This window comes from Pantoea sp. YR525, assembly GCF_900116775.1.
Classification (GTDB): domain Bacteria; phylum Pseudomonadota; class Gammaproteobacteria; order Enterobacterales; family Enterobacteriaceae; genus Pantoea; species Pantoea symbiotica.
Map to the genome: position 1 here is coordinate 286,299 of NZ_FPBU01000006.1, position 106,027 is coordinate 392,325.

Consider the following 106,027-nt stretch of genomic DNA (forward strand, 5'->3'; position numbering starts at 1 on the left):
GACCATCCGGCACCGCCTCAATGGCTTTGCGCATGGCGATTTCAGTCAGCGAGTGAATCTTCTCCGCCAGCGGCGTTACCGATTCCAGCTGTAAGTCATCCATTAAACCGAGCAAACCGTTAGCGCCAATTTGGTTAGCCGCCAGCATGGCGTGCAGATCGCCCTCGACCTGATCCGGCGAGCGCACATTGGCGAGGAACAGATCCAGCAACTGCTGGTTCACGTCACCGGCAATCATCAGTTTGCTCGGCGGGATGAGAAATCCCTCTTCAAACATGTCGCGCGATGAGCCCATATTTAGCGAGCCGCCAATATCGGACATGTGCGCCGCCGCGCCGGTAAACGCCACCAGCTTGCCGGCGCGGAACACTGGCGTTACCACCGTCACGTCATTGAGGTGGCCGGTGCCGAGCCAGGGATCGTTAGTGATCAGCGCATCGCCGGGTTTCAGCGTCTCCGCCGGGAATTTCGCCAGCAGATGACGCACCGTGGCGGGCAACGTGCCGATAAACACCGGTACGCTGGTTTTTGGTTGCGCCAGCGAGCTGCCGCTGGCGTCCATCAGCAGGCACGAGTAATCGCCTACTTCGCGGATAATGCTGGAGAACGCCATGTTAACCAGCGTGGCCGCCGCCTCTTCCGAAATGCTGACCAGCCGATCCCAGGTAATGCGCAGGCTAATCGGATCGTCGAGAAAACGCAGATGATCGTGGGTTGTCGCACTCATCAGTTCAGCTCCATCAAAATATTGCCTTGCGCGTCCAGCTGCGCGGATGCGCCGGGACCGACATAAATCGCGCACTCTTTTTCCTGCAACAGCGCCGGGCCGTGAATCGCTTCGCCGGTGATCAGTAAGCTGCGTGGGATGACGCGGCAGGCGCTGAAGCCCTGCTCGCGACCCAGATAGACCTGCAAGCTCTTCTCGCGCGCGTCGGGTTCAGGATGGCTGAGTTGATCGGTGGTATTCAGTACGGGTGGCGTGGTCTGCACGCGACCGCGCCAGTTAACCACTTCCACGCCTTGTCCCGGCAAGGTGCGACCAAAGCGCGCCAGATGGGCGGCTTCAAAACTGTCGATTAGAGCCTGAATATCGCCCTGCGCAAGGAAGCTTTCCGGCAGCGTGACGGTGAGCTCCGATCCCTGGCCGACATAGCGCACGCCCGCAAGTTTCTGCTGAATCGCGGTATTCGGATCGGCGTTGGCCGCCGCCAGCGTGGTGATCGCCTCGTCAAAGCCTTCGGCGAACAGCGCAGCAATGCGTTTCACATCAATGCCGGGCTGCAGCCGGCAGCGATCGCTGCGCACAAAGTCAGCGCTGGGCGGCGCGGTCAATAAGCCGAAGGCCGAGTAAACGCCCGCTCCGTTCGGGAAGTAAACGCGTTTGACGCTGAGCTGTTTCGCCAGCGACCAGGCGTGGCTCGGGCCCGCGCCGCCAAACGCCAGCATGGTCATTTGTGAGGGGCTGACGTTTTTCTCCACCGAATGGGTGCGCAGCGCTTCGGACATTTTGCTGTTAGCAACTTCGTGAATGCCCCATGCGGCGTCTTCAATACTCAGCCCCAGCGGCTCGGCGATGCGGCGAATTGCCTGGCGCGCGGCTTCCACGTCGAGCGGCATGCGACCACCGAGAAAGGCATCGGGATCGAGCAATCCCAGCACCAGATTGGCATCAGTAACCGTCGGCTGCTCGCCGCCGCGCGCGTAACAGGCCGGACCTGGCCAGGCGCTGGCACTTTCCGGGCCAATTTCCAGCAGGCCAAGGGAATCGACGCGCGCGATACTGCCGCCGCCCGCGCCAATCTCAATCATGTCCACCACCGGCAACTTCACCGGCAAACCGCTGCCTTTCAGCAGGCGATCCGCGCGCCCCACTTCGTAATCGATGGTGATGGAGGGTTCGCCATCGCGCACTACACATGCCTTGGCGGTGGTGCCGCCCATATCAAACGCCAGTACCTGACGTTCGGCGTTTTTACGCGCGAAGGCGGCGGTGGCAACGATGCCGCCTGCCGGGCCGGATTCAATAATGCGCGTGGGATAATCCGCCGCCACCTGCGGTGCCATCAGGCCGCCGTTCGATCCCATCACCAGCCAGTCGCAGGTGAAGCCGCCCTCGCGCAGTTTGGTCTCCAGCCGCGCCATGTAGCGGCGCGCTTTCGGCTGCACAAAGGCGTTCATGGCGGTTAGCACGCCGCGATCGTATTCGCGGATTTCCCGCGACACTTTGTGCGACACCGAGATCGACACGCCAGGCAGTTCACGGCTGAAAATCGCTTCGATGCGATTCTCATGTTCCGGCCACGCATAGGCATGCATGCACAGTACGGCAACGGCTTCATAGCCTTGGTCGCGCAGCTCAGCGGCCAGCCGCACCACTTCGGCTTCGTCAAGCGGCGTAATCACTTCGCCGCGTGCTGTCACGCGTTCGCTGATTTCGTACGACTGCGAACGCGGCAGCAGCGGCTGCGCCGGTGCACCATTCAGATCGTAGATGTCATAACGGTATTCACGCCCCAGCACCAAAACGTCACGGAAGCCGCGCGTCACCACGAAGGCGGTTTTCGCGCCACGCCGCTCAAGCAGCGCGTTGATGGCCAGCGTCGTGCCGTGCGTGATGGTGTGAATGTCGCTGGCTTTGAGCCCGGCCAGCTCCACCAGTTGGGTTAAACCGGTGTACGCCCCTTCCGAAGGATCCTCCGGCGTGGTCAGGGTTTTATGCCGGATCGCCTCGCCGGTGATGTCATTCAACAGCACCAGATCGGTAAACGTGCCGCCAATATCAAACCCTATCCGCCAGGGTGACGCGTTTTTCATAATGACCTCGAAATCCAGAATGTGGGCAGATTGCTACGGCTTTCACTCGGCAGCGAGTGGCTTACCGGCGGTTTCTTTCAGATACAGCGTGCTAATGAGCGTCAGCGCGGCGGTGAAAATCACCATATAGCTGGGAATGCTGGCGATGCCGGTCATCCCAATCAGCCATGTCATCAGTAATGGCGCAGAGCCGCCAAAGATCACCGTTGAGAGGTTGAAGCCGATGCTGTAGGCGCTGTAACGCACGTTGGTAGGGAACATTTCGGCCAGCGTCGCCTGAATCACTCCAGCATGTCCGGCGAAGGCAAAGGCCAGCAGAACGGCCGCCATGCACGCCAGCGGGAACATGCCGAGCGTCAGCAACCAGAAACAGGGCCACGCCAGCAGCGCCATCGCAATCGCCGACGCCACCAGCAGCGGCTTGCGTCCCAGACGATCCGACAGCCACGCCATCATCGGAATGGTGGCGATAATGGTGATCAAGCCGCAGGCGGTGACCATCAAGCTTTGAATCTGCTGGAAGTGCATCACTTTATTCAGGTAGGTCGGCATGTAGACAAACAGGATGTAATAGCCCGGACCGTTGACCGCTGGCAGCGTGATCGCCAGTCCAATCGCTTTCAGATGGCGCTTTGAGGAAAGCACTTCACGCAGTGGATTGCGCACCACGCGCTTGTTGGCTTTTACCATCTGAAAATGGGGCGTGTCCTCAATGCGGGTGCGGATGTAGACGCCAATCAAGGCCATCGGAATAGCCAGCAGGAACGGCACGCGCCACACCCAAGCGGTCATCGCCTCAGTGCCGAACACGTTGATCAATCCGCTGATCAGCAGGCTGCCGAACAGTAACGCGATAAACGATCCCATCACCAGCGGCGACATCACCACCGCGCGGCGATGATCTTCGGCATATTCCGCCACGAACGAACCCGCGCCAGAGACTTCGCCACCGGCAGAGAATCCCTGCACGATACGCAGCAAAATCAGCAGCGCCGGTGCCGCCCAGCCAATGCTGGCGTAGCTCGGCAGCAGGCCAATCGCCGCCGTCGCCAGCGAGATCATCAGCAGAAGAATCGCCAGCAGCTTCTGACGGCCCATTTTGTCGCCAAGATAGCCGCAAATTACGCCGCCGAACGGGCGCACAAAGAAGCTTACGGTGAAGCCGAGGTAGGTCAACATCAGGCCGGAATCGGTGGTGCTCATGTCACTGGCGGAAAACACTAGCACCAGTGAACTGACCAATAAGCCGTAAATGCCGTAGTCATACCACTCGACAAAGGATCCGACGCCGCCCGCCAGCGAGGCACGGCGAACGACGTTATTTTTGGTTGTTCCGTCCTTCGGCAAAGCGTAATCCATTGTTACCGCATGTGATTTCGTCATTGGTTTGCCCTGAAAGTGTGGTGAAAACATCCCCGGAATGCGCAAGCCTGCGGCTTATTTATACTGACGCGTTACTTCTGCCGTCATTTCTGCTTCACGGCGCGCCACTTCCTGTACCGCCGCCAATACCGCTTCGGCGCGCCAGAAAGGAATGATGATCACGCCGTCATCGTCGCCGACCACGATGTCACCCGCGCAGCACACCACGCCGCCAATGGCGACCGGTTCACCGATCACGCCCGGACCGTTTTTGAAAGGCCCCGCTGGCGTGGTGCCACGACAGAACGTGGGTAAACCGGTGGATTCAATCACGCTGCGATCGCGAACCGCGCCGTCGATAACCTGCGCCACCGCACCGGCATGCTGAAAGCGCTGCGTCAGCTGCTCGCCCACCAGCGCCCGATCGATGTGGCCCTGGCCGTTAATCATCATTACGTCGCCCGGTTGGATGTAATCCAGCGCGCGGATCACCGCCGCGTTGTCGCCTGCCGTAACCTGAACCGGCAAGGCAAAGCCAACAAATGCGGTGTTAGAGGAGACCGGAACAATGCCGCCATCACACATATTCAGTCTTTCCATCGCATCGCCAATGTTGGCAACAGGAAATTCGGCAAATGCCGCCAGCCATTTATTTTCCGGGCGCTGCCATGATGTCGAAATACGGACTTCAGCCGTTTCAAGAGCCATTATCGGTCACCTTTTAAAATGAAAAAGCATTATCAAGTGAGAAACTTTTATCATTTTAAAAATTAGGTGTGCAACGTCTTTTTTACATGAATATGACAGGCGCGAGGTTTTAAATTAACGGAATTGTGCAGGATTCAATCGGAGGGGGTGTTATTAATATATTGATTATAAACAATATTCATTCAGTCGCTTTTAATCCGCTTAGCAGTCTACTACCGAAATAAATCGGATTATCCGCTGCTATAGTGTTTTCTTATGTTGATTTTATGAGGAGAAGCACAAATTAAGTGCATTATTTATTGAATCAGGCGATGCGCGTCACAATTTGGTGCGGTAATTAATGCGGAGCCATAAGTAAATAAATAAAGGCTTCAGTTTTCAGCGGTTAAATAATTGGGGGCGATGTTACATTGCACTGTTGCGGTGCGCATAAATGCGCACCTGGTCGCCATGAATGGCGACCCTACGACAGCGGGTTTGTAGGGGCGCCATTTATGGCGACCGCATCACATCAACTTACCCTGAAAAATCGGTACCGATTCGAACAGGTAGCCATCAAAGTCAGGTGCATCGGCATCGGATAACTCCAGTAGCGTATTCTTAACGTTTTCCAGGTGCTGCCACATCGCCTGCCAGGAACCCATCACATCACGACGTCGCAGCGCGGCCAGAATGGTTTGATGATCGCCCAGCCACTTCAAGCGATAGGCGCGGGTTTCATACTGCGGTCGCAGCTGCTGCCAGAGCGGGCTGGCTTCGTGATGGCGCCAGACGCTGGTAACCGTATCGAGCAGCATCTGATTTTGCGTCGCGCCCGCCAGCAAAAGATGAAATAACTTGTCGTTATCCTGGCTGCTGTCGTTGAGCGCGATGGCGCGCTGCTCCTGCTCCAGCGTGCGGCGCAGGTTTTCGATATCGGCTTTGGTGGCCATTTTAGCGGCGAAGGCGGCGATATTGCTCTCCAGCAACTGACGCGCCTGCAACATCTCGAACGGGCCGACATCGCTGCGGAAAAATGCCTCTTCCGCATCCTCGCTTTCCGAAGGAATGCGCATCACGTAAACGCCTGAGCTTTGACGAATATCCACCGTGCCTTCCAGCTCCAGCATCAGCAACGCTTCACGCACGATGGTGCGGCTCACGCCCCAGGTTTCCGCCAACTGGCGCTCTGGCGGCAGTCGTGATCCAACCGGGTAATGGCCATCGAGGATTTGCTGACGCAGATGCTGACCAATTTCCTGATACTGCTTTTTCTCTTGTGGCGCTTCGGCTTTTTCCACGCTCTCACCCTTTTGCATCATGGTGCATTCGGCCCGGCCGCGTCCTGTGCGAGCCGGAACCTGACTGCTATCTGGGCGCTAGTGTACCAAAGCCAGCGCCTGATCGAGTACCTTTGCACCATTCAACGTGCCGTAAGCCACGGTATCGATCACCGCAATCGGCAGCTGATAGCTGTCGGTCAGCTTTTTATTCTCCTCCAGCTTAAAGCGCACCTGCGGTCCCAGCAGCACCACCACCACGTCCTGACCGTAGTTTTGTAACTCTTCACGCAGGTTCTGTTCCGGGATGGCGTAGATCTGGTACTCAAGACCGCGTGCTACCGCCTCTTTTTCAATGCGGGTAACTAACATCGAAGTCGACATGCCTGCTGCACAGGCCAGAATAATGCGTTTCATCGGTCGTCCTTATTTGGCTTCATCGTCAATGTTGAGGGTCAATTGCTGGGTGTCACGCAACTGACGGAACCAGTGCGCGGATTTCTTCATGCGTCGCTGCCGCTGGTTATCGAGGTCGATCTCAATCAGTCCGTAGCGATTTTTGAAGGCGTTCATCGGCGAAACGTTGTCGGTGAATGCCCACAACATGTAGCCCTGACAGTTGCTGCCCGCTTCATGCGCACGCACGGCCTGGTAAAGATGTTCAGCAATAAAGTTGATGCGGTAGTCGTCCTGAATTTCCCCCTGCGCATCCTTAAATTGCGCTTCGTTTTCGATGCCCATGCCGCTCTCGGCCACAAACCACGGCAGATTGCCGTACTCCTCTTTCATGCGCTGCGCCATGTCGAAGACAATGCGCGGTTGGATCTCCCAGCCGCGCGAGCTGTTCATGCGGCGGCCCGGCAGCTCAAAATGTTCGTAGTAAAAGGCCGGATGGAACGGCGTCTCAGGATGCCACGCGCGTGACGGCGCTTTGACGCGATGCGGATAGTAAAGATTCAGACCCACCTCATCGACGGTGTTGGCGGCAATGATCGCCAGCTCTTCCTCGGTGACGTCCCACTGCACTTCATGTTTATCCAGCAGCTGCAGTAATTCAGCCGGATAGACGCCTTTGATCGCCGGGTCGAGAAACACCCGGTTGTAGAACAGATCGTAAATTTTCGCGGCTTTAACATCATGCGCCGCCGACGAGCGCGGATAGGTCACTTCCGGATTGAGAATAGTGCCCACCGTGCCGGTATAACCTTGCTGGCGGAACAGCTTTACCACCTTCGCCGTGGCGAGATTTTTATGGTGATTCCACTGCATCCACTTATGGGTGTTCTGCTCATACGGCCAGCGCAGCGCATCAAGATAGACGCGCGTCTGCACCACAATCGGCTCGTTAAATACAAACCAGCGCGTCACTTTACCGGCGTAGCGGGCAAACACTTTTTCGACATAGCGGATAAACAACTCCACCACATGTTTTGACTGCCAGCCGCCGTACTGCTCCAGCAACTGCAGCGGCAGTTCGTAATGTTCGAGGCACAACATCAGTTCAATGCCCTGACGCTGCATCTCATCAATTAGCTGGTCGTAATAGGCCGCGTACTCCTCATCAACCACCGCGTTTTCATAGTCGATGAGAAAGCGCGACCAGTTGATGGAGGTGCGATAGTGCGTCAGCCCAGCCGCTTTCATCAGCGCCACGTCTTCGCGAAAACGGTTGATAAAATCGGTCGCCACCGCTGGTCCATAACCGTTGTGCCAGACATGACAATCCTGCTGGTACCAGGCATCCAGATACGAATCCTGCCCGGCTTTTTTGCCGCTCCAGCCCTCGGTTTGCCAGGCCGATGCCGCCGCGCCGAGGATAAAGCCCTCAGGCAGCGCAATGGTGTGCTTACTCATCGAATCTCCTTAATTTTGTGCCAGCTCGGCCTGCAGATTTTTCGCTTCCGCCGCTTCGGCGCGACGTGCAGCCACTTTGACAAACGGCAGATAAATCAATACTGAAACCACGATGCAGATGATTTGCGTTACTACCGCGCCCATCGAACCGGCGGTTGAGAGCCACGCATTGATGATTGGCGGCGTAGTCCAGGGAACCATTACCACCGCTTTACCGGCGAAGCCCATCACCGTGGCGAAATAGCCAATCGAACCGGTGACCAGCGGCGTGATGATGAAAGGAATGGCGAGAATGGGATTGAGCATGATCGGCATACCAAAAATCACCGGCTCATTGATGTTGAATAAGCCAGGTCCAAACGACAGCTTGGCGATTTCCCGCATCTCTTTGCGTTTGGTGGCAATCATCACCGCGGTTAACAGCCCAATCGTCAGGCCGGAACCGCCGATGCTCATATACACATCCCAGAAAGGCATGGTGATGATGTTTGGCGCTTCTTTGCCTTGCTCGAAGGCGTTCATGTTGACCAGAATCGCCCCCAGCAGCAGCGGCTCGCGAATCGGTTTCACCATTTGGTTGCCGTGAATACCAATCACCCAAAACAGCTGGGCAACAAACATCAGTAGCAGAATGCCCCACAAGCTCTGCACCACCGATTCCAGCGGCTGCTGCACCACTTTGTACACGGCGTCGTACAGGTACATGCCGGTGATCTTATGGAAGATAAAGCCAAAGGTAGCGACCAGCGTGACGGTAATGATGGATGGAATCAGTGCGGAAAATGATGCGGCTACGTTCGGCGGCACGGTATCCGGCATTTTGATTTTTAGCCGTTCAACCTGCTCCAACCGGCAGTAAATCTCCACCGACAGAATGGCGATAAACATGCCGAGGAACAGACTTTTGGTATCGGAGAACTGTTTCGCCAGCACATCGGTGACCACATGCATCTGGCCATCTACCAGCATTTGCAGCGTGGTGGGCGTCACCGAGATAAAGCAGATGATCGCCAGCAGGCCAGGAAACAGCGTTTTTATGCCGTTGATGCGACCCAGCTCGATACCAATCAAGAACACCGCGCCGATATTCAGAAAGCTCAGCGTGGCGTAGTTAATGCTGCTGGTGATCGGTTTTAAATCGGCGAGAAACGACAGCGCAGAGAAACTGGCGAGGCCATTTTTCGGGTCCAGCACCATGTTGGAAATCAGCACCGAAAACGCCCCGACGATGATCACCGGCATCAGCGTGATGAACGAGGCTTTGATCGCCATGATGTAGCGGTAGCTATTGAATCGCGTGGCAAAGCTACCCAGCGAATCGATAAGACGTTCCTGTAGAGACATTGGTCAACCCTCAGCGGTATTAGGTGTTATGCATCAGCTTGATGGTTCGTGGCATACCAAAATGGCGATATTCGCGCTTAATTTCTGTGATCATGCTCGCGGAACTCCTTTTTGGTATTCCGGTAGCATCGTTATCACCAATTTGGCATACCAATAAGTGAGGCGGATATGGATTTTGAACAAACAATGATGGAGTTGCTGATTAATGCTGGTGAGGCGCGATCGCAAGCCATGATAGCAATCCAGCAGGCGCGCAAAGCTGACTGGCAAGGTGCCGATGAGGCTTTGGCGGCGTCAGATGAGGCCGCAAAAGCGGCGCATAAAATCCAAACCGCATTGATTGGCGCCGATGAAGGCTGCGGCAAAGTGCCGGTCACGCTGATTTTGGTGCATGCGCAGGATCATCTGATGACGGCGATGCTGTGCCGCGATCTGGCGGGTGAATTGGTGCTGTTACGGAAGGAGTTGCACGGTCAATAAGGCGCAACAGCAAAATAATTTATACGGCTATCAACCGTACGCGTTGACTCATCGAAGCGATAAGGTTTACATTATTCGCATACGGTTATTAGCCGTACCAAGCTAACTGAAATGAAAGACTTCACTCACGATGCAACGCTGCATAAGTTTAAGGACTGACGTCAACAGGAGGCGTTTTTACTCTGCGAGGCTCTCACTATGCCAAAAGTACCCGCACTATCCACCGATACGCGCGCCGTTAAAGATGCGCGCGTAGAGTTAAAAACCAGTTCAAATCTTAAAGAAGTTTTAAAGGAAGCAGCAACCGCTGCAGGATTAGATTTGAGTGCCTTTATCTTAAATGCGGCGCTTGAGCGTGCAGAAACCGTTTTGGATAATCAGCGACGTCGCCAGCTTTCTGAAGAGAGTTGGCAGCAAGTGAATCAGCTCATGTCTGAACCTGCAGCTCCGACGCTGGCGTTACAAGCGTTGATGCGAAGGAAAAGAGCAGATGGAAAATTCAAGGAATAACAGCGCTGACGTTATGGTGTGCGCCTATCAGGCAGACATCACCTATCCCGGTAATAAACACTTCGATTGCGGCAACGCAATTATTAACGCCTTTGTACGCAACTCGCTTAAAAAAAGCGTAAAAGAGGGAAACTGTGCAGCGAAGGCGTTGATTGACGCTAACACCGGCGAACTGTTGGGAATTTGTACCTTCAGCGCCTATTCCCTGTTGAAACAAAAGCTCACAGGCGTGGTGCCCGGTTCCATGCCAGCCGAAGTCGGCGTGGTGCGCCTGGTTATGTTGGGAATCGCTGTCAGGGAACAAAAGAAAGGTTATGGTCAGGATCTGCTTGGCGCATTTTTCGATCAAGTCAAAATAATCCATGCCGCATTACCGGTAAAAGGCGTTTATCTTGACGCTGAACCGCAAGCCGTGAATTTTTACACCCGCCTGGGATTTGTGGCACTGCATGAGCCGCCCAATGTATTTGGCGCAATCCCGATGTTTCTGGCAATTCAGCACATTCTCGCGGCGTAATCCATCATGATTTACAGAGGAACCTATGGCGCTGTCACATGAATTGATTCTGATCTACACCACCTATTTCGTCGCCACCGCCAGTCCCGGTCCGAGCAACATGGCAATTATGGGCACGGCGATGAAACAGGGACGCGGCGCGGCACTGGCATTAGCCAGCGGCGTGATTGGCGGTTCGATGATGTGGGCGCTGCTTGCAGCCTGCGGCGTGCTCACCGTGCTGGCCACTTTCGCACAACTGCTGATTGTGCTGAAGATTGGTGGCGGATTGTATCTGTTGTGGCTGGCATTTAAGGCGGGGAAATCGGCATTGCGTAAGCCAGATGCCAGCGAATTCGCGCCGGGCAGCGAGAAAGCGCACTTCGGCAAAATGTTTCGTCAGGGCATTTTGATGCACGTCGGCAATCCTAAAGCGATTTTGACGTGGGTGGCGATTATGTCGGTGGCGTTAAAACCGGGTGCGGCGGCATCCACCTTGCCGATGATAATTGCAGGCTGCGCGGCGATTTGCGTGCTGGTGTTTGGCGGTTATGCGGTGTTGTTCTCCACTGCGGTGATGGCGGCATTTTACCGCCGCATCCGTCGTGGGCTGGATGCGCTGCTGGCTTGCTGCTTTACGGTTGCCGGGTTGAAGCTGGTGTTTAGCCGGAGTTGATGTGGGAAGGTCGCCATGAATGGCGTAATGCATGTCAGATAAGCAGCGCACTGACATCGCAGGGATTCCGCCCGCTAAGCATCTGGTAGTTTCAGAATGTGTGAAGCAGGTGGCCGGGCTAAGGTCCGAAGGCGCGGACCTTAGCAATCCGCAACAGCGCCGCCTGTGATGACCGTGTCCGCACGTATTCATGCGCACCAGGTCGCCATAAATGGCAACCCTACGGAATTTGTAGCGATGGCGAGTCAGGAAAATGCATTGCTGCTGCAGCGCGAGTGTTGAGGCGACATCCTAAACCGCTGAGGGAATGAGGGATTCCAGGGCGAGCCGCATGGATGCGGCGAGAGGTGGCGCTGAGCAGGAGCGAATCGCCGCCGGTCCGTCAGGAATCGTGAATGAGTGAAGGCACCGCGAAGCGGCGGGTTGGGCTGGCGCAAGGCCCGGGAGTGCAGAGGGCGCGGCCAGGCGCCCTTTGCTCGGTCGCAGCACGGAGATGCTGCAACTGCCTCAGCACATGGCGAACGAAAGTCGCTCTGTGCTTAACTGATCGGCATTACGCCATTTATGGCGACCCTGCAAAACCTTGCTGGTGCGCATATTTACGCACCCATACATCACGAATTATTCGGCGGCGTGGCGTCGGTTTCGCTAAACGCGGGCTTCTGGCGCGTCACAGAATAAACCACGTTTTTCGGGCTGTTCGGATCGGTGGTGACATCCACAGAGGCGATGGTCACTTTGCCAAAACCAAACAGCGTCTGCACGTAACCACCAATCTGGTGTTTACCAGGCGAAACGCGAATTTCTCTCTTCTCACCCTTCTTCAGCAGGCCCGCATCCTGACCATCTACCGTCACATAAATAGAAGAACCGTCATCGGTACGCGTGACCACATGCGAAATGTTAATTACCGTTGGGCCGGTTTCGAACGGTGAAGGCGAATCGTTACTGTCGATTGGCGCGCCGGTTGCAGGCTGAGCGGTGGACGCGTCCGCAGTCGCAGTGCTGTCATGTGATGTACCTGTTACGGCGGCAAGGCGGGCGCAGCCGCTAAGCATGATTGTTGCCATCAAAGTGGCTAAAGTGAAGCGCGATAACATCGTGACGAAAAACCCCTGCTAAATGAGAAGCGTTCATTTTAACGCGCCTTGCAGAGTGATGACAGTCACACAAATACAGTATTTTCCGAAAACCGGCTAAGAAGTGTCTTAGTGGCAAGCGAGCCGCACGGAATGCGAAACGAAACGGCGGCCAGAGAGGCCGCCAGTGGGAATTACCAGCTGTAGCTGACGGAAGCCACAATGGTGCGACCGCTGCCGTAGAAGCAGGCGCTTTCGTTACTGCATGACGCCACGTAGTGCTTATCCGCGATATTGTTGACGTTCAGTTGCAGCGTGGTGCCGCGCAGCGAATTCGCCGCTTCGCCCAGCTCATACTTCGCCATCGCATCATACAAGGTGTAGTGCGGGACTTTGTCGACGCCAATTTCATCCGCTGGCGCGGTGCCGGTGTAACGCACGCCGCTGCCCAGCGTAAAGCCGCTCAGCACGCCATCAAGGAAGGTGTAGCTACCCCACGCCGATGCCGCATGACGCGGAATGCTCGACGGAGAATGACCGATACGCTGAGTGATGCTGCTCTCTTTGGTCACCGCATCGGTATAGGTATAAGCCGCTAACAGTTTGATCTCTGGCGTAATCTGCGCGTGCGCTTCGGTTTCGATACCTTTCGAACGCACTTTACCAATCTGCTCGTTGTAGCCGGTCACGCTGTTATACGCGGTGATATTTTTCTGCGTGATATCAAACGCTGACACGGTAAACACCGCATCCCAACCGACCGGCTGATACTTCACGCCCACTTCGGTCTGTTCGCCGGTGGTCGGTTTGAACGGATCGGTGCCTGGCGCGCCGCTGTTGAGGTTGGGTTCGAATGAAGTGCTGTAGCTGACGTACGGTGAAATGCCGTTATCGAACGCATATAGCAGACCTGCACGGCCGGTGAACTTGTCGTCGTTCTGCTGGGTTTGGCTGTTGTCGGTGCGATCCTGAGTGCGTACTTCGCTCCAGTCGTGACGTCCAGACAGCAGCAGGTTCCACTGATTCCACTCCAGCTGATCCTGCAGATAAACGCCCACCTGATCGAGCTTCTTGCGCGTGCTGGTAGTCAACGTCAAATCGCTTTCATTGATGCTGATACGCGTCGGATTGGCCCAGTCGAGGATGTACTGATCGCCGCTGTCGCGCCACAGTTTGTTATCCACGTCGCTCCACTTGTAATCCAACCCGCCGAGCACGGTGTGCGCGATGTTGCCGGTTTCAAAGGTGGCTTTCAGCTGGTTATCAAGACCCAACTCTTTCGACTTGATCTTGTCATGCTGCGGACGACGGTTGATTGAGTGATCGTTATCCGCATCAAAGGTATACACCAGATATTTGTACGATTCGTCCATGTTGCTGTAGCGCATATTCTGCGTGAAGCTCAGGTTGTCGTTGAGATTGTGCTCGAAGATATAGCCGATCGAGGTCTGTTCGCGCTTGGCTTCGTTGAAGCTCGGATCGCTGACGTTGAAATCGTAAGGAATGTAACCCGCGCTGCTCTCTTTCAACGTGCCGCTGGCCGGCAGGAAGTTACGGTAACCCGCTTTCGGCTCGTTCTGGTACATGGTCAGCAGCGTAAAGCTGGTATCCGCGTTTGGCAGCCAGGTAATCGCTGGCGCAATCGCCATGCGCTGCTGTTTATTGTCCTTGACGAACTCATGTTTGGTGCTGGCGATACCGTTTAGGCGGTAGAACAGCGTGTTGTCATCGTTCAGCTTACCGCCGAAATCAAACGCCGCTTCACCCAAATGCTGGTTGCCGGTGCTGAGCTGCACTTTGTGAATGCTCTGCGCGGTAGGACGCTTGCTGGTCATCGCCACGATGCCGCCTGGATTCACCTGACCGTACAACACCGACGCGGGGCCGTGGATCATCTCTACGCGCTCCAGCAACCAGGGATCAACCTGCCCCGCAGCGCCCGCCTGGCCGGATAAACCGTAGCTCAGGCCATCGAGGAATTTCGGCGCATAGCGGAAACCGCGCGCGATGATCTCATCATTACGGTTGGAGTTACCGCGATAGTTGGTCAGCACGCCGCTGCTATAGCTCAGCGCATCCGCAACGGAGGATGCAGCCTGATCGTCCATCTGCTCGCGGGTAATCACCGAAATAGATTGCGGGGTTTTGCGCAGCGGCGTGGACGTTTTGGTGCCCGCCGCACTCTCTTTCGCCACATAACCCTGCAGCGGCGAGGTCACGCTTTCACGCGTGTCGGCGTTTACGGTAATGGTCTCTTCGGCGGCCACGCTGAAGGCAGCCGGTGCCACCAACAGAATTGAGGCCAGAGAAAGGTACAGAGGATTGAGTCTGAACTGACGTGCCACAGCAGGTATTGCTGAATTTCTTGCTTTAACGGACATAGTTGCCATCTCTATTTCAAACTGCCTTGTAGATGAAATAATCCGTTCAGTCGCCCTCGCCCAACGACAATGGCTGTAACGGATTGAAATATTACTCTCTTGCGTTATTTACGGTCCTAATCTCCCTGCGTGACGTCCTTCACAAAATAATCCACTGAAAATCCGAAGGTTTCTTAGGCGCGAAAAATCATATTGCAAATGTAAATCGTTATCAATAGCATTTGCATTAGCTTTGGTTAAGTAAAGACAGTGAACAAAATGTGGAGATGGGTTGCAGGATGTTTCTAACAAGCGCAGAAAAAACGACGCATACGTGGTTGCCCGCCGGGACAGTTGCGCAATGGTTGCAGCAGGTCGATTTGGGTAGCGAAGGCTGGTGGCAGCGGCTTTATGCGGTCGGTACGCCGCTGGTGGAGCGTGACGAACGCGGTCAAACGAGCATGCACTTCTTCTGGCGCGATCCCGAAGGGCATTCCGCACTTTCTTCCACTGAACGGGTTTACGTCGATATAAACGGCGTCACCGATCACCACAGCGAAGCGCCAGAAAGTCTGGTGCGCGTGGGCGACAGCAACGTCTGGCATTGGTCGACCGCCATTGAGTCCGACTGGCGCGGCAGTTACAGCCTGATTCCCGCCACCGCGCAGCAGTTACCGCCGCTGTTTTGTGGCGATGATGCCGCCTGTCGCGCGCTGCAGCGTAAGTGGTGGATCTCGCTGATGCCGCTGGCGATCCCCGACAAATTCAATCCCACGCCGCCGTTTCTTAGCAGCCGCCGCTTTTCCCTGAGCAATGCGCACATGCCGGATGCGCCGGATCAATCCGCCTGGCGCGCGCTGGATGCCGGCATGGCGGAAACCTGGCCAGATTCGCTGCAAACCCTGCAATGGCACAGCACGTTGCTCAACGTCACCCGCAACGTCTGGCTCTACAGCACCGGCACAACCGCTCAGCCCGAACAACGTCCGCTGGCGATCCTGCTCGACGGACAAAACTGGGTGTATGGCCAACCGATTTTCAGCGCGCTGGATCAGGTCACCGCCGATGGCGAACTGCCGCCCACCTGCTGGCTGTTTATCGATGTCATCGACAGCCAGCATCGCGAAGCCGAATTGCCGTGCAACGAAACCTTCTGGCTGGCGGTGCAGCAGGAACTGTTACCCCTAGCGCGCCAGCACGCGGCGTTCAGCGGCGACGCCGATCGCACGCTGGTGGCCGGACAAAGCTATGGCGGACTCGCAGCTCTTTATGCCGGTTTGCACTGGCCGCAGCGTTTTGGCCGCATTCTCACGCAATCCGGCTCCTTCTGGTGGCCGCATCTGCAATACATCCGCGACTACGCCAACCGCGAACAGCACGCGCCGGGTTTGCTGTTAGAGCGGCTGCAACAGGGCGAGTTACCGCCGGGCACGCTGAAGATTTTTCAGGAAGTGGGCGATCGCGAGGAAGACATGGTCTACGTCAACCAGCAGATCGTCCCGGCGCTGCAAGCCGCAGGCCATGAATTATATTTTCGCCGCTTCGCCGGAGGGCACGATGCGTTGTGCTGGCGTGGCGGTCTGATCGACGGCTGCCGCTGGCTGCTGGCCGATTTTCTCCCCACAACCTCACCTTCTGAAGGTAATAACCATGTCTGAACAACAGAATCCGTTTGATAACGACGCGCTCGATTTTCTGGTGCTGCTCAATGCGCGTCAGCAATACAGCCTGTGGCCGGCTTTTGCCCCGGTTCCGGCCGGCTGGCACAACGTAGCGGGACCGCTAACGCGCAGCGCCGCCATTGAGTTTATCGAAGCAAACTGGCACGACATGCGGCCAGCGACGCAACAGACGTCGTCTACCGCAGCCTAATTTTATTTTTTCATTTTCTTTCAATAATTTATTCCCAAAATCATTCGAGCTGCAGCAAGGCGGCAAATGCGCGAATCCCCAGGAGCTTACTGAAGTAAGTGACTGGGGTGAACGCATGCAGCCAACGCGGCTGCAGCTTGAAGGATGACGGGAATTCGACAGGAATTGTCTCTTGGCAACGTTTAATCCGGCCCCTTCAGCGGCCTATCCACTGGTCGCGGCGCAGCCCGGCATTTGGATCGCTGACAGCATTGCGCAGCAGCGCAATCAATTTACCGTGGCGCACTACAGCGTGCTGCACGGCGACATCAATCGGGCGGCGCTGGACAGCGCTATACAGCAGGCGATGGCGGAAGCCGATACCGTGCAGGCGCGCTTCGGCCTTGATGATAATGGCAATCCGGCGCAGTGGTTTGGTGCGCAAGCGCCGGTCGCGCCGGAATGGCATGATTTCAGCCAGCGCGCCGATGCCAGCAGCCAAGCGCACAAACTGATGCAGGCGGATCTCGCCGCAGAGCTGCCCGCCGACGGCGACAAACCGCTCTATCGCCACGCGCTGATGCGCATCGGCGATGGCAGCTGGTTGTGGTATCAGCGCTATCACCATTTGCTGGTGGATGGTTTCAGTTTTGAAGCGCTGACCCAACGCGTCGCGGCAATCTATGCCGCCCTTTGCGCCGGAGCAACGCCCGCGCCCTCGCCATTTACCCCGTTCACCACGGTGATTGAAGAGATTCAGCAGTGGCAGGATTCGCCTGCTTTTGCCCGCTCCGCCAGCCACTGGCAAAGCTACGCGGCGGATTTGCCTGAGACGCTAACGCTGTCCAGCGAAAACCTGAGCGATCACGGCGATCGCCCGATCAGCTGTCAGGTGACGCTGCCGCAACTGGCCACGCTGCGTGAGCAGCAACAACTGGCCGACAGCAGTGAAGGCGATATCGTCAGTGCGCTGTTGGTGGCCTATCTGGCCCGCTTCAGCAACAGCCAGCGTTTGTCGATTGGCTTCCCGTTTATGCGCCGCATGGGTTCGGCGGCGATCTCCACGCTCGGCCCGGTGGTCAACGTGTTGCCGCTGATTTTCAGCGTCAGCGATGAGATGACGTTGCCGATGCTGGTGCAGCAGGTGCAGGGCGAAATTCGCAAAGCGCGCCGCCATCAACGTTATGAAGCGGAGCAGCTGCGCCGCGATCTCGGCCTGGTCGGCAGCAGCCAGGCGCTGTATGGCCCGGTGATTAACGTCAAGGTTTACCATGACGATCTGCAATTCGACGGCCAGCCCGCCCCAACGCACACGCTGGCGATGGGCCCGGTGGACGATCTGGAGTTTGAAGTCGGCTTCCGCGATGGCGCATTGCAGCTGACGCTGGTAGCAAACCCGCGCCGCTACGATGCACAAACACTACAACGTCATGCCGATCGCATCAGCCATCTGCTAACTCAGTTCGCGGCGGATGCCGACATGAGCCTGGGTGCGCTGTCATTACTCGCGCCGCAGGAACAGATCGATCTGCAACGCTGGTCGACCGGACCCACCATCGTGCCGCCTGCCGATACCCGCACCATCGTCGATATCTTGCTGCAAAGCGCTGAACAATACGGCGAGCAAACTGCGGTGGTTTGCGGCGAGCGCAGCCTGAGCTATCGCCAGCTCGCCGATCGCGCCATGCAACTGGCGCATCTGCTGATCGCACGCGGTTTACAAGCAGACGACGTAGTGGCGATTGGTATTCCGCGTTCAGTAGATTCACTGGTGGCGATGTTCGGCGTGCTGGCGAGTGGCGCGGCCTATATGCCGCTTGATCTAGACTATCCGCGCGAACGCCTGGCCCTGATGTGCGATGACGCGCAGCCTAAGCTGCTGCTGACGCACTCCAGCACGCTGGCGCAGATGCCGGAACTGCCGCATCTGCTGATTGACCAGCTTGAATTGAGTGATTATTCCACCGCACGACCTGACACCAAACTGTGCGGTGACGATCTGGCCTACATGATCTATACCTCGGGTTCAACCGGCCGCCCGAAAGGCGTGATGAGCAACCATCAAGGTTTGCTCAACCTGTTCCTGTCGCACCGCGAACATCTGTTCGGCCCGGCGATTGCGCGCTTCACCGCCAGCAGCCCGCGCCGCATGCGCGCCGGTCACACCGCTTCCTTCTCGTTCGATTCTTCGTGGGAACCGCTGTTCTGCATGCTGATGGGCTGCGAGCTGAATATCTTCGACGAAGAGCTGCGCCGCGATGCGTGGGGCCTGATTCAGCAGATGAACGCGGTGCCGGTTGACTTGCTGGATATCACGCCGTCGTTCTTCTCGCAGATGATCGACAGCGGCCTGCTGGAAGCCGATAACCATCGTCCCTCTTTTGTGATGATTGGCGGTGAAGCGGCCACGCCAACGCTGTGGAAGCTGATGCAGCAACAGCAGCAGATGGAGATCCACAACTATTACGGCCCGTCGGAATACACCATCGATACGCTGGGTGCCAGCGTCATGGCATCACCGCAGCCGGTGATTGGTCGTCCGGTGGGCAACAGCGAAGTCTATCTGCTGGATAACCAGCTGCGTCAGGTGCCGATTGGCTGCGCTGGCGAGCTGTATATCGCCGGAACCGGCATCGCGCGCGGTTATCTGCGCCGTCCCGATCTCACTAGCGGACGCTTTGTCGCCAATCCCTTCCGCGACGGCGATGTGATGTACCGCAGCGGCGACCTGATGCGCTGGCGTCAGGATGGACAGCTGGCGTTTATTGGCCGTACCGATCACCAGATTAAAGTGCGCGGCTTCCGCGTTGAACTCGGTGAAGTGGAGAACGCGCTGGTGGCGCTGCCGGAAGTCAGCACCGCCGTGGTGATCGCCGAAGTGATGGGCGCCACGCATCGCCTGATTGGTTACTGCTCGGTGCAGGATGACGCGTTGCGCGCCGAAGCCGATCTCAATGCCCGTTTGCTGGCGCAGCTGGCCACGCAGCTGCCGGATTACATGGTGCCTGCGGTGTTGATGGTAATGGACGAGTTGCCGCTCAACGTTAATGGCAAGATTGATCGCCAGGCGCTGCCAAAGCCGCAACAGGCGCAGCAGAGCCAGAGTCGCGCCGCCAGCACGCCGCAGGAGCAGCTGATTTGCCACGCGATTGCCAGCCTGCTGGGGCTGGAGAGCGTCGGCGCGGAAGATGATTTCTTCGCGCTCGGCGGCGACAGCATCTCCGCGATGGGGCTCAGCACCGTCGCACGTCGTGCCGGTTATCTGCTGCGTCCACGCGAAATCTTCGCCGAACGCACCGCCGCACGCATGGCGCGGGGTTTGCAGCCGCTGGCACAATACAACACCGGCGCGCGCGTAGCGCAACAGGGCGCGATTGGTGGATTGCCGATTCTGCACTGGTTCAATGCGCAAGCCGGTATCATTGCGCGCTTTGCGCACGGTGTGCTGCTGTCGGTGCCACCGCAGTTGCAGCTCACACAATTGGAACAGTTGATCGATCAGCTGGCGCAGGCGCATCCGGCGCTCAACGCCTTCACGCGCGGTGACCAGCTGATTGTCGGCGAAGCGCTGGCGTCGCGCCCTGCCCGCGTGCGTGTGCTTGAGGTGCAGGATCGCGACCGCGCAGCGGAACAGGCGTTTAGCGAAGACGCCGAGGCGCTCGATCCGGCAAACGGCGCGCTGCTGCACGCCACGTTGCTACAGCAAGACGGCATCAGCTGTGGTCTGGTGCTGACTCTGCATCACCTGATTGTTGATGGCGTCTCGTGGCGCGTATTGCTGGATGAGCTGCAACAGGCCGGTGACGCGCTGATCAATAACACGCCGCTTGTGATTCCCGCTGAGGAAACCTCGCTACATGACTGGTCGGCAGCGCTGCTGGCAAACCTTTCGGCGCGCGCCAGCGAGTTACCGTTCTGGCAACAGATGCTGGCCGAACCGCTGCCACTTGTCGGTGATCGAGCAATTCAGCCCCGCGACCGCCAACAATATCAACGCACGCTACTCGATGCCTCCACCACGCACGCGCTGCTCAACACGCTGCCGCAGTACTATCGCGCCACCAGCGAAGAGCTGCTGCTGACATTGCTGACGATGGCGCTGCGCCAACTCAACGGCAGCGCACAGCAGCGCGTCACGCTGGAGTCGCATGGCCGTGCTGAACTGCATGCTCAGCAGGATCTGGCGCGTACCGTCGGCTGGCTGACAGCGGAATTCCCGCTGCTGCTGCCGCTACCAGATAATCCACACGCGCCACTCAATGAGTGTGTACGCGCGGTGAAAGCGGTGCTGCGTGCGGTGCCGGATCGCGGTATTGGCTACGGGCAGCTGCGCTGGCTTGATGCGCATCGCGGCGTGACGTTGGAAAAACTGGCGGCACAACACGCGCCGCAGGTGCTGTTTAACTACCTTGGACGCTTCACGCAGCGCAGCGGTGACTGGTCGCCACAGCGCACCGCACAGCAGTTCCGCGACACCTTCGCGGTGCTGCAGGATGACGCGCTGCCGCTGCAGCACGCGCTGGAACTCAACGTCTTCGTTGAGGAGCAGCCGAACGCGGCGCAGCTGGCGCTGAACTGGAGCTGGGCGGATGGCGTACTGAACGCCGACGCGATTGCCGAATTACATCAGGCAATGGCCGCTGCCGCGCAGGCGCTGATCACACTGTCACACCAGCAGCCGCAGCAAGCCGCCAATACGCTGGTGGCCGCCGAGGTGGCGCTGGATGGCGTCGATGATGCGTTGCTGCAACAGCTACATGCGTGTCACGGCGCGTTCAGCCATGCGCTGCCGCTGCTGCCGTTGCAGAAAGGCCTGCTGTTCCACGCGCAAACCACCGCGCAGCAAGGCAGCTATAACTCGTTAACACGCCTGACACTCAGCGGCGATATCAGCCCCGCAGTGGTACAAACCGCGCTGGACGCGGTGTTACAACGCCATCCGCAGCTGGCGGCGCGCTTCGACGCTGAACTCAGCCTGCAACCGCTTCAGCTGATACCTGAAACGGAATTGCGCTGGCCGCTAACGCTGCATCAGCTAGCCGACGATGATGACATTGTGGCGCTGGAACATCAGATGCTGGCGCAGGATCTGTTTAGCCAGCCGATCATGCTGCACGCCACATTGATCGCCCATCGCGATGGCATGCGCTGGACGCTGCTGCTCAACGCGCATCATCTGGTGGTGGATGGCTGGTCAACGCCGGTGATCCTCAACGATCTGCTCAGCGCGCTGCGCCAGCAAACGTTGCCCGCGCATAGCAGCAGCTACGCGGACATTGTGCGTCAGCTCAGCCAGCGCGACAGCCACGAAGCGCGGCAGCCGTGGCAGGAATGCCTGCAAGAGGTGCGTCCGACGCTGCTCTATCCGCAGGCTGCCGACAGCGCGGTCAACGAAAAGCGCATTACGCTGGATGCCACGCTGGAGCGGGAACTCTATGCGCTGTGCCGGGCGCGCGGCTTAACCCTGAACACCGTGATGCAGGGATTGTGGGGCTTGATGCTGTCGGTCGCAAGCGGCCAGCAAGACGTGGTGTTCGGTGCGCCGGTTTCTGGCCGTTTTGGCCAGATTGACGGCATCGATCAGCACGTTGGCCTGTTCAGCAACACGCTGCCGGTGCGCATGCGCTTCGATCATCAACGTCCGTTACTGGCGCAGCTCGCCGATCATCAGGCGCAGCAAATCCAGCTGATTGAGCAGGATTGCCTCGGTCTCGCCGAGATCCAGCAGCTGGTCGGTGCCGGAACGCTGTTCGATACCTTGCTGGTGCTGGAGAACTATCCGGACAACCAAACGCTGCTGGACGCCAACGCCGCCGTGCGCTGCGAAGCGATTCACAACCGGGGTTACACGCACTATCCGCTCACGCTGCTGGTGCTGCCGGGCGAACAGCTGACGTTGCTGATGGAGTATCGCGACTGCGTTAGCGAGCCGGAACGTCTGGCCGAGCGGCTGTTACTGCTGCTGCAACAGCTGGTCAGCACGCCGGATCTGCCGCTGACGCAGTGGAAGTTGCAAACGCTGGCTGAGCAATCGCTGCTCGCCTGGGTCAACAACACCGGCGTGCAGCTGGAAAATGAAACACTGCAGCAGGCGATTGCCCAGCAGGCGGCGCGCACGCCGGACGCGCTGGCGCTGATGGATATGGAGCATCGTCTGAGCTACGGCGAAATGCAGCGTCAGGCCATGCTGCTGGCGGATCGCTTGATTGAAGCGGGCGTGATGCCGGGCGATATCGTTGCCGTGGCGCTGCCACGTTCGGTGCGTCTCAGCATCGCGCTCACCGCCATCCTGCAGGCAGGTGCGGCCTATTTGCCGCTGGATATCGGTTATCCCGATGAACGTCTGGCTTATATGGTAGAAGATGCGCGGCCTTGGGTGCTGATCACCGAATCTGCACTGGAAACCCGCTTCGCCACGTTTGGCACGCTGATGATGTTTGATGGCTTAGCCACTGAACAGATTCAGCCGCGCCACCCTTTGCCGCAGGCGGATGCCAGTCGCCCGGCTTACGTGCTCTATACCTCGGGCTCAACCGGTAAACCGAAAGGCGTAGTGGTGAATCAACGCGCCATCGTCAACCGCCTGCGCTGGATGCAGGCCAGCTATCCGCTGCGCGCTGACGACGTGGTGTTGCAAAAGACGCCGTGCAGCTTTGATGTTTCGGTGTGGGAATTCTTCTGGCCGCTGATGACCGGTGCGCAGCTGATGATGGCACCGCCGGAAGCGCATCGCGATCCGCAGGCGCTGTGGCAGCTGATCGACGATTATCGCGTGACCACCCTGCACTTTGTGCCCTCGATGCTGGCGGCCTTTGTCGGCCATCTCACCGCGCAAACCGAACGGGCTTGCCCAACGCTGCGACGCGTATTCTGCAGCGGTGAAGCGCTGGCGTGCGATTTGGCGCGCAGCTATCAGGAAGTGATCGCCGCGCCGCTACACAATCTGTATGGCCCAACCGAAGCCGCCGTCGATGTTACCTGGCAACCGGCCAGCGGCAGCGCGCTGGATGGCCTCAACGGGCCGGGCGTGCCGATTGGTCGTCCGGTGTGGAACACGCAGCTGCATATTCTCGATAGCCTGCTGCGTCCGGTGCCGGTTGGCGTGCCGGGCGATCTCTATCTCAGCGGTGTGCAGCTTGCCGATGGCTATTTGCATCGCGCCGACCTTACGTCACAGCGCTTTGTCGCCGCGCCGTTTGCCGAAGGCGAGCGCATGTATCGCACTGGCGATATCGCCAGCTGGCGCGCCGACGGTGCGGTTGAGTATCTCGGTCGCAGCGACGACCAGCTGAAGATGCGCGGACAGCGTATCGAGCCAGGTGAAATCGAACAGGCGTTAGTGGCGCTGCCGGGCGTGGCGCAGGCAGTGGTCGCAGCGCGTGCGCTGACGCAGCACTCGACGCCGGGCGTCGATAACCGTCAGCTGCTCGGCTGGTTGGTGGCCGAAGCGGGCGTGGCGCTGGATATCGACGCGGTGAAGCAGCAGCTGGGTGAACGTCTGCCCGCGCATATGCAGCCGGTCAGCTATCTGCTGCTCGACAATCTGCCGCTGAGCGCCAACGGCAAATTGGATCGTAAAGCGCTGCCGATGCCGCAGCTCAGCGCGCGCAGCGGTCGCTTGCCGCACAGCGCCAACGAACGTCTGCTGGCGGATCTGTTCCAGCAATTGCTCGGTTGCGACAGCGTATTTGCCGATGACGATTTCTTCGCGCTCGGTGGTCATTCGCTGCTGGCGATGCGTCTGGCGGCGGAACTGCGTCGTCGTGAGGTGCCGCCACTTAGCGTTGGGCAGATCATCGCCGCGCGCAGCGTGGAGAGACTGGCGGCGCTGCTCGACGGCGGTGCCAACAGTGAAAGCGGTGGCAACGGCGAACTGCTGCTGCTGCGCGCTGGTCACGGCCCGACGCTGTTCTGCATCCATCCAGCATCCGGCTTCGCCTGGCAGTACAGCGCCCTGCTGCACTATCTCGACGGCGACTTCCCGATTGTCGGCCTGCAATCGCCGCGTCCACATGGCGTGATTGCCGCGTGTCACAGCGTGGAAGCGATGTGCGATCACCATCTGCAGGCGATTCGCCAGCAGCAGCCGAGCGGCCCTTATTTCCTGCTCGGTTATTCACTCGGCGGCACGCTGGCGCAAGGCATCGCGGCACGTTTGCAGGCGCAGGGTGAAACGGTGGCATTCCTTGGCCTGCTGGATACTTATCCGGCAGAAGGTCAGGACTGGCGCACGCCGGACGCCGACGAAGCAGAACAGGAAGTGGCGCGCGAGCAGGCCGAATTTATGGCCGCCACCGAGGATGAGCGCGATCCGCTGCTGCGTGAGGAGAAGGCGGCAATGTTTAGCACCATCGTCGCCAACTACAAAGACGCCGTGGCGCGACTCGCCGAAGCGCGCACCCCGCGTTACGCCGGCAACGCCACGCTGTTTATGGCCGAGAAAACGCTGCCGCCGGATATGGATGTGCGCGCCAGTTGGGCACCGTTCGTTGATGAATTGACCATCTTCCCGCTGGATTGCGAACACGCCGATATTCTTTCGGCGGATTCGTTAAAGGTACTGGGACCGTTGATTAATCGTTTGTTGGCAGGTTGAGGTTAGATTCGTTTTTGTAGGGTCGCCATTCATGGCGACCGGCAACAACCGCGCACCGTAGGGTCGCCATTAATGGCGACCTCGTTCACATACACTGGAGAATCATGGCTAAGCCCTCGATATTCTTAGATTTTAGTTTGCTCAAAAACAACGCATCTTTCCGCGCGATATTCTGCGCGCGCATGCTCTCGGTATTCGCCCTTGGCATGTTGGCGGTTGGCGTGCCGGTGCAAATCCAGGCAATGACCGGCTCCACGCTGCAGGTCGGCGTGGCGGTAATGCTCGACGGCATCGGCATGTTCATCGGCCTGCTGCTCGGCGGCGTGCTGGCCGATCGCTACGATCGTCGCAAGTTAATCCTGTTCGCACGCGGCACCTGCGGCATCGGCTTTGTGCTGCTTAGCCTCAACGCCTTCAGCCCAGCGCCATCGTTGCTGGCGCTCTACTTCCTCGCCTTCTGGGATGGCTTCTTTGGCGCGCTTGGCATGACAGCGCTAATGGCGGTGATCCCATTAATCGTTGGACGTGAACATCTGGCAGAAGCCGGTGCGCTCAGCATGCTAACGGTGCGCCTCGGCGCGATTCTGTCGCCCGCGCTCGGCGGCATGATCATCGTCGCGGCGGGAGTCGGTTGGGCCTTTGCGGTCGCCGCGATTGGCACGCTGGCGACGCTGATTCCGCTGGTGCGTTTACCGTCGATGAAGCCCGAACAGCAGGAACCCGAACATCCGCTGCGCGCGCTGGCAAGCGGCATGCAGTTTGTCTGCCAGCATAAAGTGGTTGGCGCGGTAGTGCTGGTTGGCTTGCTGCTCAGCATGGTTGGCGCGGTGCGTATTCTGTTCCCGGCGCTGGCGCTTACCTATCACGCCGATGCGTCCGCATTAGGATTGATGTACTCGGCGGTGCCGCTGGGCGCGATGATCGGTGCCTTTACCAGCGGCTGGGTGCGGCAGTTGGCGCGTCCGGGATTAGTGCTGATTGGCTGTGCGCTGCTGGCGTTTGCCTGCATCGCCTCGCTCGGCCTTTATAGCCATCTGCTGCCCGCACTGCTGGCGCTGGTGTGTTACGGCTACAGCAATGCCATCGCCTCGCTGTTGCAGTTTATGCTGACGCAGCATCACACACCGGATGCGTTATTGGGACGCGTCAACAGCCTCGGTACCGCGCAGGATGTCACCGGTGATTCCGTTGGGGCATTGGGTTTAGGTGCGCTGGCACGCGCGCTGGCACCGCTGAGCAGCGTGCTGTGGTTTGGCGGATTGGCGGCGGGATTGCTGGTGCTGCTGTCACTGGCGGCGCGCGGCCTACGCTCGGCGCGCCTCGGTGAACAACCGGACGCGCCGCAACCCGCTACGGCAGATGCTTAACGGCTAAACTGCCGCTCGATGCTGCTGAGCATATTGCTGGCGCTGTAGTAATCGAGGCGGAAAGTGTCATTACCTACGGCAAAGATGTTGTGCTGCTGCACCGCAGGAAGATGGGCGAGGAACGGATTCTTCGCCACCTGCGGCACGGTTTTCTCATCGGCAGCAAACAACAACAGCGTGTTGCCGGTGATGCCATCGGCCATGTTTTCCCCGTTCAACTGAATTATGTCATTGCGTTTACCCATGCTGGTGCTGCCCTGAAAACTGGCGGGCGGCGCGGACAGCGTGAAGCCCAAATCCTGCAACAGCGCGCCCTGCGCCGATGCTGGCGTCCACAAGTTCATTCCGCGTCCATCTTCGTAATAGACCAGCGCAGAGGTCGGCTGCGGCGGCAGCGTGATCTTGTGACGCACCGCGTCTACACGCTGATCGAATTCTGCAATCACCTTTTCGGCATCGGCTTCATGACCGGTAATCTCGCCCAACTGCAAGGTCAATGCCTGCCAGCTCTTATCGCCGTAATCGATCACTAACACCGGGGCGATGGTTTGCAGCTGATCGTAAAGGCGCAGCGCCGAATCGCCGCCGGTGGCAGCAATCACGATCAAATCTGGCGCTTCGGCGGCAATGGCTTCGGCGTTCGGCTGCGAAATGTAAAGCGGTTTAACCTGACGCGCTTTGGCCACCGCGCTCCATTGCGTGAAAAAGCCCTGCGTATCCGACACGCTACTGCTGCGACTGGTGGCACCGGAGCCAACCAGCGGCGCGTTAATCGCCAGCAAGGTGCCACTCAGCGTGACGCTGGTAGAGACAATACGCTGCGGCGACTGTTGCAGCGTGAACGGGCCTTTCGGTGTGCCGATAGTGCGCGGCCAATCGGCGCTGGCTTGTACATGGGTGCAGATGAAAAACAGGCTAAGCAGCAGAGAAAGAGCGGGGAAACGCATCAGGTTGTCCATGACTTGATAGTTGAGAATAAATATCATTATCAAAAATAAGTGCGGGTGCAAGGGAAATCGTGCGTGGTTTCCCTCACCCTGGCCCTCTCCCGCAGGCGGGAGAGGGAATGTGTAGGTGGGCGCGGTCGGCTCCCTCTCCCGCAGGCGGGAGAGGGAATGTGTAGGTGGGCGCGATCGGCTCCCTCTCCCGCGCGCGGGAGAGGGTTGGGGTGAGGGATAACCCGCACCAAACTACAACGAATATCGCCCCATCGGCGCCACAGCCTTAATCACGCCATTGGCTTTCATATATTCACCAAACGCCTGATAACGCGCCTGATCAAACTCCGCGCTATGCTGCGCGAAATAAGGCAACGTTGCCTGCCACGCTTCGTGATTGAGCGGCGTATTCAGCTCGGGATATTGCTTAATAAACGCCTGCCACGCTTCCTGCGGATGCGCGCGCAGCCACGCCACACCTGCATCCAACCCCCGTAAAAACGCTGGAATACGTTTGTCTTGCGCGGCGGTTTTCTGGTTAGCCACAACGATTAGCTCATCATAAGCAGGCACGCCATAATCTTCCGGCTTGAACACCGTTGGCTTCGCGCCTTTGTCTTTCAGATCCAGCAGCTCATAGTTGCGGAAGATGGTCATCGCGCCATCAATCTTGTGCGTCAGCAGCGCGGAGGTGCCATCCATATTCAGGTTGATAAGCTTCACCGAGTCAGTATCAACGCCCTGCGATTTCAGCATATTGCGGATCGCCACATCTTCAGTGCCCGGCACCGCATAACCGATGGTTTTGCCAGCGAAATCTTTCAGCGAGTGGATACCACCTGACACCGTGGTCAGCGTATTCAGCGGCTGATTAATCAAAGTACCGACGCGGATCACCGGCACCTCTTTATCCACCAGCGTGTAGAGCTGCGGCTGGTAGCTGATGGCGAGATCGACTTTGCCCGCCGCCAGCAGCAATGGCACCGAAGCGGAATCGGCGGGCGCGATCATCTCCACATCCAGCCCCTCTTTCTTAAACGCACCGCTGTGCTGGGCAGCAAAAATCGCCGCGTGGTTGGGGTTGATAAACCAGTCGAGCAGCAGGCGAACTTTTTCCGCAGCCTGGACGTTAGCGGTAGCCAGCAGCAGCAACGCGGTCATTGCGATTCGTAGGGTATTCACGGTACTTCCTTATGTAGATTGCCAGAGGATTTTCTTACGCATCAGCGCCACGCTGCCCGAAAGCAGCAGCGCCAGAATCAGTAACAGCAGCAGTGCCGCGAAGCTGGTGGCGGTTTCCAATCGCGCATTGGATTGCATCATCAGATAGCCGAGCCCTTCGCTGGCACCGACCCATTCGCCAATCACCACGCCAATCGGCGCCAGCACCACGGCCATTTGCAGGCCGGAGAAAAATTGCGGTAACGCAGCGGGCCAGCGCACGCGCCAGAAGATGCGGAAGCGCGATGACGTGCTGGTTTGCGCCAATTCCAGCCAGCCGCTGGGCGTGCGGCACAATCCATCGAACAGCGATAAGCACAGCGGGAAGAACAGAATCAAAGCTGCCACCACCACTTTCGAGGCGATACCAAAACCGAGCCACAGCACCAGCAGCGGCGCAAGGGCAAACACCGGTATCGCCTGGCTGGCGGTGACCAGCGGAAACAGCACGCGACGCAGCAGCGGACTGGCCGCCATCAGCACCGCCAGCGTCACACCCGCGCCGACGCCCAGCAGCAGCGCCAGCACAATTTCCGCCAGCGTATAGAGCGCGTGATGCCACAGCAGTTGACGATGCAGCCAAAGCGCTTCGAGCACCGCCTGCGGCGCGGGCAGCAGGAAGGTTGGCACGCCGCTGTGACGCGCCAGCAGCCAGCCACACAGCAGCACCACGATCAGGTAGATCGCGCTAAACAATGTTTTCATGGGTATTCAGTCGGGAGAAGAGTTGAGCCTGCGCCTGCAAAACGTCGGGATGATCAAACGGACGCGGCGCGTCACCGCCGGGAACCGGCCAGCTTTCGATGCCCAGCGGCTGGCCTTGCAGCAGTAGAATGTCATCGGCCATGCGGCACGCTTCCAGCGGATCGTGCGTCACCAGCAGCACGGTTTTGCCTTGCAGTAATTCGGCGGTCAGCGTTTGCAGGCTGAGTTTGGTCATCACATCCAGCGTGGCGAAGGGTTCATCCATCAGCACCACGTCGCGCTGCGCATAGAGCGTGCGTGCCAGCGCCACGCGTTGCCGCATGCCGCCCGAAAGTTGCTGCGGCGGCGCATGCGCTACGTCACTGAGTTTCACTTGCTCCAGCAGCGCCAACGCGCGCGGACGATCCGGCTTTTCGCCGCTGAGCCGCGCCGTCAGCATCACGTTGTCGAGCACGTTCAGCCACGGATAAAGTAAATCCTGCTGGCCCATCCACGCCACATTGCCGTTTAAGCCCTGCACCGCGCCCTGTTGCGGCTTGAGTAATCCGGCCACCAGCCGCAGCAGCGTACTTTTGCCGATGCCGCTACGTCCCAGCATTACCGTGGTTTTGCCGCCGCGCAGTTGCAGATTCAGCCTCTGACACAGCGGTTTATCGCCCCAGCTAAAACTCACATCGTTGAAGAAAATGTCCTGATTCATGGGCGATTGGCCGCCAGAATCGCCAGCTGAAGAAATCCGCGCTGCGCCAGCGCGCTAGCGGCCTGCGCGGCGCGGATGCCGCTGGCGCACACCAGCACGATGCGCTGCTGGGCGGGCGGCTGCCACGCCGCAATCTGCTGCGGCAAAATGCGCTCGACGTGATGCGCCACGCTGACCGGCGCCTCTTCACAGCTGCGCAGCTCGACAATGCAGTCATCGACGGCGAGCTGTTGCGGGTCGATAAACGGCACCGCATGTTCCGGCTCTTCCGCATCATCAAAGCGGAACTGGCGGAAATGCCAGTTCACGAAGTCGCAATTCACCAGACAACCGAGCGGCGAAGGCTGTAATTCCAGCAGCACGCTGAGCGCCATCTGCGCCTGCATCGCGCCGAGCGTCGCCACCGCCGGACCCATTACGCCGGCGGTGTTGCAGTTCGCCGCCGATGACGGCAAGCGCGGAAATACCGCGCGATAGCTCGGCGATCCGCCACAGAATCCACCGACGTAACCTTGCCTGCCCAACACCGAGGCGCTGATCAGCGGAATACCCGCCTTCATGCAGGCATCCGAAAGTTGATAGGTGACGGCAAAGTTATCGGCGGCATCGATCACCAGATCGCAGCCCGCGAGCGCCTGCTGCACATTGCTAGCGCTCAGCGACTGCTGCACTGCTTCTATCTGCACTTGCGGATTACGCTGCTGCAATGCCTGCTGCGCGCGCAGCACTTTGGGCTGGTCGATATCTTGCTCGGTAAACAGCGTTTGCCGATGCAGGTTATGTAGCGCCACCACATCGTCGTCATACAGCCGAATATGGCCAACACCCGCGCCCACAAGCTGCGGCAATAACGTGGCACCCAATCCACCCGCGCCCGCCACCAGCACGCGTGCGTCGAGCAGCTTCTGCTGCCCTGCTTCGCCGATTTCCGGCAGCATCATCTGGCGTTGATAACGTTGCATGTTTGCCTGCCTCAACTCAGATTTGCCAGGCCAAAGATCGGCGTGGACGCAGCGGCCATGTCGCGCTTCTCCATCAGTCCGGCGGCGCGTGCGGCTTGTCCGGCTTCAATCGCCAGTCGGAAGGCGTTGGCCATGCCGATCGGATCGCCCGCTTTGGCGACGGCGGTGTTGAGCAAAATGCCATCGAAGCCCATCTCCATCGCCTGCGCCGCCTGCGACGGCGCGCCAATGCCAGCATCAATGATCAGCGGAATGTCGCTGAACCACGCGCGCATGGCGCGCAGGCCGTCGATGTTACGCAAACCCTGACCGGAACCAATCGGCGCGCCCCACGGCATCAACAGTTCGCAGCCCGCCGCCAGCAGCTTTTCGCCAACGATCAGATCTTCAGTTGTGTACGGAAACACCTGAAAACCCTCTGCGCTGAGGATGCGCGCGGCTTCCACCAGCGCGAAAGGATCGGGCTGCAGCGTGTCGGCATGGCCTATTACTTCCAGCTTGATCCACGCGGTATTGAACAGTTCGCGCGCCATGTGCGCGGTGGTGACGGCTTCTTTTACCGTGTGACAACCGGCGGTATTCGGTAACACCCGGATGTTGAGGCCGGTCAGCAGTTCGCGGAAAGCCGCGCCCGCCGCACCTTCGCGCCGCAAACTGACGGTGATGATGTCGGTGCCGGAGGCGGCAATCGCCTGCTGCAAAATGGCGGGCGAAGGATAACCGGCGGTGCCAAGCAGGAAGCGTGATTGTGGGTCAAAATCGTAAAACATCGCTTAACCTCCCTGCATCGGTGACAGTACTTCGAGCTGGCAACCCTCATCCAGCAACTGCGTGTGGTACTGGCTTTTTGGCACAAACGCACCGTTGTAGGCGGTGGCGACGCAGGCCACGTCAATTTGCTGCTCGATCAGCAACTCGCTCAGGTTGTTTGCCTGGGTGCTGATGCTGCGGCCGTTAAGCTGAATGTTCATTTTTAAATTCCCCAGAAAGACGCTGCATCAGCTGCTCTGCCAGCATCGGTGCCAGCAGAAAACCGTGGCGATACATGCCGTTGAGATAAAAGATGTGATTGTGATAGTGGATTTCCGGCAGATTCGCCGGATAAGCCGGACGCAGCCCGCTGCCGCTCTCAATGACGCGCGCTTCGGCTAAGGCCGGATGGATGGCGTAGGCGGCGCTGAGCAACTCCATCATGGCGCGCGCGCTGATGGCGCTGGCGTCGTCGCTCTCGATCATGGTGGCGCCGAGCATAAAGTGGCCGCCGCGACGCGGCACCAGATAGCAGGGAAAACGCGGATGCAGCAGACGAATCGGGCGGGAAAACTGCACTTCATCACTGTGCAGAATCAGCATTTCACCGCGCACCGCACGCAGGCGCGGCAGTTGCGGCGCGGCGTGGATGCCGCGACAATCGATAATCTGCCCGCTCGGCGCACGATTGTTGAATGGCACGCCGCGCGCGATCAGCTTGTCTCGCATCTCCTGCTGCGCCAGACGCGGATCGAGATGCGCTTCCCCGGCGAAAAACAGACCGCGCGCAAAGCGCCCTTCCAGCGCCGGTTCGATATCGGCGGGATCGACCCATTGGTGCTGCTCGGTCATGCGGGCGAAACGGTTGAGTTCCTGGCTATCGCGCGGCGGCGCAACCACCAACGTGCCCTGATGCTCGACGCTGCTGACGCGCTGTTGCCACCACGCGGCGGCGTGTTGTCCAAGGGTGATGACGTCGCGCGGCGCGCTTTCGGCTTCACACCAGGGCGCCAGCATGCCGCCTGCAAACCACGATGCCGGGCGACGCGCATCATCGCCAATCACCTCGACGTCTTCGCCGCGTTCCGCCAGCAAGGTGGCCACGCACAAACCCGCCACGCCGCAGCCGAGCACGCTCCAGCGGCTCACAGCGCCGGTTCCGGGATATTCAAAAAGGGGGAATTCACATCGGCCTCTCAGTGTTAGCTGAGACCCGCAGATACAGGAGAAGGGAAATGGCGCAATCATCGAGCTAGCCTGAGCGCCAGACAGCCCAAAGAACAAGACTGTCAGTCTTCCTACGCCAGTATCAACTGGGTCAGGTTCAAAGGGTCGCTAAGCCGCGCAGTGCGCTATTAGCCTCTCAGTCTCTTTGGCGAGACTCCCCCGACGCGTCTATTTTTATTGCAGGCGATGTTCGCCGTCAAGCGCGGAATAACCAGATCGTTTACAGGGAATTAAGCAGCAAGGCATTTATCGCTACCTGGGCTTTGTGGATCACAAACGTAACATATGGTATACAAACACATTATTTTATGCGCAAGAACCAATTACAGGTGATGTCGGAATATCCATGAAGAATATTAAAGTTGCATTTATTAAAGCCGGCTGGCACAAAGAAATTGTCCATAATGCCCTGGTGGGATTTGAAAAAGAATTAGCCGATCAATCCGTAGAAGCGGAATTAAAAGTGCTGGAAGTGCCTGGCGCATTTGAAATGCCGCTGCTGGCTAAGCGTCTGGCCGAAACCGGCAAATACGATGCGATTGTCTGCGCCGCGCTGGTGGTTGACGGCGGTATCTATCGCCATGATTTCGTTGCCGCTGCAGTAGTTGATGGTCTGATGAATGTGCAGCTGACCACTAACGTGCCGGTGTTCTCCGTTTCATTAACGCCGCATAATTTCCAGCCGGTTGATGTTATCGAAAACTTCTATACCGAGCATTTCATTAAGAAAGGCAAAGAAGCGGCGCGCGCTGCGCTGGCTATTCACAATCTGTCGATTGATTGATGCATTAAAAAGGGAGCACCTCAGCAGTCGCTCCCTTTTTATTTATTATGACTTTCTACGGTTAATATTCAGAATAGTGCCAGCCTCGCTTCACTTAATGTTTCACACTCATCAAATGATTTTCTTTCATATGTCGGCGCGTTTCAGACGGATTGATATCGCACTCTTTCGGCAGTAACAGCGTAAAGATTCCCGCAATCACCAGTGAACCCGCTAGCCAGCAAATCGCCACATTTTGGCTATACAGCAGCGTCATGATCCCAACCAAATAGGGTCCGCAGAATCCACCCAGATTACCCAACCCATTGATTACGCCACGCGCGCTGCCCGCCACTTCCGGCGCAGCGATACGTCCGGGAATCGACCAGAATGGGCTGGTTGCCGCTTTGAGGAAGAAGCCGCACACCACCAGCGCGATATAAGCGGCGACGACGTTGTCATGCAGTACCACCGACGCCAGCAAGGCGGCGGCAAAGCAGAACAGCGACACCATCACCCACAAACGGCGCTTGCCGGTGCGATCGCTTAACCATGAAATGGCGTAGATGCCGAGCACCGTCGCCACAAAAGGAATCGCCGCCAGCAGGCCGACGCCCGCCATATTGGTGCCGGTGAGATTTTTCAGGATACTCGGCAGCCACAGCGTGTAACCGTAATCGCCGGTTTGATAGAAGAAGTTGAGCGCCACTAATTTCATCAGGCCCGAATTGCGAAACACCGCTTTCAACGGCGCTTTGCTGACCGGTTCCTTCTTCAGGTGCTGTGCCTTTTCGCGCGCCAGTTCGCGCAGCAAATATTCCTTTTCACGTGCCGGTAACCAGCGCGCCTCTTCGGGACGATCGGCAATTACCAGCCACCACACCAGCAGCACTACGGCGGAAAGCAGGCCTTCGATAATGAACAGCCAGCGCCAGTCCAGCACATTGATGATGTAGCCCGATATCGGCGCGGTGAACATGCCGCCTAACGGCGCGAACATCATGACAAAGGCGTTGGCGCGTCCCAGCTCTTTTTCCGGGAACCAGTTGCTGACCATGGTTAACACCACCGGCAGCATGCCGCCTTCAGAGATCCCAAGTACGAACCGTAGCGCCAGCAATTGATAGTGATTGGTGACAAAACCGGTGGAGATCGACACCACCATCCACGCGGTCAGTGACCAGGCAATAAAGCGTTTGCCGCTGCCATTCACCGCGATACGTCCGCCCGGCACCTGTAAAAACAGATAACCGATAAAGAAGATGCCGCTCACCACGCCGGCCATTTGGCTGGTGATCGCCAAATCCTGATCCATGCCGCCAGGCAGCGCAAAGCTGATATTGACGCGATCCATGAATGAGACAATGCAGGTGATGAGAATCGGGGCGATGACGCGATACCAGCGCGTTCCGGGGATTTTTTCTTGCATGCTGCCCTCTCCATGTTAAGCCGTGATGCTTAGGTTCATTGGCTAACTATTAAAGAGAGTATGGAAATAATTATTGCGATCTTAATCACTGCAATTAATGTTAAGAAAAAGTGTTACAACCGCTGTGATCGCGCATAAAAAAAAGCAGCGCGATGGCTCGCACTGCTCTTTGTTCTCTTTTTAAACATTAACGCTGCGGATGATTCACTTCCAGCGGACGCAAATCAAACACCAGCACTTCCGCATCATCACCGTTAGCAAACTGCAGCGCACTTTCGTTGCGTACACGTGCGCCGTCGCCTTCTTTGAACTTCACACCGTTTACTTCGATGCTGCCGCGTGCTACGTGAATGTAGGCGTAGCGATCGGCATCCAGCGCGAGGGTTTGCTGCTCGACACCGTCAAAAAGGCCGGCATAAATGCGGATATCCTGACGCACGCTGAGTGAACCGTTTTCCCCTTCCGGCGAAATAATCAGGCGCAGCTGACCGCGTTTGTCACTTTCCGAGACCGAAACCTGCTGATAACCCGGAGGTGAATTACGTTCGCCAGGCACGATCCAGATCTGCAGGAAGTGCACGTTGTCGGTTTTCGAGTGGTTGAACTCGCTGTGCGTCACGCCGCTACCGGCGCTCATCAACTGCACATCACCCGGCACAATCACCGAACCGGTGCCCATGGAGTCTTTATGCTCCAGCGCGCCTTCCAGCACATAGGAGATGATCTCCATGTTGTTGTGTGGATGTGCACCAAAGCCGCGACCCGGTGCAACGCGGTCATCATTGATCACCAGCAAGTCTGAGAAGCCGGTTTGTTTTGGATCCCAGTAACTGGCGAAAGAGAACGTATGATGCGAATTCAACCAACCGTGGTCACCCACTCCGCGTTGTTCTGACAGGCGTTGTTCAATCATGGTCTGCTCCTCAAATTTGCTGTTGGGGGGCGATTGCCCTTCCCGTTGCAAACAAGTATACGTAAACTGATTTGCCTAACAATGCGTCATAATGACAATGACTGTCACCGATAAGTGGACAATATGCAGATTGAAGATCTCCGCATTTATGTAGCCGTGATTAAAGCCGGTAACTTCACCGCCGCCGCTGAACAACTGATGCTGTCGAAACAGTATGTCAGTCGCCGCATCGCCGCGCTGGAGGAGTCGCTTGGCGCGCGGCTGCTGAATCGCAACACGCGTAAGCTGTCGGTGACCGATAACGGCCAGCTGTTTGCCCAGCATGCGCAACGCATTCTGGATGATGTGCAGGAAGCCGAGCTGGCGGTATCGGGACGTCGCCAGGTGTTACAAGGCAGCTTCCGCCTGAGCGTACCGATGTCGTTTGGCATCAGCCATCTGTCGCCGTTTATTGCCGAGTTTCTTAGCTTGCATCCGGGTTTGCAGTTTCAGGTTGAGTTGGCGGATCGGCATGTCGATATGGTCGGCGAAGGGTTTGATATGGCGATTCGCATCGGTACGCTGCCCGATTCGAGTTTGATCGCTAAGCGGCTGGGCGAGTTTCGCCGCGTGATCTGCGCCAGCCCGGCCTACCTGCAAGGCGCAGGCGCGCCGCGCACGCCGGAAGCACTGAGCGAACATTTGTGTTTACGCTACGGACGCGAAAGCCAAACCGGCTGGGAATTGTTTAATGGCGACCAGCGCAAAGTGATCAGCGTGCATGGGCCGATGGTGAGTAACAACGGGGAAATGCTGCGTGATGCGGCGGTTGCCGGGTTGGGTTTGATTCTGCTGCCGGAGTTTATTGTGGCGCCAGCGCTGGCAAGCGGTGAGCTGGTGACGGTGTTAGAAGAGTGGCAACCGACCTCGCTGCATCTCAATGCGCTCTATCCGCAGCATCGCCAACGCAGTGAGATCAATCGAGTGTTTATGACGTTTTTGCAGCAGAAGTTAGCGTAATTTGACCAGGTGCGCATAAATGCGCACCCTACAAAACCCAAAACCCTATAATCGCGCATCCCACGCTTTCGTAGGGTCGCCATTAATGGCGACCTCAACCTTTTAATGACTTTCGTGCGCAAAGGTAATCGATTTACGGCGTGCATCGCGCATCGCCACCGCATGAATCAACAGACCTAACACCGCCAAAATCGCGCCCACCCAACCGGTCGATTGCCATCCCAGACCGGCAGAAATAGTCACGCCGCCCAGCCATGCGCCGAGCGCGTTGGCGAGGTTAAACGCCGAATGGTTCATCGCCGCCGCCATGGTTTGCGCGTCACCGGCAACATCCATTAAACGGATTTGCAGCACCGCCGCCAACGCCACCATGGTGCCCACCAGCATCACGTTGATGGCACCTGCCAGCGCATAGTGCGCGGCAAACACGAAGGCGCTGAGCACCAGAAACGACCAGATCAGTAAAATGCGGATGGTCTTTTCAATGCCGCGATCGGCCAGACGACCACCGGCGATGTTGCCGATAATCATGCCCAAACCAAACAGCGCCAGCACCGCCGGGATCCAGCTCACCGGCATCTGCGCCAGTTCGGTCATGGTCGGTTTCACGTAGCTAAACACCGAGAACAAACCACCGCTGCCCACCGCGCCAATCGCCAGCGTCAGCAATACCTGTTTGCGCGTTAGCGCCGACAATTCGCGCAGCGGGCTGGCATTTTTGTCGCCTGCCACGTTTGGTACCCACAGCCAAATCAGCAGTAAGGTCACTACAGCCAGACCGCCGACAATCGCGAAGGCATCGCGCCAGCCAAACCATTGGCCAATCGCCGTCACGGCCGGCACGCCGAGTAAGTTGGCGATGGTCAGGCCAAACAGCACCATCGATACCGCTTGCGCGCGTTTGCGCCGTTCCACCAAACCGGCTGCGACTAAAGCCGCCACGCCGAAGAAGGTGCCGTGCGGGAAACCGGCGAGGAAACGCGCCAGCAGCATTGAATAATAACCCGGCGCAATGGCGCTCAGCAGATTACCGGCGGCAAACAGGCCCATCAGCGTCATCAGGAAATTACGGCGTGAGGCGCGTGCGCCCAATACCGCCAGCAGCGGCGCACCGATGACCACGCCAAGCGCGTAGATACTGATGAGATGTCCGGCCGAGGGAATCGATACGTTAAGACCTTTGGCTGCATCGGGCAGCAGGCCCATGATAACGAATTCGCCGGTACCAATGGCAAAGCCGCCGGTGCCGAGCGCGAACAAGGCTTTCAGCACGCTCTGACGCGGCAGCGATGCCTCATCCGGCAGCTGAGTAAGTTGGGGTTGTACTGATGACATGAGTTTTCCGAACCGCAAGTGAAGAACTCAGTCAGGATCGTGGGCGCTTAACGCGACAGCCATCGTCGAGACCGAGAAGTATGAGCGGCGTATGATAGCGCAAAAATGTGTGAAGGGTTGGCGTTACGGTGCGGCTGAGGTCGCCATAAATGGCGACCCTACAAAGGTTTGGTGCGTTTTTCGTAGGGTGCGCATTTATGCGCACCTGGTTCAATTATGCATCGTTCTGCCGGGGCAGTTGCGCTTCGGCGGAGGTCGCCATGAATGGCGACCCTACAAGGATTGGTGCGTTTTTCGTAGGGTGCGCATTTATGCGCACCTGGTTCAATTATGCATCGTTCTGCCGGGGCAGTTGCGCTTTGGCAAAGGTCGCCATAAATGGCGACCCTACAAGGATTGGTGCGTTTTTCGTAGGGTGCGCATTTATGCGCACCTGGTTCAATGATGCATTTTTCTGCCGGAGAAGCAGCGCTTCGGCAAAGGTCGCCATGAATGGCGACCCTACAAGGATTGGTGCGTTTATGCGCACCTGGTTAAATCACGTGCCAACAGGGCGGCGCCCATCATACCGCCGTGATGTGCGAACTCGCCCGGCACCACTAAGCGATGCGCGGTGCGGCGCAGCACGTAGCTCTGCACCACCTCATCTAACGCCGCGATCAACGGAGCCACTGATGCCAATCCGCCGCCAACCGCCACGCGCGACGCGCCGGTGATATTGATGCTGTACGCCAGCGGCTGACCGACAATTTGCAGCCATGCCTGAACGGTTTGCTGCGCCTGCGCATCCTGCTGCTGCCAGCGTTCAATGATTTCCACGCTGCTCGCCGAGCGGTCATGCAGCGTTTGATGCAGATTTTCCAGCCCGCGCGCGCCACCGTAGCTGTCGAGACAGCCTTTTTGGCCGCACGGACAGGCCTTGCGCGGCAATCGACGCGTGACGCCATCGATCTCCACTTCGGTTAGCGTGATCGGCCCATGTCCCCATTCGCCGGTCAAACCGTTCTGTCCGGTGATAATGCGGCCATCCGCCACCAATCCGCCACCAACGCCTGAACCGAGAATTGCGCCAAACACCACTTTGTGTCCTTTGCCCGCGCCCGCCAGCGCTTCCGCCAACGTGAAACAGTCGGCATCGTTATGCACAATCACCTCGCGTTGCAGGATCGCGCCAAGCTCTTTTGCCAGACGGCGCTGGTGAAAAGCGGGAATATTGCTGGCAAATATCTCGCCGGAATCGGGTGCCACAATGCCGGCCGTTGATATCGCCACCGGACTGCTGGCGGTGAAGTGCAGTTGATGTTGGGCAATCATGCAACTCACCAACGCGGTGAACTCGTCCCAGCTTGCCGCCGGGATTTTTTGCTGATCGAGAATCGTTAATTCATCCTGCGCATTCATCACGCCTAACTTAATAAAAGAGCCGCCCAGATCGAGGCAAATCACCGCAGATTGTCTACTCATAAACGTTTATCCATCACATCTCGCAAACCGTCGCCCAGCACATTGAAGCCAAGCACGGTAATCAAAATCGCCAATCCGGGGAAGAGAGACACATAAATATTCAGGCCGAGGAAGTTGCGTCCATCGCTCATCATGGTGCCCCACTCCGGCATCGGTGGCTGCACACCTAAACCGAGGAATGACAGGCTGGCGGCAGAAAGCACCACCGCGCCCGCCGTCAGCGTCGATTGCACAATCAGCGGGCCAATCGAGTTACGCAGAATGTAATGCGTAATGATGCGCGGATAGCGCACACCGAGCATATGCGCCGCTTCGATGTACTCCATGTTCTTCAGGCCCAGCGTCAGGTTGCGGCTCAGACGCGCATAGACCGGAATCGAGAACAGCGAGATGGCGATCAGCATATTGGTCAGCCCTTCACCAAGTACGCTAACAATCAAAATCGCCAGCACGATGCCAGGAAAAGCGAAAATGATATCCATCACCCACATGATCAGCGCATCAATTTTACGTCCGGCTAAGCCGGAAATGATGCCAAGCGGAATACCGATCACCATTGAGATGGCGACGCTGAGGCTCACTTCAAACAGCGTGATGTGCGCGCCGTAAATCACGCGCGAAAAAATGTCGCGGCCATAATCGTCGGTACCAAACCAGTGCGCGGCCGATGGCGCTTGCAAGGTATTCAGCAGATCCTGCTCCACCGGATCCCAATGCGTAATCAGCGGAGCCAGCGCGGCGGCGAGTACCACCAGCAGCACTAAGGTGCCGCCGATGGCTATCGACGGATTCGCCACCAAGATGCTGATCAGGTGTCGGCTGCGCGAGCGCGGCGGCAGCACGGAAGTTTCAATGCTGTTCATCAGTCGAACCTTATTTTTGGATTGAGCAGGCCAATCAGGATTTCACCGACCAGATTCATCAGCACCACGCCGGTAACGGCCACCAACGTCACGCCCTGAATCACTGGATAATCGCGGTAGCGCACAGAATCCACCAGCAGGCGGCCAATGCCCGGCCAGTTGAACACCGATTCGGTCACCACCGCGCCGCCAATCAGGCTGCCGAAGTTGAGCGCCACGATGGTCACAATCGGGATCAGCGCATTACGCAGCGCGTGCTTCCAGTTAATGCTGGCGGAGGATAATCCCTTTGCTTTGGCAGTACGGATGTAATCCTGACTCAGCACATCCAGCATGCTGGAACGCGTCATGCGCGCGATCATCGCCATCGGCAAGATCGCCAGCGTGACAGTCGGCATGATGTAGTTTTTCCACGAATCGGCGCCCAGCAGCGGTAACCAACCCAGCTCAACGGCGAAGTAGTTCATCGCCAGCAGCGCCAGCCAGAAATTGGCAATCGACGCACCGGCAATGGTCAGCACCATCACGATTTGATCCGGAATGCGCTGGCGATAGATAGCGCCGGTCATGCCCGCCGGAACACCAATCGCAATCGCCAGCAGATACGCCAGCGCCGCCAGCGATAAGGTGTACGGCAACCGCTCGCTGATCTCGGTCATCACCGGACGCTGCGACTGCAACGACAAGCCAAGGTTGCCGTGCAGCGCTTCCGCCGCAAATTTGACATATTGCAGCGGCAGCGGCTGATCGAGCCCCAGCCGCACGCGCATACTGTCCACCGCTTCCTGCGGCGCTTCCGGTCCCGCCATCAGCCGCGCCGGATCGCCCGGCAGCGCGCGGATGGCGATAAACACGATAATCGACACGCCGAAAATGATTAACGGCAGCGAAAGCACCTTTTTTGCGACGTACGCTTTCATATCACATCAACCATTGGGTTATTGCTTCACCGCGTCGCGTACGACGATTTGTCCGCCCGGCTGCATCACCACGCCGCTGATATTTTTACGTGCGGCATAGAGATCGTCCTGATAGAACAGCAGCACCTGCGGCGCTAATCCGCTGATCTGTTTTTGCGCCTGGAAATAGAGATCTTTGCGTTTGGCATCGTCGAGCGTCGATGCAGCGGTATCGATCAGTTCATCGGTTTGCTTGTCGCTGAAGAAGCCCAGATTAGCCCCGCCCGGCGCAAAGCTGCTGGTGTGATACAGCGGACGCAGCTGCAGATCCGAGCCATATAAACCGGAAGACCAGGACGCCAGCACCGCATCGGTGCCCTGCGCGGCTTTCTCTTTGCCATCGGCAAACGCCGCTTTGGTCCACACGCCGCTCTCCATCTGGCGCACGTTAAGTTTCACGCCGATTTTACTCCACATGCCCTGCAACACTTGTGCGGTACGCGCATCCGGAGCTTGCACTGCAATCGACATCGGGAAACCGTCGGCATAGCCCGCCGCTTTCAGCAGATCTTTGGCTTTTTGCAGATCGTAAGGATAGTCATGCAGCGCTTTGTCATAGTTAGGATCGACCGGTGCCAGCGCCGAGTTGGCCGGTTGCGCATAGCCAAACATGATGGCTTTCACCAGCGCCTGCTGGTCGGTGGCGAGATTCAGCGCCTGTCGTACGCGCACATCGCTCAGCGCTTTGCTTTGGGTGTTGAGATCGACCCAGAACACCGCCGCACCCGGCGACTGTTTGAGATTAACGTTGGCGTTATTTTTCAACATGCCAGCAAACTGCGGCGGCACCGGGTTAATAATATCGACCTGCCCCGATTGCAGCGCCATATTCATCACTGAAGGCTCGCTGCTCCACGTCCATTTAATTTCATCCGGACCGGAAGATTTCCCCCAATAGTCAGGATTCTTTTGTTCAAGTACATATTCGCCGGATTTGTATTGCACCAGTTTATAAGGTCCGGTGCCGTCGGCTTTATTGTTGATGCTGCCCGCTTTATCCGCTGTTGGACTCACCATTAATCCCGGACCGGAGGCTAAAACAGTTAAAAAGGCCGGATTAATTTTTTTCAGCTGAAACGTGACGGTGAGATCGTCTTTTTTCTTCACGTCCTGAATAAAGGTGCGAATTTTTCCACTGCCGGCCAATCCGCGCTGCGTATTTAAATGACGCTGGAAGTTTTCCACTACCGCGTCGGCATTAAATGGCGTGCCGTCGTGGAATTTCACATTTGGACGCAGGGTGAAGGTCCAGTTAAGTCCGCTGTCATCGGATGTCCAGGATACAGCCAGCGCTGGAATGATTTTGCCGTCATCACCGAGACGCGTCAGGCCTTCGTACATCGGGTCCAGCACCGTGCCGGTAAAGGTCGCGGTTTGGTTGCCGGGGTCCATGCTGCGCGGCGGTTCGTTCTGCATGATCACCAGCTGGCTGGCAAAAACTGTGGCGCTCGCCATCGACGCCAATAAACAACCGGCCAGCGTCAGTACCTTGAAATGCTTGTGTTTGCTTTCCATGAAGGCCCTCAATGAATCATTGAAACGATCGGTGAATGAACATTTATTTGTTATGCAGTGATGCATTCCGGACGGTCGCCAGGCGAGGTTTTCGTAGGGTGCGCATTAATGCGCACCGGTAGATTGCCGTTAATTCCGTCCCGACAACTGTCGCATTGCGCTATATAAGCCACACTCACTAAACAAAAGCCAATAGGTTGGTTCATATAATTTACTTATAATCAGATCTGCATTCAGAAATTTAACTAAATATCGTTGTATTTGTTTTCTGTCCTTATTATTGTCAGCGCATAGTGCTAACGCCGTGAGAACCTCAATGCTCAATGCCCACCAGCAACAAATCCTGCGCTTACTTATTGCGTCGCATGGCATGAGCCGCACCGCGCTTGCGGAAAAAATGAAGTTAAGCAAAGCCGCAATTAGCCCGCTGGTGAAAGAGATGCTGCAGGCTGGATTGCTGGAAGAGAGTGTTCCGGAATCCAGCGGCCAGGGTCGTCCATCGGTGTTATTAAAAATGCGTGCCGATAGCGCCTATTTTCTCGGTGCCTCGCTGCTTGGCGAGCGCGTAGTTTTGGTGTTGATTGATATGCATGGCCGCACGCTGGCCGCCACGCAAATGCCGTTGAATCTCGATCCACCGCAGCTGGCAAAAATGATTGCGGCGGCGATTCCCGATCTGATTGCGCAGAAATCGATTTCGCAGGATCAGTTGATTGGATTGGGCGTGACATTGTCCGGATTTGTCGATGAGAATCAGGCAATTTGCGTGCAGTCGGCGCTGCTGGGCTGGAAAAACGTGCCGCTGGCAGAACTGCTGAAACAGCAAACCGGGCTGGAAGTGTCGTTAGAGAACGATGCCAAAGCGCTGGCGGTGAGCGAGAAGATTTTCGGCGTGGCGAAAAAGGCGCGCAACTTCACCCTGATTTCCCACGGTGACGGCATTGGATCGGCACACTTCTTTCAGGGCCAGCTGCACCGTGGCGCACACGGCGCTGCCGGTGAAATCGCCCACTGCACCATCGAACCCGGCGGACGTCCCTGCCGCTGCGGCAAACGCGGCTGCCTCGATACGCTGGCCTCGTTAACCGCCATCCGCGAAAGCGTGCGTGACAAAGCGCTGGAAAGCGAATCGATTGCCGAACTGGAAGCGCTGGCGGTGAAAGGCAACAGTGCGGCGATTGCCATTCTGCATCAGGCTGGTCACGCGCTGGGTTTATCGATCGCCAATATCATCCAGATGAACGACCCCGAATTAATTGTGATTGCACATCAGCCCGATTCGTTTGATGGCTTGCTGAAAACCGTGGTGATGCAGGCGGTCGACAGCCACGTCCTGCCGTCGATCATCGGCAAAACGCCGATTTCAAGCATGGCAATCAACGAAGAGAGCTGGGCCAGAGCCGCAGCCAGTGTGGCGGCGTATCGTTTTATCATTCACTTACCCGACTAGCGGAGGCTGCTATGCGCATTGCTTTTGGTGGAATTCATACTGAGTGCAGTACTTATAATCCGGTGCTGAATTATGCCGACGACTTCCGCATCGTGCGCGGGGATGAACTCACCACCAATCCTTACTTCGCCTTTCTGCAGGATTATGATGCCAAATTTCTGCCCACCTTCCACGCGCGCGCCATCGCCGGTGGTCCGGTAGCGCGCATCACCTACGACGATTTTAAGCAGGATTTCCTGACGCGCCTCGCGGCACATTTGCCGGTGGATGGCGTCTATCTCGCCATGCACGGCGCGGTCTATGTTGAAGGCATGGAAGATGCCGAAGGCGACTGGATCAGCGCCACGCGCGAGTTGGTCGGCGCGGATTGCCCGATCACCGTCAGCTACGATCTGCACGGCAATGTCACGCAGCGCATCATTGATGCCATCGATATGTTCTCGACTTACCGCACCGCGCCACACATTGATGTCGAAGAAACCATGCGCCGCTCGGTATCGATGCTGGTGAAAAGTCTGCAAACCGGCATCAAACCCGGCGTAGTGTGGGCACCGATTCCGGTGGTGTTACCCGGCGAACGCACCAGCACCGAAGATGAACCGGCTAAAAGTTTGTACGCCCGCTTGCCCGCGATAAACCAGCTGGAGCATATCTGGGACGCCTCGCTGATGGTCGGTTACGTCTGGGCCGATGAACCACGCGCCACCGCTGCCGCGATCATGACCGGCACCGACGCCGATGTACTGGCGGAACAGGCGGCAAAACTGGCGCTGGCTTACTGGCAGGCGCGCGATGAATTCAGCTTTGGCTGCGTCACCGGCAGCATTGAAGAGTGCGTCAGCATGGCTATCGCCAGCGAAACCGCGCCGGTGATTCTGGCCGATTCCGGTGATAATCCGACCGGCGGCGGCGTTGGCGATCGCGCGGATGTATTGGCGGAGCTGATTCGCCGGGATGCACAGGACGTTATCGTCGCCGGTATTACCGATAAACCGGCCACTGATGCAGCATTTGCTGCCGGTGAAGGCGCAACCTTAACGCTGACCGTTGGCGCGTCGCTCGATCCGGCCGGCGGCAAAGTGCAAGCCGAGTTTGTGGTGAAGCATCTCAGCGACGATCCGCGTTCGCTGGCGAAACAGGCGCAGCTGCAAACCGGCGGCATTACGCTGGTGGTCGCCGATCGTCGCCGCCCATATCACAACCTGGCGGATTTCTCCCTGCTCGGCCTCGATCCCGCTGCCGCTAAAATTGTGGTGGTGAAGTCGGGTTATCTGTCGCCGGAGCTGGCACCGCTAGCCAATCCAAACCTGATGGCGCTGTCAGAAGGCGTGGTCGATCAGTATGTGGAACGCTTACCCCGCAACCGCAAATTGCAGCCCGCCTATCCGTTTGATACGGATTTCAGCTTCCTGCCGGTAAGCAGTTTGTCCGCACGCTTTGTGAAAGCAAAATGAACATGCCCGCCTCCGCAGTCGAACCGGTGCTGCGCATCGAAAACCTGACCGTTGCCTTTCGCGTTGACGATCAATGGCGCGAAGTGGTGAAGAACCTGTCGCTCACCGTTAATGCCGGTGAAACGCTGGCGATTGTGGGTGAATCCGGTTCGGGGAAAAGCGTCACCTCGATGGCGATCATGCGCTTACTCAACATGCGTCACGCGCGCGTCAGCGGCAAAGTGCTGCTTAACGGCGTTGATCTGCTGACGCTAAGCGAATCCGCCATGCGTGATATTCGCGGCAATGCGGTGGCAATGATATTTCAGGAACCGATGACCAGCCTGAATCCGTCGTTTACCATCGGCAACCAAATTGCTGAAGCGCTGATCAATCACCGCAAAATCAGCAAACGCGCCGCACGAGAAGAGACCATTCGGCTGCTGGACAAAGTGCGCATTCCCAATGCGGCGAAACGCTTTAATGATTATCCGCACCATTTTTCCGGCGGCATGCGCCAGCGCGTGATGATTGCCATGGCGCTGGCGCTGCGACCCAAACTGCTGATTGCCGATGAACCGACCACCGCGCTGGACGTGACTATTCAGGGGCAAATTCTTGACCTGATCAAGACGTTGCAGGAAGAGGAAGGCACGGCGGTGCTGTTTATTACCCACGATATGGGCGTGGTGGCAGAAGTGTCGGATCGCACGTTGGTGATGTATCAAGGTGATGTGATGGAAACCGGCACCACCGCCGTGATTTTTTCCGCACCCGCCGCCGATTACACCCGCACGTTGATTGCGACCGTGCCGCAGCTTGGCGCAATGCGCGGCATTGCTGGACCGCGTAAGTTTTCCTTTGATGAGCACGACGCGCCTGATGCCAGCCGCGTAGCGACATCGCAGCAGCCCCTGCTGTCGGTGAAAAATCTCAGTACCCGCTTCAGCATCCACGAAGGTGTGTTCAGCCGCAAAACCGGCGCGGTACATGCAGTGGAAAACATTTCATTTGATTTGATGCCGGGCGAAACCTTGTCGCTGGTCGGCGAATCCGGTTGCGGAAAATCCACCACCGGACGTTCGCTGACGCGCCTTGTTACACCCGACGCGGGTGAAGTGGCCTTTGATGGTTACGACGTGCTGAATCTCTCTGCTCACGAACTGCGCACCCTGCGCCGCGCCATGCAGATGATTTTTCAGGACCCGTTTGCCAGCCTCAATCCGCGCATGTCGGTGCTGGAAGCGCTCACCGAACCTTTTCTGCAACACCGTTTAGGCAGCAAAGCCGAGGCGCGCGCGAAAGCCGCTTCACTGATGGAGCGCGTTGGGCTATCCGCCAGCATGATGAAACGCTATCCGCACGAATTTTCCGGCGGCCAGCGCCAGCGTATCTGTATCGCCCGTGCGTTGATGCTCGACCCGAAAATGATCATCGCCGATGAATCGGTGTCGGCGCTGGATGTCACGGTAAAAGCGCAAATCATCAATCTGCTGCTCGACCTGCAACAGAGCCTCGGCTTGTCGTATCTGTTTATTTCGCACGATATGGCGGTGGTCGAGCGCATCAGCCATCGCGTGGCGGTGATGCTGCTCGGTGAAATTGTCGAGATCGGTCCGCGCGCGGCAATTTTTGAAAATCCGCAGCATGATTACACGCGTAAATTGCTGTCGTCGGTGCCGGTGCCCGATCCGGCGCGACGTCATGTGAAGCGCCAGATTGACATCAGCGAGCTGAAAAGCCCGGTGCGTGCGCTGGGATTTGTGCCTGAAACGCGGCGTTATCGCGAGGTGAGTGACGGGCATTGGGTGATGGAGTGATCTGGCAATGCCCGGAAGGAGGTCGCCATGAATGGCGACCCTACGCAGTTACAGCGCAAACATCTTTCCGCCGCTAAAACTCCAGTCTTCGGGCTGGGTTTGCTGAATAATGATCATTAAATCATTGGGATCAAGATTGAGGCGCTGCTGCAGGCGTTCACTCAGCATCTGATAAGTTACGCGCTTCTGTTCCGTGCTGCGCGGTTTGCCTGCCAGGATGTTCAACAACACATAGCGATCGCTACGACCGCCGCTAAGATAGTGGCGATCATAAATAAAGCGCTGCGCCGCCAGCGATTCAATCACCTGGAAACGATCGTCGGGCGGTACGTTGAACTCGGCGACCAGCACCTCATGCAGCGTGTCCGATAAGGTTTGCAGATCGGCATCGCTCCAACCGTCGCGCACGGTGATTCGGGTAAATGGCATCAGTTGTTCTCCTGTTGCAATAAAGCCAGCGCTGTCACTGCAGCGGGCCAACCGGCGTAAAACGCCTGATGGGTAAATAACTCCACCAGCTCTTCACGACTAAGTCCGTTCTGCTGCGCAAATTCAAGATGCCACGGCAGTTGCTGCTCGTGGCCCAAAGCGCTGAGCGTGGCGAGCGTGATCAAACTGCGCTCACGCGGTGACAGCACCGCGCGCTTCCAGATATCGCCAAACAACACCTGCTGGGTTAACTCGGCTAACTTCGGTGCGACCTGCTGTAAAGAATCGCGATCCAGTGACTTACTCATGATTTTCTCCGGCATTGAATAGGCAGCGATTGTGGCGCGCTGCTACAATCCTGAAAATCGCATTATTCAGGACTTATAGTCCCGCTTTGAAGGATGGTTATGGAGAAGATTCCGGTCTCGCTTGATAGCGATGCGCTGCGCAGCTTTGTGTTGGGAATCGAGTGCGGCAGCTTCGCGCTGGCGGCGCAGCAACTGTGCCGCTCGACGTCGGCGGTCAGCGCCCAGTTAAAAAAGCTGGAACAGCAATGCGGTATGGCGCTGGTGACCAAACGCGGTCGTCATCTGGCGCTCACGCCCGGCGGCGAAATCTTGCTGAGCTATGCCCGTCGTCTGCTCAGCCTGAATGATGAAGCCTGGCGCGCGGTGCGCGGCGAGTTGTTGCAGGGTGATGTGCGTATCGGCATGCAGGAAGATTTCGGTGAGTCGCTGATGCCGGGCATTCTTGGCCCGTTTAGCCGCCAGCATCCGAGTGTGCGTATCAGCGCGCGCGTCGATCGCAATCAGCCACTGTTGCAGGCGATGGCCGAGCAAAGTCTCGATATGGCGCTGCTGTGGCAAGGCGATAATTTACCTGCGCAAAGTGAGTTGCTGGGCCAGACGCAGCTGGCGTGGATTGGTGCGCAAGAGTTCGATATTCGCGGCTTGCTCGCGCGTGGTGAAGCTATACCGCTGGTGATGTTTGAAGCGCCGTGTCTCATGCGGACACGTGCGCTGAGCGTGCTGGAACAGGCTGGGCTCGATTGGCGTGTGGTGTTTACCAGCCACAGTTTGAGTGGCGTGTGGGCGGCGGTGCAGGCTGGATTGGGTATTACTTTGCGCAGCCAGATCGGTTTACCTGCTGGATTGCATACCCTGAACGCTCAACTGCCCGCCGTGGGAAGTATGGGTATCGCACTGTGGCAACATAATGCTAACGATGCCGCCCAGCAAATGCTGGCGCAGCTTACGCGACATGCGGTGGCGGGATATCTTCCGCTTATCAAACCGACATTAAAGTGAAACTGGGATAAAGCGGGGAGGTGCGGCACATTCCTGCTAGTTTCCGCCCTGCACGCTTCAGTTAAATCAAACCTTCCGCGGCAATTTTGCAGGCAGAATGTTTCCCGCATTATTCTCTCATACACAACAGACAAAATACCGCTCGGCTATTAGGATGATGAGTGTGGAAATATTGCCAGGCGTGTTCCGGTGAATAAAAAGATCCCATAAAAACACGATTATCGTAGGCCGGCGCCATACGACAGCTTTCACGGTGCAAGTCGCAGCAACCCTCGCTATCTTCCTGAGCAAAGACGTAAAAATCCGTTGTAGTTAATTTCATCCGCGACACCTCGTGGGCAGAGATAAATACTAATGAATAAAAATCTTTAAAATCGCCCGTTGCGGATACTATTTTCGAACTTTTTAGCAACCAGCTCACAGTGAGCTGAAATTAATTATAGCCTGCGAGAAACCTGCTGTCTTTAATAAAAGAAAAAGAGATTATTTAAGCAGAGCGCAATAAAATTGAAATTTGAATAATTATATTTTAATTCCCCCTTTGTCGTTACGCTTAACAGGGCCAATATTTACTGTTAATGGCGGTGATTATTTATAAATATTCACTAAGATTTATCTTAAAAAAAAGATCTCCATTTTTGATCATTTAAACTTAAGTAAACTTAAATTTAAACGCCGGAGATAATACTATGTTCAGTTACACTATCCGTGTCGAATTGAAAGAACCCACTGCTGGCACGCAAATAGAACTGCTCTATGCGATGCTTGAGAATGGTTTTGCGCGCAGTTTAGTCTGTGAGAAAGGCTATGCGTATGTGTTACCCACCAATGAATACGTCTATGTAGGCAGCGAGAATATAAGGAGTTTAACTGACAGAATTGTCACTTTGGTGAGTGAATTTAGCGAAGATCCTTCGGTGATGATTACCCAATCTGCCGCGAGGTGCTGGTCAGGGCTGCGCGGCGTAAACCTCGCATGAAAGATAAGATAAACGCCCTCTCACGGCAAAGACGGCGTTTATCTCTTGATTTAAATAAACTTAAAATTTAATTAATTAGCCTGGATAAATACCGCGATCTTTACGTGCCAGCAGAATACGTTCGCAGGCAACGATATACGCAGCAGTACGCAATGAGCAGCGCTTTTCAGCGGCCTTATCCCAAACGTGCACCATCGCTTCAGTCATAATGCGGTCCATACGCTGGTTAATCTCATCTTCGCTCCAGAAGAAGCTCGCCATATCCTGTACCCATTCGAAGTAACTCACCGTTACACCGCCTGCGTTACAGATTACGTCTGGCACCACCTGCACACCGCGACTCGCCAGCATATCATCCGCATCCGGATACGTTGGGCCGTTAGCCCCTTCCAGCACTAATTTGGCACTGATGATTTCAGCGCGCTCGCGGGTAATTTGCCCTTCCAGCGCAGCCGGGATCAGGATATCCATGGCGGTAGTCCAGAACTGTTCTCTGTCGATCTCACGCGCACCCGGGAAACCGGCAATCTGTTTATGTTCGATCTGCCACGCAGTCAGCGCCGCTAAATCGATGCCGCCTTCGTTGAGTAAGGTTGCGGTGTGATCCTGAATCACTACCACGCGCGCACCGGCTTCGGCGAACAGACGCGCCGCTTCGCTACCCACGTTACCAAAGCCCTGCAACGCGACGCGTGCGCCTTCAATGGTGATGTTGGAGCGTTTTGCCACTTCTCGACCGGTAATAAATACGCCACGGCCTGTGGCTTTCTCGCGGCCTAACGAGCCGCCAAGATGAATCGGTTTACCGGTGACAACGCCGGTAATGGTGGTGCCGTGATTCATCGAGTAGGTATCCATCATCCACGCCATGACTTTGCCATTGGTACCGACGTCGGGCGCGGGAATATCTTTCTGCGGACCGATAATCAAACCGATTTCGCTGGTGTAGCGACGGGTTAAGCGCTCCAGTTCACCTTCAGACAGCGAGTGCGGATCGACGCGAATACCGCCTTTTGCGCCGCCATAAGGCAGGTTGACCGCCGCACACTTGATGGTCATCCAGGCTGACAGCGCCATCACTTCATTCAGGTCGACTGCAGGATGGTAACGTACGCCCCCTTTGCCCGGCCCGCGCGAAAGATTGTGCTGTACGCGATAACCTTCAAAGTGGCGAATCGAGCCGTCATCCATCTGCACCGGGATGTCGACAATCAGTGCTCTTTTCGGATGACGCAGAGTTTCGATCCAGCGAGACAATTCACCAAGATGAGGCGCAACGCGGTCAATTTGGCTCAGGTAGGTAGTCCAGGGAGATGTACTGCTTTCAGAAGCGTAAGATAACTTTTCCATGAGAAGCCTGTAGGTTCAGAGTTATTTATATTGAAAAGACGTGGAAAGGTGATGCATTGCACTAGACGGAATGTAATTTAACACCTTTTAAGAAAAGCGGGTTGCGTTGAATAAGGAGGATTTAACTTTTCGATACAAAAATTCGTGAATGAATGAATAACTAAGCATTAAAAAAGCCCCCCATGTGACGCATATTTATGCGGATAATATTCACTAAATTGCATAAAATTTGATTTTATTCCTATTTTTCAGTTCTTTGATGGTCATCAAAAAGTGAATAAACTGTTATTTTTCCGCATTGACTTTGTTAACTCACGCCACCACGATGAGTAAAACCTAGCCGGAAACCTCCATCATGAATTAGCGTTTTATTAATTTCGTTTTTCTTTCATCTATTTAAGCGTGCCTCTTTAAGGTTCAACTCCTTATTTGCCATTGATGCTTGTGGGCAGGCATCGTCATGCGTTTTTTTGCCAGACTGAAGGAATCATTGTGTCTAACAAACCTACACAAGGGCAGATTCAGCCTGCTCGGGCACACGACGCCCCGCAAAAACTGCAGCGAGGTCTGAGCGAACGTCATATTCAGATGATCGCGCTGGGTGGTTCGATCGGTACCGGGCTATTTATGGGCGCAGGACGCAATATTGCGGTGGCCGGAACCTCGATATTAATCATCTATATTCTGGTCGGGTTCTTCAGCTATATGGTGATGCGGGCGATGGGCGAAGTGCTGCTTAGCCGGCTCGACTATCGCTCTTTTGCCGATTTTGTCGGTGATTACCTCGGCCCTAAAGCCAGCTTCTTTCTCGGTTGGTCTTATTGGCTAAGTTGGGTGGTGACCTGCATTGCGGATGTGGTGGTGTGTGGCGCGTATATGCAGTATTGGTTCCCGGAAATGTCGGCGTGGATACCCGCGTTGTTCACCCTCGGCATTCTGTGTCTGTTTAACATGTTGTCGGTGAAGGCTTTTGGTGAAGCTGAATTCTGGTTTGCGCTGATCAAAGTGATTACCATCATCGCGCTGATTATCACCGGCGGATGGATGGTATTTACCGGCTGGACCTCGCCGGATGGCGTTAAAGCTTCAGTGCATAATCTCACCGATCCCGCCGTGTTTATGCCGCATGGCATCACCGGTTTTCTTGCTGGTTTCCAAATCGCGATTTTCTCGTATACCGGGATTGAGCTGCTCGGCACCATGACGGCGGAAACGCGCGATCCCGAGAAAATTTTGCCGCGTGCAATTAACTCTCTGCCGCTGCGGATTGTGATTTTCTACATGCTCTCAATGATGGTGATCATCGCGGTGACGTCATGGCAAGGCGTGTCGCCGGATACCAGCCCGTTCGTGACGCTGTTTGCCAAAGCCGGAATGCCCGCTGCGGCGGCGATCATTAACTTCGTGGCGCTCACTTCGGCAATGTCTTCCGCCAACAGCGGCGTCTACTCCAGCACCCGCATGTTATATGGCTTGTCCGTCGAGAAGCATGCACATTGGCAGTTCCGTATTCTGTCGCGCACCACGCGTATTCCGCTGCGCAGCCTGCTGTTCTCATGCTTCTGCATGCTGAGCGGCACCTTGCTGCTGTTCCTTGTGCCGAATGTGACAACGCTGTTCACCATCGTTTCAACGCTTGCCGCGATTCTGGTGATCTATTGTTGGGGCATGATTCTGGTCTCTTATCTGGTGTACCGTCGGCAGCGTCCGGATCTGCATCAAAAATCCAAATTTAAGATGCCCGGCGGCAGAGTGACGGCATGGGGAACGCTGATGTTCTTCCTGTTCTCGATGGTGATCATGATATTTGATCCCGACACGCTCGCCGCATTAGCCGCTTCACCGGCGTGGTTTATTGCGCTGTGGCTGTGTTGGAAGATGAAGGAGAAGCGGAAAACGGCAGTGAAGGTAGCGGCCTGATCGGGCCGTTACTTCATCAGCACCTGAAACTGCGGGTTGAATTCGTCGAATATCGGCAGCGCGGCGGCACCTAACGCGGCGGTATCGCTGCCGGTCATACCAACTTTGACGCGAGTGCCGGTGAGGTAGCGACCGCGCACCGATTGATAGAGCGGCGGCAGGCGGCGAATGATTTTATCCAGCAGCACCGCCGGCATCATGCCGCCAATGATCACGCTTTCGGCATCAAAAATGCACTCCAGCAGGTTAATCGCCTGACGCAGCGGCGTTAACACGGTATCGATCCATTTATCAAACAGCGCCGGATCGACTTCCAGCAAATCTTCCGGCAAAGCGGTCATCGGATCGAGCCCGCAAAACTCGTACGCCGCCTGCAAAGAGACGTAGCGTTCCAGACAGCCCTGATTGCCGCAATAGCATTCGCGTCCGCCCGGCTCCACCACCACATGCCCGACTTCACCAGCGTTATGCGCATGGCCGCTATAGACGTGGCCATCCATGATGATGCCCGCACCCAAACCGGTGCCGATGTAGAGATAGACAAACGAATTAAGCTGTCGCGCCACGCCATGAAAGCGTTCACCAATTGCCGCCACGGTTGCATCGTTTTCCAGCGTCACCGGCACGCCGCTCATCGCAGCAAGTTTGGCCTCGATATCCACCTGTTCCCAACCGTGCAGCGTCGTTGGCCCCATCGAAGAGATGCCCTCAACGCCAAACGGACCGGGCATCACCACGCCAATGCCCAGCACTTTCTGCCAGCGATCGCCCAGCTGCGTTTTGATCTCGCTCAGCACTTCGGCAATGCGCGCTAATGTGGCATCCGGTTGCGGCTTTTGTACCAGAATAAGGCGGCGGAAGTGAATTTCGCCGGTGAGATCCACCAGCACAATCAGCAGCGTTTGGTGATCAAGATGGATGCCGATCGAGAAGGCGCTGGCGGGATTGAGCGTCACCGGAATCGCTGGTTGTCCGCGTCCTTGTTTGCGCGGCGCACGGCTGGTGAGCAGTTCGGCCTGCTCCAGCTCCGCCACGATATTCGACACGGTTTGCGGCGTCAGCGCGGTTAGACGAGCCAGTTCGGCGCGGGTCAGTTCACCGTGCAGGCGAATGGCTTCAATGATCACGCGGCGATTGTGCGCCCGTGCATGTTCCAGATTGGTTCCCGACGTTTTCACCTTGCTCCCTTCCCTTTAATTCCACCCGCTGCGGATAGCCGCATCAATATCTATGATCGGCCACACATTTTACAACCCTTTCGGGAAGGTGAATGGGATTAACGTCTTTACGGCCATGAACTGGCAAGGTTGTGTTGAGGGTTGGGGCGTGGGTTTCGATAATTTTAACCTTGGCTGACCATCCCGACTGTTATTTGAGAAAGAGCCAACTAACCACGGCTACCACGCCCACTAACAACGATGCGAATACCGCGCCTGTTACGAATGAATGAGTTGTAGTTTGCTCTTCCTTACGGATGTCAATAAATCTGGCCAGCGCACGCTTTACATCCGGGGCGTTTAATTCTTCAAACTGCTTCTCATAGCCTTTAGCCGTAAGATCTGAAGCTCCCGCCATATCAGATCTCTCCAGCGCGGTAATGTGGTTACCCTTTTTAAAAAAACAGTACTCTGGCATGAGATCCTCCGAGAACAAAGTTGATGTTTGAAATAACATATCTGAGCAGGTATGACCGCGTAATGATGTCCGCATAGTTCCAAAAGCGGACGTTGCCAATTCCGCATATTATTATTACAGGTTAGCGAATCACTGAACTTGCCAGGTAGCATTTTAGTTACATAAAATGTTAATTAATCTTTTTTTATTTGAATTTATTGATTTTTTTAGGGAGCAACGAGTGAATGCTACTTTATCATTAGATGACCTTGGCCCACGCATATGCATTATGGGGCCATCGAATAGCGGTAAATCTACACTGGCAAAAGCAATCGCTTCTAAGACGTCATTACCTCTAATTCATCTTGATCAATTGCATCATTTACCTGATACAAAATGGGTTCCCCGTGAACCAAAAGATTTTTATCGGTTACATGAAGAGGCTGTTCGTGAAGAAAGGTGGGTAATAGAGGGCAATTACACAAAGTGTATATATCCCCGACTTGAACGTGCTACAGGGCTGATACTGCTTGATGTGCCAGTAGCGATAGCTTTGCAACGCTATATACGCCGATGTTACTCGTCAAAGCCTAGGATAGGTGGTCTCACTACCCGAAGGGAGAATGTTACGTGGGAAATGCTTAAATACATTGTGCATATTGCGCCTAAAAACCACCTCATCCACAGGAGGCTTTTCGAGCAGGCAACCATTCCAAAGCTGATGTTGTCATTACCTCGCGATATTAATGCCTGCTATCGAAACTGGGATATTTAATATTATTTTCAATAGATTATTATGCTTCCAATTAAAGTCCATCATTCATTAGGGCGGTAACTCGCGCAATTTAATAGCCGGCCACCTTCAACTTACAGTGAAGGTCATTAAATCTGTCTGCTCTTCGCTCACTGCAGCCCTTTCGCCCATGCATTGGGCAGTTTCGTGTAGAAGCGGGCATTTCAAATTCAGTGTGTTAAATTTAAACGCTGCTATCGTTTGTTTAAAACAGGAGTCCATAAGTGAACATCGACTGGCATAGTTCTTCATTAACACGTTCTACAATCGTGGATAAAAACTATAAAAATACACAAAACGTTCGCCGTTTCATGGTGGATGAGTGTGGTGCAGACTTCCGCTTTGATCGCGAGTTTATGGCCTGGATAAGAAATGATGTACCAAAAAATTTGGGTGATGTAATTGATGAATGGAGACGCAGACATTCACTCTAAAGCAGGAGCGGCCTGTCTTCGCTGCCAGTGAGGAACGCTTCGGGCCGATCAGTGCCAAGGTTGGACTCCAGCCCTTTATTCTCTTACTTTTGACAAGATTGCTCTGTACAGTTCAATGGCTCTCCAGATGTCATCCTGTGTATCTCCATCCCAATCAGGAACTGTAGCCAACTCGGATTTGAACTGCATAATGAGGATATGCGCATCTGCGACTTCATCCTTTCGACAATTTAATGCGATACGAGATATCGACATCGAAGATAGGCTTGAGTAGTGCGAAAAAGCGGTACGCTCAGCAGCAATTAGTTTTTGTAATTTTCTCATGTAATCTTTGCATCCTGGGCAGTGGGAGGGTAATGCATGGTAATTTTTACTGCCCGTAGAAACCAATTAAATAGCCGACTTTAATATGTCCGGTCCTCGCTCATAGCGGACTAAACGTTATTTTTAGCTGAGTCGCACAGAGTAACGTTGTTCATCCAGCCTAATAAATACTCGCCCAAGGCGCGGCATGAATATCTGAAATCTAAGCTAACAGCCGAAAATCTCATCCTAACCCGCTACTGATAACGCTAATTTTCCGCTGTGGAATGCACGTTCATGTAGCAAGTCCCAACGCATCTGCACCTAAAAAATGCACCCTGCAAAAGGTTATCGCCACCTTTTCACAATCGCCATGCTTTTAAACCCACACGAATATCTATGATCACCCACACATTTTACAACCTGTTTACCTGACAGCAGCAAAATTCTGTGCAAAGTAGTGTCCAGCGGCAAACGAGATTTATGCCCTGGCACGTCAATTGCTTTAGCTAACCGATGTCAGCCGCAGCAACCTGACAACCTGTGCGCGTTATTAAATCCATCAAATTGATTTAATAAAACACCCTCTTTTTGCATCAAGGCGGAAAACACCATGAAAATCCGATTCAACCCAGTCATAAAAGGATGTTTTGCAGCGGTTCTGCTTGCCAGCGTGGGCAACGCAGCAGCAGCAACCACATTGAATGCGCTGTTTATGACGCAGGCGGCGTATAGCGAAAATGATATCCGCGCTATGACGCAGGAGTTTCAGAAAGCGCACCCGGACGTGCAGGTTAATCTTGAGTTTGTACCGTATGAAGCGCTGCACGACAAAATTGTCGCGGCGCGTGGCGCGGGCGGTAACGGCTACGATGTGGTGCTGTTCGATGCCATCTGGCCGGCAGAATTCACCAAGTTCGATCTGCTGCAGGACGTCAGTAGCCGTATCAGCGCCGACGAAAAGGGGCAGATTTTCCCCGGCGCGATGAACACCGTGGAGTTCAAAGGCAAAACCCTTGGTATGCCTTGGATCCTCGATACCAAATATCTCTATTACAACAAAGCGATGCTGGAAAAAGCCGGTATCACTACGCCGCCGCAAACCTGGCAGCAGGTGATGGATGACGCACGCATCATTAAACAGAAGAACATCGTGAAATATCCGCTGGTGTGGAGCTGGTCGCAGGCCGAAGCGCTGGTATGCGATTACACCACGCTGGTATCCGGTTTCGGCGGCAAGTTCTATAACAACGACAAACTCGATTTCTCCTCCCCGGCCTCGCTGCAAGCGGTGAAGCTGATGAAAAGCTCGCTGGATGAAGGCTTGAGCAATCCGGCTTCACGCGAATATCTGGAAGAGGATGTGCGTAAAGCCTTCTCCAACGGCGATGCGGCGTTCGCGCTCAACTGGACCTACATGTACAACATGGCCAACGATCCGAAGCAAAGTAAGGTCGCCGGTCAGGTGGGCATTGTTCCCGCGCCAGGTGATGCGCCTGGTAAATTCGGTGCGGTGAACGGTTCGATGGGCTTGGGCATCACCAAAGGCAGCACCCACGCGGATCAGGCATGGCAATACATCAGCTACATGACTTCGCAGCCGGTACAGAACAAATACGCCACGCTGAGTCTGCCGATCTGGAAAAGCTCGTACCAGGATCCGGCGGTGCTGAAAAACCAGGAAAGCCTGATCGCGGCGGCGGATAAGTCGCTCAACGTGATGCTGTCGCGTCCGGAAACCGCCGACTATTCGCGTCTCTCCAACACGCTGCAGCAGCAATTGCAGCAGGTGCTGGTTGGCAGCGCAACGCCAGATGCCGCGCTGCAAGCGGTAGATAAGAGTGCGGCGCGTCTGCGCTAAGGGGCAACAATGCTGAGTTTGCGTCAACGCGAACAACGGCAGGCATGGGTGCTGCTGGCACCCATGCTGTTGGTGATGCTGTTGCTCACCGCATGGCCGCTGTTACGCACGATCTGGCTGAGTTTCACCGATGCCGCCCTGATTGGCAGCGGTGAAGCGCCGGGCTGGATTGGCTTTGAAAACTACCTGTTTGCGATCACCGATGCGGATTTCCGCAGCTCGCTGTGGCGCACGCTCTATTTCACCGTGGTATCGGTGGCGATTGAGGGTGTGATCGGCGTGCTGGTGGCGCTGTTGCTGAACCAGAAATTCGCCGGTCGCAACCTGCTGCGCGTGCTGGTGATTCTGCCGTGGGCGCTGCCGACCATCGTTAACGCCATGATGTGGCGTCTGAACTTCAACCCGGATTACGGCAGCATCAACGCCCTGCTGACGCAGTTGGGCATCATTGATGGCTATCGCAGCTGGCTGGGTTCGCCGGATTCGGCGCTCAACGCGGTGATGTTCGCCGATATCTGGAAAAACTATCCGCTGGTGACCTTGCTGGTGCTGGCGGCACTGCAATCGATTCCCGACGATCTGTTTGAAGCCGCAAGGTTGGATGGCGCATCGGCGTGGCGACGTTTTCGTGCCATCACCTTCCCGGCGATTGTTGGCCCGCTCAGCGTGGCGCTGGTTCTGCGCACCATCGACGCCTTCAAAATCTTCGACATCATCTACGTGATGACGCGCGGCGGGCCGGTCGATAGCACCAAAACCCTGAGTTTCTACGTTTATCAGGAGTCGTTTAGCTACTTGCGGGCCGGCAGCGGCGCGGCTTACGCCATGTTGATGACCTTGCTGTGCGCGGTGCTGATCACGCTTTACATGTTGTTACTGTGGCGGCAGCGCCGCAAAGGAAGCGCTCATGAAGGTTAAAATGCGCCATGTTGGCAAATACGCCGCCGCGCTGCTGGTGGCGTTCTCAGTGTTAGCGCCGATGGGCTGGCTTTTTTTGATGAGCGTCAGCGCCGCCAGCGATCTTACCCGCGTACCGCTCGAGTGGCTGCCGCGCCAGTGGGATTTCACCCGCTACGGCAAGCTGTTGTCGCTGGAGCCAGGCCAACCGGGTGTGCTGTTCCTGCATGCGCTCGGCAACAGTTTGTTAGTCGCCACGGGCGCGACAATCATCTGCTTGCTGCTGGCGATTCCAGCGGCGTTCAGCTTCTCGCGCTATCGCGGGCGCGACGGCTGGCTGTTCGCCTCACTCGCCATCTATATGGTGCCGCCGGTAGCGTTCGTGCTGCCACTTTACTTCCTGTTGCAGCAATTCGACCTGCTCAACACGCGACCCGGATTGATCATCGTCTACTGCTCGCTGATTTTGCCGTTCCTCACCTGGATGCTGAAAAACCAGTTCGATACGCTGCCGCAGGATATTGAACAGGCGGCGCGACTCGATGGCCTGCGCGTCTGGCAAGTGCTGCTGCGCATTACGTTGCCGCTGGCGAAGCCGGTGCTGGGTGCCGCAGCGTTGTTTGGTTGGCTGCTGGCGTGGGACGAATTTTTCTATGCGCTGCTGTTTACCAGCAATATCGCCGCACAAACTTTGCCGGTCACCATTGCCGGTTTCACCGCCGGGCGCGCCACCGATGATGGCTTGATCGCTGCCGTCGGCATTCTGGCGTCGGTGCCACCGCTATTTATTGCCATCTGGCTGCAAAAGACGCTGGTCAGCGGCCTTGCCAGTGGCGGGAGTAAAGGATGATTGAACATAAACTCACCGCCACGCTGTATGTGGTGGGCAATATTAATGTCGATTTGATCATGGGCACGCTGGATAACTGGCCGCAGCGCGGTACCGAAGTGATGTTGAATCACAGCGAACTGCGTCCCGGCGGATCGGCGGGCAACTGCGCGCTGGCGCTGGAAGCGATGCAGGTGCGCCATCGCGCGGTGGCTAATCAGGGCGATGATGGCCTGAGCGCCTGGCTGGCGAGTCATTTTCCGCACAGCGCCGCGCACTGGACGCGCTATAGCTGCGAAACCTCGCTAACCGTTGGCGTGACGCATTCGGATCACGAGCGATCCTTCCTGAGTAATCTCGGCCATATCGTGCAACTCACCGCGCAGGATGTGCTGGATCAGCTGCCTGCTAAAGCGGCTGACGGCGATATCGTGCTGCTGTGCGGCACCTTCTTGTGCCTGCATCTGTATGACGAATATCCGGCGCTGCTTTCAGAGCTACAGCAGCGCGGTTTTATCACCGCTGTTGATACCGGCTGGCCGCCGCAGGGCTGGACGGACAAGGTGCGCCAGCAAGTCAGGCAATGGCTGCCGTTGTGCGACTGGCTGCTGCTCAATGAAGTGGAAACGCTGGGATTGGCGGCGAAAGACGACTTGCCTGCCAGCGCGCACATGCTGGCGCAACAGCTGAGCGGACGCGGCGGCTGCGTGGTGAAATGCGGCCCGCAGGGCGCGCGCTGCTGGCAGGCCGAACATTCCGTGAGTCAGCCTGCGCGTCCGGTCACGGTGGTGGATACCATCGGCGCGGGCGACAGTTTTAACGCTGGATTCCTCACCGCCCTGCTGCATCAGCAAGATCTCAATACGGCTTTGCAATGGGGTATTTCGGTGGCGTCACTGGCTATCAGCACCCTGCCGCGTCGTTATCCCGACTGGCATCAACTGCAACTTTCCCAGGAGTTTTAAATTATGGCCAGTGTTGAACTCGTAAAAGTGGCCAAACGCTACGCAAAACAGTCGGTGCTGCATCCGCTCGATCTCACCATTCCTGACGGCAGTTTTACCGTGCTGGTGGGCCCATCCGGCTGCGGAAAGTCGACGTTGCTGCGTTTGCTGGCCGGGCTGGAGAGCTTATCGGATGGCGCGATCCTGATGGATAAAGTGCAGATCAACGACCGCGATCCGGCCGACCGCGATATCGCCATGGTGTTTCAGAGCTATGCGCTCTATCCGCACTTAACCGTGGCGGAGAATCTGGCGTTTCACATGCAGGTGAAGAAGGTGAAGCGCGAGGAGCAGCAGAGCAAAATCGCGCGCATCGCCGGAATTCTCGGCATCGATAAGCTGCTGCAACGCTATCCGCGCGCGTTGTCGGGCGGACAGCGTCAGCGTGTGGCGATGGGCCGCGCGATGGTACGAAATCCCAAAGTGTTCCTGTTCGATGAGCCGCTGTCGAACCTTGATGCGCAGCTGCGCATGGAGTTGCGCGCCGAGATCAAATCGCTGCATCAGCGTTTCAAAACCACCATGGTTTATGTGACGCACGATCAGGTTGAGGCGATGACGCTGGCCGATCAAATTGTGGTGATGAAGGATGGGCGCATCGTGCAGCAAGGCGCACCGCTGGCGATTTACGATCGTCCGGCGGATACCTTTGTCGCGCGCTTTATCGGCTCACCGCCGATGAACCTGTTACCGGCACAGCTGATCGACCGAGATGGCGTGGCTGGCGTGCAGTGTCAGGATCTGTGGCAGCCGCTGCCCGCGCGCTGGCAAGCGGTGGCGCGCGAGCGTGCAGGCGCAGCCGTAACGCTCGGCGTGCGCCCGCACGATCTGCTGGAAGCCAGCAGCAACGCCGCAGCGTTGGTGAAAGTGGTGGAGATCACCGGCGAATCCACTTTGCTGCATCTCGAATGGCACGGTCAGCCGTTGCACATGCAGATTTCTGGCCGTCACGCAGCGGTGAGCGGCGACAGCATTATGCTGGGCTTTAACGCTGAGAAGATTCATCTGTTTGATGCGGAAACGGGGATGCGTTTAATCGAATCGTGATCGTCTGTTTATAAGGTCGCCATAAATGGCGCCCCTACAAAACCCGTTGTCGTAGGGTCGCCATTTATGGCGACCACTCTAACAAATAAAAAAGCCACCCAATCTGGGTGGCGAAATACAATTAATCAGATGCATAACAACGATATTCGCGAACACTCATTCCATAAGTATTGCACGAGCGGTATTTTACCCTGTTGGCTAATTTATTCTGTCTTCACCGTTTAAAGATAATGTAAAACTCATCTCATCATTTAACGATTTAAATACAGCTACCAGGTTTTACCGATATTAAACTGGAACTGCTCCGACTTATCGCCCTCATATTTCTTAATCGGCAACGCATAAGAAAACACCAGCGGGCCCAACGGTGATTGCCATTGCAAAGCCACGCCGCTCGACACTCGAATCTGGCTGGGATCGCCATAGTCGGAAATACCCGCCGCTTTGGTGGAGGCAGTGTTCTGCCAGCCGGTATCCCACACGGTGCCGGCATCGACGAAGAATGAGGTACGCAGCGAATCAGCATAGCGCTCGCTGATAAACGGCGTTGGCACAATCAGCTCTGCGCTCACCACCGCCATCGCATTACCGCCCACCGCATCATCTGATTTCTCTACCGGGCAAGCCCCGTAACTGCTTTCGCTGCCGCTGCAGCGGTAATAGGCGGCTTTTGGTCCGATGGTGTTGGAGGAGAATCCGCGTACCGAACTGGAGCCGCCGGCATAGAAGTTGTCGTAGAACGGCACTTCTTTGCCGCCTAAGCCGTCGGCGTAACCGGCTTTACTGCGGCCCATTAACACCCAGCGATGATCGCTGCTCAGCGGCAAGTAGCCGTTGGCGGTCAGCGTGCTTTTGTAATAGCTGTTAGTGGAACCTGGAATCGTCACTTTGGTGTTGAAACCGGCGCTCACGCCCGAGGTAGGGAAGAAGCCGCGATCCAGTGAGTTGTAGCTCCAGCCAATATTCCAGAAGAAATCGTTGGCGGTAAATTTGTCTGCAACGGTGGCATCGTCATCGTCGTCATCACTGGTGATGACTTTTGGATGAATGCCCTCCGAACCCAGATAACGCCACATTGCCACCTGCGGCGCCATATTGCTGACGCGGTTGTAGACGTAATCCAGCCCGCTGTTCACGCTGCTGTTTTCACCGATCGGGAAGCTCAAGGTGCTGCCTGCACCGAAGCTTTTCAGCGTGTATTCGGAGAGATCGTTATCTTCCGCACTGTAATCGTTATAGAACAGCTTGCCGCCCAGACTGACGCCATCCACAGTGAAATAGGGATCGGTGGCGGCGATTTCGACATAGGTTTGATAGCTGTTTTTGGTGCCGCTAAAACTTACGGTGTTGCCGGTTCCCATCCAGTTATCCTGGCTGACGCCAAGCTGATAGCTGATGCCGCTGTCGGTACCGTAGCCCAATCCGACATTAAAAGTGCCGGTATTGCGCTCCTTCACTTTATACACCACGTCCACCTGATCCGGGCTGCCCGGCACGCGCTGTGTATCGACATCTACGCTCTCAAAATAGCCGGTACGATTAAGCCTTGCCTTGCCCTGCTCCACCTGATTGCTCGCCAGCCACGCGCCTTCCATCTGACGCATTTCACGACGAAGCACCGCATCTTTCGAAGTGTCGTTGCCTGAAAAACGCACCTGTCGCACCGAGAAGCGTCGCCCGGCATCGACATTAACGTGTAACTGCACGGTTTTATCGCTGTCGTTAATTTCCGATTGGGTATTCACCTGCGGGAACGCATAGCCGTATCGACCGAGCAGGCTTTTAATCGCCTCTTCGTTTTCAGTGATTTTTGCCCCGCTGTATAAGGTGCCCGCTGGCAACTGCGCCAGTTTTTCAATTTCGGCGGAATAGCCAGCCATATTTCCCGTCAGCGTTACGCCGCTAACATGGTAAACATCGCCTTCATGAATATTTATCGTAACGTAAAGATGTTTTTTATCCGGCGTTAAACTGACCTGTGTGGAATCGAGATTAAATCGTGCGTAGCCGCGATCAAGATAATAACTGCGCAGCGTCTCTAAATCGCCCGAGAGTTTCTGCTTCTGATATTTCTGGTCGGCGATGAAATTCCACCACGGCACATCATCGCGCAGTTGGAAATGCGAAATCAGTTCATCCGATGAAAAAGCCTGGTTGCCTACAATATTTATCTGCTGAATTTTTGCCGATACGCCTTCGGTGAAAATGAACTTCAGATCGACGCGGTTGCGCGGCAATGGCGTGACCACCGCTTTGACGCTGGCGGTGTATTTCCCGGCGCTGTAATAAAAATCCTCGAGCCCTTTTTCCATATCCGCCAGCGTGGTGCGGTCCAGCGCTTCACCCACGCGTACGCCTGAGGCATCAAGGTTCTGCTTGAGCTGATCCTCTTTAATCGCTTTGTTGCCAGAGAACGAGATGCTGGCAATCGCCGGGCGCTCTTTAACTTTAATCAGCAATGCATCGCCGTCACGCAGCACCTGCACATCTTCAAAATTGCCGGTGGCGAACAGCGCACGGATGGTGTTGCGAATATCATCATCATTGACGCGATCGCCAATACGCAGCGGCATATGCAGCAGCGCCGCGCCGGGTGCGACGCGCTGCAGTCCAGCAAAGTGAATATCCTTTAGGGTGAAATCATCTGCACCAAAGGCGGTGGTGGTTACCATGAAAAGTAACCCGGTTAACATCTTCTTCATCTGTTGTGAGCCTGCCGTTTTTCCTGTGCCTGAACCACATAAAAAACGGGCTGAACACGCGGTTCAGCCCGTTAACTGCGGCGATATGTTCCGGAAAAAAGACCGCTGAGCCAAAGGTAAATTCAGCGCGACTCACGGATTTTCGGTTGTTTTACAATAAGGTGGAAAGCTCCTGCTGAAATCTGCTCACAAGAATTACCCTTCCGCCGTTAACGGCTGAAAGGTGCGGCGATTGAGGCTGGTGAAGATCACCAGTAATGCCATCATCACCAGCTCAACGCCGAGCGTACCGGTGATTGCCGCCAGATGATTGCCGTGCGTGTAGATCTGTGTGAATACGCCGCCCAGCAGCATCGGGCCTAAACCCAGCGCCGATTGCTGCACCGTTGAAAGCACCGCACTGCCCGCGCCCGCCTGATGATGCGGCACGCCGCTCATGCCAATGCGGTAGAAGGTGCTGACAATAAACGACTGACCAAAGCCAATCAGCACCGTCGCGGGGATCAGTGTGAAGATACCGACCTGCGGCCAGGCGAGTTGAAGCGTGGCGATCAGTGCCAGTAAACCAACCATCTGAATGCCGCAGCCCATCAGCAAGGCACCGCGCTTACCTAAACGCTCAACGATACGCGTCGATTGCATCGCCCCGATAAAATAGGCCACGCCCAGCGCGATAAACGCATTCCCGGACTGAAACGCCGTCAGCCCTAAACCGGCCTGCAGCGTCAACGCCACTGAGAACATAAAGCCGCTCCAGCAGGAGAAGAACAGCACCGCCAGCGTCAGACCAAATCGCACGCTCGGCAGACGCAGCAGTGACGGCGGCAACAGCGGCGCGCCGTTGGCCGCTTCCAGACGCAGCGAACTCTGGCGCAAACGATGCAGAAACAGCGGGAACAGCACCAGCAGCAAGATGCACGGCCACGACCAATGCAGCAGGGGACCGAGCGCCAGTGCCAGCATCAGGCAGCCAATCGCGCCCGCCAGCAGCAAGGTGCCACTGACATCCACCGGCACGCGTTGGGTGTTCTGCGTTTCCGGCACAAAGCGGCGCGCGGTGATCAGCACAAACAGGCAAATCGGCAAATTGATCAGGAATACGCTGCGCCAGCCGTAACCGCCGATATCCGCTTTGATAAGAAATCCGCCCAGCACCTGACCGATGATAAACGCCAGCCCGCCGATGCCGCCGTACAAACCGATGGCGCGCGCATGCGCTCTGCCCTTCAGCGTGATGTGCAGCGTGGCGAGAATTTGCGGCACGATAAAGGCCGCGCCCACGCCTTGCAGCGCGCGGGCAAACATCAATAGGCCGACGCTGTTAGCGATGCCGCATAATAAAGATGCAATACCGAAGATCCATACTCCAGCAAGGAACACGCGGCGGCGGCCATAATTGTCACCGAGCCGCCCGCCCATCGCCAGGCAGATGGCAAAGGCGATGCCGTATACCGCGACGATCAGCGCCAGCTCGATCGCTGTGGCCTGCAGCGTGTGGGCCATCGCGTCTAACGCTACGTTAACGATAGAAAAATCAATCATGGGCAGCAGCTGCCCGGCAAGCAGGACCATCAATCCTGTGCGTTGAAGTTGCGATGTCTGCATCGGTTTTACCTTGTTTTTGCTGTCAGTACGGCATAGCATCACCTAACCATTAAACGGGTACCAGTTCTTGTTTATCATGGTATAAATACTACCCGTCTTGTCGAAGGATCTGCTTATGAGCCTGGCATCCGCGCCTGTTACCACCGAACAAAACAACCGCAAATTACTTGGTACTTTTCTGCGCACGCGCCGCGAAAACCTCGATCCTAATCGGCTTGGTTTGCCGCGCATGCGCCATCGCCGCACGCCGGGTTTACGCCGTGAAGAAGTCGCGCAGTTAGCGGATGTTGGCGTGACCTGGTATACGTGGCTGGAACAGGGTCGCGACATCAAAGCCTCACCAAAAACCCTGACGGCGATTGCCAGCGCGTTGCAGTGCAACGATGTGGAAACGCAGCACCTGTTTTCGCTTGCCGGACATGCGTTGCCTTCGGTGCGCGTGGTGGCAGCCTGCTGCAAAATTGCTGCGCACAATCAGCAGATGCTCGACGCTATCCAGTTACCGGCAATTATTGAGACACCGCGCTTTGATATCCTCGGCTATAACGCCGCGTGGTGTGCCTTGATGGGCGTCGATTTGGCCGAGATCGCGCTGGAAGATCGCAACTGCATCTGGCTGGCATTCAATCATCCCGCATGGCGCAAAGCCATCAGTGACTGGGATGAAGTGATGCCTCAGATGGTGGCGATGTTTCGCGGGCAGATGGGCGAGCACCTTGGCGATCCGCACTGGGAAAGCTTCCTTGCCCGTTTACTAAACAGTTCAGATGAGTTTGCGCACACCTGGCAGCGCTATGAATTGGGCCAGGTTGAGAATCGCGTGAAACGCTTTTACCGCGACGAAGTGGGTGAACTGACGCTGCGGCAAAATAACTGGTGGTCAGCGTCGCGCAACGGCGATCGCCTGCTGGTGTATGTGCCGGACGATGAAACCAGCGCCGCGGCACTACAGCAGTTGATCAATCCCTGATGCGCTATGCCTTGCTGGTCAGCGCCGGAAGCGGCGTCTGCGGGCGGGCACCTTTCTGGCTGGTTAACAGAATCTGACCCAATAAGCTGTCTTTGTTCACCACGCCATATTTCAGATTGGTGTCGAGATATTTGCGATCAAATCCCGTCAGTTTGGTCAGCGGCGGCAACACTGCTGGCAGACGATCCACCATCAGCATGCGGCTCAGCTTCACCGGACGCCACTCCACCAGACTTTGATACAGCAAGGCGCTGGCCTCGCATTTACGCAGGTAGAAGTTGTACTGATTGTTCTCACGCAACGCCTGCTGCTGCGCGATATACACCACCAGATAATCCGGTGGCGTGATGCCCTGCACAATGGTTTCGTAATCGGGCAACGCGAGCAGACGACAGAAAAATTCATCGGCGCCTACTTCCATAATCGGGCGGAAAAAGTGCAGCCAGCGTGCAATGAAGGCGTTATTTTTCGGCGCGGCCAGGAACCAGGATTCGATCACCGGATAGGCTTTATCCAGTGTGGAACTGTCGCGGTAGAAGGCGATCAGGTCATAACGATCGTCAACATTCACCGCCAGCAATTCGTCCATCGTTCGGTTGAGGATGATGGTGGCATCCATCCAGATTCCGCCATAGCGATGCAGCAACTCCAGCCGGATCACGTCACTTTTATGGGAAGGACGCATATCCTGATGTACGAAGTGCAGATCGGGCAAATAGTGCTGGATGTTCAGGTTATTGATGACCGTTACCAGATAACCGGGGTTTTCACGCACGATCTTGTCGACAAAAATCTGCACTTCTTGCGGCAGCGTTTCGCTTTCCCAGTACATCCAAATCTGACGCGGAATGGCTGCGGGTGCGGTCTGGCGTGCAACCAAATTAATATCCTGCTCTGCGGCGGGATTGTAATCGGGCAGCGTTCGGCGTTTGGTCAGCTTTTTTTCCGCCAGTAAACCTAATGAGACCAGATGGGTTTTAAATTTATTCTTTTTCATCGTTTCTCCAGCAGCACAGCCGCCAGTTAACTACTTATTGCTGTTAAAAAGGCACACATCAGCCCTGCACGTAATGCTGCAGAAAGCCGATAAAAGCCCGGAAAATTGGCTCAAAATTAGCAAACAGCCCTCATCGCGACAATTTAATAAACCGCTAAACCCTCACTTTAAGAGAATACGCAGGCATTACGTAGGACTGCGCTGGCTTTGTGAAACGTTACGCAAAGCTGAACATCTTACGTGAACGGTTAAAAATAATACTGGATATATAAACAGTGTTGCGTATACTTATTCAACAGCTACAAGGCTGAGTAAGTCTGCAAGAGGTGATAATGATGATGATCTCAACAGAAAGTCTGTCTGCTTTGAATGCATCGATGATGATGAGCAGCCGCGAAATTGCCCATGTCACGGGCATCACGCACGGCGAAGTGAAGCGCCTGGTTAAAAGCCTGGAAACCGCACAGCGTCTTTCCCAACCTTTGACGGTGAATCTGTATGAGCATCAGGGTGAAGTGCGTCAGGAGTTTCGTCTCAACAAACGCGATTCATTACTTGCCGTTGCCCGGCTTTCGCCTGGCTTCACTGCGGAATTACTCGATCTTTGGCAGCAGCGCGAACAATTTACCCATCTACCTGATTTCACTAATCCAGCAGAAGCGGCCCGCGCCTGGGCGGAACAGTTTGAGCAGCGCCGTGCGGCTGAGCAACAACTTGCATTGTCTGCACCCAAGGCTGAATTTTTTGATCGCTTTGTTGAGATCGAAGATTCACTCGGCTTTCGTCAGCTGTGCAAGATGTTGAAGGTCAAGGAAACCGAGTTTCGTGAGTTCCTGTTAGAACGCAACATCATGTACCGCGAAAAAGGCACGCTGGCTCCGCAGCAGCATCATATGCAGGCGGGTTATTTCACCTTGCGTTCCGGGCGTGGCGAGAATCAGCATGCTTTCTCACAAGCGCGTTTTACCGCCAAAGGCGTGAAATGGGTGGCCAGTTTATGGGCGGGACATCTGTCGGCTCAGCCGAAAGGTGTGGCTGCTTGAGGGGAGATTCGGGCCGCCATGAATGGCGCAATGCTCGTCAGTTAAGCGCCTTTCGGTCACCATAAATGGCGACCCTACAAAGGTTTGGCGCGTTTTTCGTAGGGTGCGCATTCATGCGCACCTGCATACATATGCAAATCAATGTTCAACTGAGCGGCATTATGCCATTCATGGCGACCCGACGAATTACAGTGTCATCAGCATCTCATGCCACGCCATGCCGCCGTGGTCTGACTCGGACGGTTTGACGTACTGATAGCCCCATTTTTTATACAGCTCGACGTGCTGGGTTTTGCACATCAGATGAATGGTTCGCTTATCCATTTTCTTCATCAGGTCGATAAACTGGCGCATCAGCAGCGACGCATAACCTTTGCCCTGATAAGCAGGATCAAGCACCACCGACATAATGATGGCGTTCGGTGCTGCGGGATCGTGGCCGATTAACTCTTTGAACGCTTCATCCGACATCACCACATCCCACGCGCAACCGGCGTTGATAAAGCCAATCACCTTGCCGTCTGTTTCCAGACATAAAAATCCCTGCGGATACTGCGCGATGCGGGTAGCAATCTTTTCACGCGTGGCGGCTTCATCACCTTCGTAAGCCTCAATCTCAATCGCGTAACAACGATCCACATCGGCCAGCCTGGCTTCTCTAAATACTAACGTCGACACAACTAAACCTCTTCGAGTCACTTCTGAACAGCGGTCATTCTAACAGGCCGAATGTCCCGGTGCGTATAAATGCGCCAGCCCTTTGTAGGGTCGCCATTCATGGCGACCGATTCACCTTTAACTGACAAGCCTTACGCCATTCATGGTGACCAAAAATTGTTACTCCAGTGTCACAACTCGGTTTTCCCGCGCACTGACAAAAGCCGCATCCAGCACCGCTAACACTTCAATCGCCTGCTCAGTAGTCACCGGCGGTTCGGTGCCGTTGCGCACCGCGTCGGCAAACGCTTCATAATAGGCATGATAAGCGCCCTGCTCCGATGGCACCGCTTCGTCGCCCTCAGCATGATGCAAAATTCCCCAACGCTCGCGCTGCTCGTAGCCCCAACCCGCTAAATCATCCGCAGGTCGTTTACCGGCAAAAATCGCCTGCGCCTGCACATCAGTGCCTTGCGACAGATAGCTGCCCTTTTCGCCGTACAAGCGCAGTTCGCGGCAAACCATGCGATTGAGTTTGGTGGCAGAAACATAGGAGTGCGTACCATTGTGATGCGTTAGCGTCAGCACAAAACTGGCATCGGTGGGGCCTTCGGGTAATTCGACAATATCCAGCTGCGCATACACCGATTTCACCGGACCCATCAGCCAAATGGCCTGGTCCACGATGTGGCTACCGAGATCGCGCAGCAATCCGCCGGTTTCACCGCCTTCCAGCGTCAACGCGTCATCAAAATCCATGCGGTTATGCAAGCGCCAAACTTTGCCAACTTGCTGTTGTTCAATGACTTTCTTCAGCGTCAGAATATCAGCGTCATAACGGCGGTTGTGATAGACGCTCAACACCACGCCTTTAGCAGTGGCCGCTGCAGCCAACTCCCGCCCGGTTTTGGCATCGGGTGCGAAGGGTTTATCCGCGATCACCGCCACACCGGCGTCAATCGCTTCCAGAACCAGTTCACGACGGGTTTGCGGTGGCGTGGTGATGGTGACGATATCCACGCCCGCCGCCAGCATTTCAGTCAGGCTGGCGAAGATCGGCACATCGGGATAGTCAGCTTTTGCTTTTGCGATGGTCGCAGGCGCGCGTGCAACAATGCCCGCCAGCTCTAATCCGTTTGCTGCTTCAATGAAAGGTGCGTGGAAATGTTTGCCGCCGGTACCGTAACCCACAATGCCAATTTTCATGCTGTCTCCGTGAAAGATCGTTAGTGTCGAGGCTAATGATAGTTGCTGTAGCCTGAGCGGGTAGAATTTAATAAATCACATGTATTAAATTTTTATAGTTCTGAACGATTTTTTTACGGCTTTTTTACGGGCAGGTCGGATAACTTATTTTATCGACAGCGTGAAGGATGTGTATCAAAGAAAATAATGAGCGGAATCATTCAATTATTATTACGCCAACCTCTTTCAAATCCCCTGCCAGATATTAATAACGGGCAGATTAAGCAACGGGTAAAAAATATGTCAGGCTTAATATTGGTATCACACAATCAAAACAACCACTCAACGCTTTCAAGTATTTATGAAAGTATATTGACGCATCGTGGTGGCATGTGGGTGAAATGGAGTGGCGAGTTTGAATCTTTTACCACTGAACCTCATCGTGAGCTGAATTTTACTAGCGGTAAACAATTCGACACGCTGACATTCCGCTTGACCAAATCAGAATATGAAGAAGGTTATCATCAATATATCCATCAGGGATTATGGCCGGTATTTCATCAGCGTCCCGATATGGCGCGCTTTTCTACCAGCAGCCAAATCGGTTATATGAAACTGAATGAAACCTATACACGCGCCATCAGTGAATATGCCATGCCCGATGATGATATTTGGTTGCAGGATTATCACCTGATTCCCAGTATTAAAATGCTGCGCGATGTTGGCCTGATAAATCGCATTGGTTTCTTTTTCCATCAACCTTTCCCGGCGGGACAATCATTTGAATCGGTGCCGAACTGGCGCTATCTGGCCGATTCCCTATTATGCGCCGATCTGATTGGTTTCCAGACCACCCACGACATGAACAATTTCACCGCGTGGATTGAATCCCGATTCCGTTGCGAACGGCTAACGCCTTACACGCTGCGTATTCATGGCCGCCAGATTCGCGTCGGCGTATTCCCGGTGGGCATTGATACAGCCGAAACTAGCGCGCTGGCTGAAAGTAACAGCTGCCAGTTTATGGAGCAGCAATGCCGCGACACCTTACCGGAGAATCTCATCCTCAGCGGCGGGCATTTTGACGACAGCACCGGCACGCCTTACCGTATCAGCGCGATAGAAGTTTTACTGCGTCAACACGAGGAGTATCACCACAAGTTTTCGTTGGTGCAACTGGCTTCAGCGGCGTCAGGCTACAGCCATCGCATCAAAGCATTGTCGCGTGATTTAGAAACCCGCTGCGGCGAAATGAATGGCGTGCATGGCGAGCTGAACTGGTATCCGGTGAGTTATTTGAGCAATCACTATTCACGTGAAGAGCTGTGCGGATTTTACCGTGCGGCGCGCGTGGCGCTGGTTACACCGCTGATAGCCGGGATGAGTTTGATGGCGAAAACCTATGTCGCCGTGCAGGATCATGCCAATCCCGGCGTGCTGATTTTGTCGCAGTTTGCCGGCGCCGCCGAACAGATGCAGGGCGCGCTTCTGGTGAATCCTTACGATCCCGATGCTATCGCCGATGCCATTCATACCGCGCTCATCATGCCGCTTTCGGTGCGTCGCGAACGTCACGCCAGCCTGCTAAAAAATCTGCATCTGCATGATTGCCATAAGTGGGCCGAAAGCTTCATCAATGCGCTGCAGCCGCGAGAACAGGATTTCGATTTAACGCTTAAGTCGGGTGCGCTGATTTCCAATGGTTTTAGCGGGCGACTGCGTTATTGATCCAAAATGGATGAGGCCGCCTGCGGGCGGCCAATATGCATGAAGATTAACGCGCAAATTTTCGCGAACCGATGACGCAGAGAATGACGCCAAGCGTGACAGCTATCATCAGCGGGCTGACGCTCTCGTGCAGCAACGAAGCAGACAGACCCAGTCCAAAAAATGGCTGAAGCAACTGCAGTTGCCCGACAGCGGCAATTCCACCGATAGCGAGCCCTTTGTACCAGAAGATAAAACCAATCAGCATGCTGAAAAGCGAGACATAGCCCAGCGCAAGCCAGGCTGAAGTGCTGATGTGGCTCAGGGATTCAGGCAAGGTCAAATATGACGCGATCAACATGAAAGGCAGTGAAATAATCAGCGCCCAACTAATAACTTGCCAGCCTCCCAGCTCACGTGAAAGTTTTGCCCCTTCGGCATAGCCCAGGCCACAGACGATCACTGATGCGAGCATAAGCAGATCGCCTTTGAGTGATACGGCGGCGAGATGAGAAAGCGCAAAGCCCATAACCAGCAAACTGCCGCAGAGGGAAAAGAGCCAGAAGGCGCGTCGCGGACGTTCACCACCACGAATGACGCCAAAGACGGCGGTTGCGAGTGGAAGCAACCCGAGGAAAACGATCGAATGTGACGAAGTTACGTGCTGCAAAGCCATGGCGGTCAGCAATGGAAAACCGATCACCACGCCCATAGCGACGATGAAAAGCGAGAATAATTGGCTGGGATCAGGTCTTTTGACCTTAAACAAGCAGATCAACATGAGCGCCAACACACCCGCTATCGACGCGCGGATAAAAGTCAGGAAAAACGGGTCGATGTCCTGAACGGCAATGCGTGTTGCTGGCAGCGATCCGCTGAAAATAATCACGCCCACCAGGCCGTTGAGCCAACCTGACATTGCCTCAGGACGCGTCTTTTGTATCACCACGTTAAACCTCTTTCAGTAGCTGAGTGAAGGTGACTATTTCCTTCATGAATTGACGCTACGGAGGATAAACGCCATGATCCAGAACAATCAAAATATTGTCATGGATACAATCGGTGAAAGCACGCTATAAGGATGTGGTTGACGAATATGCTGCGGCTATACGCAGCGGAGAATTGTCTGCAGGCACGCGCCTGCCGACGCATCGCGCGTTGGCTGCGGAAAGACAGATCTCACTAGCAACCGCTACACGCGTCTACGCTGAACTTGAAGCCATCGGGCTGGTCAGCGGTGAAACCGGACGCGGGACTTTCGTCCGGGAAATTTCTTTGCCTCTGGGTCTCGGTGTCGATCAGCATGTGGTCGCAACCGATGTGGTGGACCTCAATTTCAATTATCCCGCATTGCCTGGTCAGGCCGATCTCCTGCGCGATGCCCTGCGCAATCTCTCCAATGCGGGCGATATCGAATCGCTGCTGCGCTACCAGCCGCATGCCGGAAAAGAGAGCGATCGGCATACCATTGCATCATGGCTTAGCTCAACCGGGATCACGCCTTCGGCTGATGACGTTCTGATTGTCAATGGCGCACAGCACGGCCTTACCATAGCGGTTATGGGATTGCTGAAACCTGGGGATGTTGTGGCAGTAGACGCGTTGATTTATCCCGGCTTTAAGGCGCTGGCTGCGCTTTATCATCTTGAACTTGCCGCCATACCGGCTGGGCCAGACGGTCCTGATCTCAATGCATTAAGGCAGATTTGTCAGCGCAGGCGCGTCCGTGCGATTTATACCATGCCTACGTTGCACAACCCGCTTGGCTGGGTTCTGAGTTCTGCGCAACGCAGAGAGCTGGCCCTGATTGTCCGAACCTTTGATCTTCTGGTGATTGAGGATGCCGCCTATGCTTATCTGGTACCTCGTCCGCCGCCACCAATGGCTTTTTATGCCCCCGAAAGAACCCTCTATGTGACCGGCTTTGCGAAAAATATCGCTACCGGGTTGCGCGTCGGCGTCGTCGTCTGCCCCGCTGGCATGCGTGCAGCGCTTGAGCGCGCTATTCGTGCCACTACGTGGAATACCCCTTCTCTGATGGTCTCGTTAGTATGTGGCTGGATTAAGGATGGGACGATCAAACGCCTGGAAACACTGAAAAGACGGGATGCCCGTGAGCGCCAGTCGATCGCCCGCCAGATTCTTGCGCCCGAGGATTTTATCAGCCATCCCAACTCTTATTTTCTCTGGCTACCGTTGCCGTGCGAAGTCAGGGCTGAACGGGTGGTACAGCGTTTAATCCAGCAGCAGATCTCGGTATCTTCAGCTGAACCCTTCAGTACCTCAATCAATGTGCCGCATGCCATTCGTCTTGCGTTGGGATCGGTCAGCAAGGATAAACTGCGGCTTGCCGTGGCGGCGGTGAAAGAGACTATCGATTATGAAAGAGACCGGTAAAAACAGTGTCTCGCTGCGTTATTGCGCCGCCGGGAAATTACGCTTTATCGGCGCAAACTCTTCCACGCTTTTACCCAGCAGACGTTGCGGGCGAAAATCACTGAGCAGTTCACTTACTACATCGCTGACGAGCTCTTCAGCCACCAGCTTGCCAATCAATGGCGAAAGCGTGATGCCGCTGTGCGTCACCGCCACATAGACGCGCTGATGCGCAGTGACATAACCGATTGCCGGTAAACCATCAGCAGGTCGGGCACGTTGGCCTACAACGATTTGTTCAATTTGCAACTCGCCCGCATCCGCAAACAGCGCGTGATAACGCGCACGGAACTGCGCGGCGATATCACCGGTGTTCGACGGTGGCGCAGCTGAATCGGCCAAATGATCCAATTCTAAGGCTTGCAGCAGCAAACGTCCGCCGCCGTCCGGGCGCACGTTGAGTTGCGGAGAAATGAGATTGGCATTGAGCGATAGCGGCTGCGGCGCAGTGCGCACCAGAAAACTGCAGGCCACCGCGTTCGGTTTGCTGGTATCAAGCAACGCCAGGTTGAGTCCGAGTGAATTGAGCAGCTGATTGGCCCAGCGTCCGGTGGCTAACACCACACGATCGCCCTGCCACTGCTCGCCGTTTTCCAGATCCAGCGTAACGCGATCGGCACTTTCGCTGATGCTTTTAATGTGTTGATGCTGATACAGCAGCGCGCCGCGCGCTTTCGCTTCGGACCATAAGCGCGCCAGATAGAGCGCCGGATGCAGCACCGATTCTGTCGGAAAATGCCACACGCTGCCGCTGATGGCCTGCGCCCGCAGCTCCGGGATATCGCGCAACACATCTGCGGGCGACACTTCACGCGCCGCATAACCCGCCGATTGCAGCGACGTGGCGCGCTGAAGCAAACGTTGTTGCGCATCGCCCTCGGCGGCCCATTCCCAGGTGCCACCGGTTTCGAGCCAGCGCAATCCGTTCGGCTGCGCGTGCTGCAGTTTGAGATGCTCTTCCATCGAGAGCGCATTAAGCAGGTGATAACTTTGCGGCTGTTTGCCGTTGGAGTTCACCCAGGCAAACGTGGTGCTGCTGGTGCCCGCACCAATGTGTTGTTGTTCGAAAACGGTGACTTCAACGCCCTGCAACGCTAAGGCGCGCGCCACCGCTAATCCGATAACGCCGCCGCCAATAATGGCAATTTTCTGTGCTGTCATAATGGGCTCCTGAATTAAGTGCCGCTATCATAACAGCCTGGCTGAGCGAAAATTGCTATTACTAAATAGGGATAATTTATCTGGATATAATAATTTCATCTTAATCCGGATACTTAAATTATACCGATGTCAGAATCTTCCCATCGGCGAAATAGGCCAGCAAATTCTCCAGCACATTATTGGTCATTTGCGCACGCGTTTCATGAGTTGCGCTGGCAATATGCGGTGTTAACAGCACATTATCCAGTTCACGTAGCGCGGGATTAATTTTCGGCTCATCCGGATAAACATCCAGCGCGGCACCTTTAATGGTTCCCTGCTGCAATGCCGCGATCAGGTCGGGTTCATGGATTACTGTGCCACGCGCAATGTTGATCACTACGCCCTGTTTGCCGAGCGCCGCCAGTACCTTAGCGTTGACCAGCTGGAAATTCTCTTTGCTGCCCGGCAGTGCCAGCACCAGAAAATCACTAAAGGCAGCCAGTTGCTCAATGGTGTCACAGCGCTTATAGCTGACGTCTTTTGCTGAACGTGCGGTATACGCCACCTCCATGCCAAACGCTTCAGCACGGCGCGCAATGGCTAAGCCAATCGCGCCCAACCCGGCGATACCGATTCTTTTTCCGCTGGCGCGGCTGGAGAGCTCAACGCCGTTATTTTCCCATGCACCGGATTTGGCAAACTGATGGTAAGCCACCAAATTACGCGAGAAAGCCAGCGTTAACGTCAGCGCCAAATCGGCGACATCATCGGTCAGAATATCGCGCGTAATGCTGACCTGAATATCGTGTGCAGCCGTGTATTTCAGGTCGATACGATCGGTGCCGACGCCGAATACAGCGATGGCTTTACACTCGGGCAATTGCTCAAGCAAAGCTGTTTCAACCCCAACATCGCCACGCGTAACGATGGCTTTGATTGCTTTGCCATGCTGCTGAATAAATAGCGCTGCGTCTTGTTGCTCATATAAGCGATGGCAGTGGAAATGTTGCGTGAGCTTTTCATCTAACTGAGGCATGACCGGCTGAATAATCAGTACGGCAGGTTTGGTATTCGTCATTATATTGTCCATTAGCGGTATTTATTTACCACCATCCTAACGGAGTTATTTATGTTACGGCGTTGCTGTTACTTATTTCGCTAATAAGATCACGCATAGCGTTATTAACGATATTTACCGGGTGCGCATGAATGCGAACCCTACAAAGTCAAGGCCCTCGCTGGCGAACTCACCTTACGCAGTCTACGGTTAATCAAAAAGCATAAAAAATTCACCAACCATGGATAGCCATTATGACCACCCATGTCGACACCACAGCACATCAAACAAGCGAACTCCTTCAGCTGCAGCAAATTTTACAGGCGCATCTCGAACATTTACTGCCTGCCGGACAGCAAAGCGATCGCGTGCGTGCCGCGATGCGTGCCGGTACGCTGGCGCAGGGCAAGCGCATCCGTCCTTTATTACTGCTGCTGGCAGCGCGCGATATGGGTTGCGAGCTGACGCAAAATGGCGTTCTCGATCTCGCCTGTGCAGTGGAAATGGTACATGCGGCATCGCTGATTCTGGATGACATTCCCTCGATGGATAACGCGCAGATGCGTCGTGGTCGCCCTACCGTGCATCGCGAATTTGGTGAAAACGTGGCGATTCTTGCTGCCATCGCGCTGCTGAGCCGCGCATTTGAAGTGATTGCCATTGCACCCGGTTTGCCTGCCGTGCATAAATCTGAAGCGATTGCTGAACTCTCCGCTGCCGTCGGCCTGCAGGGCTTGGTGCAAGGACAATTCCAGGATCTGCACGACGGTGCACAGAGCCGCAGTCCAGAAGCGATCGCCCTGACCAACGAACTGAAAACCAGCGTGCTGTTTCGCGCTACGCTGCAAATGGCGGCGATTGCCGCTGACGCTTCACCGCAGGTGCGGCAACGCCTTAGCTTCTTCGCCCAGGATTTGGGCCAGGCGTTTCAGCTGCTCGACGACCTCGCCGACGGCTGCAAACACACCGGTAAAGATGTGCATCAGGATCAGGGCAAATCCACGCTGGTACAGATGCTCGGTGCTGACGGCGCGGAACGTCGCCTGCGCGATCACCTGCGTAGTGCCGATGCACACCTTGCCTGCGCTTGCCATCGCGGCATCGCCACTCGCCAATATATGCACGCGCTGTTTAATCAACAGCTAGCGATGTTCAACTGAGCGCGGCTCCGCCGGTGGGCCACTTTGCGGTGATCGCGCCGCCGCTTTATAGCCACTTTCACGCGTTGCAAGCGTTAGCACAAACGCTGCTGGCGCGCTGCCATCGCATAACATTTATCCAGCAAGCCGATGCCCGCACCTTGCTCAGCGACGAACGCATTGAATTTGTTGCCGTCGGCCAGCAGACGCATCCGGCCGGATCGCTGGCGCCCGTGTTGCATCGGCTGGCTTCGCCGGGCGGCCTGTCGCTGTTTCGCGTGATCAACGATCTGGCGTCCTGCACCGATATGCTGTGCCGCGAACTGCCAGCGGTACTGAAAGCGTTGAACATCGATGGCGTGATCGCCGATGAAATGGAGGCGGCAGGCGGATTGGTCGCTGAAGCGCTGCATCTGCCGTTTGTCTCGGTAGCCTGCGCCTTGCCGGTCAATCGTGAAGCCGGGATTCCGCTGGCGGTGATGCCCTTCCGTTTTGCTCAGGATGAGAAAGCGCTGAAACGTTTTCAGGCCAGCAGCGATATCTATGATCGCATCATGCGTCGTCACGGCGAGGTGATCCTCAAACACGCTCGGGCGTTTAATTTGACGGAGCGGCGCGGATTGCATCAGTGCCTGTCGCCGCTGGCACAAATCAGCCAGATGGTGCCGGCCTTTGATTTTCCACGTCAGCAACTGCCCGCCTGCTATCACGCCGTCGGACCACTGCGCGCGCCGGTTGCGGTTGCGCCGCTTAAAGCGCCCTGGCCAGCGCTGCGCCAGCCGGTGATTTATGCCTCGCTGGGTACGCTGCAAGGCCATCGATTCCGGCTTTTTCTGCATCTGGCGCAGGCGTGCCGCCAGCTGCGGCTGTCACTGGTGATCGCCCATTGCGGGGGATTGAACACCGAACAGGCGCACCAGCTGGAGCTCGCTGGCGCGGCGTGGGTGACAGATTTCGTCGATCAACGCGCCGCCCTGCAGCACGCCCATCTATTTATCACTCATGCCGGATTAAACAGCGCGCTGGAAGCACTGGAATGCGGCACGCCGATGCTGGCGCTGCCGATTGCTTTTGATCAGCCCGGCGTGGCGGCGCGCATTGAGTGGCATGGCGTCGGTCGCCGCGCATCGCGCTTCAGCCGCGTTCATCAACTGGAGCAACATTTGCAACAGCTGCTAACCGACGATCGCTACGCGCTACGGATGTCAGCGATACAGGCACAACTGCAGCGCGCAGGCGGTTGCCAGCGTGCGGCTGACATCGTCGAGCAGGCGCTCTGCCAGCAGCAAGTTGTGCTGGCGGAGGCGACATGATGCGCACGCAATACGATGTGATTTTGGTCGGTGCTGGCCTGGCGAATGGCTTGATTGCCCTACGTCTGCGTCAACTGCAGCCGCAGCTAAAATGCCTGTTGCTGGAGAGCGACGCGCATCCGGCCGGCAATCATACCTGGTCGTTTCATCACAGCGATCTCAGCGCCGAACAGCTGCGCTGGCTGCAACCGCTGATTACCGTGCGTTGGTCAGGTTATCAGGTGCGTTTTCCTGCGCTGCGCCGCAATCTGGACGGGGATTATTGTTCCATCGCATCAGGCGATTTTGCCCGCCATCTTTACGCGGCGATGGGTGACGATCTGTGGACAAACACAGCCGTACAACAGGTAAAACCCACGCAGGTGACGCTGGCGGATGGTCGTGAGCTTGATGCGCAAGTGGTAATTGATGGTCGCGGCTTACAACCAACGCCGCATCTGCAGCTGGGTTATCAGGTTTTTCTTGGACAAGAGTGGCAGCTGGCGCAGCCGCACGGCCTGCAACAGCCGATCCTGATGGATGCCACCGTCGATCAGCAAGCGGGCTATCGGTTTGTTTACACGCTGCCGCTCAGCGCCGATCGGTTGCTGATTGAAGATACCCATTACGTTAATCAGCCCACGCTGGCGGAGAACACCGCTCGTCAGCACATCGCCGACTATGCCAAACATCAAGGCTGGCGGCTTAGCACGCTGCTGCGTGAAGAGCATGGCATTTTGCCGATTACCCTGAGCGGCGATATTGATCGATTCTGGCAACAGCAGCGCGGCCAGCCGTGCAGCGGCCTGCGCGCCGGACTGTTTCATGCCACCACCGGTTACTCATTGCCTTCCGCCGTGGCGCTGGCTGAGCTGGTAGGCACGCTGCTGCCCACCGATGCCAGTACGCTCAGCCAACACATCGAACGCTTTGCCCGTCAGCAGTGGCGCGAGCAGCGATTTTTCCGTCTGCTAAACCGCATGTTGTTTTTGGCCGGCAAGCCGCAGCAGCGCTGGCGCGTGATGCAACGTTTTTACCGGCTCGATGCCGGGTTAATTAGCCGCTTTTACGCCGGGCAACTGCGCCTGCGCGATAAAGCGCGGATTCTGTGCGGCAAGCCGCCGGTGCCCATCGGTGAAGCGCTGCGCGCGCTGTTGAATTCTGTCGAACCAGGGAAGAAAAAATGAAACGCACTTATGTGATTGGCGCAGGCTTTGGCGGCCTGGCGCTGGCGATTCGCCTGCAAGCGGCAGGCATACCAACCACTTTACTCGAGCAGCGCGACAAACCAGGCGGACGCGCCTATGTGTTTGAAGATAGCGGCTTTACCTTCGATGCAGGGCCAACGGTGATAACCGATCCCAGCGCCATTGAAGAGTTGTTCACGCTGGCGGGAAAATCGCTAAGCGATTACGTCGAGCTGATGCCGGTAACGCCCTTCTATCGCCTGTGCTGGGAAGATGGCAAACAGCTCGATTATGACAACAATCAGCCGCTGCTGGAGCAGCAGATCGCCACGTTCAATCCGCAAGATGTTGAAGGCTATCGTCAGTTTCTCGCCTATTCGCGTGAAGTATTTAAAGAAGGTTATCTGAAACTCGGCACGGTGCCGTTTCTGCATGTGCGTGACATGCTGCGCGTCGCGCCGCAGCTGGGGCGTTTGCAAGCCTGGCGCAGCGTCTACAGCATGGTGGCGAAATTTATTCAGGACGATCATCTGCGTCAGGCGTTTTCCTTTCACTCATTGCTGGTGGGCGGTAATCCTTTTGCAACGTCATCGATCTATACCTTAATTCATGCGCTGGAGCGTGAATGGGGCGTGTGGTTTCCGCGCGGCGGCACCGGCGCGCTGGTGCAGGGCATGGCGCGACTGTTCGAGGACCTGGGCGGCGAGCTGTTACTGAATGCCGAAGTGAGCCAGCTGGAGACCAGCGGCAATCGCATTAGCGGCGTTCAGTTAGAGGACGGACGACGCTTCGATGCCGCCGCTGTGGCCTCCAATGCCGACGTGGTGCATACCTACGACAAACTGCTACGCCATCATCCGCTGGCAATCAAACGTGCGACATCGCTGAAGCGTAAGCGCATGAGCAACTCGCTGTTTGTGCTCTATTTTGGCCTTAATCAGCCGCATGAACAGCTCGCGCATCACACCGTCTGTTTCGGTCCGCGCTATCGTGAGTTGATCGATGAGATTTTTAACAGCAGCCAGCTGGCAGAAGATTTTTCACTTTACCTGCACGCGCCCTGCAGCAGCGATCCGTCGCTGGCACCGCCCGGCTGCGGCAGCTTTTATGTGTTAGCGCCGGTGCCGCATCTCGGCACCGCTGACATCGACTGGCAACAGGAAGGACCGCGCTTGCGCGATCGAATTTTTGCTTATCTGGAGCAGCACTACATGCCGGGATTACGTCAGCAATTAGTGACACACAGAATGTTTACGCCGTTTGATTTTCGCGACACGCTGCATGCTCATCACGGCTCGGCGTTTTCGCTGGAGCCGACTTTGACGCAAAGCGCCTGGTTCCGACCGCATAACCGCGATGCCGATATCAGCAATCTCTATCTCGTGGGTGCCGGTACGCATCCAGGCGCGGGCGTGCCTGGCGTGATCGGTTCGGCCAAGGCCACCGCCAGGCTGATGCTGGAGGATCGCGCCGAATGAATCGACAGCCTTTACTTGAGCAAGTAACGCAAACCATGGCGGTCGGCTCGAAGAGTTTCGCCACCGCCGCCAAGCTGTTTGATGCACCGACGCGCCGTAGCACGCTGATGCTCTATGCGTGGTGTCGTCACTGCGACGATGTGATTGATGGGCAAACGCTGGGCGAAGGCGGCACGCAGCATGCTGTCGAAGACGCGCAGGCACGTATGCAGCATCTACAGATTGAAACCCGTCGCGCCTACAGCGGTGCGCACATGGATGAACCGGCCTTTAGGGCGTTTCAGGAAGTGGCGATCATTCATCAGCTGCCGCAACAACTGGCGTTTGATCATCTGGAAGGCTTCGCCATGGATGCGCGCGACGAACATTACGCGAGCTTCGATGACACGCTGCGCTACTGCTATCACGTCGCGGGCGTGGTCGGTTTGATGATGGCGCGCGTGATGGGCGTGCGCGACGAAGCGGTGCTCGATCACGCCTGCGATTTAGGTCTGGCGTTCCAGCTCACCAACATTGCGCGCGATATTGTCGAAGATGCCGAAAATGGTCGCTGCTATCTGCCGCAATCCTGGCTCGATCAGGCAGGATTACGCGCCAATACGCTTACGGCGCCGCAACATCGTGCAGCGTTGGCCACGCTGGCAGCGCGTTTAGTAACGGAAGCGGAACCCTATTATCACTCGGCGCGATCCGGTTTACCGGGTTTACCGCTGCGCTCGGCGTGGGCCATCGCTACGGCTCGCGGCGTTTATCGCGAAATTGGCGTCAAAGTTCAGCACGCCGGTGTGAACGCCTGGGATTCACGGCAGCGCACCAGTAAAGGTGAAAAACTGGCGCTGCTGGTGAAAGGGGCAGGTTTAGCGATTACTTCGCGTGTGGCTCGTCCTGAACCGCGTCCGGCTGGTCTGTGGCAGCGTCCTCGTTGATCTTACGTCCGTGGCGCTGGCGCAGCGTGGCTTGCAGCTTATTCAGCGGTGGCGCGTAGAGAAAACCAAATGACACGCAGCCTTCACGCCCGCGCACCGCATGATGCATGCGGTGCGCCATGTATAAGCGCTTAAGATAGCCTTTGCGCGGGATATAGCGGAACGGCCAGCGTTGATGCACCAGACCATCGTGCACCATGAAGTAGAGCGCACCGTACGTCGTCATTCCGGCACCAATCCACTGCAGCGGCCACATGCCTTGCACACCGACATAAATCAGCACAATCGCCAGTACCGCAAACACCACCGCATACAGATCGTTGAGCTCAAACTTACCGCTGTGCGGTTCATGGTGCGACAAATGCCAGCCCCATCCCCAACCGTGCATGATGTATTTATGCGACAGCGCCGCGACGATTTCCATCACCACCACGGTTGCCAACAAGATAAGCACGTTCCATAACCAGAGCATTGTTCGTCCATTTGTGGAAAAGGGAAATACTAAAGGTGGACGCGGATGAGCGATGGCGCAAGCTGAGAAAATAATTACAGATCATCCAGCGTTACGTTTACAGGCTGCGGATTTCGTAAGCGCTCACGCACTATCTCCACTAATTCGGCGTCTTCATCACTTAATAAGGTTTTCTTAAAAGGCAGTCTTTCATTATCAGCAATGTATTCTAGGGTCTGGCGCAATGCCTCTGAGGGAGTAATGCCCATTTTTTCAAGCGCGGCGAAAGCACGCGCTTTTAAATCATCATCGATTCTGAGATTAATATTGGCCATAAACTCACTCGCTATAATCACGTTTGTGCGCACAATTTTCATCTTTAATCCATCCTTATGCAAGCCGCAATTCCTGTTTATAAACACGCTATTCAAAATGATGTTTTACAATGCCCACAAGACAAAAACCTGCCTGATTCTGGTGATGTGTTTAAAAGTGGAAGATTGTCCGCAGAAGAACTCAGCGGTTTGCAGGAACTTAACCGAATTTCAGTTCTGTGTGGGCTTTTGTCAGATGAGTACAGGACCTTCTAGCCGACTTTACATCTCCCCACTCACTCGTTAGTATTGCCCTCCTTTCAGCGGTCAATCGCCGCTGCGTAAGCGTTAACGTCAACCAACGCACCATAAGCAGACTCGGTCTGCCTCATTGCTATGGTGCGAAAATATGGCCCACACCGCGTTATCTGCGAATCCTGCTCTGCGTCGTTCTGGTTTTTTCCTGTTCTTACTGCTGCTCACAGCGGCCAACTTGCGCACGCCAATTACCGCAGTCGGCCCGGTGCTGGAAAACATCCGGCTGACGTTTGGCCTGAGCGCCAGCGCCGCGGGCGTGATCAACTTCTTGCCTCTGTTGATGTTCGCAACCTTAGCGCCACCCGCCGCCTGGTTCGGCAACCGTTTTGGTCTCGAGCGCAGTTTATGGGGCGCGTTGCTGCTCATCACGCTGGGATCGATTCTGCGTATCAGCGGCAGTGAATATGCAATGTGGGCGGGAACCATAATCCTGAGTTCGGGGATTGCGGCGGCCAACGTGCTTCTGCCGCCGCTGATTAAGCGTGATTTCACCGAACACACCGCGCGATATGTTGGCTTGTACGCGATGACCATGGCAATCACCGCCAGCATTGCGTCGGGCGTGGTGGTGCCGCTGGCAGAGCTGAGCAGCGCGGGCTGGCGACTCTCATTAGCAGTGTGGCTGGTTCCGGCGATCGTCGCGCTGCTAGCCTGGCTGCCGTATCTGAAAAAGCCTGCATCTCAGGCAAAAAACAGCGCCAATAGCACATCAACGCGCTCACCGTGGCGCGCGGCCTTAGGCTGGCAGGTTTCGCTGTTTATGGCCTGCCAGTCGCTGGTGTTTTACACCCTGATTGGTTGGTTTACGCCTTTTGCGCAAGACAGCGGCATTAGCCAGCTGGAAGCGGGTGGCATGCTGTTCGTCTACCAAATTGTGGCCATCGTTTCGAATCTGGCCTGCATGAGTGCACTGAAGAAACTGCGCGATCAGCGGGCGATTGGTTTTCTCGCCTCGCTGTCGATTTTTGTCGCTGTCGCCGGACTGTTAATGGCACCGAATTATGCGCTGCTGTGGCTGATCCTTGCGGGACTAGGCGCTGGCGCATCAATGGTGATTTGCCTGTCGCTGTTTAATCTGCGCACCCATGATCATTTTCAGGCGTCGAAATTGTCGGGCATGGCACAGTGCGTCGGTTACGGATTAGCGGCGCTGGGCCCGCTCTGTTTTGGCCTGCTGCATGATGTCAGCGGCAACTGGCAGTGGCCGCTGATGCTGCTGTTAGTGATTGCGGCACTACAGATGGTTGTGGCTACGCTGGCTGGGCGGGCGCGGGTTATTTAACCAGGAAGTCATCCAGCGTGGTGCGGGTCAGGGGATCTTGTTGGGTGGCACTTAACAGCGAATCGAGCAAACCCGGAAAACGAGCGTCGAGATCGTCGCGTCGCAGCGACAGCAGATTTTCACGTCCAGAGGGTTTCTGCCAGATAATGCCGCCTTCGCGCAGCACGCGCCAGTGATGGGTTAAGGTGGATTTGGAGACGCCTTTCAGCAACGATCCGCAGGTGTGTTCACCGCCGTCCGCCAGAATGCTGATCACCGTCATGCGCATCGGATTGCCCAACGCCGCCAGCACATTCTCTAGCCTGATTTCGTCGCGCTGTGGGTGGTTTTCCAGCATGGCGTGCCTCTGAATAGTGGGTAGAATCACGAATTATCAGGCAGGCAGGGCTCGATGTACAGAACACGGCGAGCGGTTGCCCGCCGTGGGTTTGACATTACTGGCTAATGGTTTGCTTGAGCGCCGCAATCGAGGAGGTCACGCCCGCTTCCACCGACATGGTGAGATCTTCCATCTCCAGCGATACCCAATCGTTGTAGCCCATCATGCGTACCACCGAGAAGAACTCTTTCCACCACTGCAGATCCTGGCCGCAACCGACGGCAACATAGTTCCACGCGCGATTGGCGACATCTTCCACCGGTTTGGTTTCCAGCAGACCGTTGATGTCCACCAGCCCGCGCTCCAGACGCACATCTTTGCCGTGGCAGTGATGAATCGCCGGGCCAAGCGCGCGCGCAGCGGCAATCGGGTCCGCGCCCATCCACAGCAGGTGGCTGGGATCGAGGTTCAGGCCGACCATATCACCGACCGCGTCGCGTAGACGGAACAAGGTTTCCGGATTCCACACCAGCATCGAACTGAAATTCTCCAGCGCAAACTTCTCCACGCCGCTGTTTTTGGCGCGCTGCACCAGCCCTTGCCAGTAAGGAATCGCTACCTCATTCCACTGATAATCGAGGCAGTTTTTCAGCGTCGGCGGCCAGCTCACGGTGTAAGTGATCCAATTTGGAATGGTGTCGTGCGGACTGGCGGGCGGCAGGCCGCTCATCATCACGATTTTTTTCACGCCCAGTTCACCGGCCAGCGCCAGCGCGTTTTCAGTATCGCGCTTGTGCTTGTTGCCCAGTTCGCCCGGATCGAGCGGATTACCCGACACATTCAGCGCCGCAATCGACATGCCGCGACTCTCCAGCGCCTGCAATACCTGTTGACGCTGTGTGGCACTCGCCAGCAACTCTTCGGTACGCAGATGCGGTGCCGGTGACCAGCCGCCGGTCGTCATCTCAACGCCGTAAACACCCAGTTCCAGCAATTTATCCAGCATCTGTTCAAACGGCAGATGACCCAGGCTATCAGTACAAAACGAAAGTTTCATGGCAATCCTTATTCGTAATTAACCCAGCTCGCGCCGTTGTCCGCAGAACGCACGCAGTTTTCGATCCAGCGCACACCTTCAATCCCAGCGTTGATATCGGGATAGATCAGGTTATCGAGGGTTTTTTGGTCGCCCTGTTGGGTAGCGTGAATGGCAATGGCAAATTTCAGATAGATATTGGCCCAGGATTCCGCCAGACCTTCAGTATGCAGCGCGCCCAAACGTTCATCCGCCAGAGCGCTTTCATGCAGATACGGCATGCCGTGATGCATGATCTGATTCGGTTGGCCCTGCACTTCATATTTCAGCTCGCCTGGGTTGTAGTCGCTCCACTCCAGACTGGCGCGTGAACCAATCACGCGAATGCTTTGGCTGTCCATCGAACCGGCATTGATTGATGAGGCCCACATGCGCCCTACCGCGCCGTTGTCGTAATGCATCAGCACCATGGCGTTATCTTCCAGCGGTGCGCGCGACGGAATAAAGCTCTGGCGATCGCACAGCAGCGATTTCACTTTCAGCTCTGGCAGCACCAGCTGTGAGATGTAGAAGGTGTGCGTAGAGATATCGCCGAGCACAAACGACGGACCGGCAATCTTAGGGTCGACGCGCCATTTTTGCGCTTCGCTGAATTTGTCGGCGCTGTCATTAGCGCTAAAGCCGTGGGTGTATTGCAGCTCCACCATGCGCACATCACCAATTTCGCCATTGGCGATCATCGCCCGCATCTGCATTAGCAGCGGATGGCCAGAGAAACCGTAGGTCACGCCAACGATCAGTCCTTTCGCCGCCGCCAGCGCTTTGATTTCCAACGCTTCTGCGGTGGTGAAGAACAGAGGTTTTTCACAAATCACGTGAATACCGGCATTCAGCGCCGCTTTAGTGATCTCAAAATGGGTACCGTTTGGTGTGGCGATAGATACCACTTCAACGCCATCCTCACGCTTCGCCTCTTCGGCCAGCAGCTGCTGATAAGTGGCGTAGCAGCGATCCGCATCGAGTCCTAAGTTGACGCCGAAATCGCGGCCGCGTTCGGCATCGATATCAAAGGCGCTGGCAACCATCTGATACGCCGTGTTATCACGCAGCGCACCGCAACGATGTTTATAACCAACCTGGCTAAGACGACCGCCGCCGATCATGGCCCAGCGCAGTGGGCGTGGAATACTCTTTTCACCGATGAGCATAACAACTCCTGTTTATTTTGCACCCGAGTGCAAAATGGGTTGAGGTAAGATGTTGGGTATTGTTTTTCTGATATTTTACTTTTTGCTACCGGGTGCAAAATGAGCCACTCAGGTGAGCCTTTAATGATGTTTCTTGCGTTGTGGTGAGCAAAATGTCGGCGAAGACGACTTTTTAGTCAATCTGGCAAAGTGCAAATCAGCGAAAGCGATCACAAAAAGTTAATGAAATGCACCCGATTGCAAAAAACGTTGCAATCGGGTGCAAAGATCAAACATAATCGCAACATCATAAAAACAGAGTTAATTGTCGCGCTTTACGCCAAATGCGTGCGCTTAGGTGTTTATTTTCCGTTGGGTTTCACGTTCAATGCTGGGGGTCTCCGCTTTTTCCCCTATGCAGGTGCTATGAGTAAACCAACCGCAAAATCCCACAAAGCCACCGCCAGCGATGTGGCAAGACTGGCTGGCGTCTCGAAATGGACGGTGTCGCGTGCCTTTACGCCCGGCGCGTCCATTTCCGAGAAAGCGCGCGAACGCGTAATCGCCATTGCCACCGAGTTAGGTTATCGCCCTAACCTGCTGGCGCGCAGCCTGTCACAGAAGAAGACACAGATTATTGGCGTGGTGATCGACGAGCTTAAAAATCCGCACTCGATGCTGATGCTCGACACCGTCACCCGCCAGCTGCAGCAGCGCGGCTACATGGCGCTGCTGCTGAATATTGGTAGCGGTGAAAACTACCGCGCGGTGCTGTCGCTGGCCGATCAGCTGCAGGTCGATGGCATGCTGTTTCTCGGCACGGTGCTGAGTGATGAACTGATCGCCGTGGCGCGTGAAATGCACCACATTCCGCTGGTGCAGGTGTGCCGTAACAATGACGAACCCGGCATTGAAGTGGTCAATGTCGACGGATTGCAGGCGGGTAAACAGCTGGGTGAACTGCTGCTGGCGCAAGGTTATACGCGCATCGGTTACATGATGGGACCGGCCACCAGCAGCCATCACACGCTGCGTTTAGAGGGTTTGCAACTTGCGCTCAACGAAGCCGGCTTAGCGCTGGAAGTGCTGCTCACCGCCGGTGAATACGCCCGCGAACGTAGCTACGAAGTATTGACCGAATATCTCAACGCACAAGCGCCCGATCAGCGAGTTGAAGCGCTGTTTTGTGAAAACGATGTGCTCGCGCTCGGCGCGCTGGCGGCACTGCGCGAAGGTGCAGGCAACAAATTTATGGCGGTGGTGGGTTTCGATGACATCGACGAAGCCAGCTTGCCCGGCTGGCAGCTCACCACTTTCAGCCAACGTATTGATTTGATCGTCACTGAAGCCCTGAACCGGCTGATTGATGAACGTGCCACTCCGGGTGGCGTTTGGTCTCAGGGAGAATTGCGTATTCGACGCTCTCACCTGAAGCCGTGAGGTAACAAGGAGGAGAGATGAAGTTGTCGTTGCATGGCGTGTCTGTTTGGTACAGCAATGCCGTCACTCAGTTACGCATCGCCCATGAGACAGGCTTTAGTGGGCTGGAAATCCTGCCAGAACATCTGTATCGCTATCTGGAAAACGGTGGCAGCTATGCTGCCTACCGCGAGCTGATGGCGAAATACAGCGTCGATATTACCTGTATCAATGCGCTGAAACGCATTGGTCGCCATGAACCGCAAGCACGCGCTGAGCTGCTGCACGAAGCGGAAAAAATCTGCCAGGCTGCGGTGGAACTGCGTTGCCCGGTAGTGCAAATCATGGCGCTGACCGAACTCGATCACCTTTCCGCAGCCGAACGTGATGCCATCCTGCTGGAGAATATCTCCGCCATCGCCGATATCGGCGCACCGCACGGCATCAAATTCCAGATTGAAGTCGTCGCCTTCACCGCGTTCAATTCGCTGCAACACGCGCTTGACCTGATTAAACAGAGCGGCAAAGACAACCTCGGCGTGGTGGTGGATTTCTGGCACCTGCATGCTGGCGGCGGCACCACGCCTGCCGAAGTGGCGCGCATGGATAAAGATCTGATTTACGGCGTGCATTTCTGCGATGGTCGCGCAGCTAAACCGGGCGAAGCCTGGGATGAGTGGGTACAACGCGACTATGCGCCGGGCGAAGGCGATGTCGATATTGCCGCCTGGGTGGCTGCGGTGAAAGCCACCGGCTACGACGGCGTTTGGTCGCCGGAGCTGTTAAGTCCGCAAAACTGGGAAGACGATCTGTGGGATATTTCCCGTCACTGCTATGAAGATATGAATAAATATATTCATTAACATAAAGGGCGCCCGATAAACGGGTTTCCCGCGCATACGGTCACCATAAATGGCGACCCTACAACATATTCCGTAGGGTCGCCATTTATGGCGACCGTATTTTAACCTACCTCTGAAAAAAATAATAACGAACGCAGATTCGTCGCTAGCGCCTGCGCGCTATTTAGCGCGATGTCATTGCGTCTGAAATTTAAAACGTCGTGCTCTGTCAATATTCATTTCTTGAAGATTAAGGGATAAGAAGTATGAACCGAAGAGAAGCGCTCTTTTCGCTCAGTGGAATTGTGGCATCCCTCGCCGTCGCGCCGCAACTGCGGGCGAAAGAGCTGCACAATGTACCGCTGGAAACCAAACTCAGCCCCGATCACCTGCCGCAACCCGCATGGCAAGACGGTTATCAGGTGCTCACTAATCCGCTGGATCGCCAGAATCTGGCCGCCATTTTTGATCGTCTGATCCCCGCCGATGATCTTGGCCCATCCGCCAGTGAAGCTGGCGCGATTGAGTTCCTCGATAACCAGTTAGCCGGGGATTATGGCTCCGGCGCGGCGCTCTATTTGCAGGCACCGCTGCATCCGGAAAATGAAGCGGCGTTGATGGGCAGCCCGCAATTTCTCACGCCACCGAAAGCGCGCTATTTAACCGGCTTAAGCGCGCTGGAAAAGTGGGCGCAGCAACAGCATCAGGCTTCATTGCATACCTTATCAGCTGAACAGATCGATATATTCCTGACGGCAATGGAAGACGGCAAGATCGATTTAGGAAAAGACGTGAATAGTCAGGCGCTGTTTGAATTAATGCTGCAAAACGCGCGTGAAAGCTATTTAGCGGATCCGATTTATGGCGGAAATAAAAATATGGTGGGCTGGAAAATGATCGGTTTTCCTGGCGCACGTTATGACTATCGCCCTTATATCGAACGCCGCAACGAAAATCTGGCGCTTATTCCCGTCAGCCTAATTCCTAACGATTAAATAGCCGGAGCTGAGTCAATGTCATTAGTTAGAAATAAAGCTGACGTGGTCATCGTCGGCTTAGGTTGGGCCGGTTCGGTGATGGCGGAAGAGCTAACCCGCGCGGGACTCAACGTGGTCGCCATTGAGCGCGGAGCCTGGCGCGATACCTCGACCGATTTTCCGGTCGCCATTGATGCCGATGAACTGCGTTTCCACACGCGCCGCAAAATCCTGCAACCGATGAGCGTGGAAACCACTACCTTCCGCAACCGCAGCGATCAGCTGGCGGCACCGGTGCGTAACTGGTCGGCGTTTCAGTTTGGCTGGAACGTGGGCGGTGCCGGCACGCACTGGGCGGGCATGTCATGGCGCTTTACCCCGTGGGATTTTGAAGTGGCGAAGCAAACCCGTGAACGCTACGGCGCGAAGAAGATGCAGGGTTTACAACTGCAGGATTGGGGAGTGACCTACGCCGAAATGGCGCCGTTCTACGATCGCTTCGAGCGCATCGCGGGGACTTCCGGCATCGCGGGTAATCTCAATGGTCAGCCGCAAAAAGGCGGCAATATTTTCGAAGGCCCGCGTTCGCGCGACTATCCTACCCCGCCGCTGAAAGATACACATTGGATGAGCAAGTACCGCAAAACCACCGAGAGCATGGGATACCATCCATTCACGGTGCCTGCCGGTAACCTGTCGCAAGCCTATGTGAATCCGCTCGGCGTCAGCATGGGTCCGTGTACGTATTGCGGCTTCTGCGACTTCCACGGCTGCGGCAACTTCTCCAAATCATCGCCGCAAGCCTGCATTCTGCCGGTGCTGATGCGCCGTCCAAACTTCACGCTGCTGACCGAAACTGAAGTGCTGCACGCCGTGAAGCATGACGACGGTAAAACAGTAAAAGGCGTGAAATTCATTACCCAGGATGGCGTGGAAGGTTTCCAGCCGGCGGATATTGTCTGCATCACCGCTTATCAGATGGATAACGTGCGCCTGATGCTGCTCTCCGGCGTGGGCGAGCAATACAATCCGCTGACCGGTCGCGGCACCATTGGCCGTAACTACAACTATCAAACCTGCTCCAGCGTCACCGGCTTCTTCGATAACGAATACATGAATCCGTTCATCGGCGGCGGCGCATTGGCGGTGCAGATTGATGACTTCAACGGCGATAATTTCGACCACAGCGATCTCGATTTCATCGGCGGCGCGGGCATTATGGGCTTCTCCACCAACGGTCGCCCGATTCAGAACATGAACGGCCTGCGTCCCGGCACCAAACGCTGGGGCAGCGAGTGGAAAACGGGCTACAAGCGCGATTACCAAACCGCTGGCACCATCTTCTGCCAGGGTACCTCGATGCCGATGCGCGAAGCCTATCTCGATCTCGATCCCAACTACAAAGACCGTCACGGCCAGCCGCTGATCCGCACTACATTCGACTGGAACCAGAACGATGTGCGCATGGCGAAGTACGTCACCGATCGCGCCATCAACATCATGAAAGAGACCGGCGGCCAGCATATCGTGGTGGATAACCAGGCGGAGAAGAGTTGGAATCCCTACCAGCAGCACAGCTCGCACACTATTGGTGGCGCGGTGATGGGCGCCGATCCCAGCACTTCGGCACTCAATCCGTATCTGCAAAGCTGGGATGCGCACAACCTGTTTGTGGTCGGCGCATCCGCCTTTCCGAACAACGGAGGTTATAACCCCACCATCACCATTGGTGCGCTGGCGGTGCGCGCCGCGCAGGCGATCCACCAGAAGTACATCAATAACCCGGCACCGCTGGTGGGGGCGTAATCATGGCGAAAGCAAAGAAAATTACCTACACGCTCGCCGCGCTGGCGGTAATTGCGGGCATCGCGGCGTCGGGCCGTTTGTGGGTGGTGTTAGACAGCGCGCGCTCCAACGTTGCCGACAACAAGGTGCAGCTGGCCGATTTTCATAGCAACGATGATGCCGCCATCAAACGCGGTGAGTACGTGATGCGACTCGCCGATTGTGCCGCCTGTCACAATGCGGACTTCTCCGGCGGCTACAAAATCGATACGCCCTTTGGCGCGCTGCAGACCTCGAATATTTCGCCAGACCGTGAAACCGGCATCGGTAACATGACCGAGCGCGATTTCTTCAACGCGGTGCGTCAGGGACGCGGCGAACACGGCTTCCTCTATCCAGCGATGCCGTACACCGCTTACACCCAAATGAGCGATGGCGATATGCACGATCTTTGGGCCTACTTCTCGGCGCAAAAACCGGTGCACAACGCCATCGATGAGAATGCGGGCATGAATTTCCCGTATAACATTCGTCTGGCGATGGCGGGCTGGAACCTGTTGTTCTTCGATAACAACGCGTTCAAGCCGCAAACTGCGCAGAATGACGAGTGGAATCGCGGCAAATACATCGTTGATGGTCCGGCGCACTGTAGCGTTTGTCACACCGCGCGCAACGCATTGGGCGGCGAAATCAGCAGCCAGTACCTGCAAGGCGGCAATCTGGGCAGCTGGTACGCGCCGGATATCACGCCAAATCCTCACGCTGGCATTGGCAAGTGGAGCGATGCACAAATCGCTGACTACCTGAAAACCGGCTCTAACGGCGAAAGCGTGGCGGCGGGCCCAATGGCGGAGGCGGTTGAGCACTCCACGCAGTACTTCAACGATCGCGATTTGCACTCTATCGCCACTTATCTGCGCAGCTTACCGGCCTCTTCCACGCCGAAATCCGCCGGGTTTGTGATGGATAAAACGCGTCACGATCAGGCGGCACTGCGCTATGAGGTGGATTGTTCGGCGTGTCACGGGTTGTCGGGTGAAGGTATCACCGGCATGGTACCCGCCTTTGCCGGCAATGGCGCAATGCAGAACGATCCCACCAACATGATTCACTCGCTGCTGGACGGTGCCCGCGCACCGCACACCGAAGGTCGCCCCACATCCGCAGGCATGCCGGCGTTCTCCTGGAAACTTAACGATCAGGAGATGGCGGATGTGCTGAACTACGTGAGGAATTCGTGGGGAAATCAGGCTGCGGAAGTGAAGGCCAGCCAGGTCGCCGATCTGCGCAAAGCCACCGGCGCAGGCGATAAGCTTAAAGTCCCGGCAATGAAATAGCGTTTGTTCCCCGTAGGGTCGCCATTTATGGCGACCTAATCCCAGGTGCGCATGAATGCGCACCCTACGAAATCCCTGTAGGGTCGCCATTCATGGCGACCCTTTTTACAGTTATTCTGGATCAACGCAGCAGCTGAGCAATCCCCCACAACGCCAACGCATGATCGTCTTCGGAGGGTAAACCGCTGATGGTGACTGCGCCGATAATCGCGCCCTGAGAAGTGAGCAGCGGGAAAGAACCACCGTGATCGGTGTAATCTTCCTGGCGAGTGTAACCCTGCTGAGCCATGCGCTCGCCCTTCTGCTCGTTAAAAAGTCCCACATACATAGATGAATGACCGGTCAACAGCACGGTATTGCGCTTGCGACGCATCCATTCCAGGTTTTCTGGGGCGGATCCTGGCAACGCAGCCAGAAACAGCACCTGTCCAAAAGCATAGACTTCGATAGCCACAGGCGCATTGTCTTCACGGGCACGCTGCTGGATGCTTTGGCCAATTTGCCACGCTAAATCGAAATCAAACTGCGGTAAACGATGCTCAGCTTCCTGCTGCAACAGGATTTCAAGGGACGGCAGCGATGACATGATAGGAACCTCTCAATTTGAAATAAATTTTCCATATTTTATAACATGGAAGATATTTTTCGCATGTGATGAGCTTCTCAGTTCAGATTTCGCTAACCGGAATCGCACCGTAATGCACCGCGAGCCACACCGTTGGGCCGCTGCTGTCCGTCCAGTTGACGCGATGGCGGCAGCCTGCGGGAATGTTCACAAAATCGCCGACCCGTAAGATACGCTCCTGCGCTTCTCCTTCCAGCTGCAATCCTGCCGATCCTTGTAAAACCATCACCCATTCACCTTGCGTCTGGCAGTACCAGAAATCCGGCGGACTGGCTTGCCCGGTGGAAACGATGCGTTCGATATGCAGATTGGGCTGCGTCAGCAGCGCTTCAAACGTCTCTGCACTGCCGTTCTGTGCGGCGGCGGGAAAATCGCGAAACAGGTTGGTTATCATCGCGCGGGCTCGACATTTAATGAAATCAGAGCGCACTGTAACGCAGGCTTCACCCAGAAGGCTCACAGAATTTCGCGCCGCCGATTGACGCGCTGCACGCAAATCACCATCATCCTGGCCACGAATGTCCAGACTTGTCAGAGATGTGCGGGTAGGTCGCCATGAATGGTGCCCCTACGAATGCCCGGCGTCAATTTTCGTAGGGTGCGCATTCATGCGCACCAGCAGGAGCGTGAAGGTGTCGGAACTCAGTAATGCATTGCTAGAAGAGATTGTCAGCGAAGTTCGCCCGCTCACCCAACAGGGAAAAGTGGCGGATTATATTCCGGCGCTGGCCGACGTGGATGCCGATCAGCTCGGCATCGCCATTTGCACGCCTGACGGACGCTGTTTTCAGGCGGGCGATGCGGCGACACGCTTCTCCATTCAATCGATCTCCAAAGTGCTGTCGCTCAGCGTGGCGCTCACCTTGTATGAAGATGGTGAAATATGGCAACGCGTCGGCAAAGAGCCGTCCGGCCAGGCGTTCAATTCGCTGGTGCAGCTGGAGCTGGAACAAGGGAAACCGCGCAATCCATTTATCAATGCCGGTGCGCTGGTGATGTGCGATCTGCTGGAAAGCCGCCTGACAGCACCGCGTCAGCGCATGCTGGAAATTGTGCGTCGTCTGGCGCAGCAAAACGACATCAATTACGACCGGGTCGTCGCGCGCTCTGAATACGAACATTCGGCACGCAATGCCGCCATTGCCTGGCTGATGAAATCCTTTGGCAACTTTCATAACGATGTCAGCAAAGTGATGGAAACCTATTTTCACTACTGCTCGTTAGCGATGAGCTGTGAAGAACTGGCGCGCACCTTCCTCTATCTCGCCAATCAGGGCCGCACACAGGATGATGAATCAGCGGTGATCTCGCCGCGCCAGGCACGTCAGGTGAACGCCTTGATGATGACCAGCGGCATGTACGATGGTGCCGGAGAATTCGCCTGGCGCGTGGGTATGCCGGCGAAGTCGGGCGTCGGCGGCGGCATTGTCGCGGTGATCCCCGGCGACATGAGTATCGCAGTCTGGTCGCCCGCGCTGGATCATTCGGGTAACTCCTTAGCAGGTACCGCGCTACTGGAGAAACTGACGGAGCGGCTGGGAAGATCGATTTTTTAAAGCGTCTTCAATCACCGCACAAGCCGTAGCGGCACAATTTATTGTGCGCTTTGTATCCAGGTGCGCATGAATGCGCACCCTACAAAATCCCCTAGGGTCGCCATTCATGGCGACCACGTCATAATGTTTCGACTCTGTTTTTAACAGGTTGCATTAACGTTAACAGTCGCATCTCTTTAAGTGATTATTTTCAAAAGGTGCGAATTTTTCCTTAAATAACCTTAGTTTTTTTAACCCGCCAACGGCATTCGCGTTACACTTCCGCCTCATTTACGGAATCATCCACTAGCAACCATGACGTTTACACATCACTTCCGCCAACGTTTAACTGCCTGCGTCGCCATTGTGGCGGTGCTGCTGCTGTTCGTCGCGCCAATTGTGTCGAAAACGTTGATGGAGCGTCAAAGCCAGCTGCTGGCGATGCCGCAGCACAGCATGATGGATAGCTCAATGAGCCATCATGAAATGATGATGGCGGATATGTCGATGCCCGGCATGAGCCATCACATGATGGACGATGGCGAGTTTGCCTGCGGCTATTGTGATCTGCTGGTGCATGTCCCGCTGTTAATGTGGGTGTTTATTCCGTTCATCTGGCTGATCATGGTGATCTCGCGCGCCCCGCCGCTGCCCCGCGTGGTTGCGCCGATTGTGCGTCGCTTTAGCAGCATTCATCGTCCGCGCGCCCCGCCTGCACCGCTTTCCTGCTGACCCCATTTATCGCAGCGCACGCTCAGCTTGAGCGATGTGCTAAGACAATTTCTTTTTGGAAGGAAGACGGCTTTGTCTGCTGCTCACTCTGCCACACCGCGCGGCGCGGTGCTTAATTTGCTACGTCGCTTACATTTTTATATTGGTCTGTTTGTCGCCCCGTTCATCTTCGTTGCGGCGCTCAGCGGCACGCTTTACGTGTTGACGCCCCAGTTGGAAAACCTGATTTATGCCGATGCGCTAACTGCTGAACCACTCGGCAACGCGCAGCCACTGTCAGCGCAAATCAGCGCGGCCCGCGCCTATGCGGGAGAGAATCAGCACATCTACGCGGTGCGTCCTGCGCCGGGCGCAACGGATACCACGCGCGTGCAGTTCAGCGATTCCACGCTCGGTGCATCGCTGTCCCGCGCGGTGTTTATCGATCCTTATAGCCTGAAAGTGAAAGGCGATTTGCCGGTTTATGGCACCAGCGGTGTGTTGCCGCTGCGCACCACCATCGACTTATTGCACAGCAGTCTGCTGCTAGGCGATTTCGGTCGCAACTACAGCGAACTGGCGGCGTCCTGGCTGTGGGTAGCCGCGCTGGGCGGCGTGGTGCTGTGGTTGGGGACGCGCCCGAAACGTAAGCTGAAACAGCCGCGCAGCGGTTTCGCCTTCAGCCGCCACTGGCACATTACACTCGGTCTGACGCTGGCAATCGGTTTGGTGTTCTTCTCGGTGACCGGCCTTACGTGGTCGCAGTGGGCAGGCGGCAATATCGATCGCATGCGTACTGAACTGAACTGGTTGACGCCACAGGTGAACACCTCGCTCAACAGCGATGCACCGGCAGCACCGGCCGATCCGCATGCCGAGCATAAGGCGGATATGGATATGTCGGGCATGAGCATGCCGATGTCGTCGATGACTAAACCGGCAGCGGCGCCCGCCAAACCGGTGCGTAATAACGCCGCCGATGCCGACTGGGATCGCGTGCTGCATGCGGCGCGTCAGGATGGACTGAGCGCGGCTAAGCTCGAATTGCGTCAGCCAAAAAGCGCCGAAAAAGCGTGGGCGGTGACGGAAATCGATCGCAGCTGGCCAACGCACGTGGATGCGGTGTCGGTGAATCCGCAGGACTTTAGCGTGGTGGATCACGTCTACTTTGCCAGTTTCCCGCTGGTGGCGAAGCTGACGCGCTGGGGCGTTGATGCGCACATGGGCGTGCTGTTTGGTTTGCCCAATCAGTTGTTGCTGGCGTTCTTTGGCCTCGGTTTGTGCAGCATGATTGTGTTCGGTTATCGCATGTGGTGGATTCGCCAGCCAAAAGATGTGGAAGCGAATCCGGCGCAAACCCTGACTGAAACCTGGATGGCGTTGCCGCATTACGCCAAAGGTGCCTGGTTGATGCTGGCACTGGCGCTGGGTTATGCGCTGCCGGTGATGGGCGCGAGTTTGCTGGCATTCCTGCTGCTGGACATCCTGCGCTGGCGTAAACAGCAACGCGCGCCGCTGGATGAAGCCGCGCTGCTGGCCTCACAGCAATCTCCGCTGGGCATTATCCGCGCGCGATTTGCCGTGAAGCGTAAAGAGATGCGCTACTTCCTGCGCGGTTTGTTTATTCTGGCGCTGATTGTTGGCACGGTGATGAGCAATGCGATTATCGGCGGCGTTATCGATCAATATGGCATTCCGTTCAGCCACTGGTCGCTGACCATGTACATCACGCAAGGCTTTATGATTGCGTTGTACACCACGGTGTTTACCGCACTGACGTCAATTCCGCTGTGGTATTTCTTCCTCGGCGAAAAGGATGATCGAGGCTGATTTCGTAGGGTCGCCATTCATGGCGACCTTATTACCAACCGCACCCTGTTAAAAATCCGCCTTCAACACCACGCGATAGTTCGCTTTCCCGGCGCGCAGATGTTCCAACGCTTCATTCACCTGCGACATCGGGAACGCTTCCACTTGCGGCGCAATATCACTTCGCGACGCCAGCTTCAGCAACGCCCGCAATTGGCCCGGTGAACCGGTTGACGATCCGGTTAACGCGCGGTCGCCGACAATCAAACTAAACGCCGGCACTTCAAACGGCTTCATCACCGCGCCCACTGTGTGGAACGCGCCACGGCGCGCCAGCGCCTGATAGTACGGCTTCCAGTCCAGATCCACCGCCACGGTGCTGATGATCAGATCAAACTGCCCTGCCAGCGCGCTCAGCGCCTGCGGATCGCGGCTGTTTACCACCCGATCGGCGCCCATCGCTTTAATCGAATCGGTTTTCGCGGCAGAAGAACTAAACGCCGTAACGTGCGCACCCATCGCCCGCAGCAGTTTGATCGCCATATGGCCTAAACCACCAATACCGATCACGCCGACGCGGCTGGTGGCGGAGATATTGCGCATTAACAGCGGTTTAAACACGGTAATTCCGCCACACAGTAACGGCCCGGCGGTGGCAATATCCAACGCGTCCGGCAGTGGAATCACCCATTGCCAGTTAGCACGCAGATGGCTGGCAAATCCGCCGTGATTATTGATGGTGGAGGTTTTGCCGTTTTCGCAGTTCACCTGATCGCCTTCGATACAGGCATCGCAGTGCTGGCAGCTTTTCGCCGTCCAGCCAATGCCCACGCGCTGGCCGATGTGCAGCCCTTTGTTTTGCGCCGCATCACCCAAAGCCACCACGCGGCCAATCACTTCGTGACCCGCAATCAGCGGATAGCGTGAACCGCCCCATTCGTTATCGATCATCGACAAATCGGAATGGCAGACGCCGCAATAATCCACCGCGACCTGCACATCTTCAGCGGCCAGTGGACCGGCATCATATTCGTAAGGCACCAGCGCCTCACCCGCTTGCAGAGCGGCATAGCTGGAAATTTTCATTGCTGTCCTCGATTTGGATTGGCTGACAGCAGTTTATCAAAGCGATGCGTAATTATATGCCGAACAATCAGGGGATTAAGATAGTGAATGCTGTTTGGAAGGGAGGTGCGATAGGTAAATCGGTGCGCATTATTGCGCACCGAACAACGTATTAAAAATCTGCTTTCAACACTACGCGGTAATTGGCTTTACCGGCGCGCACATGGTCCAGCGCTTCGTTGATTTTGGACATTGGGAACTCTTCCACCTGCGGCGCGATATCCGCACGCGATGCCAGTTTCATCAGTGAACGCAGCTGGCCTGGTGAACCGGTAGAAGAACCGGTCACCGCGCGATCGCCCATAATCAGGCTGAATGCTGGCACTTCAAACGGCTTCATCACTGCGCCGACGGTGTGGAATTTACCGTGCGGAGCCAGCGCCTGGAAGTACGGTGCCCAGTCGAGATCCACCGCCACCGTGCTGATGATCAAATCAAACTGCCCAGCCAGCGCGTTCAGCGCCTGCGGGTCGCGGCTGTTAACCACGCGGTCCGCGCCCATCGCTTTGATCGACTCGGTTTTGCTGGCGTTCGAGCTGAATGCCGTCACTTCCGCACCCATCGCACGCAGCAATTTAATCGCCATGTGGCCCAGGCCGCCAATGCCGATCACGCCAACGCGGCTGGTTGCGGTGACATGATGCATCAACAGCGGTTTGAATACGGTGATGCCGCCGCACAGCAGCGGGCCTGCAGAGGTGTAATCCATCGCTTCCGGCAGCGGGATCACCCATTGCCAGTCGGCGCGCAGATGGCTGGCAAAACCGCCTTTGTTCATGATGGTTGGCACTGAACCGTTTTCACAGTTGACGTGCTCGCCATTGATACAGGCGTTACAGTGCTGGCAGCTTTTCGCTGTCCAGCCGATGCCCACGCGCTGGCCCACTTTCAAGCCTTTGTTCTGCGCCGCGTCGCCTAAGGCGCTGATGCGACCAATCACTTCGTGGCCGGCAATCACCGGGAACGAGGAGATGCCCCACTCGTTATCAATCATCGACAAATCTGAGTGACAAACACCGCAGTAATCGACCTCAACCTGCACCTCTTCAGCAGCCAGTTCACCAGCTTCGTACTCGTGAGGCACCAGCGCTTCACCCGCGTTCAAGGCGGCATAACTTTTGATTTTCATTACTGTCCTCTGTATCCAGGTTTTTGACAGGGCAAGTCTAGCAGAGCGTGTTTCCCGCTCTTGACCATAAATCCGTCACTTGGCCGCTTTAACGCGTTTAAACCGCTGAAAAGCATCAAGGGTTAAAGCGGATCGTGATTAATCGGCGTGCGATAGGCGACGCGCGCCTCTTCAATCAGTTGGCTGGCAGTTACCGTCGGCGGCAAGCGCGTCAGCACTCTGCTCGCTTGCCAGTAACACAACACCATTAATTCATCGGATTCGCTCTCCGCCATCTCCAACAGCCGCTCGCGCAGAGTGGGAACGTCCAGCGTTTGATGTTCGTCCATTAACTCAGCAATGGTTTCGTTGAGAACCTGATGAATGATTTTCCAGGAGAGATTGGCAAACACATTGAACCTCGATGCTCTTAACGTTTGGCTCCAGGCAAATGAACTAAAAATGCTACAAGTAAGAAGATTGAAACAGGATTAACTATAGCCGCTTATTTTCTGTGCAAAGCCGCTGCGAGCCGAGTTTCTTGTAGCTCGCGGATCTATAAAACGATTTTTCTTTCGCCTCATTTGCAGCAATCGAATGGCTTTGTAACAAAAAAGCACAAGCCCGCACTGGCTGTCCGCGCAGCGCTTTGCCAAAGTAAGGCAACTTTTATCGCTGCAACAGGGAATTACCATGAGCCAATCCACCGCATTACACGCCGATCCGCTGGTTTGGGGCCACGGCCCGAAAGTATTTGAAGTATTTCTGGAACCGACCTGCCCGTTCTCCGTGCGCGCATTCAACAAGCTCGACGCGCTGCTGCAATTAGTGGGTGAAGAGAAGATGACGTTAAAAATCCGTTTGCAATCACAGCCATGGCATATGTATTCCGGTGTGATTGTGCGCTACATCCTTGCCGCCTCAACCTTGCCTGAAGGCAAAGCAGCAGCCAAAAAGGTGCTGCAAGCGGTGGCGGATCATCGTGAAGAGTTTGAGTTTACCGATCACAGCCACGGCCCGAATATGGATGCCACGCCGAATCAGATTCTCGATCGACTGGAGCAGTACAGCGGCGTTAACGCACGGGAACCGTTCCTGCGTGCCGAACTGCAGAATGAGATTAAATGGCACAGCAAATATTCACGGCAAAATGGCATCCACGTTTCACCAACCTTTATTACCAACGGTTTGGTGCAGCTGGATATCGGCAGCGGCGACGAGATTGAATCCTGGGCCAAACGCATTCTTGCCTAAGCGCTTCGGCCCGTTGCGGCGGGCCTTTGGTATGATTTCGCAATAGATTTTCGCTTGCACTGCTTGCCTCAATTCCGATAATCGCTATCTACCTAATTATATAGCGAGAAAGGGAATGCGATTTGCTCACCTCACCGCGCTGCTGCTCACTGCCGGCGCGGGCTTTAGTCTGCATGCACAAGCTGATACCGATATCCGTGTGACCTACGCCGGTTCCATGGGCAAAGTGATGGACCAATCATTAGGTCCAGCTTTTGCTAAACAAAATAACGGCACATATGAAGGTCAGGGCCAGGGCGCTTATGGCATGGCCCGTTTGCTGGCGAGCAAGAAAATCACCGCCGATGTGTTTGTTTCCATCACGCCGGGGCCGATGCAGATCCTGAAAGATGCCGGATTGATTGATGATGCAATTCCGGTGGCGAGCACCAGCATGGTGGTGGCGTATAGCCCAAAAGGAAAATACGCCCAGCAGTTCGCGCAGGCTAACGGCAGCGACGCCAGTTGGCTGAAGGTGCTGGCAACGCCGGGCATTAAGTTTGGTCGCACCGATCCGATCAACGATCCAAAAGGTCAGAACATCATCTTTACCCTGCTACTGGCCGAGAAGTATTACCAGCAGCCGGGCATTGCCGATAAAATTATGGGCGGCTATCAAAATCCGGCACAAACCCATCTGGAAGGCGGCCTGCTAACGCGGCTGGAGAGCGGCCAGGTTGATGCCGCCGCCGGTTACGAGAGCGAAGTGATCTCCGCGCATCTGCCGTATGTGGCACTGCCCGACGAGATTAATCTGAGCAATCCGGCGATGGCGAAGCAGTGGTACGACACGGTGAGTTTCAGCGTGAAAGACAGCGCGGGCAAAGATAAAGTGCTGCACACGCAGCCGCTGGTTTACTATGCCGCGGTGTTGAAAAATGCGCCACACGGCGCCGCAGCCGGCAAAGCCTTTGTCGATTTTATGCTGAGTCAGCCGGGTCAGGCGCTGTTTAAACAGAATGGCTATGCCGCGCCGAAAGGCGGTTCGATCTACCCTTGATGAAAACCCGTCACGCCACCGCGCTGTGGCTGTCACTGCCAGCATTGCTGTTGCTGGCGGTGCCTTTTCTCACGCTGATTGGCGTCACCAACTGGCAGCATCTGCAGCTGGCGTGGGGCGATGGCAATGCTATCGCTACGTCGCTCGGTTTGGGTGTGATCGCGCTGTTGCTGATTTTTGTCAGTGGATTGCCGCTGGCATGGTGGCTGTCGCAGGCGCGCGGTCGGATGCGGTTAATCGTCGAACTGCTGGTGATGATTCCGCTGCTGACGCCGCCGCTGGCGATGGGGATTTTGTTGGTGAGCGCTTACGGGCCGTATAGCTTGCCGGGCGAGTTGCTGGGGAAGTTTGGCTGGACGCTGGTGAATAATCCGGCCGCGTTTATTCTGGCGCAATGGTACGGCGCGTTGCCCTACTTCGTCACCACCGCACGTTCGGCGTTTGCCGGTGTGCCGAAGACGATTCTGGAAGCGGGCCGTACGTTGGGTGCGTCACCGTGGCAACGTTTCTGGCGTTTATCGATCCCGCTAGCTGCGCCTGGACTGGCAACCGCCAGCGCACTGGCGTGGGCGCGTGCCATGGGCGAGTTTGGCATCGTGATGATCTTCGCCTATTTCCCGCAGGGCATGCCGGTTCAGCTTTATAACAACCTGCAAAATAACGGCATCGACGCGGTGTATGTGCTGCTGTGGTTGCTGCTGCTGTTTACCTTGCCGATGCCGCTGATCTGTTTTGCGCTGTCACGCCGCATGTAACCAGGTCGCCATGAATGGCGACCCTACGGGATTTGTAGCGACTGTGAGTCGAAATAATGCAGAGTTGCTGCAGCGCGGGTGTTGAGGCGACATCCCAATCCGCTGAACGAATGAGGGATTCCAGGGCGAGCCGCATGGATGCGGCGAGAGGTGGCGCTGAGCAGGAGCGAATCGACACCGGTCCGTCAGGAATCGCGAATGAGTGAAGGTACCGCGAAGCGGCGGGTTGGGCTGGCGCAGGGCCCGGGAGTGCAGAGGGCGCGGCCATGCACTGAACCCCGGATCCTGGACAAACAATCCAGAAT

Annotated in this window: 93 protein-coding genes and 1 riboswitch (1 of these 94 running past the window's edge); of the genes, 44 read left to right on the forward strand and 49 right to left on the reverse strand. The window is 56.0% G+C overall.

Features of this window, described 5'->3' with window-relative positions:
- The 8 genes from BM323_RS14455 to BM323_RS14490 all read right to left on the reverse strand — a co-directional run.
- Nucleotides 1-727: the start of a hydantoinase B/oxoprolinase family protein gene (locus BM323_RS14455; RefSeq protein ID WP_008110129.1), read on the reverse strand. 956 nt of this gene lie to the left of the window's left edge; the window shows 727 of its 1,683 coding nt (coding positions 1-727); the start codon lies at nucleotides 725-727; its stop codon lies off the left edge, out of view.
- Nucleotides 727-2,814, reverse strand: a complete 2,088-nt coding sequence (locus tag BM323_RS14460) for a hydantoinase/oxoprolinase family protein (RefSeq protein ID WP_008110131.1) — start codon at nucleotides 2,812-2,814, stop codon at nucleotides 727-729. The genes BM323_RS14455 and BM323_RS14460 overlap by 1 nt, the downstream gene beginning before the upstream one ends.
- Nucleotides 2,815-2,856: 42 nt before the next feature.
- Nucleotides 2,857-4,197, reverse strand: coding sequence for an MFS transporter (locus BM323_RS14465; protein ID WP_008110132.1), 1,341 nt, complete (start codon nucleotides 4,195-4,197; stop codon nucleotides 2,857-2,859).
- Between the two features lie 54 nt (nucleotides 4,198-4,251).
- Nucleotides 4,252-4,884 (reverse strand): RraA family protein, encoded by a 633-nt coding sequence (locus BM323_RS14470; protein ID WP_008110133.1) that lies wholly within the window; start codon nucleotides 4,882-4,884, stop codon nucleotides 4,252-4,254.
- A gap of 506 nt (nucleotides 4,885-5,390) precedes the next feature.
- Complete coding sequence (locus BM323_RS14475) at nucleotides 5,391-6,164, reverse strand: FCD domain-containing protein (RefSeq protein ID WP_036650080.1); 774 nt, start codon at nucleotides 6,162-6,164, stop codon at nucleotides 5,391-5,393.
- A 78-nt stretch (nucleotides 6,165-6,242) separates the two neighbouring features.
- On the reverse strand, nucleotides 6,243-6,560 hold the full coding sequence (locus BM323_RS14480) for a PTS sugar transporter subunit IIB (RefSeq protein WP_008110135.1): 318 nt from the start codon (nucleotides 6,558-6,560) through the stop codon (nucleotides 6,243-6,245).
- A gap of 9 nt (nucleotides 6,561-6,569) precedes the next feature.
- Nucleotides 6,570-7,997: a glycoside hydrolase family 1 protein gene (locus BM323_RS14485; RefSeq protein WP_008110136.1), complete on the reverse strand. Its 1,428-nt coding sequence runs from the start codon at nucleotides 7,995-7,997 to the stop codon at nucleotides 6,570-6,572.
- 9 nt (nucleotides 7,998-8,006) lie between these two features.
- Nucleotides 8,007-9,341 (reverse strand): PTS sugar transporter subunit IIC, encoded by a 1,335-nt coding sequence (locus tag BM323_RS14490; protein WP_008110137.1) that lies wholly within the window; start codon nucleotides 9,339-9,341, stop codon nucleotides 8,007-8,009.
- Between the two features lie 168 nt (nucleotides 9,342-9,509).
- Here BM323_RS14490 and BM323_RS14495 point away from each other — a divergent pair, with 168 nt between their 5' ends.
- The 4 genes from BM323_RS14495 to BM323_RS14510 all read left to right on the forward strand — a co-directional run bounded on the left by BM323_RS14495 (nucleotide 9,510) and on the right by BM323_RS14510 (nucleotide 11,503).
- Complete coding sequence (locus tag BM323_RS14495) at nucleotides 9,510-9,821, forward strand: PTS lactose/cellobiose transporter subunit IIA (RefSeq protein WP_008110138.1); 312 nt, start codon at nucleotides 9,510-9,512, stop codon at nucleotides 9,819-9,821.
- A gap of 198 nt (nucleotides 9,822-10,019) precedes the next feature.
- Nucleotides 10,020-10,331 (forward strand): type II toxin-antitoxin system TacA family antitoxin, encoded by a 312-nt coding sequence (locus BM323_RS14500; RefSeq protein ID WP_008110139.1) that lies wholly within the window; start codon nucleotides 10,020-10,022, stop codon nucleotides 10,329-10,331.
- Nucleotides 10,312-10,848: a GNAT family N-acetyltransferase gene (locus BM323_RS14505; protein WP_008110140.1), complete on the forward strand. Its 537-nt coding sequence runs from the start codon at nucleotides 10,312-10,314 to the stop codon at nucleotides 10,846-10,848. Before BM323_RS14500 ends, BM323_RS14505 begins: the two co-directional genes overlap by 20 nt.
- A gap of 25 nt (nucleotides 10,849-10,873) precedes the next feature.
- Nucleotides 10,874-11,503, forward strand: a complete 630-nt coding sequence (locus BM323_RS14510; RefSeq protein WP_008110142.1) for a LysE family translocator — start codon at nucleotides 10,874-10,876, stop codon at nucleotides 11,501-11,503.
- 614 nt (nucleotides 11,504-12,117) lie between these two features.
- On the opposite strand, the gene BM323_RS14515 is transcribed toward BM323_RS14510, so the two are convergent.
- The gene (locus BM323_RS14515) at nucleotides 12,118-12,603 is read right to left on the reverse strand and encodes a hypothetical protein (RefSeq protein WP_008110796.1); all 486 of its coding nucleotides are present in this window, start codon (nucleotides 12,601-12,603) and stop codon (nucleotides 12,118-12,120) included.
- Nucleotides 12,604-12,776: 173 nt separating this feature from the next.
- Nucleotides 12,777-14,963: a TonB-dependent siderophore receptor gene (locus tag BM323_RS14520; protein WP_008110794.1), complete on the reverse strand. Its 2,187-nt coding sequence runs from the start codon at nucleotides 14,961-14,963 to the stop codon at nucleotides 12,777-12,779.
- 278 nt (nucleotides 14,964-15,241) lie between these two features.
- Between BM323_RS14520 and fes the strand changes: the two genes are divergently transcribed.
- The 4 genes from fes to entS all read left to right on the forward strand — a co-directional run bounded on the left by fes (nucleotide 15,242) and on the right by entS (nucleotide 26,756).
- A complete protein-coding gene (gene fes, locus BM323_RS14525) occupies nucleotides 15,242-16,600 on the forward strand; it encodes an enterochelin esterase (RefSeq protein WP_008110792.1) in 1,359 nt (452 codons plus the stop codon).
- Nucleotides 16,593-16,814, forward strand: a complete 222-nt coding sequence (locus BM323_RS14530; RefSeq protein ID WP_008110791.1) for an MbtH family protein — start codon at nucleotides 16,593-16,595, stop codon at nucleotides 16,812-16,814. Before fes ends, BM323_RS14530 begins: the two co-directional genes overlap by 8 nt.
- Before the next feature lie 172 nt (nucleotides 16,815-16,986).
- Nucleotides 16,987-25,389: an amino acid adenylation domain-containing protein gene (locus BM323_RS14535; protein ID WP_091004035.1), complete on the forward strand. Its 8,403-nt coding sequence runs from the start codon at nucleotides 16,987-16,989 to the stop codon at nucleotides 25,387-25,389.
- 104 nt (nucleotides 25,390-25,493) lie between these two features.
- The gene (gene entS, locus BM323_RS14540; protein WP_008109620.1) at nucleotides 25,494-26,756 is read left to right on the forward strand and encodes an enterobactin transporter EntS; all 1,263 of its coding nucleotides are present in this window, start codon (nucleotides 25,494-25,496) and stop codon (nucleotides 26,754-26,756) included.
- Here entS and fepB read toward each other — a convergent pair.
- The 8 genes from fepB to BM323_RS14580 form a co-directional block, all read right to left on the reverse strand.
- Entirely contained in the window at nucleotides 26,753-27,703 is a 951-nt protein-coding gene (gene fepB, locus BM323_RS14545; protein ID WP_036649914.1) for a Fe2+-enterobactin ABC transporter substrate-binding protein, read from the reverse strand. The genes entS and fepB overlap by 4 nt on opposite strands.
- Before the next feature lie 243 nt (nucleotides 27,704-27,946).
- Nucleotides 27,947-28,876: an ABC transporter substrate-binding protein gene (locus BM323_RS14550; RefSeq protein WP_008110725.1), complete on the reverse strand. Its 930-nt coding sequence runs from the start codon at nucleotides 28,874-28,876 to the stop codon at nucleotides 27,947-27,949.
- A 9-nt stretch (nucleotides 28,877-28,885) separates the two neighbouring features.
- Entirely contained in the window at nucleotides 28,886-29,620 is a 735-nt protein-coding gene (locus tag BM323_RS14555) for an ABC transporter permease (RefSeq protein ID WP_008110724.1), read from the reverse strand.
- Nucleotides 29,604-30,320, reverse strand: a complete 717-nt coding sequence (locus BM323_RS14560) for an ABC transporter ATP-binding protein (RefSeq protein WP_008110722.1) — start codon at nucleotides 30,318-30,320, stop codon at nucleotides 29,604-29,606. Before BM323_RS14560 ends, BM323_RS14555 begins: the two co-directional genes overlap by 17 nt.
- Complete coding sequence (locus BM323_RS14565) at nucleotides 30,317-31,282, reverse strand: HesA/MoeB/ThiF family protein (RefSeq protein WP_008110720.1); 966 nt, start codon at nucleotides 31,280-31,282, stop codon at nucleotides 30,317-30,319. The genes BM323_RS14560 and BM323_RS14565 overlap by 4 nt, the downstream gene beginning before the upstream one ends.
- Nucleotides 31,283-31,293: 11 nt before the next feature.
- Entirely contained in the window at nucleotides 31,294-32,052 is a 759-nt protein-coding gene (locus BM323_RS14570; RefSeq protein ID WP_008110718.1) for a thiazole synthase, read from the reverse strand.
- A gap of 3 nt (nucleotides 32,053-32,055) precedes the next feature.
- On the reverse strand, nucleotides 32,056-32,253 hold the full coding sequence (gene thiS, locus BM323_RS14575; RefSeq protein ID WP_008110716.1) for a sulfur carrier protein ThiS: 198 nt from the start codon (nucleotides 32,251-32,253) through the stop codon (nucleotides 32,056-32,058).
- Nucleotides 32,237-33,181 carry an FAD-dependent oxidoreductase gene (locus BM323_RS14580; RefSeq protein WP_036650292.1) on the reverse strand — a complete coding sequence of 315 codons (945 nt, stop codon included), beginning with the start codon at nucleotides 33,179-33,181 and terminating at the stop codon, nucleotides 32,237-32,239. Before BM323_RS14580 ends, thiS begins: the two co-directional genes overlap by 17 nt.
- A 129-nt stretch (nucleotides 33,182-33,310) precedes the next feature.
- Nucleotides 33,311-33,430: riboswitch (TPP riboswitch) on the reverse strand.
- A 175-nt stretch (nucleotides 33,431-33,605) separates the two neighbouring features.
- On the opposite strand from BM323_RS14580, the gene BM323_RS14585 reads away from it, so the two are divergent.
- Nucleotides 33,606-34,043 carry a 6,7-dimethyl-8-ribityllumazine synthase gene (locus BM323_RS14585; RefSeq protein WP_008110712.1) on the forward strand — a complete coding sequence of 146 codons (438 nt, stop codon included), beginning with the start codon at nucleotides 33,606-33,608 and terminating at the stop codon, nucleotides 34,041-34,043.
- Between the two features lie 94 nt (nucleotides 34,044-34,137).
- Here the strand turns inward: BM323_RS14585 and BM323_RS14590 are convergent, their stop codons facing one another.
- Nucleotides 34,138-35,451, reverse strand: a complete 1,314-nt coding sequence (locus BM323_RS14590; RefSeq protein WP_008110710.1) for an MFS transporter — start codon at nucleotides 35,449-35,451, stop codon at nucleotides 34,138-34,140.
- Nucleotides 35,452-35,638: 187 nt separating this feature from the next.
- Entirely contained in the window at nucleotides 35,639-36,364 is a 726-nt protein-coding gene (locus BM323_RS14595) for a pirin family protein (protein WP_008110708.1), read from the reverse strand.
- A gap of 123 nt (nucleotides 36,365-36,487) precedes the next feature.
- On the opposite strand from BM323_RS14595, the gene BM323_RS14600 reads away from it, so the two are divergent.
- Nucleotides 36,488-37,363, forward strand: coding sequence for a LysR family transcriptional regulator (locus tag BM323_RS14600; protein WP_008110707.1), 876 nt, complete (start codon nucleotides 36,488-36,490; stop codon nucleotides 37,361-37,363).
- 102 nt (nucleotides 37,364-37,465) lie between these two features.
- On the opposite strand, the gene BM323_RS14605 is transcribed toward BM323_RS14600, so the two are convergent.
- The 5 genes from BM323_RS14605 to BM323_RS14625 form a co-directional block, all read right to left on the reverse strand.
- The gene (locus BM323_RS14605) at nucleotides 37,466-38,698 is read right to left on the reverse strand and encodes an MFS transporter (RefSeq protein WP_008110705.1); all 1,233 of its coding nucleotides are present in this window, start codon (nucleotides 38,696-38,698) and stop codon (nucleotides 37,466-37,468) included.
- 519 nt (nucleotides 38,699-39,217) lie between these two features.
- Complete coding sequence (locus BM323_RS14610; protein ID WP_008108103.1) at nucleotides 39,218-40,162, reverse strand: ROK family protein; 945 nt, start codon at nucleotides 40,160-40,162, stop codon at nucleotides 39,218-39,220.
- Nucleotides 40,159-41,025 (reverse strand): ABC transporter permease, encoded by an 867-nt coding sequence (locus tag BM323_RS14615; RefSeq protein WP_008108102.1) that lies wholly within the window; start codon nucleotides 41,023-41,025, stop codon nucleotides 40,159-40,161. The genes BM323_RS14610 and BM323_RS14615 overlap by 4 nt, the downstream gene beginning before the upstream one ends.
- A complete protein-coding gene (locus BM323_RS14620) occupies nucleotides 41,025-41,945 on the reverse strand; it encodes an ABC transporter permease (protein ID WP_008108101.1) in 921 nt (306 codons plus the stop codon). The genes BM323_RS14615 and BM323_RS14620 overlap by 1 nt, the downstream gene beginning before the upstream one ends.
- A gap of 18 nt (nucleotides 41,946-41,963) precedes the next feature.
- Nucleotides 41,964-43,499 (reverse strand): ABC transporter substrate-binding protein, encoded by a 1,536-nt coding sequence (locus BM323_RS14625; RefSeq protein ID WP_008108100.1) that lies wholly within the window; start codon nucleotides 43,497-43,499, stop codon nucleotides 41,964-41,966.
- A 316-nt stretch (nucleotides 43,500-43,815) separates the two neighbouring features.
- On the opposite strand from BM323_RS14625, the gene BM323_RS14630 reads away from it, so the two are divergent.
- The 3 genes from BM323_RS14630 to BM323_RS14640 are packed head-to-tail and all read left to right on the forward strand — an operon-like array spanning nucleotide 43,816 to nucleotide 48,202.
- On the forward strand, nucleotides 43,816-44,949 hold the full coding sequence (locus BM323_RS14630; protein WP_008108099.1) for an ROK family transcriptional regulator: 1,134 nt from the start codon (nucleotides 43,816-43,818) through the stop codon (nucleotides 44,947-44,949).
- An 11-nt stretch (nucleotides 44,950-44,960) separates the two neighbouring features.
- Nucleotides 44,961-46,403 carry a M81 family metallopeptidase gene (locus BM323_RS14635; RefSeq protein WP_008108098.1) on the forward strand — a complete coding sequence of 481 codons (1,443 nt, stop codon included), beginning with the start codon at nucleotides 44,961-44,963 and terminating at the stop codon, nucleotides 46,401-46,403.
- On the forward strand, nucleotides 46,400-48,202 hold the full coding sequence (locus BM323_RS14640; protein WP_008108096.1) for an ABC transporter ATP-binding protein: 1,803 nt from the start codon (nucleotides 46,400-46,402) through the stop codon (nucleotides 48,200-48,202). The genes BM323_RS14635 and BM323_RS14640 overlap by 4 nt, the downstream gene beginning before the upstream one ends.
- A gap of 48 nt (nucleotides 48,203-48,250) precedes the next feature.
- On the opposite strand, the gene BM323_RS14645 is transcribed toward BM323_RS14640, so the two are convergent.
- Nucleotides 48,251-48,631, reverse strand: a complete 381-nt coding sequence (locus BM323_RS14645; RefSeq protein WP_008108095.1) for a tautomerase family protein — start codon at nucleotides 48,629-48,631, stop codon at nucleotides 48,251-48,253.
- Nucleotides 48,631-48,939, reverse strand: a complete 309-nt coding sequence (locus BM323_RS14650) for a carboxymuconolactone decarboxylase family protein (RefSeq protein ID WP_008108093.1) — start codon at nucleotides 48,937-48,939, stop codon at nucleotides 48,631-48,633. Before BM323_RS14650 ends, BM323_RS14645 begins: the two co-directional genes overlap by 1 nt.
- A 99-nt stretch (nucleotides 48,940-49,038) precedes the next feature.
- On the opposite strand from BM323_RS14650, the gene BM323_RS14655 reads away from it, so the two are divergent.
- Nucleotides 49,039-49,938, forward strand: a complete 900-nt coding sequence (locus tag BM323_RS14655) for a LysR substrate-binding domain-containing protein (RefSeq protein ID WP_008108091.1) — start codon at nucleotides 49,039-49,041, stop codon at nucleotides 49,936-49,938.
- A 689-nt stretch (nucleotides 49,939-50,627) separates the two neighbouring features.
- Nucleotides 50,628-50,918: a hypothetical protein gene (locus tag BM323_RS14665; RefSeq protein WP_008108088.1), complete on the forward strand. Its 291-nt coding sequence runs from the start codon at nucleotides 50,628-50,630 to the stop codon at nucleotides 50,916-50,918.
- 75 nt (nucleotides 50,919-50,993) lie between these two features.
- Here BM323_RS14665 and BM323_RS14670 read toward each other — a convergent pair whose 3' ends face one another.
- Nucleotides 50,994-52,268, reverse strand: coding sequence for a Glu/Leu/Phe/Val family dehydrogenase (locus tag BM323_RS14670; protein WP_008108085.1), 1,275 nt, complete (start codon nucleotides 52,266-52,268; stop codon nucleotides 50,994-50,996).
- Nucleotides 52,269-52,760: 492 nt separating this feature from the next.
- On the opposite strand from BM323_RS14670, the gene BM323_RS14675 reads away from it, so the two are divergent.
- A complete protein-coding gene (locus tag BM323_RS14675) occupies nucleotides 52,761-54,188 on the forward strand; it encodes an amino acid permease (RefSeq protein WP_008108083.1) in 1,428 nt (475 codons plus the stop codon).
- 8 nt (nucleotides 54,189-54,196) lie between these two features.
- On the opposite strand, the gene BM323_RS14680 is transcribed toward BM323_RS14675, so the two are convergent.
- Together BM323_RS14680 and BM323_RS14685 are read right to left on the reverse strand one after the other, a co-directional pair.
- Nucleotides 54,197-55,366, reverse strand: coding sequence for an ROK family transcriptional regulator (locus BM323_RS14680; protein WP_008108081.1), 1,170 nt, complete (start codon nucleotides 55,364-55,366; stop codon nucleotides 54,197-54,199).
- A gap of 190 nt (nucleotides 55,367-55,556) precedes the next feature.
- Nucleotides 55,557-55,823 (reverse strand): hypothetical protein, encoded by a 267-nt coding sequence (locus tag BM323_RS14685; protein ID WP_008108079.1) that lies wholly within the window; start codon nucleotides 55,821-55,823, stop codon nucleotides 55,557-55,559.
- 220 nt (nucleotides 55,824-56,043) lie between these two features.
- Between BM323_RS14685 and BM323_RS14690 the strand changes: the two genes are divergently transcribed.
- The gene (locus BM323_RS14690) at nucleotides 56,044-56,577 is read left to right on the forward strand and encodes an AAA family ATPase (protein WP_091004067.1); all 534 of its coding nucleotides are present in this window, start codon (nucleotides 56,044-56,046) and stop codon (nucleotides 56,575-56,577) included.
- A gap of 242 nt (nucleotides 56,578-56,819) precedes the next feature.
- Nucleotides 56,820-57,029: a DUF6434 domain-containing protein gene (locus BM323_RS14695; protein ID WP_008108075.1), complete on the forward strand. Its 210-nt coding sequence runs from the start codon at nucleotides 56,820-56,822 to the stop codon at nucleotides 57,027-57,029.
- A 75-nt stretch (nucleotides 57,030-57,104) separates the two neighbouring features.
- On the opposite strand, the gene BM323_RS14700 is transcribed toward BM323_RS14695, so the two are convergent.
- Complete coding sequence (locus BM323_RS14700; RefSeq protein WP_036649381.1) at nucleotides 57,105-57,353, reverse strand: hypothetical protein; 249 nt, start codon at nucleotides 57,351-57,353, stop codon at nucleotides 57,105-57,107.
- A gap of 592 nt (nucleotides 57,354-57,945) precedes the next feature.
- On the opposite strand from BM323_RS14700, the gene BM323_RS14705 reads away from it, so the two are divergent.
- The 5 genes from BM323_RS14705 to BM323_RS14725 are packed head-to-tail and all read left to right on the forward strand — an operon-like array spanning nucleotide 57,946 to nucleotide 62,970.
- Nucleotides 57,946-59,193 (forward strand): extracellular solute-binding protein, encoded by a 1,248-nt coding sequence (locus BM323_RS14705; RefSeq protein WP_061719064.1) that lies wholly within the window; start codon nucleotides 57,946-57,948, stop codon nucleotides 59,191-59,193.
- A gap of 9 nt (nucleotides 59,194-59,202) precedes the next feature.
- Entirely contained in the window at nucleotides 59,203-60,111 is a 909-nt protein-coding gene (locus BM323_RS14710; protein WP_008108071.1) for a carbohydrate ABC transporter permease, read from the forward strand.
- Nucleotides 60,101-60,940, forward strand: a complete 840-nt coding sequence (locus BM323_RS14715) for a carbohydrate ABC transporter permease (RefSeq protein ID WP_008108069.1) — start codon at nucleotides 60,101-60,103, stop codon at nucleotides 60,938-60,940. The genes BM323_RS14710 and BM323_RS14715 overlap by 11 nt, the downstream gene beginning before the upstream one ends.
- Nucleotides 60,937-61,884, forward strand: coding sequence for a carbohydrate kinase family protein (locus BM323_RS14720; protein WP_008108068.1), 948 nt, complete (start codon nucleotides 60,937-60,939; stop codon nucleotides 61,882-61,884). Before BM323_RS14715 ends, BM323_RS14720 begins: the two co-directional genes overlap by 4 nt.
- A 3-nt stretch (nucleotides 61,885-61,887) precedes the next feature.
- Nucleotides 61,888-62,970: an ABC transporter ATP-binding protein gene (locus tag BM323_RS14725; protein WP_008108067.1), complete on the forward strand. Its 1,083-nt coding sequence runs from the start codon at nucleotides 61,888-61,890 to the stop codon at nucleotides 62,968-62,970.
- Between the two features lie 269 nt (nucleotides 62,971-63,239).
- Here the strand turns inward: BM323_RS14725 and bamA are convergent, their stop codons facing one another.
- Together bamA and BM323_RS14735 are read right to left on the reverse strand one after the other, a co-directional pair.
- Nucleotides 63,240-65,672 (reverse strand): outer membrane protein assembly factor BamA, encoded by a 2,433-nt coding sequence (bamA, locus tag BM323_RS14730; RefSeq protein WP_008108066.1) that lies wholly within the window; start codon nucleotides 65,670-65,672, stop codon nucleotides 63,240-63,242.
- A 195-nt stretch (nucleotides 65,673-65,867) separates the two neighbouring features.
- Nucleotides 65,868-67,277: an MFS transporter gene (locus BM323_RS14735; protein WP_091004039.1), complete on the reverse strand. Its 1,410-nt coding sequence runs from the start codon at nucleotides 67,275-67,277 to the stop codon at nucleotides 65,868-65,870.
- A 115-nt stretch (nucleotides 67,278-67,392) separates the two neighbouring features.
- Between BM323_RS14735 and BM323_RS14740 the strand changes: the two genes are divergently transcribed.
- Nucleotides 67,393-68,247 carry a helix-turn-helix transcriptional regulator gene (locus tag BM323_RS14740; RefSeq protein ID WP_008108064.1) on the forward strand — a complete coding sequence of 285 codons (855 nt, stop codon included), beginning with the start codon at nucleotides 67,393-67,395 and terminating at the stop codon, nucleotides 68,245-68,247.
- Between the two features lie 4 nt (nucleotides 68,248-68,251).
- On the opposite strand, the gene BM323_RS14745 is transcribed toward BM323_RS14740, so the two are convergent.
- Nucleotides 68,252-69,244 carry a glycosyltransferase family 32 protein gene (locus tag BM323_RS14745; protein WP_008108063.1) on the reverse strand — a complete coding sequence of 331 codons (993 nt, stop codon included), beginning with the start codon at nucleotides 69,242-69,244 and terminating at the stop codon, nucleotides 68,252-68,254.
- A 335-nt stretch (nucleotides 69,245-69,579) separates the two neighbouring features.
- Here BM323_RS14745 and BM323_RS14750 point away from each other — a divergent pair, with 335 nt between their 5' ends.
- Nucleotides 69,580-70,287 carry a phage antirepressor KilAC domain-containing protein gene (locus tag BM323_RS14750; protein WP_175501713.1) on the forward strand — a complete coding sequence of 236 codons (708 nt, stop codon included), beginning with the start codon at nucleotides 69,580-69,582 and terminating at the stop codon, nucleotides 70,285-70,287.
- A 186-nt stretch (nucleotides 70,288-70,473) separates the two neighbouring features.
- Here the strand turns inward: BM323_RS14750 and BM323_RS14755 are convergent, their stop codons facing one another.
- Nucleotides 70,474-70,965 carry a GNAT family N-acetyltransferase gene (locus tag BM323_RS14755; protein WP_008108061.1) on the reverse strand — a complete coding sequence of 164 codons (492 nt, stop codon included), beginning with the start codon at nucleotides 70,963-70,965 and terminating at the stop codon, nucleotides 70,474-70,476.
- Nucleotides 70,966-71,124: 159 nt separating this feature from the next.
- On the reverse strand, nucleotides 71,125-72,150 hold the full coding sequence (locus tag BM323_RS14760) for a Gfo/Idh/MocA family oxidoreductase (RefSeq protein ID WP_008108060.1): 1,026 nt from the start codon (nucleotides 72,148-72,150) through the stop codon (nucleotides 71,125-71,127).
- Between the two features lie 279 nt (nucleotides 72,151-72,429).
- On the opposite strand from BM323_RS14760, the gene BM323_RS14765 reads away from it, so the two are divergent.
- Nucleotides 72,430-73,857 carry an alpha,alpha-trehalose-phosphate synthase (UDP-forming) gene (locus BM323_RS14765; RefSeq protein WP_036649379.1) on the forward strand — a complete coding sequence of 476 codons (1,428 nt, stop codon included), beginning with the start codon at nucleotides 72,430-72,432 and terminating at the stop codon, nucleotides 73,855-73,857.
- Between the two features lie 46 nt (nucleotides 73,858-73,903).
- Here BM323_RS14765 and BM323_RS14770 read toward each other — a convergent pair whose 3' ends face one another.
- The gene (locus BM323_RS14770) at nucleotides 73,904-74,755 is read right to left on the reverse strand and encodes a DMT family transporter (RefSeq protein ID WP_052026013.1); all 852 of its coding nucleotides are present in this window, start codon (nucleotides 74,753-74,755) and stop codon (nucleotides 73,904-73,906) included.
- A gap of 143 nt (nucleotides 74,756-74,898) precedes the next feature.
- Here BM323_RS14770 and BM323_RS14775 point away from each other — a divergent pair, with 143 nt between their 5' ends.
- Complete coding sequence (locus BM323_RS14775; protein ID WP_008108056.1) at nucleotides 74,899-76,233, forward strand: aminotransferase-like domain-containing protein; 1,335 nt, start codon at nucleotides 74,899-74,901, stop codon at nucleotides 76,231-76,233.
- 18 nt (nucleotides 76,234-76,251) lie between these two features.
- On the opposite strand, the gene BM323_RS14780 is transcribed toward BM323_RS14775, so the two are convergent.
- Together BM323_RS14780 and BM323_RS14785 are read right to left on the reverse strand one after the other, a co-directional pair.
- Nucleotides 76,252-77,433, reverse strand: a complete 1,182-nt coding sequence (locus BM323_RS14780; RefSeq protein WP_008108054.1) for an NAD(P)/FAD-dependent oxidoreductase — start codon at nucleotides 77,431-77,433, stop codon at nucleotides 76,252-76,254.
- Nucleotides 77,434-77,551: 118 nt separating this feature from the next.
- Entirely contained in the window at nucleotides 77,552-78,493 is a 942-nt protein-coding gene (locus tag BM323_RS14785) for a 2-hydroxyacid dehydrogenase (protein ID WP_008108051.1), read from the reverse strand.
- 233 nt (nucleotides 78,494-78,726) lie between these two features.
- Between BM323_RS14785 and BM323_RS14790 the strand changes: the two genes are divergently transcribed.
- Genes BM323_RS14790 through crtB form a run of 5 tightly spaced genes read left to right on the forward strand, consistent with a single transcriptional unit; the run spans nucleotide 78,727 to nucleotide 84,494 of the window.
- Nucleotides 78,727-79,632 carry a polyprenyl synthetase family protein gene (locus BM323_RS14790; protein ID WP_008108045.1) on the forward strand — a complete coding sequence of 302 codons (906 nt, stop codon included), beginning with the start codon at nucleotides 78,727-78,729 and terminating at the stop codon, nucleotides 79,630-79,632.
- Between the two features lie 14 nt (nucleotides 79,633-79,646).
- Nucleotides 79,647-80,924: a glycosyltransferase gene (locus tag BM323_RS14795; protein ID WP_008108042.1), complete on the forward strand. Its 1,278-nt coding sequence runs from the start codon at nucleotides 79,647-79,649 to the stop codon at nucleotides 80,922-80,924.
- Nucleotides 80,924-82,090 (forward strand): lycopene beta-cyclase CrtY, encoded by a 1,167-nt coding sequence (gene crtY, locus BM323_RS14800; RefSeq protein ID WP_036649394.1) that lies wholly within the window; start codon nucleotides 80,924-80,926, stop codon nucleotides 82,088-82,090. Before BM323_RS14795 ends, crtY begins: the two co-directional genes overlap by 1 nt.
- Nucleotides 82,087-83,568, forward strand: a complete 1,482-nt coding sequence (locus BM323_RS14805) for a phytoene desaturase (protein WP_008108038.1) — start codon at nucleotides 82,087-82,089, stop codon at nucleotides 83,566-83,568. The genes crtY and BM323_RS14805 overlap by 4 nt, the downstream gene beginning before the upstream one ends.
- Nucleotides 83,565-84,494 (forward strand): 15-cis-phytoene synthase CrtB, encoded by a 930-nt coding sequence (gene crtB / locus BM323_RS14810; protein WP_008108035.1) that lies wholly within the window; start codon nucleotides 83,565-83,567, stop codon nucleotides 84,492-84,494. The genes BM323_RS14805 and crtB overlap by 4 nt, the downstream gene beginning before the upstream one ends.
- Here the strand turns inward: crtB and BM323_RS14815 are convergent.
- Nucleotides 84,433-84,966, reverse strand: a complete 534-nt coding sequence (locus BM323_RS14815) for a sterol desaturase family protein (RefSeq protein ID WP_008108032.1) — start codon at nucleotides 84,964-84,966, stop codon at nucleotides 84,433-84,435. The genes crtB and BM323_RS14815 overlap by 62 nt on opposite strands.
- 74 nt (nucleotides 84,967-85,040) lie before the next feature.
- Complete coding sequence (locus tag BM323_RS14820) at nucleotides 85,041-85,280, reverse strand: type II toxin-antitoxin system RelB/DinJ family antitoxin (RefSeq protein WP_036649391.1); 240 nt, start codon at nucleotides 85,278-85,280, stop codon at nucleotides 85,041-85,043.
- A 388-nt stretch (nucleotides 85,281-85,668) separates the two neighbouring features.
- On the opposite strand from BM323_RS14820, the gene BM323_RS14825 reads away from it, so the two are divergent.
- Nucleotides 85,669-86,859 (forward strand): MFS transporter, encoded by a 1,191-nt coding sequence (locus tag BM323_RS14825; RefSeq protein ID WP_008108030.1) that lies wholly within the window; start codon nucleotides 85,669-85,671, stop codon nucleotides 86,857-86,859.
- Here the strand turns inward: BM323_RS14825 and BM323_RS14830 are convergent.
- The 3 genes from BM323_RS14830 to BM323_RS14840 form a co-directional block, all read right to left on the reverse strand.
- On the reverse strand, nucleotides 86,852-87,196 hold the full coding sequence (locus BM323_RS14830) for an ArsR/SmtB family transcription factor (protein WP_008108029.1): 345 nt from the start codon (nucleotides 87,194-87,196) through the stop codon (nucleotides 86,852-86,854). The two genes, BM323_RS14825 and BM323_RS14830, sit on opposite strands and share 8 nt — an antisense overlap.
- 97 nt (nucleotides 87,197-87,293) lie before the next feature.
- On the reverse strand, nucleotides 87,294-88,235 hold the full coding sequence (locus tag BM323_RS14835) for a sugar phosphate isomerase/epimerase family protein (RefSeq protein WP_008108028.1): 942 nt from the start codon (nucleotides 88,233-88,235) through the stop codon (nucleotides 87,294-87,296).
- Nucleotides 88,236-88,243: 8 nt separating this feature from the next.
- The gene (locus BM323_RS14840) at nucleotides 88,244-89,422 is read right to left on the reverse strand and encodes a Gfo/Idh/MocA family protein (RefSeq protein WP_008108027.1); all 1,179 of its coding nucleotides are present in this window, start codon (nucleotides 89,420-89,422) and stop codon (nucleotides 88,244-88,246) included.
- 405 nt (nucleotides 89,423-89,827) lie between these two features.
- Here BM323_RS14840 and BM323_RS14845 point away from each other — a divergent pair, with 405 nt between their 5' ends.
- The 5 genes from BM323_RS14845 (at nucleotide 89,828) to BM323_RS14865 (ending at nucleotide 95,761) form a co-directional block, all read left to right on the forward strand.
- Nucleotides 89,828-90,841, forward strand: a complete 1,014-nt coding sequence (locus BM323_RS14845; RefSeq protein WP_052026014.1) for a LacI family DNA-binding transcriptional regulator — start codon at nucleotides 89,828-89,830, stop codon at nucleotides 90,839-90,841.
- Nucleotides 90,842-90,858: 17 nt separating this feature from the next.
- Nucleotides 90,859-91,683: a sugar phosphate isomerase/epimerase family protein gene (locus BM323_RS14850; protein WP_008108025.1), complete on the forward strand. Its 825-nt coding sequence runs from the start codon at nucleotides 90,859-90,861 to the stop codon at nucleotides 91,681-91,683.
- A gap of 245 nt (nucleotides 91,684-91,928) precedes the next feature.
- A complete protein-coding gene (locus BM323_RS14855) occupies nucleotides 91,929-92,657 on the forward strand; it encodes a gluconate 2-dehydrogenase subunit 3 family protein (RefSeq protein ID WP_008108023.1) in 729 nt (242 codons plus the stop codon).
- 18 nt (nucleotides 92,658-92,675) lie between these two features.
- Nucleotides 92,676-94,445 (forward strand): GMC family oxidoreductase, encoded by a 1,770-nt coding sequence (locus BM323_RS14860; RefSeq protein WP_008108021.1) that lies wholly within the window; start codon nucleotides 92,676-92,678, stop codon nucleotides 94,443-94,445.
- A 2-nt stretch (nucleotides 94,446-94,447) separates the two neighbouring features.
- Nucleotides 94,448-95,761, forward strand: a complete 1,314-nt coding sequence (locus tag BM323_RS14865; RefSeq protein WP_008108019.1) for a cytochrome c — start codon at nucleotides 94,448-94,450, stop codon at nucleotides 95,759-95,761.
- 121 nt (nucleotides 95,762-95,882) lie between these two features.
- On the opposite strand, the gene BM323_RS14870 is transcribed toward BM323_RS14865, so the two are convergent.
- The gene (locus BM323_RS14870; protein WP_008108017.1) at nucleotides 95,883-96,347 is read right to left on the reverse strand and encodes a heme-degrading domain-containing protein; all 465 of its coding nucleotides are present in this window, start codon (nucleotides 96,345-96,347) and stop codon (nucleotides 95,883-95,885) included.
- Nucleotides 96,348-96,429: 82 nt separating this feature from the next.
- Nucleotides 96,430-96,780 (reverse strand): cupin domain-containing protein, encoded by a 351-nt coding sequence (locus BM323_RS14875; RefSeq protein WP_008108011.1) that lies wholly within the window; start codon nucleotides 96,778-96,780, stop codon nucleotides 96,430-96,432.
- A 238-nt stretch (nucleotides 96,781-97,018) separates the two neighbouring features.
- Between BM323_RS14875 and glsB the strand changes: the two genes are divergently transcribed.
- The 3 genes from glsB to BM323_RS14890 all read left to right on the forward strand — a co-directional run bounded on the left by glsB (nucleotide 97,019) and on the right by BM323_RS14890 (nucleotide 100,462).
- Nucleotides 97,019-97,942 (forward strand): glutaminase B, encoded by a 924-nt coding sequence (gene glsB, locus BM323_RS14880; protein WP_175501710.1) that lies wholly within the window; start codon nucleotides 97,019-97,021, stop codon nucleotides 97,940-97,942.
- 294 nt (nucleotides 97,943-98,236) lie between these two features.
- A complete protein-coding gene (locus BM323_RS14885) occupies nucleotides 98,237-98,653 on the forward strand; it encodes a DUF2946 domain-containing protein (RefSeq protein WP_008108007.1) in 417 nt (138 codons plus the stop codon).
- 72 nt (nucleotides 98,654-98,725) lie between these two features.
- Entirely contained in the window at nucleotides 98,726-100,462 is a 1,737-nt protein-coding gene (locus BM323_RS14890; protein ID WP_008108005.1) for a DUF2534 family protein, read from the forward strand.
- A gap of 48 nt (nucleotides 100,463-100,510) precedes the next feature.
- On the opposite strand, the gene BM323_RS14895 is transcribed toward BM323_RS14890, so the two are convergent.
- The 3 genes from BM323_RS14895 to BM323_RS14905 form a co-directional block, all read right to left on the reverse strand.
- Entirely contained in the window at nucleotides 100,511-101,527 is a 1,017-nt protein-coding gene (locus BM323_RS14895) for an NADPH-dependent aldehyde reductase Ahr (protein ID WP_008108003.1), read from the reverse strand.
- A gap of 151 nt (nucleotides 101,528-101,678) precedes the next feature.
- The gene (locus BM323_RS14900; RefSeq protein ID WP_008108001.1) at nucleotides 101,679-102,695 is read right to left on the reverse strand and encodes an NADPH-dependent aldehyde reductase Ahr; all 1,017 of its coding nucleotides are present in this window, start codon (nucleotides 102,693-102,695) and stop codon (nucleotides 101,679-101,681) included.
- 122 nt (nucleotides 102,696-102,817) lie between these two features.
- Complete coding sequence (locus tag BM323_RS14905; RefSeq protein WP_008107999.1) at nucleotides 102,818-103,087, reverse strand: hypothetical protein; 270 nt, start codon at nucleotides 103,085-103,087, stop codon at nucleotides 102,818-102,820.
- 280 nt (nucleotides 103,088-103,367) lie between these two features.
- Between BM323_RS14905 and BM323_RS14910 the strand changes: the two genes are divergently transcribed.
- From BM323_RS14910 to BM323_RS14920, 3 genes are all read left to right on the forward strand, one after another.
- Nucleotides 103,368-103,928, forward strand: a complete 561-nt coding sequence (locus BM323_RS14910) for a hypothetical protein (RefSeq protein ID WP_008107996.1) — start codon at nucleotides 103,368-103,370, stop codon at nucleotides 103,926-103,928.
- A gap of 115 nt (nucleotides 103,929-104,043) precedes the next feature.
- Nucleotides 104,044-104,967 (forward strand): extracellular solute-binding protein, encoded by a 924-nt coding sequence (locus BM323_RS14915; protein WP_008107994.1) that lies wholly within the window; start codon nucleotides 104,044-104,046, stop codon nucleotides 104,965-104,967.
- A complete protein-coding gene (locus tag BM323_RS14920; protein ID WP_008107993.1) occupies nucleotides 104,967-105,722 on the forward strand; it encodes a molybdate ABC transporter permease subunit in 756 nt (251 codons plus the stop codon). Before BM323_RS14915 ends, BM323_RS14920 begins: the two co-directional genes overlap by 1 nt.
- Nucleotides 105,723-106,027 lie beyond the last annotated feature (305 nt).

Excerpts from the sequence above, each read along its gene's own strand:
- BM323_RS14460 (WP_008110131.1), bottom strand. The coding sequence starts at position 2,814 with ATGAAAAACGCGTCACCCTGGCGGATAGGGTTTGATATTGGCGGCACG.
- BM323_RS14465 (WP_008110132.1), bottom strand. The coding sequence starts at position 4,197 with ATGACGAAATCACATGCGGTAACAATGGATTACGCTTTGCCGAAGGAC.
- BM323_RS14470 (WP_008110133.1), bottom strand. The coding sequence starts at position 4,884 with ATGGCTCTTGAAACGGCTGAAGTCCGTATTTCGACATCATGGCAGCGC.
- BM323_RS14480 (WP_008110135.1), bottom strand. The coding sequence starts at position 6,560 with ATGAAACGCATTATTCTGGCCTGTGCAGCAGGCATGTCGACTTCGATG.
- BM323_RS14485 (WP_008110136.1), bottom strand. The coding sequence starts at position 7,997 with ATGAGTAAGCACACCATTGCGCTGCCTGAGGGCTTTATCCTCGGCGCG.
- BM323_RS14490 (WP_008110137.1), bottom strand. The coding sequence starts at position 9,341 with ATGTCTCTACAGGAACGTCTTATCGATTCGCTGGGTAGCTTTGCCACG.
- BM323_RS14495 (WP_008110138.1), top strand. The coding sequence starts at position 9,510 with ATGGATTTTGAACAAACAATGATGGAGTTGCTGATTAATGCTGGTGAG.
- BM323_RS14500 (WP_008110139.1), top strand. The coding sequence starts at position 10,020 with ATGCCAAAAGTACCCGCACTATCCACCGATACGCGCGCCGTTAAAGAT.
- BM323_RS14505 (WP_008110140.1), top strand. The coding sequence starts at position 10,312 with ATGGAAAATTCAAGGAATAACAGCGCTGACGTTATGGTGTGCGCCTAT.
- BM323_RS14510 (WP_008110142.1), top strand. The coding sequence starts at position 10,874 with ATGGCGCTGTCACATGAATTGATTCTGATCTACACCACCTATTTCGTC.
- BM323_RS14515 (WP_008110796.1), bottom strand. The coding sequence starts at position 12,603 with ATGTTATCGCGCTTCACTTTAGCCACTTTGATGGCAACAATCATGCTT.
- BM323_RS14520 (WP_008110794.1), bottom strand. The coding sequence starts at position 14,963 with ATGTCCGTTAAAGCAAGAAATTCAGCAATACCTGCTGTGGCACGTCAG.
- fes (WP_008110792.1), top strand. The coding sequence starts at position 15,242 with ATGTTTCTAACAAGCGCAGAAAAAACGACGCATACGTGGTTGCCCGCC.
- BM323_RS14530 (WP_008110791.1), top strand. The coding sequence starts at position 16,593 with ATGTCTGAACAACAGAATCCGTTTGATAACGACGCGCTCGATTTTCTG.
- entS (WP_008109620.1), top strand. The coding sequence starts at position 25,494 with ATGGCTAAGCCCTCGATATTCTTAGATTTTAGTTTGCTCAAAAACAAC.
- fepB (WP_036649914.1), bottom strand. The coding sequence starts at position 27,703 with ATGCGTTTCCCCGCTCTTTCTCTGCTGCTTAGCCTGTTTTTCATCTGC.
- BM323_RS14555 (WP_008110724.1), bottom strand. The coding sequence starts at position 29,620 with ATGAAAACATTGTTTAGCGCGATCTACCTGATCGTGGTGCTGCTGTGT.
- BM323_RS14560 (WP_008110722.1), bottom strand. The coding sequence starts at position 30,320 with ATGAATCAGGACATTTTCTTCAACGATGTGAGTTTTAGCTGGGGCGAT.
- BM323_RS14565 (WP_008110720.1), bottom strand. The coding sequence starts at position 31,282 with ATGCAACGTTATCAACGCCAGATGATGCTGCCGGAAATCGGCGAAGCA.
- BM323_RS14570 (WP_008110718.1), bottom strand. The coding sequence starts at position 32,052 with ATGTTTTACGATTTTGACCCACAATCACGCTTCCTGCTTGGCACCGCC.
- thiS (WP_008110716.1), bottom strand. The coding sequence starts at position 32,253 with ATGAACATTCAGCTTAACGGCCGCAGCATCAGCACCCAGGCAAACAAC.
- BM323_RS14585 (WP_008110712.1), top strand. The coding sequence starts at position 33,606 with ATGAAGAATATTAAAGTTGCATTTATTAAAGCCGGCTGGCACAAAGAA.
- BM323_RS14590 (WP_008110710.1), bottom strand. The coding sequence starts at position 35,451 with ATGCAAGAAAAAATCCCCGGAACGCGCTGGTATCGCGTCATCGCCCCG.
- BM323_RS14595 (WP_008110708.1), bottom strand. The coding sequence starts at position 36,364 with ATGATTGAACAACGCCTGTCAGAACAACGCGGAGTGGGTGACCACGGT.
- BM323_RS14600 (WP_008110707.1), top strand. The coding sequence starts at position 36,488 with ATGCAGATTGAAGATCTCCGCATTTATGTAGCCGTGATTAAAGCCGGT.
- BM323_RS14605 (WP_008110705.1), bottom strand. The coding sequence starts at position 38,698 with ATGTCATCAGTACAACCCCAACTTACTCAGCTGCCGGATGAGGCATCG.
- BM323_RS14610 (WP_008108103.1), bottom strand. The coding sequence starts at position 40,162 with ATGAGTAGACAATCTGCGGTGATTTGCCTCGATCTGGGCGGCTCTTTT.
- BM323_RS14615 (WP_008108102.1), bottom strand. The coding sequence starts at position 41,025 with ATGAACAGCATTGAAACTTCCGTGCTGCCGCCGCGCTCGCGCAGCCGA.
- BM323_RS14620 (WP_008108101.1), bottom strand. The coding sequence starts at position 41,945 with ATGAAAGCGTACGTCGCAAAAAAGGTGCTTTCGCTGCCGTTAATCATT.
- BM323_RS14625 (WP_008108100.1), bottom strand. The coding sequence starts at position 43,499 with ATGGAAAGCAAACACAAGCATTTCAAGGTACTGACGCTGGCCGGTTGT.
- BM323_RS14630 (WP_008108099.1), top strand. The coding sequence starts at position 43,816 with ATGCTCAATGCCCACCAGCAACAAATCCTGCGCTTACTTATTGCGTCG.
- BM323_RS14635 (WP_008108098.1), top strand. The coding sequence starts at position 44,961 with ATGCGCATTGCTTTTGGTGGAATTCATACTGAGTGCAGTACTTATAAT.
- BM323_RS14640 (WP_008108096.1), top strand. The coding sequence starts at position 46,400 with ATGAACATGCCCGCCTCCGCAGTCGAACCGGTGCTGCGCATCGAAAAC.
- BM323_RS14645 (WP_008108095.1), bottom strand. The coding sequence starts at position 48,631 with ATGCCATTTACCCGAATCACCGTGCGCGACGGTTGGAGCGATGCCGAT.
- BM323_RS14650 (WP_008108093.1), bottom strand. The coding sequence starts at position 48,939 with ATGAGTAAGTCACTGGATCGCGATTCTTTACAGCAGGTCGCACCGAAG.
- BM323_RS14655 (WP_008108091.1), top strand. The coding sequence starts at position 49,039 with ATGGAGAAGATTCCGGTCTCGCTTGATAGCGATGCGCTGCGCAGCTTT.
- BM323_RS14665 (WP_008108088.1), top strand. The coding sequence starts at position 50,628 with ATGTTCAGTTACACTATCCGTGTCGAATTGAAAGAACCCACTGCTGGC.
- BM323_RS14670 (WP_008108085.1), bottom strand. The coding sequence starts at position 52,268 with ATGGAAAAGTTATCTTACGCTTCTGAAAGCAGTACATCTCCCTGGACT.
- BM323_RS14685 (WP_008108079.1), bottom strand. The coding sequence starts at position 55,823 with ATGCCAGAGTACTGTTTTTTTAAAAAGGGTAACCACATTACCGCGCTG.
- BM323_RS14700 (WP_036649381.1), bottom strand. The coding sequence starts at position 57,353 with ATGAGAAAATTACAAAAACTAATTGCTGCTGAGCGTACCGCTTTTTCG.
- BM323_RS14705 (WP_061719064.1), top strand. The coding sequence starts at position 57,946 with ATGAAAATCCGATTCAACCCAGTCATAAAAGGATGTTTTGCAGCGGTT.
- BM323_RS14710 (WP_008108071.1), top strand. The coding sequence starts at position 59,203 with ATGCTGAGTTTGCGTCAACGCGAACAACGGCAGGCATGGGTGCTGCTG.
- BM323_RS14715 (WP_008108069.1), top strand. The coding sequence starts at position 60,101 with ATGAAGGTTAAAATGCGCCATGTTGGCAAATACGCCGCCGCGCTGCTG.
- BM323_RS14720 (WP_008108068.1), top strand. The coding sequence starts at position 60,937 with ATGATTGAACATAAACTCACCGCCACGCTGTATGTGGTGGGCAATATT.
- BM323_RS14725 (WP_008108067.1), top strand. The coding sequence starts at position 61,888 with ATGGCCAGTGTTGAACTCGTAAAAGTGGCCAAACGCTACGCAAAACAG.
- bamA (WP_008108066.1), bottom strand. The coding sequence starts at position 65,672 with ATGAAGAAGATGTTAACCGGGTTACTTTTCATGGTAACCACCACCGCC.
- BM323_RS14735 (WP_091004039.1), bottom strand. The coding sequence starts at position 67,277 with ATGCAGACATCGCAACTTCAACGCACAGGATTGATGGTCCTGCTTGCC.
- BM323_RS14740 (WP_008108064.1), top strand. The coding sequence starts at position 67,393 with ATGAGCCTGGCATCCGCGCCTGTTACCACCGAACAAAACAACCGCAAA.
- BM323_RS14745 (WP_008108063.1), bottom strand. The coding sequence starts at position 69,244 with ATGAAAAAGAATAAATTTAAAACCCATCTGGTCTCATTAGGTTTACTG.
- BM323_RS14750 (WP_175501713.1), top strand. The coding sequence starts at position 69,580 with ATGATGATCTCAACAGAAAGTCTGTCTGCTTTGAATGCATCGATGATG.
- BM323_RS14760 (WP_008108060.1), bottom strand. The coding sequence starts at position 72,150 with ATGAAAATTGGCATTGTGGGTTACGGTACCGGCGGCAAACATTTCCAC.
- BM323_RS14765 (WP_036649379.1), top strand. The coding sequence starts at position 72,430 with ATGTCAGGCTTAATATTGGTATCACACAATCAAAACAACCACTCAACG.
- BM323_RS14770 (WP_052026013.1), bottom strand. The coding sequence starts at position 74,755 with ATGTCAGGTTGGCTCAACGGCCTGGTGGGCGTGATTATTTTCAGCGGA.
- BM323_RS14780 (WP_008108054.1), bottom strand. The coding sequence starts at position 77,433 with ATGACAGCACAGAAAATTGCCATTATTGGCGGCGGCGTTATCGGATTA.
- BM323_RS14785 (WP_008108051.1), bottom strand. The coding sequence starts at position 78,493 with ATGACGAATACCAAACCTGCCGTACTGATTATTCAGCCGGTCATGCCT.
- BM323_RS14790 (WP_008108045.1), top strand. The coding sequence starts at position 78,727 with ATGACCACCCATGTCGACACCACAGCACATCAAACAAGCGAACTCCTT.
- crtY (WP_036649394.1), top strand. The coding sequence starts at position 80,924 with ATGCGCACGCAATACGATGTGATTTTGGTCGGTGCTGGCCTGGCGAAT.
- BM323_RS14805 (WP_008108038.1), top strand. The coding sequence starts at position 82,087 with ATGAAACGCACTTATGTGATTGGCGCAGGCTTTGGCGGCCTGGCGCTG.
- crtB (WP_008108035.1), top strand. The coding sequence starts at position 83,565 with ATGAATCGACAGCCTTTACTTGAGCAAGTAACGCAAACCATGGCGGTC.
- BM323_RS14815 (WP_008108032.1), bottom strand. The coding sequence starts at position 84,966 with ATGCTCTGGTTATGGAACGTGCTTATCTTGTTGGCAACCGTGGTGGTG.
- BM323_RS14820 (WP_036649391.1), bottom strand. The coding sequence starts at position 85,280 with ATGGCCAATATTAATCTCAGAATCGATGATGATTTAAAAGCGCGTGCT.
- BM323_RS14825 (WP_008108030.1), top strand. The coding sequence starts at position 85,669 with ATGGCCCACACCGCGTTATCTGCGAATCCTGCTCTGCGTCGTTCTGGT.
- BM323_RS14830 (WP_008108029.1), bottom strand. The coding sequence starts at position 87,196 with ATGCTGGAAAACCACCCACAGCGCGACGAAATCAGGCTAGAGAATGTG.
- BM323_RS14835 (WP_008108028.1), bottom strand. The coding sequence starts at position 88,235 with ATGAAACTTTCGTTTTGTACTGATAGCCTGGGTCATCTGCCGTTTGAA.
- BM323_RS14840 (WP_008108027.1), bottom strand. The coding sequence starts at position 89,422 with ATGCTCATCGGTGAAAAGAGTATTCCACGCCCACTGCGCTGGGCCATG.
- BM323_RS14845 (WP_052026014.1), top strand. The coding sequence starts at position 89,828 with ATGAGTAAACCAACCGCAAAATCCCACAAAGCCACCGCCAGCGATGTG.
- BM323_RS14850 (WP_008108025.1), top strand. The coding sequence starts at position 90,859 with ATGAAGTTGTCGTTGCATGGCGTGTCTGTTTGGTACAGCAATGCCGTC.
- BM323_RS14855 (WP_008108023.1), top strand. The coding sequence starts at position 91,929 with ATGAACCGAAGAGAAGCGCTCTTTTCGCTCAGTGGAATTGTGGCATCC.
- BM323_RS14860 (WP_008108021.1), top strand. The coding sequence starts at position 92,676 with ATGTCATTAGTTAGAAATAAAGCTGACGTGGTCATCGTCGGCTTAGGT.
- BM323_RS14865 (WP_008108019.1), top strand. The coding sequence starts at position 94,448 with ATGGCGAAAGCAAAGAAAATTACCTACACGCTCGCCGCGCTGGCGGTA.
- BM323_RS14870 (WP_008108017.1), bottom strand. The coding sequence starts at position 96,347 with ATGTCATCGCTGCCGTCCCTTGAAATCCTGTTGCAGCAGGAAGCTGAG.
- BM323_RS14875 (WP_008108011.1), bottom strand. The coding sequence starts at position 96,780 with ATGATAACCAACCTGTTTCGCGATTTTCCCGCCGCCGCACAGAACGGC.
- BM323_RS14885 (WP_008108007.1), top strand. The coding sequence starts at position 98,237 with ATGACGTTTACACATCACTTCCGCCAACGTTTAACTGCCTGCGTCGCC.
- BM323_RS14895 (WP_008108003.1), bottom strand. The coding sequence starts at position 101,527 with ATGAAAATTTCCAGCTATGCCGCTCTGCAAGCGGGTGAGGCGCTGGTG.
- BM323_RS14900 (WP_008108001.1), bottom strand. The coding sequence starts at position 102,695 with ATGAAAATCAAAAGTTATGCCGCCTTGAACGCGGGTGAAGCGCTGGTG.
- BM323_RS14910 (WP_008107996.1), top strand. The coding sequence starts at position 103,368 with ATGAGCCAATCCACCGCATTACACGCCGATCCGCTGGTTTGGGGCCAC.
- BM323_RS14915 (WP_008107994.1), top strand. The coding sequence starts at position 104,044 with ATGCGATTTGCTCACCTCACCGCGCTGCTGCTCACTGCCGGCGCGGGC.
- BM323_RS14920 (WP_008107993.1), top strand. The coding sequence starts at position 104,967 with ATGAAAACCCGTCACGCCACCGCGCTGTGGCTGTCACTGCCAGCATTG.